At 57.0% G+C, this 104300-nt stretch carries 62 protein-coding genes, 2 tRNA genes, 2 rRNA genes and 6 pseudogenes; 19 read left to right on the top strand and 53 right to left on the bottom strand.

The window, feature by feature from the left end; all coding sequences use genetic code 11:
- The 3 genes from GSD1FS_RS08085 to glf all read right to left on the bottom strand — a co-directional run.
- A 23S ribosomal RNA gene (locus tag GSD1FS_RS08085) occupies positions 1–2493 on the bottom strand; the annotation flags it as partial.
- 472 nt (positions 2494–2965) lie between these two features.
- Positions 2966–4503, bottom strand: a 16S ribosomal RNA gene (locus tag GSD1FS_RS08080).
- Positions 4504–5273: 770 nt separating this feature from the next.
- Positions 5274–6458, bottom strand: a complete 1185-nt coding sequence (gene glf, locus GSD1FS_RS08075; protein WP_155589149.1) for a UDP-galactopyranose mutase — start codon at positions 6456–6458, stop codon at positions 5274–5276.
- Positions 6459–6671: 213 nt separating this feature from the next.
- Here glf and GSD1FS_RS08070 point away from each other — a divergent pair.
- Positions 6672–7698 (top strand): annotated as a pseudogene (locus GSD1FS_RS08070) (glycosyltransferase).
- Between the two features lie 38 nt (positions 7699–7736).
- On the opposite strand, the gene GSD1FS_RS08065 reads toward GSD1FS_RS08070, so the two are convergent.
- Entirely contained in the window at positions 7737–8750 is a 1014-nt protein-coding gene (locus GSD1FS_RS08065; RefSeq protein WP_155589148.1) for a glycosyltransferase, read from the bottom strand.
- Positions 8751–8971: 221 nt separating this feature from the next.
- On the opposite strand from GSD1FS_RS08065, the pseudogene GSD1FS_RS10445 reads away from it, so the two are divergent.
- Positions 8972–11472: pseudogene (locus GSD1FS_RS10445) on the top strand (LTA synthase family protein).
- 134 nt (positions 11473–11606) lie between these two features.
- Positions 11607–13691: a glycosyltransferase gene (locus GSD1FS_RS08055; RefSeq protein WP_155589147.1), complete on the top strand. Its 2085-nt coding sequence runs from the start codon at positions 11607–11609 to the stop codon at positions 13689–13691.
- On the opposite strand, the gene GSD1FS_RS08050 is transcribed toward GSD1FS_RS08055, so the two are convergent.
- The 4 genes and pseudogenes from GSD1FS_RS08050 to GSD1FS_RS08035 all read right to left on the bottom strand — a co-directional run bounded on the left by GSD1FS_RS08050 (position 13681) and on the right by GSD1FS_RS08035 (position 18765).
- Entirely contained in the window at positions 13681–14433 is a 753-nt protein-coding gene (locus tag GSD1FS_RS08050) for a glycoside hydrolase family 25 protein (protein WP_343030265.1), read from the bottom strand. The two genes, GSD1FS_RS08055 and GSD1FS_RS08050, sit on opposite strands and share 11 nt — an antisense overlap.
- A 178-nt stretch (positions 14434–14611) precedes the next feature.
- Positions 14612–15943, bottom strand: a complete 1332-nt coding sequence (locus GSD1FS_RS08045; protein WP_155589146.1) for an ABC transporter ATP-binding protein — start codon at positions 15941–15943, stop codon at positions 14612–14614.
- On the bottom strand, positions 15943–16734 hold the full coding sequence (locus GSD1FS_RS08040; RefSeq protein WP_155589145.1) for an ABC transporter permease: 792 nt from the start codon (positions 16732–16734) through the stop codon (positions 15943–15945). Before GSD1FS_RS08040 ends, GSD1FS_RS08045 begins: the two co-directional genes overlap by 1 nt.
- A gap of 160 nt (positions 16735–16894) precedes the next feature.
- Positions 16895–18765: pseudogene (locus tag GSD1FS_RS08035) on the bottom strand (glycosyltransferase).
- Positions 18766–18948: 183 nt separating this feature from the next.
- Here GSD1FS_RS08035 and GSD1FS_RS08030 point away from each other — a divergent pair.
- Positions 18949–19033: transfer RNA gene (locus tag GSD1FS_RS08030), tRNA-Ser, on the top strand.
- 132 nt (positions 19034–19165) lie between these two features.
- Here the strand turns inward: GSD1FS_RS08030 and GSD1FS_RS08025 are convergent.
- Both GSD1FS_RS08025 and GSD1FS_RS08020 read right to left on the bottom strand, forming a co-directional pair.
- The gene (locus tag GSD1FS_RS08025; protein ID WP_155589144.1) at positions 19166–21382 is read right to left on the bottom strand and encodes a glycosyltransferase; all 2217 of its coding nucleotides are present in this window, start codon (positions 21380–21382) and stop codon (positions 19166–19168) included.
- A gap of 160 nt (positions 21383–21542) precedes the next feature.
- A complete protein-coding gene (locus tag GSD1FS_RS08020; protein ID WP_155589143.1) occupies positions 21543–23087 on the bottom strand; it encodes a riboflavin deaminase in 1545 nt (514 codons plus the stop codon).
- Between the two features lie 343 nt (positions 23088–23430).
- Between GSD1FS_RS08020 and GSD1FS_RS08015 the strand changes: the two genes are divergently transcribed.
- From GSD1FS_RS08015 to GSD1FS_RS09990, 3 genes are read left to right on the top strand one after another with little or no spacing between them, the layout of a single operon-like run.
- A complete protein-coding gene (locus tag GSD1FS_RS08015) occupies positions 23431–24771 on the top strand; it encodes an ABC transporter permease (protein ID WP_155589142.1) in 1341 nt (446 codons plus the stop codon).
- A gap of 1 nt (position 24772) precedes the next feature.
- Positions 24773–25717, top strand: coding sequence for an ATP-binding cassette domain-containing protein (locus GSD1FS_RS08010; protein WP_246166135.1), 945 nt, complete (start codon positions 24773–24775; stop codon positions 25715–25717).
- A complete protein-coding gene (locus tag GSD1FS_RS09990) occupies positions 25714–25881 on the top strand; it encodes a hypothetical protein (RefSeq protein WP_246166133.1) in 168 nt (55 codons plus the stop codon). The genes GSD1FS_RS08010 and GSD1FS_RS09990 overlap by 4 nt, the downstream gene beginning before the upstream one ends.
- Positions 25882–25990: 109 nt before the next feature.
- Here the strand turns inward: GSD1FS_RS09990 and GSD1FS_RS08005 are convergent, their stop codons facing one another.
- From GSD1FS_RS08005 to GSD1FS_RS07975, 7 genes are all read right to left on the bottom strand, one after another.
- Complete coding sequence (locus GSD1FS_RS08005; RefSeq protein WP_155589141.1) at positions 25991–26770, bottom strand: HD domain-containing protein; 780 nt, start codon at positions 26768–26770, stop codon at positions 25991–25993.
- Positions 26771–26813: 43 nt separating this feature from the next.
- Complete coding sequence (locus GSD1FS_RS08000; protein WP_155589140.1) at positions 26814–27692, bottom strand: class II glutamine amidotransferase; 879 nt, start codon at positions 27690–27692, stop codon at positions 26814–26816.
- A gap of 178 nt (positions 27693–27870) precedes the next feature.
- Positions 27871–30063, bottom strand: coding sequence for a KUP/HAK/KT family potassium transporter (locus tag GSD1FS_RS07995; RefSeq protein ID WP_155589139.1), 2193 nt, complete (start codon positions 30061–30063; stop codon positions 27871–27873).
- Between the two features lie 220 nt (positions 30064–30283).
- Entirely contained in the window at positions 30284–31240 is a 957-nt protein-coding gene (locus GSD1FS_RS07990; RefSeq protein WP_155589138.1) for a TatD family hydrolase, read from the bottom strand.
- A 378-nt stretch (positions 31241–31618) separates the two neighbouring features.
- Entirely contained in the window at positions 31619–33967 is a 2349-nt protein-coding gene (locus GSD1FS_RS07985) for a beta-L-arabinopyranosidase (protein ID WP_155589137.1), read from the bottom strand.
- A 400-nt stretch (positions 33968–34367) separates the two neighbouring features.
- Entirely contained in the window at positions 34368–36158 is a 1791-nt protein-coding gene (locus GSD1FS_RS07980; RefSeq protein ID WP_155589136.1) for an ABC transporter ATP-binding protein, read from the bottom strand.
- Positions 36159–36173: 15 nt separating this feature from the next.
- The gene (locus GSD1FS_RS07975) at positions 36174–38027 is read right to left on the bottom strand and encodes an ABC transporter ATP-binding protein (protein WP_155589135.1); all 1854 of its coding nucleotides are present in this window, start codon (positions 38025–38027) and stop codon (positions 36174–36176) included.
- A gap of 599 nt (positions 38028–38626) precedes the next feature.
- Here GSD1FS_RS07975 and GSD1FS_RS07970 point away from each other — a divergent pair.
- Positions 38627–39331 carry an AAA family ATPase gene (locus tag GSD1FS_RS07970; protein ID WP_155589134.1) on the top strand — a complete coding sequence of 235 codons (705 nt, stop codon included), beginning with the start codon at positions 38627–38629 and terminating at the stop codon, positions 39329–39331.
- Between the two features lie 207 nt (positions 39332–39538).
- Here the strand turns inward: GSD1FS_RS07970 and metG are convergent, their stop codons facing one another.
- Complete coding sequence (gene metG, locus GSD1FS_RS07965; RefSeq protein WP_155589133.1) at positions 39539–41410, bottom strand: methionine--tRNA ligase; 1872 nt, start codon at positions 41408–41410, stop codon at positions 39539–39541.
- Between the two features lie 281 nt (positions 41411–41691).
- Here metG and GSD1FS_RS07960 point away from each other — a divergent pair, with 281 nt between their 5' ends.
- Positions 41692–42402 carry a hypothetical protein gene (locus GSD1FS_RS07960; protein WP_246166131.1) on the top strand — a complete coding sequence of 237 codons (711 nt, stop codon included), beginning with the start codon at positions 41692–41694 and terminating at the stop codon, positions 42400–42402.
- Between the two features lie 101 nt (positions 42403–42503).
- Positions 42504–42956, top strand: a complete 453-nt coding sequence (locus tag GSD1FS_RS09985) for a variant leucine-rich repeat-containing protein (protein ID WP_246166128.1) — start codon at positions 42504–42506, stop codon at positions 42954–42956.
- A gap of 307 nt (positions 42957–43263) precedes the next feature.
- On the opposite strand, the gene rsmI is transcribed toward GSD1FS_RS09985, so the two are convergent.
- A complete protein-coding gene (rsmI, locus tag GSD1FS_RS07950; RefSeq protein ID WP_155589132.1) occupies positions 43264–44199 on the bottom strand; it encodes a 16S rRNA (cytidine(1402)-2'-O)-methyltransferase in 936 nt (311 codons plus the stop codon).
- 484 nt (positions 44200–44683) lie between these two features.
- Between rsmI and GSD1FS_RS07945 the strand changes: the two genes are divergently transcribed.
- The 3 genes from GSD1FS_RS07945 (at position 44684) to GSD1FS_RS07935 (ending at position 48069) form a co-directional block, all read left to right on the top strand.
- Positions 44684–46180, top strand: coding sequence for a dolichyl-phosphate-mannose--protein mannosyltransferase (locus GSD1FS_RS07945; RefSeq protein ID WP_155589158.1), 1497 nt, complete (start codon positions 44684–44686; stop codon positions 46178–46180).
- A gap of 151 nt (positions 46181–46331) precedes the next feature.
- Positions 46332–47150 carry an alpha/beta hydrolase gene (locus GSD1FS_RS07940; RefSeq protein WP_155589131.1) on the top strand — a complete coding sequence of 273 codons (819 nt, stop codon included), beginning with the start codon at positions 46332–46334 and terminating at the stop codon, positions 47148–47150.
- Between the two features lie 121 nt (positions 47151–47271).
- On the top strand, positions 47272–48069 hold the full coding sequence (locus GSD1FS_RS07935) for a TetR/AcrR family transcriptional regulator (RefSeq protein WP_155589130.1): 798 nt from the start codon (positions 47272–47274) through the stop codon (positions 48067–48069).
- 3 nt (positions 48070–48072) lie between these two features.
- Here the strand turns inward: GSD1FS_RS07935 and GSD1FS_RS07930 are convergent, their stop codons facing one another.
- The 12 genes and pseudogenes from GSD1FS_RS07930 to GSD1FS_RS07885 form a co-directional block, all read right to left on the bottom strand.
- Positions 48073–48978, bottom strand: coding sequence for an ROK family protein (locus tag GSD1FS_RS07930; RefSeq protein WP_155589129.1), 906 nt, complete (start codon positions 48976–48978; stop codon positions 48073–48075).
- Between the two features lie 228 nt (positions 48979–49206).
- Positions 49207–50001 (bottom strand): beta-galactosidase, encoded by a 795-nt coding sequence (locus GSD1FS_RS09980; RefSeq protein WP_246166158.1) that lies wholly within the window; start codon positions 49999–50001, stop codon positions 49207–49209.
- Positions 50002–50112: 111 nt separating this feature from the next.
- Positions 50113–51200: pseudogene (locus GSD1FS_RS09975) on the bottom strand (beta-galactosidase); the annotation flags it as partial.
- Positions 51201–51733: 533 nt separating this feature from the next.
- Entirely contained in the window at positions 51734–54145 is a 2412-nt protein-coding gene (locus tag GSD1FS_RS07920) for a cellulase family glycosylhydrolase (protein ID WP_155589128.1), read from the bottom strand.
- Between the two features lie 579 nt (positions 54146–54724).
- The gene (locus GSD1FS_RS10300; protein WP_343030264.1) at positions 54725–55321 is read right to left on the bottom strand and encodes a SpaA isopeptide-forming pilin-related protein; all 597 of its coding nucleotides are present in this window, start codon (positions 55319–55321) and stop codon (positions 54725–54727) included.
- 1919 nt (positions 55322–57240) lie between these two features.
- Positions 57241–58440 (bottom strand): hypothetical protein, encoded by a 1200-nt coding sequence (locus GSD1FS_RS10295; RefSeq protein ID WP_343030261.1) that lies wholly within the window; start codon positions 58438–58440, stop codon positions 57241–57243.
- A gap of 481 nt (positions 58441–58921) precedes the next feature.
- Positions 58922–60952 carry an alpha-xylosidase gene (gene yicI, locus GSD1FS_RS07910; protein WP_155589126.1) on the bottom strand — a complete coding sequence of 677 codons (2031 nt, stop codon included), beginning with the start codon at positions 60950–60952 and terminating at the stop codon, positions 58922–58924.
- 219 nt (positions 60953–61171) lie between these two features.
- A complete protein-coding gene (locus GSD1FS_RS07905; protein ID WP_155589125.1) occupies positions 61172–63301 on the bottom strand; it encodes a beta-glucosidase family protein in 2130 nt (709 codons plus the stop codon).
- A gap of 168 nt (positions 63302–63469) precedes the next feature.
- Positions 63470–64963 carry an alpha-L-fucosidase gene (locus GSD1FS_RS07900; protein ID WP_155589124.1) on the bottom strand — a complete coding sequence of 498 codons (1494 nt, stop codon included), beginning with the start codon at positions 64961–64963 and terminating at the stop codon, positions 63470–63472.
- Positions 64964–65114: 151 nt separating this feature from the next.
- Complete coding sequence (locus GSD1FS_RS07895; protein WP_155589123.1) at positions 65115–66884, bottom strand: extracellular solute-binding protein; 1770 nt, start codon at positions 66882–66884, stop codon at positions 65115–65117.
- A 127-nt stretch (positions 66885–67011) separates the two neighbouring features.
- Complete coding sequence (locus GSD1FS_RS07890) at positions 67012–67971, bottom strand: carbohydrate ABC transporter permease (RefSeq protein WP_246166125.1); 960 nt, start codon at positions 67969–67971, stop codon at positions 67012–67014.
- Positions 67972–68009: 38 nt separating this feature from the next.
- Entirely contained in the window at positions 68010–69077 is a 1068-nt protein-coding gene (locus GSD1FS_RS07885; protein WP_246166122.1) for an ABC transporter permease, read from the bottom strand.
- Positions 69078–69435: 358 nt separating this feature from the next.
- On the opposite strand from GSD1FS_RS07885, the gene GSD1FS_RS07880 reads away from it, so the two are divergent.
- The gene (locus GSD1FS_RS07880; protein WP_155589122.1) at positions 69436–70089 is read left to right on the top strand and encodes a YesL family protein; all 654 of its coding nucleotides are present in this window, start codon (positions 69436–69438) and stop codon (positions 70087–70089) included.
- A gap of 296 nt (positions 70090–70385) precedes the next feature.
- Positions 70386–71105, top strand: coding sequence for a DedA family protein (locus GSD1FS_RS07875; RefSeq protein ID WP_155589121.1), 720 nt, complete (start codon positions 70386–70388; stop codon positions 71103–71105).
- A gap of 142 nt (positions 71106–71247) precedes the next feature.
- Here the strand turns inward: GSD1FS_RS07875 and yicI (GSD1FS_RS07870) are convergent, their stop codons facing one another.
- From yicI (GSD1FS_RS07870) to GSD1FS_RS07850, 5 genes are all read right to left on the bottom strand, one after another.
- Positions 71248–73590 (bottom strand): alpha-xylosidase, encoded by a 2343-nt coding sequence (yicI, locus tag GSD1FS_RS07870; protein WP_155589120.1) that lies wholly within the window; start codon positions 73588–73590, stop codon positions 71248–71250.
- Positions 73591–73722: 132 nt separating this feature from the next.
- Positions 73723–74586 carry a carbohydrate ABC transporter permease gene (locus GSD1FS_RS07865; RefSeq protein ID WP_155589155.1) on the bottom strand — a complete coding sequence of 288 codons (864 nt, stop codon included), beginning with the start codon at positions 74584–74586 and terminating at the stop codon, positions 73723–73725.
- Between the two features lie 71 nt (positions 74587–74657).
- Positions 74658–75620, bottom strand: a complete 963-nt coding sequence (locus GSD1FS_RS07860) for a carbohydrate ABC transporter permease (RefSeq protein WP_155589119.1) — start codon at positions 75618–75620, stop codon at positions 74658–74660.
- A gap of 226 nt (positions 75621–75846) precedes the next feature.
- Complete coding sequence (locus GSD1FS_RS07855) at positions 75847–77100, bottom strand: ABC transporter substrate-binding protein (protein ID WP_155589154.1); 1254 nt, start codon at positions 77098–77100, stop codon at positions 75847–75849.
- A 189-nt stretch (positions 77101–77289) separates the two neighbouring features.
- Positions 77290–78342, bottom strand: a complete 1053-nt coding sequence (locus GSD1FS_RS07850; RefSeq protein ID WP_246166116.1) for a LacI family DNA-binding transcriptional regulator — start codon at positions 78340–78342, stop codon at positions 77290–77292.
- A gap of 245 nt (positions 78343–78587) precedes the next feature.
- Between GSD1FS_RS07850 and GSD1FS_RS07845 the strand changes: the two genes are divergently transcribed.
- Positions 78588–78660: transfer RNA gene (locus tag GSD1FS_RS07845), tRNA-Ala, on the top strand.
- 66 nt (positions 78661–78726) lie between these two features.
- Here GSD1FS_RS07845 and GSD1FS_RS07840 read toward each other — a convergent pair.
- From GSD1FS_RS07840 to GSD1FS_RS07815, 6 genes are all read right to left on the bottom strand, one after another.
- Positions 78727–80202 (bottom strand): galactose-1-phosphate uridylyltransferase, encoded by a 1476-nt coding sequence (locus tag GSD1FS_RS07840; RefSeq protein ID WP_155589117.1) that lies wholly within the window; start codon positions 80200–80202, stop codon positions 78727–78729.
- Positions 80195–81298 carry a phosphotransferase enzyme family protein gene (locus tag GSD1FS_RS07835; protein WP_246166114.1) on the bottom strand — a complete coding sequence of 368 codons (1104 nt, stop codon included), beginning with the start codon at positions 81296–81298 and terminating at the stop codon, positions 80195–80197. The genes GSD1FS_RS07840 and GSD1FS_RS07835 overlap by 8 nt, the downstream gene beginning before the upstream one ends.
- An 87-nt stretch (positions 81299–81385) precedes the next feature.
- Positions 81386–83554: a 1,3-beta-galactosyl-N-acetylhexosamine phosphorylase gene (gnpA, locus tag GSD1FS_RS07830; protein WP_155589116.1), complete on the bottom strand. Its 2169-nt coding sequence runs from the start codon at positions 83552–83554 to the stop codon at positions 81386–81388.
- Between the two features lie 132 nt (positions 83555–83686).
- Positions 83687–84643 carry a carbohydrate ABC transporter permease gene (locus GSD1FS_RS07825; RefSeq protein WP_155589115.1) on the bottom strand — a complete coding sequence of 319 codons (957 nt, stop codon included), beginning with the start codon at positions 84641–84643 and terminating at the stop codon, positions 83687–83689.
- Positions 84640–85584: a carbohydrate ABC transporter permease gene (locus GSD1FS_RS07820; protein ID WP_155589152.1), complete on the bottom strand. Its 945-nt coding sequence runs from the start codon at positions 85582–85584 to the stop codon at positions 84640–84642. Before GSD1FS_RS07820 ends, GSD1FS_RS07825 begins: the two co-directional genes overlap by 4 nt.
- A gap of 171 nt (positions 85585–85755) precedes the next feature.
- A complete protein-coding gene (locus GSD1FS_RS07815) occupies positions 85756–87072 on the bottom strand; it encodes an ABC transporter substrate-binding protein (RefSeq protein ID WP_246166111.1) in 1317 nt (438 codons plus the stop codon).
- A 301-nt stretch (positions 87073–87373) separates the two neighbouring features.
- On the opposite strand from GSD1FS_RS07815, the gene GSD1FS_RS07810 reads away from it, so the two are divergent.
- The 3 genes from GSD1FS_RS07810 to GSD1FS_RS07800 all read left to right on the top strand — a co-directional run bounded on the left by GSD1FS_RS07810 (position 87374) and on the right by GSD1FS_RS07800 (position 91294).
- Positions 87374–88891: a right-handed parallel beta-helix repeat-containing protein gene (locus GSD1FS_RS07810; RefSeq protein ID WP_155589114.1), complete on the top strand. Its 1518-nt coding sequence runs from the start codon at positions 87374–87376 to the stop codon at positions 88889–88891.
- Positions 88892–89111: 220 nt separating this feature from the next.
- Complete coding sequence (locus GSD1FS_RS07805) at positions 89112–90260, top strand: ROK family protein (protein ID WP_246166109.1); 1149 nt, start codon at positions 89112–89114, stop codon at positions 90258–90260.
- A 62-nt stretch (positions 90261–90322) separates the two neighbouring features.
- Positions 90323–91294: an ROK family protein gene (locus GSD1FS_RS07800; RefSeq protein ID WP_155589113.1), complete on the top strand. Its 972-nt coding sequence runs from the start codon at positions 90323–90325 to the stop codon at positions 91292–91294.
- Positions 91295–91342: 48 nt separating this feature from the next.
- Here GSD1FS_RS07800 and GSD1FS_RS07795 read toward each other — a convergent pair whose 3' ends face one another.
- The 11 genes and pseudogenes from GSD1FS_RS07795 to GSD1FS_RS07745 form a co-directional block, all read right to left on the bottom strand.
- The gene (locus tag GSD1FS_RS07795; protein WP_155589112.1) at positions 91343–92023 is read right to left on the bottom strand and encodes an HAD family hydrolase; all 681 of its coding nucleotides are present in this window, start codon (positions 92021–92023) and stop codon (positions 91343–91345) included.
- A 143-nt stretch (positions 92024–92166) separates the two neighbouring features.
- Positions 92167–92721, bottom strand: coding sequence for a heat shock protein transcriptional repressor HspR (locus tag GSD1FS_RS07790; protein WP_155589111.1), 555 nt, complete (start codon positions 92719–92721; stop codon positions 92167–92169).
- Positions 92722–92726: 5 nt separating this feature from the next.
- Positions 92727–93764, bottom strand: coding sequence for a DnaJ C-terminal domain-containing protein (locus GSD1FS_RS07785; protein WP_155589110.1), 1038 nt, complete (start codon positions 93762–93764; stop codon positions 92727–92729).
- Positions 93765–93901: 137 nt separating this feature from the next.
- Positions 93902–94618 (bottom strand): nucleotide exchange factor GrpE, encoded by a 717-nt coding sequence (grpE, locus tag GSD1FS_RS07780; protein ID WP_155589109.1) that lies wholly within the window; start codon positions 94616–94618, stop codon positions 93902–93904.
- Positions 94618–96498, bottom strand: a complete 1881-nt coding sequence (gene dnaK / locus GSD1FS_RS07775) for a molecular chaperone DnaK (RefSeq protein WP_155589108.1) — start codon at positions 96496–96498, stop codon at positions 94618–94620. Before dnaK ends, grpE begins: the two co-directional genes overlap by 1 nt.
- A 368-nt stretch (positions 96499–96866) precedes the next feature.
- Positions 96867–97889, bottom strand: a complete 1023-nt coding sequence (locus GSD1FS_RS07770; protein ID WP_155589107.1) for a LacI family DNA-binding transcriptional regulator — start codon at positions 97887–97889, stop codon at positions 96867–96869.
- Between the two features lie 48 nt (positions 97890–97937).
- Positions 97938–98708, bottom strand: a complete 771-nt coding sequence (locus tag GSD1FS_RS07765; protein ID WP_155589106.1) for a TraX family protein — start codon at positions 98706–98708, stop codon at positions 97938–97940.
- 197 nt (positions 98709–98905) lie between these two features.
- A pseudogene (locus GSD1FS_RS07760) lies at positions 98906–99638 on the bottom strand (HAD family hydrolase).
- Between the two features lie 16 nt (positions 99639–99654).
- Positions 99655–101775: an alpha-amylase family glycosyl hydrolase gene (locus GSD1FS_RS07755; RefSeq protein ID WP_155589105.1), complete on the bottom strand. Its 2121-nt coding sequence runs from the start codon at positions 101773–101775 to the stop codon at positions 99655–99657.
- Between the two features lie 24 nt (positions 101776–101799).
- A pseudogene (locus tag GSD1FS_RS07750) lies at positions 101800–102737 on the bottom strand (sugar ABC transporter permease).
- Complete coding sequence (locus GSD1FS_RS07745; protein WP_155589104.1) at positions 102734–104107, bottom strand: carbohydrate ABC transporter permease; 1374 nt, start codon at positions 104105–104107, stop codon at positions 102734–102736. The pseudogene GSD1FS_RS07750 and the gene GSD1FS_RS07745 overlap by 4 nt, the downstream one beginning before the upstream one ends.
- Positions 104108–104300 lie beyond the last annotated feature (193 nt).

The following is a 104300-nucleotide window of genomic DNA, read 5'->3' as shown; positions in this document are numbered from 1 at the left end:
CCGATTGCCAACCGGGCCGAGCGGACCTTTGAGCGCCTCCGTTACTCTTTGGGAGGCAACCGCCCCAGTTAAACTACCCGCCAGGCACTGTCCCCGGCAAGGATCACTTGCCGGGGTTAGGCATCAGATGGGGACAGAGCGGTATTTCACCTGCCGGCTCCACGATGGCTGGCGCCACCGCTTCCAAGCCTCCCGCCTATGCTACACAATCCGCACCTGATGCCAATACCAAGGTATAGTAAAGGTCCCGGGGTCTTTTCGTCCTTCTGCGCTTAACGAGCATCTTTACTCGTACTGCAATTTCGCCGAGCTCCTGGTCGAGACAGCGGGGAAGTCGTTACGCCATTCGTGCAGGTCGGAACTTACCCGACAAGGAATTTCGCTACCTTAGGATGGTTATAGTTACCACCGCCGTTTACCGGGGCTTGAATTCACCACTTCGCGTCCACGAGGGACGCTGATGGATCCTCTTAACCTTCCGGCACCGGGCAGGCGTCAGTGCATATACAGCGACTTGCGTCTTCGCATGCACCTGTGTTTTGGTAAACAGTCGCTACCCCCTGGCCTGTGCCACCCCCACACGCTCCCCTCGAAAAGAGGATCACCCGCGGGGGTCTCCCTTATGCCGAAGGCACGGGAGCAATTTGCCGAGTTCCTTGACCAGGATTCGCTCGCTCGCTTCGGTATACTCTACCAGACCACCAGTGTCGGTTTCGGGTACGGGCGGCCAACCACCTCGCGCCGAAGCTTTTCTCGGCCGACGGGATCACCGGATATCGGGCCCAGAGGGCCCCCATCATCACGCCTCGCCCCATATGCCCCCGGATTTGCCTGGGGGCGGGGCCGCACGCTTGACCAGGGAAAACCACCTCCCCGGCCGGCTACCCGTCCGCGTCACTCCACACGCTCAGCCACCACGCATCCACGCCGAACAGCAGGAAGGCACCCACCCCGAAGGGAAGGCACCCGCCATCGGACGGCGCTTCCACATGGAAGCCGCTTGTCGGTTGTATGGCCGGTACGGGAATATCCACCCGTTCATCCATTCGACTACGCCTGTCGGCCTCGCCTTAGGACCCGACTCACCCAGGGACGACGAACGTGGCCCTGGAACCCTTGGTCTTCCAGCGGCAGGGATCCTCACCCTGCTCTCGCTACTCATGTCTGCATTCTCACTCCCACACAGTCCACGGCCGGGTTACCCCGCCGCTTCGACCCGGTGTGGGACGCTCTCCTACCACGCCGACCACAAGGTCGACGTCCGCGTCTTCGGTGGCGTGCTTGAGCCCCGCTACATTGTCGGCGCGGAACCACTAGACCAGTGAGCTGTTACGCACTCTTTCAAGGATGGCTGCTTCTGAGCCAACCTCCTGGCTGTCTATGCGACTCCACATCCTTTCCCACTTAGCACGCGCTTGGGGACCTTAGACGACGGTCAGGGCTGTCTCCCCCTCGACGACGGAGCTTATCCCCCGCCGACTCACTGCCGGGCCACACGCAACGGGTATTCGGAGTTTGGTTGCTGTTGGTACCCCATACGGGCCCGCAAGCATCCAGTAGCTCTACCCCCCGCGCGCGAACGCCCGACGCTGCACCCAAATGCATTTCGAAGAGAACCAGCTATCACGGAATTTGATTGGCCTTTCACCCCTAACCCCAGGTCATCCCCTCAGTTTTCAACCTAAGTGGGTGCGGTCCTCCACGCGGTCTTACCCACGCTTCAACCTGCCCAGGGCTAGATCATCCCGCTTCGGGTCCAGGACACGCGACTGAAAACGCCCTATTCGGACTCGCCTTCGCTACGCATACACCCAACGGCTTATGCTCGCCACATGCCACTGACTCGCAGACTCATTTTTCGATAGGCACGCCGTCACCCCACAAACGAGGGCTCCGACGGTTCGCGGGCGCACGGTTTCAGGAACTCTTTCACTCCCCTCCCGGGGTGCTTTTCACCTTTCCCTCACGGTACTCGTCCACTATCGGTCAGACAGGTATACTCAGGCTTACCCGACGGTCCGGGCGGATTCACACGGGATTCCACGAGTCCCGCGCTACTCGGGAACAACCATCACCGGTGCACGCGCATACGGCTACGGGGCCATCACCCTCTACGGCCCGGTATCCAACCCGGTTCGCCTCACGCATGCATTTATCACCGGCGCCGGGCGCGTCGGCACCCGGACAAGCCGTCCCACGACCCCACAAGCGCAACCCCCGACGGGTATGACACGCCCATGGTTTAGCCATCATCCGCTTTCGCTCGCCACTACTCACGGAGTATCCTCTCCTGCAGGTACTGAGATGTTTCACTTCCCTGCGTACCCCCCACCCAAAGGTGGTGCCGGCCCATCACGGCCGGCGGGTTGCCCCATTCGGAAACCCTGGGATCGAAGCCATGTCGGCGGCTCCCCCAGGACTATCGCGGCCCCACGCGTCCTTCATCGGTACTGTCTGCCAAGGCATCCACCATACGCCCATGACGACAACCCCCAACAAGGGAGCCGTCACCACAGCGAAAATAACTATCACTGAAAAACCCCAACGACATCGGAACAAAACACGACACCACAAAGGCATCGTGCCCAAACGATCACGAACGAACCCAAGAAAACACACACCCGAAAAGGGCGTGCCCTCGGATTCGAATCACAGTACGAACACACGACCCCACCACGGGGGCCGAATGCTCGCGTCCACTATCCAGTTCTCAAACCACCACCCCACCAAACCAAGCCACACGGGAACAAACCCACGCGACCCGGAACGGGGGGACGAAACCCGGCACCACACCAACCCCACACAAAAGGGGAAGGCCGTGGCGGCCAGGGAACCCAACAGCACGCACCATACGAATCTTCCATGATTCTTCCACGCCAGCAGGCACCCCCACCACCGGAAAGGCGGTGAAAAGAAAAGGTGCCGAAAAACGGGGCACCAACGTGCCCCCACGAAAACTCCGTAGAAAGGAGGTGATCCAGCCGCACCTTCCGGTACGGCTACCTTGTTACGACTTAGTCCCAATCACGAGTCTCACCTTAGACGGCTCCCCCCACGAGGGTCGGGCCACCGGCTTCGGGTGCTACCCACTTTCATGACTTGACGGGCGGTGTGTACAAGGCCCGGGAACGCATTCACCGCGGCGTTGCTGATCCGCGATTACTAGCGACTCCGCCTTCACGCAGTCGAGTTGCAGACTGCGATCCGAACTGAGACCGGTTTTCAGGGATCCGCCCCGCGTCACCGCGTCGCATCCCGTTGTACCGGCCATTGTAGCATGCGTGAAGCCCTGGACGTAAGGGGCATGATGATCTGACGTCATCCCCACCTTCCTCCGAGTTGACCCCGGCGGTCCCACATGAGTTCCCACCATAACGCGCTGGCAACATGCGGCGAGGGTTGCGCTCGTTGCGGGACTTAACCCAACATCTCACGACACGAGCTGACGACGACCATGCACCACCTGTGAACCCGCCCCGAAGGGAAGCGACGTCTCCGCCGCCGTCGGGAACATGTCAAGCCCAGGTAAGGTTCTTCGCGTTGCATCGAATTAATCCGCATGCTCCGCCGCTTGTGCGGGCCCCCGTCAATTTCTTTGAGTTTTAGCCTTGCGGCCGTACTCCCCAGGCGGGATGCTTAACGCGTTAGCTCCGACACGGAACCCGTGGAAAGGGCCCCACATCCAGCATCCACCGTTTACGGCGTGGACTACCAGGGTATCTAATCCTGTTCGCTCCCCACGCTTTCGCTCCTCAGCGTCAGTAACGGCCCAGAGACCTGCCTTCGCCATTGGTGTTCTTCCCGATATCTACACATTCCACCGTTACACCGGGAATTCCAGTCTCCCCTACCGCACTCAAGCCCGCCCGTACCCGGCGCGGATCCACCGTTAAGCGATGGACTTTCACACCGGACGCGACGAACCGCCTACGAGCCCTTTACGCCCAATAAATCCGGATAACGCTCGCACCCTACGTATTACCGCGGCTGCTGGCACGTAGTTAGCCGGTGCTTATTCGAACAATCCACTCAACACGGGAAACCCCGTGCCTTGCCCTTGAACAAAAGCGGTTTACAACCCGAAGGCCTCCATCCCGCACGCGGCGTCGCTGCATCAGGCTTGCGCCCATTGTGCAATATTCCCCACTGCTGCCTCCCGTAGGAGTCTGGGCCGTATCTCAGTCCCAATGTGGCCGGTCGCCCTCTCAGGCCGGCTACCCGTCAAAGCCTTGGCGGGCCATCACCCCGCCAACAAGCTGATAGGACGCGACCCCATCCCATGCCGCAAAAGCATTTCCCACACCACCATGCGATGGTGCGGAGCATCCGGTATTACCACCCGTTTCCAGGAGCTATTCCGGTGCACGGGGCAGGTTGGTCACGCATTACTCACCCGTTCGCCACTCTCACCCCGGCAGCAAGCTGCCAAGGATCCCGTTCGACTTGCATGTGTTAAGCACGCCGCCAGCGTTCATCCTGAGCCAGAATCGAACCCTCCACAAAAACCTTCATGGAAAAGCCGACACAACGGCTCTCAAAAAAGAAACAGACGAGCCAACCCCAACGGGGTTGGACACATCAAAAACCCCGACCCCCATCACACCCGCTAAGGCAACCCGACGCACAAGCATCAGGAAGGAGTCGGAACTGGCACATCACAAAAGACAACCGGAAACCACCGGCCAAACCACGACGATCCGACCAGCCAAACGATTCCGGTTAAGTAGTACAGTACACGCTATTGAGTTCTCAAACCACCACGCACACCCACACCACACACCCCCACAACAGGAGGCGGGCCGCGAGCGGCAGCAAGAGAAAAACCTACACCACCAACCACCACCACCGCAACCCCACCCACCAACCAACACCACAAAACCCCAACAACCAAGCCAAAACACCGGCGTGTCGAAAACCAACAAACACACAACAAAACGACAACAAGAAGCAACCCCCATCGCCAAATTAGCGGGAGGGAACGCAAAAACGACAACAAAGACCACCGCCCACCGTCAATTCCGCGGCAGGAAGCATAAAACCGACAACAAAGCGACACCCGACGTCACACATGCGGGCAAAACCGCGAAAACGACAACGAGGGACACCCTCCATCGTCAAATTAGCGGGAGGGAACGCAGAAATGACCATAAAGCAACCGGGAAAGTAACTTGGAGGTTATCTTTGGGAAGAGGGGTAGACGTGGGGCGAAAACAAGAGGCGGGAACCCAATTGGATTCCCGCCTCTGCAACTAAAGGATGCGAATAAGCCGTGCTCACTTCTTGAGGAGTGGCTCGACCTGCTTCTCGTAGGAGACCAACGCCTGGTTGAGCACCTGATCCATGTCGTAATACGCATAGGTTCCAAGGCGTCCGCCGAACACGACGTTCGGTTCGGCCTCCGCCTTTGCCTTGTATTGCGCGTACAGGGCCTTGTCTTCCTCGGTGTTGATCGGGTAATACGGCTCATCGTCGCGATCGGCGAAACGGGAGTATTCCTCCCACACCACGGTTTTGTTCGGGTTCTGCAAGTCCGCACGCTCTGGATTGAAGTTCTTGAATTCGATCGCGCGAGTGTATGGCACATCGGAATCCGAGAAGTTCATGACGGCGCAACCGAAGTGGTCGCCCTCGTCATAGCGGACTTCCTTGAAATCGACGGTGCGCCACTTGAGCTCGCCGAGGTCGTAGTCGAAGTAGCGATCAACCGGACCGGTGTACACAATCGGCACGCCAGCAGCCATAAGCGCCTTCTTGTTGAGCGGCTGCGTCTCGTCGAAGAAGTCGGTCTCCAGCTGCACGGTGATGCGCGGATCGTCGATCATGCGCTCGAGCCAAGCCGTGTAGCCGTCTGCCGGCAGGCCTTCCCACGTGTCTTTGAAATAGCGATTGTTGTAGTTGAAACGAACTGGCAGTCGCTTGATGATGCTCGCGGGCAGTTCGCTCGGGTCGGTCTGCCACTGCTTGGCGGTGTAGTTCTTGATGAACGCCTCGTACAGCGGGCGGCCAATCAGCGAGATGCCCTGGTCGTTGAGGCTCGCCGGATCCGTGCCCGCAAGTTCGCCGGCCTGCTCGTCGATGAGCGCTTTCGCCTGCGCCGGCGTGTAGTTGGCGCGGAAGAACTGGTTGATAGTCCCCAAGTTGATCGGCAACGGGAACACTTCGCCGTTATGCGTGGCATACACGCGATGCACGTAATTCGTGAACTTCGTAAAGCGGTTCACATAATCCCACACGCGCTGATTCGACGTGTGGAACAGGTGCGCGCCGTATTTGTGAATTTCCGCGCCGGTCTCCGGATCCATATACGAGTATGCGTTGCCGCCGATATGGTCACGAATGTCGATGATCGTGACGTTCACGCCCAGCTTCTCCACAGCCTGCTGCGCAATGGTCAGGCCGAAGAGTCCGGCGCCGACGATCACCAAGTCAGGTGTCGCATTCTGCTCGTTTGAAGTCATGTGTCCTCCCGCAACTGCACAAAACTGCAGATAATAATTTTTCTCACGTCACGAAATTGAATGCGACGCGCGCGTTTCAAGTAGCGTTTCCCTACAGCATAGAGTTCGGTATGCACACGCGGCATGTGCGATTCGTGAATAATTCAGCGCCAATAACGCGCCGTCGCGTGGCTCACGGCGCAACGTACACCACTTTGGTTTACGATAGGTGGCATGAGCGAAAAGGAACGCGAGCAAGTGCAGGGAACCGTGCCCTTCACACTGCTGATGGCAGTGTATGCGGGCAATTCCCTGCGCGAAGTCGAGCGTTCCATTCAGTCGAGCACCATCGAGCAGACTCTGCCGCCGTCGCAGGTGGTTATTGTGCGCGACGGCCCGGTTTCCGATCAAGTGCAGCAATACCTCGACACGTTGCAGTCGACTATTTCGGTGTGGTTCACCGTCGAACACCCCGATATGCCGGTTCCCAGCGTGACCATTGTTCCGCTCGCTGAGAATCGCGGACTTGCGCATGCGCTCAACATTGGCTTGGAATATTGCAAATTCGACATTATCGCGCGCGCCGATTGCGACGACATCTCGTTGCCGAATCGTTTCGCCACGATTCTGCCGCAGTTCATCAGGCGTTCCTCCGCGTCGCACACGAGCGCAAAATCGAAACTGCCGATCGATGTGATGGGCAGCGCGATACGCGAGTTCTCCGGCGATGAAACGCAGCCCGGGCAGGTGCGCATGCTTCCTGCCGAAGGGCGCGAACTTGAAAATACGCGCGCATGCAGTCGCCGGTGCATCACCCGAGCGTCGTGTTCCGCAAATCCGCGGTGCTCGCGGCAGGCGGCTACCCGGAAGACGCCGGTCGATTCGAAGACTACATGCTGTGGGAGCGCATGATGCTCAATCACGCGCAATTCCTCAATGTGCCGGAGCCACTGGTGCTCTACCGCACGAATCAGGAGGCGTATGAGCGTCGCGGCGGCTGGGAGATGTTCCGCGAAGAGCTGCGTTTGCAATGGCGTTTTTGCGCGACGGATTCACGACTCCGTGGCAGTTCATTCGCAACACGTTTATTCGCGCGGCATACCGCATGATGCCAACCGCTGTGCGCAAGCACGCGTATCACTCGATCGTCTCGCGCCGCAACAGCGAACTCTCCGGCGCGGGCAATACCGCGCATGCACAGGAGGAGACGCAGCCTCGCGGCAGGCACAGCGCCGCCGCTCCGCAGAACGCCGCTGAATAATAATTATTATATTAATTTAAAATAATTTATTTATATTATTATTCGAGAGAAAGTCGCTCGATCACCGGCACGAGTTGCGGGCATACACGCTCGAAAATACGCAGATTCGACTCCGGCTCACTGTGCCAGCCGTCATGCCAGCCTTCGCGCAGGCAGCGCAGAATAAGCGCGCGATCATGCGCGCGCATCACCGTCAACGCCCAGCGCCGCGCGGTTTTTGTGAGGAACGCGAGACGGCCGACGAATGTGAAATCGTTGGCATGGAACCGCAGCATCCAGATCTTGTTGCGCACTTCGTTGTAGAAACGCGCGCCGGGGTCGGCATCGGAGGAGCCGAATTTCTTGGTTTTGTGCACCACTTCGCTTTGCGGCACGTAGTAGCCGATGCCATGGCGCAACAGAGCGGTCGTGTATTCGAAATCGTCGTTCCACAGGAAGAACGCGGCCTGAGGCAGACGCCGCCTGCCGAGAATCGCGCCGGCGTTGATCAGGCACGAAACGAAGGAAAGCGAGCGCACTTGGTACGCGCCATCGAAGCCGTGCAAGTCGCGGCGCCCCTTGGCGAGCGCGGCGCGCGGACGAGGTTTGTTCATCAAGTGTTCGCGGCCGTCTGTCCACACTGCTTTCGAGCCGAGGATTGTGGGCAGGCAGTTGTTGTCAAGTATGCATGCGTCGCTGGCGCGGAGCAGCTCTTCCAAGGCGGTCGGCGTCGGAATCGTGTCGTCGTCCATCAGCCAGATGTATGCGGCGCGGTGCGCGGCGTCATCTTGATCGCGTTTGCGGGCGTCCACTTCGTCTTGCATGGCCTGCGCAATGCCAGCGCAGAATCCGCCTGCGCCGCCCGTGTTCTCGGGCAGTGCGAGAATCTGCGCGGGAATAGCGGTGCTCGCCGCGAACTCGCGCGCCACCTGCAACGCGTTGTCTGTGCTCGCGTTGTCGACGATGACGATGTGATCCGGCACGCGCGTCTGCGAATCGAGCGCTTGCAGGCATTCGCTGAGCAAATGTTCGCGATTATATGAAACAACCACTGCGGTCACTGAATACTGCATGGTGTTCAGTATACGTTCCCTTGCTTCGGGTGGCGAGGTGAAGGTGTGTGCGAAGTGGCGTGAAGGGCGGAATTGAACGTGAAGTATGTGCAAGAAAACTGCAGCTGTTCACGATGTATCTCGACTGGTGAATAGAATAGACGGGTATTTGCGCGAGACATATGCAACGTATCTGTATGGCGCATGGATTGAGGCATTAGCGGTCAGAAGAAAGAGTGGATATGAGAAAATACCGGCGTTCGAACGCTCCTCGCACACGGGCACAGGCGATTCGACAGGCAAAACTCAACCGTTCCAAGCACCGTTTCGCATATCGCAAACACCTGTCGGCTATGACAACGAGCAACATCATTCCGACTCAGACGGCAACGCAAAAGTCGCATCAGGTGACGCAAGCTCTATCGCGCGAAAACGTGCTTGTTGAAGTATCGCAATCATCAGCTTCCGAGCTCGGCGAAGCCAAGTCTGCACAGCAGCCCGCAAAAGCTGATGAGACTGGCGGGGAACACACTGACACCAACTCTGGTCACACGTTAGTGTCTCCGTCAACAAAGTCATCCAAGAAGAAGCGCAAACTGCGTAATAAAGAAACTTCGAGCGAACCAAAGCCGACGAAGAACCCGATCACCCGTCAGTGGCGCAAATACAAGCAGACGAAGTTCTATCAGATTTGGAACAAGCGCCCGAAGTTCTCGTATGGCGCCTACACCGTTGTGTTTGCAGCGATGGTCATTATGGCATCGATGTTCCTGCTGTGGAGCACCAATCCAGACCTTTCCTTCAAAACAAATGAAGGAAACCTGATCCAGCAAGTATTCGGTCACACTTATAAAGATCTTTCAACGACGCAATCATATCTCAACATGATCGCACTCTCTTTCATCTATTTGGTTTGCATCACAGTAATTAACCGTTTTTGGGTAGGCACTGCTTTGTTTAGTTCCATTGCGGTAATTTTTGCTGTGGCGACAAAAATTAAAATCAATATGAGAAGCGAACCGGTCATTCCTTCTGACCTAGGCTTCCTCACTGGCGGAGGAGGAGGCGGGGGCGGCGAAGTTGCGTCGTTTGTCACCGATGAATTCACACCGCTTATCAACGCCGCCGTTCCACTCGTTATCTGGCTCGTAGTGATCTGCTTCATTGTGCAGTTCATCGACAGGCGACGTGGCTTTATTTACTGCTCTTGGAGGCATCCAATTGCTAGACCGAAAATATTTTGGACTAGTGTGCCGCATTCTTGCACCTGTGCTTAGCATATGGCTGGTCTTTTCCTACTCGGCCGCGCTTTCAACCCCTTCAAGCGCCTGGCGGAAGCAACTCAATAATATTGGCTACGACCCCACATTATGGGATGTTCAAGCCGACGCAAGCAAGAATGGCGCACTCACCACATTCTTGAGTTTGACTCATGTTAAAGCCATGGACGATGAGTCCAGCTATAACAAGCAGGCTATGCAAGAGATTCAGCAAAAATATGCGAAGAAAGCGGATGAAATAAACAAAAATCGTGCAAAAATCTCACAGATAGCACTGTTGTCATGGTGCTGTCTGAGAGTTTCTCCGACCCAAATCGTGTGCCGAATATTCACTTTAACATTGATCCGATGCCGAATATTCGTTCTTTGAAAGACACAACAACTTCCGGTTTGATGCTGTCTCCTGGCTATGGCGGCGGCACTGCGAACATTGAATTCCAGCAGATGACTGGACTCAATATGGCGAATTTCAGCGATACGATGCTGTCTCCATACCAACAACTTGTGGCAAATCGGTCAAAATTCTATTCATTTAACCAGATATGGAACGCAGACTGCGGAGGCACATATTCCACCGATTGCTCTGTCGGCTTCCACCCGTATTACCAATATATGTATTTGCGTGGCACCAACTATAAGAAGTTTGGCTTCTCGCATTTATATACACTCGACAGTAAACCAAAGATCCCGCATAGCGATAATGGCGGTGGTGGCAATGTTCCTGACACGGAGGCCTACAAGAACGTTGTCGAGTCGATTCAGAAGAATACGAAGGAAAATAAGCCATCGCAATATATTCAGCTCATCACCATGCAGAATCATGCGCCGTATTTCGACATCTATGGCGATGCAAACGAATTCAAAACGGCACATGATTCTTCGAATGTGCCAGATGATGAAATGAATACAATTGCTACATATGCGAAAGGCGCGCAACGTACCGATCAGGCAACTGCAGATTTCCTCAATCAACTCGATGCGATCGACAAGCCTATCACCGTTGTATTTATGGTGATCACCTGCCAGGCGTCTATAGCACCGCCAATAAAGACAAGAAAAACGCCCTCCAGCTCCACGAGACAGACTATTTCATCTGGTCTAACAAAGCATCAAGTTCGCATAACACCAAGCTGCCCAACGCCGCGTATTCGTCATCAAACTATTTCATGACACAGGCCGCTGAGCAGATGAGCGCAAAGGTCTCCCCCTACTTAGCGCTGCTTGATGAGTTGCACCAGGAGATTCCAGCGATGTCACGTTCTGTGAATACTGGTGTTTGGGGCGGAAATGACAGCGACGGAGAGCCCACATACCTTGACGATCAAGGGAAAGTGATCAGTTCCAAATCGTTGTCTACCAAGGCTAAGGAACTGCTTGCAGACTACAAGATGGTGCAGTATGACATGTGCGTCGGCAAAAACTACCTGATGGACATGGGCTTCATGGATGTACCTCAAAAGTAATTAACTCATCTAGAGCAACCGAGTGCGCAGAGCAATTCGACTCTGCGCACTGTTCATATCTGCTCCATCTCAAATCACCCATCATGGCAAGAAAGCACGCTAGACATTCCTCATTCGGTATAGTATGAGAACTTATGGCAGCGAATACCTCTCCAAAAACTTCAACAGCAAAATACGCGGCACAATCTTCCCAGCCTCGATCTGCAACGTCTGCTCCGAGTAGCGAAACGGGTAACAGTTGGGAAGTGGTGAACCGTGTTGTGTTCCCTATGGAAGACCGTAATGCCATACTTCCCCTCTATGCACTTGAGTGGACACAGCCGCGCATGAGCCATGATGAAATCGATCCAGTTGCAGATTTCTACAACATCGATTTTGCCGCCATGAACGAATCAGATGCCCGTAGACTTGTCAACGCGAATTTACGCCAGCCAGCTAACGTGTCTTCCGACATCTTCACCGTAGAAAACCGCGATGCTATATGCGTACATGCCGGCAAAGCAGTTTCCCTATGCACTTATTTCAATGCGTTCCCAGCAGGTTATTGGCGTCGTTGGACGCGCATCAGCAAGGTTCGTCTCACCGTGCAGGTTAAGGGTGGTGGTGCGATCTCGGTCATGCGTTCCTCCGGTCGCGGGCTGCTGCATACCGTGCAAACACTGCCGGTGGATTCAACTGAACAGTTCACCACTGTCACTGCCGATATCACGATGGACGACTTGATGGATGGCGGATTCTTCTGGTTCGACGCTCGAGCCGGTGAAACCAATGAACTGCATATTCGCAAAGCGACGTGGAGCGTGCCCACCACGGATCGTTCTGCGCAGAACCCCACGACGTTCTCGATCGCCATCACCACATTTAATCGTCCAACCTATTGTCTGCGCCAACTGCGCACCATTGCCACAGACATGAACGTGCGCGGGCGTCTCGACACGATATATTGCGTTGATCAAGGTACTGACCGTGTGCGCAGCCAAGAGGGCTTCAACAAAACCGCGCAAGATCTGGGCCAGCAGCTCACATACATTCAGCAAGCGAACCTCGGAGGCTCCGGCGGATTCTCCCGTGGCATGTTCGAGACACTGCGTGCCGGCACCAGCTCCTATACGATGCTGCTCGATGACGATGCCATCAGTGAGCCCGAATCGATTATTCGCGCCGTGCAATTCGCTGATTACTGTGTCAAGCCGACGATTGTCGGCGGAGGCATGTTCCACCTTGACAACCGCACAGTGCTCTATGCACAGAGTGAGATCGTCAACCGCAACAATATGAGGCCTCTGCCCGCAGTCGGTCAACGATACAATCAGGATTACGCCCAGTTCCCGCTGCGTGATCAGCCTCACTTGCATCGTCGTTTCGACGCTGACTTCAACGGCTGGTGGATGTGCCTCATTCCCACCGCCATCATGAAAGACATCGGCTTGTCTCTGCCCGTCTTCATCAAATACGATGACTTCGAATTTGGTTTGCGGGCACAAGACCATGGCTATACGACTGTGAGCCTGCCAGGCGTGGCCGTGTGGCATCAGGCCTGGCACAGCAAGGATCCGCAGCGAACCTGGGAAGATTATTTTGACAATCGTAATCGTTGGATCTGCTCCTTGCTGCACTCCAGCAAGCCAACACCGCAACTTGTGTATCAGATGGCATACAACGATGTGACGATCGGTCTCCGCTTGGTGTATTCGAGCCTGCATCTGCACCATCTGGCATTACGAGATGTGATGCGCGGCCCGCAATACATCCTCTCGTCCATGCCTACGAAGCTCGCTGAGGTGCGTGAGGCGCGCAAAGGATTCAGCGATACCGAAACGCGGCCGAACATCGATGATTTCCCCCCGGCGTTGGCTCAATACGCTCCTAATAGTAAGCCGGAGTCTCCGGCAGCTGTGAAACGTGAGGGCATAACTACGCTGCTTAAGGATCTCATATCGCCACGTAACGGACTGCAAGACACGAATCCGGCTATTGCCATCACCGCGAAAGACGCCACGTGGCGCGCATTCCGGCATCAATCATCTGCACTGGTCACCTCGGCAGATGGCAATTCGGTCGCATGGTGCAAACGAGACAACAAGCTAATGCGCACGCTAATGTTCAGGAATCTGTATCTGACAAAGGTCTTCTGCAAGCGTTTCAACGCGCTTGCAGAAGAGTACCGTGCCGCTGATCTATGCAGCATCGAGCAATGGGCGAAAATTTTTAACGAGTAATCGTTGAACCTGTGAAGAACGTCGGCTCGAACACGCTGATGTCGACGTTGCCGGTGATGCCGTTCACTCGGCCGGTGGACGTGTATTGCCATGCGCGAGGCCCGCTATAATCTTTGAAATTGTAGCTGAGCACGTCGCCGTACGAGGCGATCCAGCTCGTGTGCGCGCGCAACCAAGTGCTGTTCATGCGCGACGTCATATTGTTCGCATACGTGTAGATGCCCACATTGGTGTAGCCGGCGTTCTCGAGTACCTCGAAGAACGCCTTGGCGATTTTCTCATATGCCGCCGCGTCAGTGGGCATTTTGTGCCCGTCCCAAGTTTCGGTGTGCTCGAGGTCGTAGAAAATAGGAACGTCGGTATCTGTGATCGAGTATTTCTTTAGCTCTTTGAGCAGATAGTTCGCTTCTTCGCGAGCAAACTCAGTGTCGTATGCGTAGCTGTAAAGGTACAAGCCGTATCGAATTCTGTTGACGCGCGCTCCCGCCAGATTCTCTTTGAAATACTTGTCTTCATTGCCGTAGCCGTAGCCTACGCGCAAAATTGCGGCGTCAACGCCCGACTGCTTGACTTTCTGCCAATCGATGCTTTTCTGATGCTCCGACACGTCGATCACTTTGATCACCGGCTGCAACACCTTGCCGTCGGACTGCGTGAACGAATACTCGCCGTGCGCATACGACCACGGGCCTGAGTTACGCGTGGTATCGCCACTGCAAGCAGACGGCACAAACACGACCACAGCGGTCAAAGCTATGCCTGCAATAAGTGTTCTCAGCCTGTCGCGTGATACCAATATATGCTTTCCTTTGAGTACTTTTGCCTACCGCAACACAAAATACGCGCAACTTCTCAGCGCACCATTTGTAATACACTACTCGTGCATGCATGATATATGCTATGAATTTACGCTTGCATGCCTACTGTTGGGCAGCTCCACGCTCCGCATCTTCTTTAGAAATCGGTTCGATGCTCATCACACGAGTATTGATCAATGCATAATCCATATTGCGAGGATCTCGTATTGCAAACGTACAGGCGTTATCGTCCAAAGCCACGGCAACCATATCGGTGGTGTCGGTGTTGCCTGGAATGGGTGTACGCAACGATGTGAAGAGGCGGAATTCACCATTGTTGAAGAGGTGCAATGGCATCTCGAAATACACGGTGTGATGCCCCTTCTTCGTGAGATGAAGTTTGGGATTATGTGCTCCCGTGTCGAAAGTGATGCCACCGCGACGAATATCGTGCAACGCAATCGCCAGATAGAAGTCATCGGTTTCGTTAAATTCGTATTCAACGGCGAAACGGAATATCTGGTCACTGGTCATGACCAACGGTGAAATAGCATAAGTACGCAGCACAGGGCAACGTTCATTCAAACCGTTCGGATACACCTTTTGGCCGGATTTGCGAGCACGCTCGGCTTTCAGTTTCTCTTCTTTACGCTCCGCTTCCAAATTGGCCAGCGTATAGCTTTCAGCAACTGTTTCACGATCGCCGATCGCAGTCACTTCGCCGTCTTGAATGAACATTGCACGTGTGCAATAGCGCTTGATCGCATTCATATCGTGCGTCACCAAAATGACAGTTTTGGTGGGGTCTTGGCGAATTTTCGCGAAGTAATCGTCGCACTTACGTTGGAACGCCTCATCACCGACGGCCAGTACTTCGTCGAGCACCAGAATGTCGCCCTGCGCCTTGATCGCCACTGAGAAGGCAAGACGTACCTGCATGCCACTCGAATAGTTCTTGAGCTTCTGGTCCATGAAATCTTCGAGTTCGGCGAATTCGACGATTTCATCATACATATCGTCGACTTGCTCACGTGTGAAACCGAGCAATGCGCCGTTCAAATAGACATTTTCGCGCCCTGTGAGCTCTGGATTGAAGCCCACACCGAGTTCGATGAATGGCACAAGTTTGCCACTCACGTTCACACTGCCCCGATTCGGGTAGTAGATCTGCGAAATGATCTTGAGCAGTGTGGATTTACCGCCACCATTGCGCCCCACGATTCCGAAGAATTCACCACGGTGCACTTGGAAGCTCACATCTTTGAGCACCTGCTGCTGCTTATAACCTTTGATGCCTTTCGTCCAATTGATGAATGCCTGCTTCAAACCAGTTGCCTGCTCGGTGGGCAGTTTGAACCATTTATCGACATGCTCAACATCGAGAACGACTGGCTGGCTCTCATAATTGTCGATGGTGACCGATTCCAACTCCTGAGACTCCCCTGCTTCACTCATCACATCACCTCAGCGAACTTACGACTGTTTCTACGGAAGATATAAATGCCAAACCACAACAGCAACGCGGTCAATACGAGCGGAATGCTCTTGAGCCACCACGAATCGAAGGTATTCCAAATGGTTGGCTGCGTTTCTGGCGCGATGAGATTGTGCCGGATATCTTGAATCGCCTGCGCGATTGGATTCAGCAGCTCCAACTTGGCCAGCTGTGCAAGAGTACCGCCCTTATCGATCACGTAGCTCAGTGGGTAGATGATTGGCATGGCATAGAAGATTATCTGCTGCAACACTTCCCAGATGTGCGCCACATCGCGGAAGTACACATAGCAAGTGGCCAGAATCAATGCCATTGACAAAGCGATGATATATAACTCAGCAACATTGATAGGCACCAGCAGTACTCGCCACGTGAACTGCACATGTGAGAACAGAGCGAATACAAGTACTACGACGTAGTTGATGCCGAGTGAAATCAGTGATCCAACTGATGCGGAAACCACGACGATGTAGTTCGGAAAATGCACTTTGCGCAGCAGATCGCCTCGATCTACGATCGAACGCAGCCCTATGCCAACTGTTTCGGTGACGAACTGCCAAGAGCTGATGCCCAACAGAAGTACGACGGGGAATGTAGGAGTACCGTCATCCATACGCAGGAATTTTGCGAACACCAGATACATGACACAGAACAGCATCAATGGTTTTAACACGGACCATGCGACGCCTAAGAACGAGCCTTGGTAGCGCATTTTGAAATCGGTTTTCACCAATCCACGCAATACGGTCATCGCATATCCATAGCGGTTTTTCAACCGTTGTGCCAACGTCTTCACTCGTATCTTCTCCAATCGAGATCAATCGTCTTATTGTACCTGATCTCACGCAACATTGAAATCGCACAGAATGTTTTGCCTAGTGCCACGAATATCAAGCACTAGGCAAAACCAATCAGTTCATATCGAGATAGTCTTTCCAGAACTCGATCGAAGTCAATTTGTCTCGAGCCGCCGCGTATTCTCTACGCAATCTCTTTTCGTTGGCCTTGTAATACCGCATATCACGCTGGTAACGCTGACGGATGGCATGATAGCGTGCTGAGTCCTTTGTACGGATCGCGCCTTTACGGTTGTACCAATCCAAAGCGATCAGCTTCTTCTTGCCACGAATCGAACCAGCAGGATACATCCATCCCATCAACGGGATGATGGCGTAACCTTCACCTTCCGTCTTCAGGTATCGCTGACCGTTATCGGTGAAATAGTCAACAAGCCTTTCGGGAATGGTGCGCGGCGGATTTTCTTCGATGACCTGACGGTCGACCTTTCTGATATCGAAACCTTGCAACATCGGATCCTGTTCGGCAGCATGCTGCAGCTCTTCGAATGTCATCAGCTTCTCTTTGTTTCTATTGGCTGCCAAGAACGTCTCTTCAGCTCGTCCTTTTTGCTCGATGAACTTCGGTCCCTTCAGGAAATCTTCGAAGCCGTCAAGCACCAGCTCTGCATTGTCGTAACCGAACTTCTTCAGTTCCAACCGGAGCTTGTTATACATGGCATACATGAAGTCCGATTCCGGAGCAAATCCTGTGGTGAACTGCGCGATAAGCGGGTTACGCGTAGTCTGATATCGTTCCACCGCCGCATCGTACTTCTCTTTGAATGGCATGTGCCAGACGCAAAGACTGTTCATCGTGATGAACTCGGGATGGCACCGCCAGCCGTACTCGGTGTCATCGCTACGCACAAACAACGGCAACGGCAACCCGTTCTTGCGGATCATCGCAGTTGGAATGCAACAATACCACCAACCGGCATAGTGCGCCTTCTGCATGCGCGGCGTCGGTTCGAACAACTCGTTGTAGATCAAATCGTCAAGCATGGTCAAACGCAGAACTTCTTTGCATGGGAGGAATTCTCCACGCTCGCTCATATAGCCGGTGTCTTCGTTCTGATCCTCTCCGATGCGATAGTTGAGCATCGCGCCAGACACCATGGAATACTCGTAGTCCTTCTTGAGCACGCGTAGAAGATTGTAGGTGCGCTTGATGCTCTCTGCGGAAACGGCTACGTCATCGTCCATCAAAATCACATGCGTCGCAGCAGGCGTTTGTTCCAGCGCTTCGATCATGCCACGCGTGAAGCCACCAGCACCGCCCACGTTCCCCTCCGGAACAATGGTGATGTGATCAGAATCGAGTGTTTGCTTGTCGAGTGTACGACCGTTATCCATCACATACATGTTGAAATGGTCGGCAATATGTTCACCAGACTCAACGATATTCTCTCGAACCAAATTGATGTTGCTGATGACGAAGCTCTCTTTTTGAATGTGGTCGTAGCCAGAACGAGTTCCACATCGCGAGGTTCCTCGCTCACTTCTAGTTCGTAATACCCATTGCGAATTTCGACCGCACCTTCGGTGGAGATGATGAACCCAACGAGAACGGCCGTATCAGCGATCTGCAAATCAATATCTACGTTGTGCCATTCATCGCTTTTGCCAACATGCTGCAACGTCTCTTCTACAGGCACTGACTCCTTGGAGAACTGATCGGTTGTGGTCTGCATGACCGTGCAAGCAGAGCCGCGCAATTCAAGGTGAAGCTTGAACGCAGTCGCCGTAGTGTATTTGAGTAGTTTGCGCACAGACAACGCGTTAAAATATGTGGTGAAATCAAAGGTTCCCGCGTCGGTCAACATCCAGAAACCGTCTATCGGATTGCGCGAAACAGCTCTGTCTGCGCGGCAATACAATCCAAGGTAGTTTTCTGAACGTGGATTAGATTCCAACAGCACATTCGCGAATTTAAATGATGGCATATAGCACCTTCAATAACGTATACGGTTCGTCATGTTCGTGTAAAAGCACGTATCACTGTAGTACGCATGATTATATTAGGAAGCGTTCCTAAGTTTTATCCCTATTGCTCTCACATGAACGACACGCTGAATTTGTGCATGTAGACGTCTCGTTGTATTCTTTTCGAGTTGCTCAAACGCAATGGAGGATTCGCCTAGTGGCCTATGGCGCACGCTTGGAAAGCGTGTTGGTGTAACAGCCTCGCGAGTTCGAATCTCGCATCCTCCGCTCTTCAGGTTCCAACGCATGTTGGAACCTTTTTCTTTATCATCTCGGCATGCATCTGTACGCCAGCCAGAAGCAGAGTGGGGGCAAAAGATCCATGGATCTTTTGCCCCCACTCTGCTATCAATGCATCGGCTACGCCGTAAGACCGATGAACCAGCTGCGCACCGTAACATACAGGTTCGGACGCAGGGTTGCCCAATTCGAATAGACACCTGTTGCAAACAGGCCGAACAGGTTGATCAATCCCATGATGATAAGCAAAGTCAACAGCACTGTTTGCAATGTGCGGAAACTCAGCGAGCGCTGCACGGCAAACGTGATGTCTTTCAACGTACCGTCATCGTTCACATCGACCTTCTGGGCAACGGAGCTGAACGCCAGTATCACAAACACTGCGCACAGCATCACCAAATAGCCGAAGTCGCCGTAGTATCGGGTCGACGTGCCACTCGTATACGTGTCGAACGCAGTAATCACGATTGCTGCGACCACCATGATGATAGTCATAGCCCACACGCCATGCTTACGGAGCTGCTGACGAGTCAGGAAGAACAGCAGTGCGAACAGTGCCACCGGGAACACAGCGAAATAGCCGCCGAGCGACGGCTCGTTAGGCATCGCCAACGCTGTGTCTACCGTGGTGATGAACGGGAATCTCGGCATTGTGCTCGTCGGCTGGAACCACTGATCAAACAGTCCCAGCAACAGCTGATACGGAGATCCCCTGTGAGAGGTCAAATCGTAGCCCGTCAGATTGTAGTAGGCACCGAAATCAGTCCAAGAACCAAAGCGCACATAGTTGTAATACAGCACTGGAATGCAGACGACGAAGAATGGTGCCAGAGCAGCGATCGTCGCGCCAAGCCCCTTGCGTGAGAACAACGTGCGGTGTTTGGTGATCTGAGGCCAGAACATCGGGAATGCCAGAAGCCACGTAGCCACGAATTGTGGGCGCGTGCCCAGATTCAACGCCATAATTGCGGAGCCTATAGCCACGTACCAGCCGTTTACCGTGCCATCTTTGCGCTTGGAAATTTGCCAGAACCACAAGCCGGCGAATACGAAAGCTATGGCAGCCGCCATGGGCACTGCATAAAAGCGGATCGCGAAGCAATACAGAATCAGGCAGTTGCCGAGATTGAACGCGATGGTTGCCAGCCACACGATGCCCAAAGAAACCTGGGGGAAGTAGTCACGGGCGAGGCGGCGAACCAACAACGTGCCGAACACCGTTGCCACAACGCTGAAGAGAGCGATGGCCTTCCAGGTAGCCAGCGCCGTGCCAGTGATCAACTGATATGGCACAAACGCGAGAATGGCGGGCACAACGCCGAAATAGCAATAATAGTGACCGTTGTAGTAGGCATGATCCCAATAGAACTGATGATTGCCCTGTGATGCGATTTTATATCTGGCGAAATAGTCATATGGGTTGTCCATTGTCGTCAGCGCCGGGTCAACAGGTAGATCAAGCCAGGTATGACCATGGATCAGCGCATCAGCCAGTTCTTGGTATTGATCGGGATCCATGTAGTGCATGAACGCTGTGTGGAGTCCGCCCGGTTCCGGCACACGGCTCACTGCAGCGAGCGCGATGAGCGCCAAACTCCAAACAACGATGAAGCCAGCAGTCACGAGTCGTTGCGGCACACTGCGCAGGTTCACATGCATGCGATACACGCGTCCCTTCGGGCGGAACACCACGAAGAATGCAGCCAACGCAATCTCCGCAGCTAGGCGCAGAGGAACGATTTTGAATGGGATCGTCGGATTCACGTCGATGCCGTTGAATAGCACCACGGCATCTTTGGCATCGGTGAATTTCACCTGTACTGCCGTCGATTTGTACTCATGCAGTTTCTTGCCGATCAGAATGTATTGGCTCGCAGGGTTCTTGCTGTACGACAACGTGTTGTTCGAATCGAACCACACGCCATCACTATCGGTGGAATACACCCATTCCGTGCCGGACGCCGTGCTGCCACCAGTTGTTTTCAACGCGATAACCGCATTCGAGAATGTTTTTCTCGTGCTGTTCGGGTCAACTTGCACGCGTACGCTTTCCACGCGCACTGCGTTTCCTTCGATCGGAACAGTGATTGTCGCCGTGTCAGTGTCGGTTATCTTATATTCATTGCCTTCTAGGTGCTTGAGGCCTTTGCCGATAACCGCTTTACCGACGGTGGCATGCTGCAAACCCGTCGTTCTCCAATGACCGAGATTGAAGAAGCCAATTTCGCACAGTGCCACAAGCACAAATGCGATCACACAGCTTATCCAGAAACTTCGTCTCAGGCTCGTATTCTGCCTCTCAGAATCAGTCGAAGACTGACCGGTTGGCTGATTCATGCTATACCTCATTCTCTCTTCTGCAAGGAATCTTCGGAACGCCCCTAGCAACAGAATAAAAATACGTTAATAGTCTAGGCATAGCGGCTGAAAACTTCACCAGCAAACAACTGGCGACCTGTATATATCTGCACAATATACAGGTCGCCAGAATGCATGCTCAGGCGATCACATCGAAGTCAGCGGCACCCCTCCCACCCGAATCGGGAAAATCGTCGACAGAATCATCGTCCAAACCCTCTTCATCATCGCCGAACAGTTCCATCACGACCTGCGCGTAATCGCCCATGCGCACACGCAGCAGCGCCATCGCCATATTCGCATTCGCCTCGTCTTCCTCGGGGAACACGCGCTGCAGCACCATCGCAGCCATGTCTTCAACGGCGTCGCCGCTGTATTCGCTCACGTCAAGCTCGTGTTCATCGTCATGTTCGCAGTCGAGCTGCTCGTAATCGGGAATCTCTATGCTGGGGAAATCTTCGTGCGCGATCTCCATCATGCTCTGATGCAGCTGTTCGATCACGAGAATCGGCAGGAACGGCAGTCCCAGCTCCTGCACGCGCGAGCACATGGCCTTCAGCAGGCGCACGCCTTTCTCGAAGTCCTCCATATCTCTGCGCTCAAAACCGCCGATCAGCTTCGACGCCATGCTTGAGCCCATGAGCGACATTGCGAGATCGCGCAAATACACGGTGTTCTCCCACAACGGTTGCGTCGGCAGTGCGTTTCGTTCTTCGATCTCACCGAGCACGGTCTCCGTGCTGCGCGTGTGCCGCGGCCAGAGTGCGCGGTATGCCTCCACGAGTTTGCGCGCGTCGTACAAATATCTCTTATCCATGTCTTGCACTTCCGGCGCGTGCGACTCCACGTTCGGCATATCGTCGCTGTGCAGCGCATCTTTCGCGTATTCGAAGTCCGCTTGCACGCGCAGCTGCCGCACATATTTGATCACGCGGCGGAAACGCATGTCTGGGCATGCGCCGAGGTCACGCACCGTTTTGTCTTCGCGCAGCATGCACATGCCGAGTCCCGGCTCGTTGAGCAGCAGTTGCGCCATAGTGCTGCGGTGTGTGCCGGCAGTCCCCCATTTGAGCGTGCAGTATGCGGCCAGCGCGTGAGCGTGACGCGTATGGTCGCGAATGCACTGCTCGCGCTCGCGCACGGTGCCGAAGCGCTGGTCGACCGTGCGGTGACGGCGGCGAATCACGTCGACGATCGATTCATACGGAGTCTGCACCACCGGCATGTGTTCCGAGGGGCGGTGCAGCAGCATCGACATCGTAGCATCGTTGAGCAAGTCGTAGAGCCATGCGCCCATGCCGAATTTGCGCACCATCGACGAGCAGTACGAGAGGAATGCGCGCGCATCGTCGATAAACCGCGAATCGAGTCCGCGCGACGCCACGCAAATCATCCATGCCCAGTGCGTCGTGCTGAATAATTCTTCCGTGAGTTCTGCAACGCGCGCGTCGATCCGCTCGAAAATCGCTTTCGGCTCCTCCACGAGAGCCACCGTGTCGATGTTCCTTTCACTGTTCTTTTCGCCGCGTTCGGTGTGTTTGTGCGCGCATTGCGGCTGCACCAGATCCCCGTCGATCTGCTCGAAACTCAGCGGTGCGTGAGACACCACTTCGTCGAAGCGGCGACGCAGCTGATTGAGCAGCTGCAGAAAAGCGACGGAGTCGAATGCGAACTGTTCTGCCATTGTTCCTCATTTCCTTGTAGGTAGTTGTGGCGTGTGCGAAATCACACTGGCAAATGTGGGCAGAGCGAGCGGATAGTTCACATAATGCTGTGGAAAAGTTGACAATACGCTAGTTATCCACTGGTTTTGGCATATTTACGCACACATTACTGTGGATAAAACTCGAGATATGCACAATATTGTGAATTATTACTGCGCACTATCCACGCTGAATTTGTGCATTACCGCTCACTTGCTCACGAGTGCCCTGATTCACAGGATTCTTCAAGTTGGGGTTGGAAATATAATCAACGCAGGAACATAAATGCACTGTGGAGTGCCTGAACTGGATTGTGGGGAATATATGTTCATCTTCAGTCAAGCATGGAAGCAGCTGGGGCGTCACCCGTGGCGCAGCTTGCTGCTTCTTCTTGTCAGCTTGATCGTGGCGATGTGGTCGACGTTCGGCGGCGCGGTTGTGCACGAAAATACGAAGGCGCGCACGGAGACGCTCGACAAGCAGTCGGCAACCGCAGTGGTGCGCCCGAGCAGCTCGCTGCTGCAGACTCGCCAGGGAGATGACTCCAGTTGGACCGATCATTATTTGTCGTGGAGTGATTACGACAAGCTTGCTTCCGCCGCGCAGACGAAGGGTGTGCAATACAAATACACGGTGGCGGAGTCGATTCCGGTGCGTCAGAGCGCATCGATTCAGGCGATCACCACTGATTCGACGAGCAAAGCGAGCGAAGATAAAACCGGCGGCAATCTCACGTTGCAGAGTTTCTACACGTCTGAGGCCGCGCAAGTCAACGAATACGGCACCTATAAGGTGATCGAGGGCAAGGGACTCGATTATTCGAATTCGCTGGCGCAGAATGTGCTCGTTTCCGAAGAACTTGCGAAGAAAAATAATCTCAAGGTGGGAAGCACAATCAAGATCGGCAATCCGACCGATTCAGAGACCACGTATGAATACACGGTGTGTGGCATCTACCGCTACACGTCGAATCCCGACAACGCGCTTGGCGACGACGCCAAATTCGCCAAAGACAATCGCAACAACGTGCTCTACACCACCTACACCACGTTTGCCATCAACGGGCTCGACACCACTGACGGCAAGGGTTGGTCGGTTCCAGACCTCAACGTCGTGTTCACCTTCGAAAATCGCAGCGACATCGACAAGTTCGCCGCTGCGCTGAAGGCCGACCTGCCCAAGGGCATGGAAGTGTCTTCGCCTACCATCAAGCACTACATGCAGTCGATCGAGGCGCTGAACACATTGAGCGAAACGACACGCATCGTGATGATCGTGCTGTGGATCTGCGGTGCTTTGGCGTTGATCGGCTTGGTGCTTTTGGCGGCGCTACCACGTTCGAACGAGATCGGCATGGCTTTGCTCGTCGGCGTCTCCAAGGGGCGCATCGCATGGCAGTTCATGCTGGAAACGCTGTTCCCGACGCTCATCGGATTGGCGATCGGCATCACGATCGGCGCCACATGCGCGAATCCGCTGGCTGGTGCGCTCAACGCACAGCATAGCGTTCATGCGACCGGCGGCCTGATCTGGCAGGCCATCTGGATCGGCGCGCTCGCCTGCATCGCATTGAGCGCCATCGCTGGCATACGTGTGGCTGCGTTCCGCACGATGCGCATGTTCCAGTCCCCATACATTTCCGATTCCGCAACCTCCGAGGAGTGACATGGCCAACAAAGAATTCAACGATTCCGTCGAAGATTCCACCGTCGATTCCACCGATCTCACGGAGAACGCCACGACTGACGCTGCTGATGCAACCAACGCAACCGATGCGGTCGATACGGCGGCTGAGCACGCCAACTTCGAATATGTGGTCGACTTCACCGATGACGCCGATAGCGACAATGCGATCGAAGAAGCCACGGTGACCGTCGACTCCGATGGCGAGGAATCCGAAACGGTTGTAGACGAGGCCTCGGCTGCCGACGCCGAACACAGCACTGCGGGCAGCGGTGAGAGCGAAACCGCTGACGATGAGGCGGAAGCACACAGCAGCATTCCGGTTCCCGATGTGGTGCATGTGGCGAACAGCCTCGATGCCTCATTGCGCAAAGACGAGCACCGCGACAAAGCGCCGGATGTCGCTTCCGCGTCGATTTTCCGCGCCTACCCGATGCTGTCGCTCCACGATGTGACGCTGGCAGACCGGAAAACGAAAGAGCATATCTGGCACGATCTGACGCTGAGCTTCGAGGCCGGCGAATGCTATGCGGTTGTGCTCGACAGCACCGATCAGCGCAGGCATGCGGCTCTGCTCGCCCTGATGGGTGGTTTCATAGCGCCTACCAGCGGCCAGGTCATGACGAAAACCACGCCATACACGGATTTGGACGCGGAGCAGCTGCGCGGGCATCGCTTGGGCATGATCACACCGCAGTTCTCGTTGCGCGCCGATCTCAATGCGCTTGGCAATCTGCTCTATGTGATGAATGCCTCCGGTCAGACGTTCCTCAGGCCGACGAAAGACATTGCCAAAGATCTGCTTGATGCCGTGCATTTCGGTGAGAACACCGAGGCTGACGAGAAGACTTTGGCTGGCAAGCTCGATCCCGTTGACGAGGCTCGTCTCAAATCGCGCGTGCGATCGCCATCGATCCGGACTACGTGATCGTCGACGATCTCACGGTGAATCTCAACGACGAAGACAGCGAGCAGATCCTTGGCCTGCTGCAAGATCAGGTGAGCACGCAGAACAAGCAGCGCTCAATCATCGTCGTGACGACGAACGACGATGTTGCCGCACACTTCAACAACGTCATCGATCTGCGCTAAATCACTTATTTCAACATGAGTAATGCGGGGCAGGCTAGAACTACCGAGTTCTAGCCTGCCCCGCATTTGCTTATCTTGTATGCGTCAGTTTGCAGTCAACATCGCAGAACTACACAAGTCGCATGTCGTATTGCTTGGCGAGCGCGGGCACATCTGGTTCACCGTATTTGCGCACCAGTTCGATCCAGCGCTGCTCGTTATCCGCGCCGAAGCGCGCGGCCTTGCGCGCGTAACTGGCAGCAGTCAGGAACTTCGGCGGCACCGATTTGCTGTGGTATTTATCTGCCACCATAACCACTTCCTGCTCGAGATTGCGTGGCACATAGTCAGCCGGTGGCAACGGCAAATGTTGCGCGATGACGTCTTCTTTCGTCAATCCGCAACCGGTGTGATTGCGTGCGAACTCGGCGATCGACTCGTCATAGCCTTCGTTGAGCAATAATTCGTAGCCGATCAAACCGTGCTCGACGTAGCGTGGGCCGTCAAAAGTGAGCTGCTCGCCGTGCGAACCGTCGTCTTTGAGCACGCTATACGTGCCGATGTCGTGCAGCAGCGCGCCCAGTGTGGCGAGTTCCTCGTCGATGATGCGCGTCGGAATCATGCCTCCGATCACGCCATCGGTCGCCGGCACTGGCGCGGGCTCATCGGCAGGTTGTTCGCCGCCCATCTGCTTGCCTGCTATAACCGCGTAGTTGCCAGTGCGCTCGAGCGCGTCGTGCGGAAGCGTGTCACGACGCATGAACAGTTCGTTCTGGCGGTGGATCAGCTGCCGTGTGATCGTCGCGATAATCTCGCAATGCGTGTGAATCAGATCGTATGCGGCTTCAGATTGCGCGCATTTGCGATGCAGTTCGTCGATTTGTTCTCGTGTAGGAATTATTCCGCTCATGTTCCCCACTCTACCCCGCGCAGCGCGTGTCTGTGTAGATGAGTCAGATGGAACGGATGCGGAAAGCGCCGGTGCGGTTCGAAGCCACGAGCATCGTGTTGTTGCCGAGATCGTTCCACCCTTCGGAGGCAGGCTGCGAGAAGCCGCTGCTTGCCGCGAGCACGCCCTTCTGCTCGCCATTGCTTCCGGTGATGGCACGGTAGCGAATCGTGCGGTAGTCCTTGGCTTCGTCGGCGCGACCGTATTGTGCGTAGACGCTGGTCACGCCCTGCAGATCACGCTGGCTCACGCTGTCGTTGTGCGCTTCGAGCACGATCAGCTGGTCGCGGCTTTGAATCATGCAGTTGTAGCTGGAGTCCGGGTATGCGGAGCGCAGCTCACGCACTGCCTGCGCGAGCGCTTCTTCGAGCTCATACCCGTAACCCAAATATTGCAGCACGATCGCGAAATAAATCGCCGAATCAGAGCGGCCGCCGGTGGACTGCACGAGACTCAGGTCGACCGGGTACGCGCGGTTCGTCGTGATATTGCGCCCCTGCGCGTCGCTGATGTCGCCGTTGTGAATGAAGCTCAGGCCGCTCGCATAGAACGGCTGCTGATTTTCGAGCACAAGCGGCAGATTCGAGCTGGCCAAGCGCAAGTGCCAGATGCCGCCGCGCACACCGACCGTTGCGATATCATCGAACATCGAATCATATCGCGCGGCGATCGTGTTGCGGTAGATCGCCGAGCCGGTGGAAGGAGACGGCGCACCGCCATCCGTGATATGCGCAGTCTGCTCGGGTTCGCGCACCATAGCCGCGCCCCAACCGTCGTTGTGGACTTCGCTCAGCTCGCGGAAGGTGCCGAGGTTCTCGGCACCCAGCACGTCGCGAAGGCTGATGTTCTCATTCGCGGTCGCGTATCCCAATAATCTGCACATGGTTGTTGAGTCTAGCGCGCGAATGCGTTGCACTCGCGGAGAGTTTCGCAGTTCGCTATCGGAGTTTCTTATAGAGGGTTATTTACGCATACTGTCGCCTCGTAATGCAATTGCCCGCGAAATCGGCGGATTTCGCGGGCAATTGCATTACGAGGCGACGTTAGCGCACTCGAGCGCACTAATTGATGCGCTTCAACCTCGGCGGGCGCACGGTGGCAAGGAAGAGCGGCTGCACTTCAGTCACTGGATCATATGGCGCCAAGCCGAACCACTTGGTCGGCGAACCTGCCACGTGGCGGATCGCGTACTTGATGCGCAGAGCCATCGCGCCCTTCGACGACACCTTCGATTCCGGCATCAGTTCCTTGTGGATGAGCACGTAGCGGATCGGGCCGATTTCAGGATCAGCGTCGACCTTCGGGTATGAGGTCTTCTGTGACGGCAGCTCACCGCTGCGCAGCAGATCGTGCATGATCTGATGCAAATATGCAGGCACCGATGTGCGCACCTTGAATCCCAAGCGAATACGCACGCGGAACAGGAAGTCCGTGCCGAGCGTCTCCACCGAGTATTCGCGTGTGAACGGCTCGTCCGCAGTCTCCACAGACACTGCCCACCATGCGCGTGCACGCTTCGGGTGATTTGCGAATATCGAGAAGAAGATATCGGTGTCGATGCGCTTCATCTCGGTATCTGAGGTCAAATACACGATGTTGTCCGCATAATACGGGATCGTGTCGTCGTCATGCAAGCGCTGCAGCACCGGCAGGCAATCCTCCGGGCTCATGTGACGGCGCTGCGCGCGTTCCAGCTTCGTGCCCTCGTCCCACGTATACATGACCGTGAGAATGGCGAGCGCGAGCAACAGCGTGAACCAGCCGCCGTGCAGGAACTTCGCCATCGATGCGATGAAGAACATCAGCATGATCGTCGGGAAGATGACTGCGAACACGATCGCGGCGATCTTGTTGCGCTTGTGCCACAAGTAGACGGTGACGAGAATCGACGTCATGATCATCGTGATCGTCAACGCCAAGCCATAGGCGGCGGCGATATGCTCGGAGTTGCGGAACAGTAGCAGCACGATCAGTGTGGAGCAGCACAGCACGACGTTGATCGTCGGAATGTAGAGCTGCCCGCGCGTACGCGACGGGTAGCGCACCTGCAGGTGAGGCATCCAGTTGAGGCGCGTGGCCTCGGAGACGATCGTGAATGCGCCGGAGATCAGTGCCTGCGATGCGATGACGCCCGCCATGACCGACAGCAGCACGGCCACGTAACGCATGCCTGGCGTGAGCATGGCGAAGAACGGGTTAGGAGTGCTTCCCTCGTGCACGAAGGCTGGGTTTTTGAGTGTGCGGATGATCCACGCGCCCTGGCCGAAGTACGAAAGCACGAGCGCTACGTTGATGAATGGCCAAGTGACATAGATGCTGCCACGACCCACATGACCCATGTCGGAGTAGAGCGCTTCAGCACCGGTGATCGCGAGGAACACCGTGCCCATAAGCGCAATGCCCGCGCGATTGTCACCGCTGAACAGGAACTGGATGCCATACACCGGGTTCAACGCGCGCAACACTTCCAGGTTGTGCGACATGCTGACGGCACCGGCGATGCCGATGAACAGGAACCAGATGAGCACCATCGAACCAAACACCTTGCCGATGCTTTCGGTGCCGCGCGACTGCACGGCGAACACGGCGATGATGATGACGATGGTGATCATGAGCGTCAGGTTCGGATTGGATTCGAACACTGATTCCAGACCGGGCAACGTCTGCAAGCCTTCCACAGCCGAGCTGATAGACATGGCAGGCGTGAGCACCGAATCCGCGAGGAAGGCGGCGCCACCGATCATTGCGGGCACGATGAGCCATTTGCCGTATTTGCGCAGCAACGAGTAGAGCGCGAAGATGCCACCTTCACCCTTGTTGTCTACGCGCATGCAGATGAGCACATATTCGATCGTGACGATGAGCGTCATCGTCCAGAACACGAGTGAGAGCATGCCGATGACAGCCGTTTCGTTGGCGTGAGCCACGCCACCCTGCCCCGTGAGGAAGGTCTGCATCGTGTAGAGCGGCGACGTGCCGATGTCGCCATACACCACGCCCAGCGCCACGATGGCCATGGCCGCCGTGACCTTGTTCGGGCCGGTGCGCATCTTGTGCCACCAGTGGCCGATTGGCCCAGTTCCTTGGTGTTCTTCGAGCTTGCGCTCTTCCTGCCTTTTTTGTTCGTCAGCTTGGATGATTGCCTGACGTTCCTCTTTCGTGAGGAGCTTGTGGGAGACCTTGGGGGCCTGCGTGTATTTATCCGCAGTTCTCAGCAGGGGCTCGTCCCGCTTATCGTCGGGGTTCACAGCCATACCTTTTCCCATGCCTTTCAAAAACAAGGTGCGCTATTCGCGCACCGTATAAGAAAATGGCGCAAACTGCCACACTAGTGAATAGCAGTCCGCGCGATTGGCCGGATTTACTCTAAGCATATACTGCGACGAAAGTAGAGCCCATCCACTATATCTTCACATTGCAATCGCACTGTTACTCGAAAACCATTGGGATGATTGGGATGCGAGAGGTTGACATTCAGATTCCATAGACCTCATGCGTGGTGCTCCGAGTGGCTTTTGCCACCGTTTCGATAGGCATATCCAAGTAATCTGCAAGGGCAGCAAGCGTGTAAGGGATCATCATCGGAGCATTCGGACGACCTCTGTACGGCATCGGCGTCAAATACGGCGCATCAGTTTCCACCATCACGTGATCAAGGCCGACAATGCGCGCCGATTCAAGAATGCCCGCGTTGCCTTTGTAGCTCGATGCTCCGGAAAGCGACAGATACCAACCGTTCTTCTTGGCGATCTCACCCATTTCGGCGTCGCCGGAATAGCTATGGAACACCGTTTTTCGCGGGGCACCGTCGGCGAGCAATGTGTCGATCACCTCTTGGTGTGCGTCGCGGTCGTGGATCTGCATCGGCAGGTCGAGTTCCTTGGCGAGAGCGATGTGGTCTCGGAATGCTTGGCGTTGCAGCTCTTTGGCGCTCTTTCCGGTGCGGAACAGGTCCATGCCGGTTTCTCCGATCGCCACCACTTGCTTTGGGTAGGTGACGGCAAGCCTGTGCACCTCTTCCATCGCCGTATCGAACGGGATGTCGTGCCATGGCTTGTAGCGCACCGGCAACCCATCAGGCCCCGGAGCACCTCTATGGCCATGCAGCACCGCCTCATTCGGGTGAATGGCGATGGCTGCATGCACGCGATCGGGGTGTTCTCGCGCCATGTCGATGGCCGTCATCAAATGAGGCAGTTCACAACCACAGTCAATCACACCCTCCACACCGACGCTTGCCGCTTGGTTCAGCAGCTCATCGACGCTGTAGACGGGAACGGGATCCTGCCCTTTCTCCACGGCCTCATGGCTCAAGGCCTCCGAAAACGGCACCACCGATGCCACATGCGTGTGGTCGTCGATCACGTGTGCGTCGGCAGGCAATGCCGGAGGCAGTGGAGCCCAATTGCGATTACGATGCTTCTTGCTCATGCTCGCCAGTCTACCCGGCACTCCCTCGCTGCTATTGACGTCTGGTGCATTTGCTGTTTTTACCGATGGTTTTGCCGCTCATACACACCTATCACGCCTTACATAGCTATCACGCCTCACATAGCGCAAAACGTCAAAACCACTGGTCAGAACGGCAAAAGCAAGGCGGTTTCGCCGTTTTCTCCGAGGGTTTTGCCGTTTATGCACACTCTATAGGCTAAAACAGGTAGAAACAGCAAAACCACTGGCGGAAACGGCAAAACTACATCCGATTTGCTGTTTCCGCCAGTGGTTTTGATGTTCTGGACGAATGCTGTGCCAAAAGGCTTGATCACGGAAGGCTGGGGTCGATGAACAGCTTGTCAGTGAAAAGCTTGGTCAGCGGCCTTCTGGAGTATGCACGGCATCGACGTCGGTTGCACCGGTGGGCTCAGGGCCATAGGTGACTGCGAATACGCGAGCAGACGGCTCTTTGCCGTTGGCAGCTTCAATGCGCACCGTTTCAGGATCGACTTGCTCGATTTTCCAAGGCTTTGCGTCAGGAGCGCTTTCCGGCTTGTTCGGGTCGGGGAACACCTGCCTGATATGCGCACCTTGCCCCAGAGCCAAATACAGCGAGTCGACGCCGCTACGACGCCAAATCGTCAAATAGTCGACTTTCTGCAACGATTCGCGCACATTCTCGCCGGTGACTTCCGGAGCATGACGCAATCCGTAGGCGATCCACGGGCCGTTGAAATCCGGAAGCTCATATGGCCACCACGGAACGAGGTTGTGCTGTTCCGCCAGCACTTCGCGGTGCAATGCCATCGCGTCACGAACCAGCTCCAAACGCTGATCGTCCATGCGATTGATGAATCCTGACAGATACAGGCGTCCGAGAATGCCGGCAGACAGTGTGAATGCAGCCGTCTCATCGTCCATCTCCTGCTGCGCATACGCCCAGTTGCCCTGCTGTTCCGGCAGTACGCTCATGCCTGCGCCAGCCGCGATCGCCGCATACACCACCGGATCCGACTGGTCGGAAGTCGATTGAATATCGAGGCGGGAGAGCATCGCGTAGTCGGCTCGCATAGCGCCGGAACCACAGTTTTCAATCATCACATCTGGGTGCTTTGCGCGAATCTCTTCGATCCAGCTTTGCACGGCGCGGCAGTGTTCAAGCAATCCTTCACCGATGGAATCGGTGTTTACATCCGTGCCAGCACCAGGCGTCGTGTTGTAGTCGAATTTGAAATAGCGCACATCGAATTCGTCGATCAAACGATCCACCGTTGCAGTGGCATGTGCACGAGCCTCTGGGGAACGGAAATCGAGATGGTAGCGTCCCTGATCAGCGATCCTATGCCCGTGGCGGCAGAAGAACGCCGAATCCGGCAGCTCCTTGGCCAATGGCGAGCGCACACCGATAACCTCTGGCTCGAGCCAGAGTCCAACACCCATGCCGTGCGACTGAATATCGTGCACCAAGCCAGCGAAGCGAACGTTGCCGAAACGGTTATTCGACGGTTCCCACTCACCGACCATATCCCACCAGCCGCCATCTTCGCTGTCGTACCAGCCGGCGTCGATGCAGAAGATGTCGGCGCCGACTTTGGCGGCACCTTCGACAAGCGGCAGTTCCTTCTCGATGCGCGGGTCTCCCCACAGCGTGTTCATGTAGTCGTTGTAGATGATGAGCCCGCGAGACTTCTGCGCGGCGTCGAGGCGCCCCATTTGCAACGCCTTGGCGCGGTATAGGCTACGGCGTTGCACCGTCATCTCGGCGACCGCTTGCTGCCAATCGCCAGCACAGATCACGAACGACACCGGCACCGAGCAGAACGCGTCGGAAGAGCCGAGCATCGTGAACCATTGGTGATCGTCGTATTCCGGGCCATATGCACTCACGCGCAAACCGGGATCGTCTTCGCCGATCTCCCACTCCCAAGCACCATTGTGCTCGATCTGCCAAGCGAACGAGAATTCACCGAGCTCACCTGAGCGCCCACCGCTTTCCACGATGCCCATCGGCTCGAATTCGCCTGTGGACCATGTGGACGTGGAGCGGCGAGCAAGGCGTGCCGAAGACATTCCTGGATTGATCTTCTGATTGCGGTCGTGCAACGTCGTGGCACGAAGTGGCGCGCTTTGCCACGCGTTCTCCAAATCCCACGAACTCTCACCCCAATAGATCTGCGCCTCCGACGTGCTGAACTTCGCGGCTTCCATCGGCAACGTCGCATTCATCGACGACACCGCTTCAACCGGATACGGCTCATCGCTTTTCAGGCGGGTGTATGTGCGTACCGCGCTTGTTCCCGCATCGGATTCGAACACGCTCGTCACCAACGGACCTTCGCCCTTCGCGTCACGCTGCACAATCGCCAACAACGTCATCGGACGCCGCTTATCATCGAGCATGTCAAGCATGTAGGCGCACACGAACCTCAGTTTGAGTCCCGCCGCAGAAACGGCGAGTTTCAAACGATTATCGCCGCCGCCGTCGAGCGACGAACGCAGCTCGACGATTGGCTGGGCATCCGGCTCGCCGGCGATGTTCGCATCCACCTGCGGCATACCGCGGCCAGACATGCCGATCATCGTCACCGGCTTGTTCTCGTTCACCGCAAACACCAGCGTGACAATGCCATTGCCCCACACGATGCGCCCGTTCGAATCTGGCAACACCTTGTTCTGCGGAGCCGTCAGCGCGTCCAAAACACTGGAATGGCTATTCTCAAGCATCACGATTCCTTTCACTGTGCCTGTACGCTTTCAACACAATCCAGATGTTGCATATTAGCGAGTGATACCGATCACTTAAGCGGTTATGGTAATCAGATGCCAAACAAATAGCGGGCACTCAATTGTTGGAGCAAAACGACGGGCAAAAACTACTTGACATAGCTAGGCACATATCTCGTATGCGCCTATGCATATGCGCTGGCTCGTCCGCGACTCAGCGGACACCAGCGCATATTGTGGCACGTTTTCGACGGCGCATTGTTGTGTTTCGCATAACGCTCTCCTGTTCGCCGGCATCGTGCACACCATTAGGCACTGCAAGTATTATTGCACGGCGAAGCATGCGCATGTGCGCATATTCCATATTCGGCGCACGGATTATTCGGCGGAGGCGCACGGATTATTCGGCGGAGATCATCGCGTACTGCGATTCGACGAGACGCCAGTATTCGCCACGCTTTTCCATGAGTTCGGCATGTGTGCCGCGCTCGACGATCTGCCCGTGATCGACGACGCAGATCATGTCTGCATTCTCGATCGTGCTCAAACGATGGGCGATGATGAAGCTCGTGCGGCCGACGAGCATATGTTGCAACGCGGCCTGCAACGCTTCCTCGGTGCGGGTGTCGATGTTGCTCGTCGCCTCGTCGAGAATCAGGATCTTCGGGTCGGCGAGCAGCACGCGTGCAAACGCGATGAGCTGGCGTTGGCCCATCGAGAGCGTGGAACCACGCTCTTCCACCACCGTGTCGTACCCGTTCGGCAATTCCTCGATGAACTCGTGCGCGTGCACGGCCTTCGCAGCCGCTTCGATTTCGGCATCGGTGGCGTCGAGCTTGCCGTAGCGGATATTGTCGCGAATAGTGCCGGAGAAGATGAACGTGTCTTGCAGCATGACTCCCATCTGCGAGCGCAACGAGTCAAGCGTCACGCCGCGCACGTCATGCCCATCGACCAGCACCGCACCGCTTGCCACATCGTAGAAGCGGGAGAGCAGGTTGACGATCGTGGTCTTGCCCGCGCCGGTCGGTCCGACGAGCGCGATCGTCTGCCCTGGGGTGGCGTGCAGGTTCACGTGATCGAGAATGTTGCGGCCATCCGGTTCATAGCGGAACACGACGTCGTCGAACCGCACGTCCCCGCGGATCGGCGGCAACGGCTTCGCATCCGGTGAATCGACGATCTCCGGTTTGACGTCGAGCGTTTCAAAGATGCGCTCGAGATAGGCGGAGCAGGTGATGAGCTGGTTGTAGAAGTTGCCGATGTTGATGACAGGATTCCAGAAGTTGTTGGCATACCCAACGAACGCGATCAGCGTACCGGTGGTGGCGGTGACGCCGGCGACGTGCATGATGCCGACGTAATAGATCAATGCCATCGTGGTCATCGAAATGATCTGCATGCTCGGCCACAGCAGGAACTGAATGTGCACGGCACGCATCCACGACGTGCGCTGCTCGTCTTGCAGATGCTGGAACGTCTCGTATTGCTCATGCTCGCGCGCGAACGTTTGTGTGGTCTTCACGCCGGCGATCGACTCGTGAATGTAAGCGTTGAGGTTGCTCTGCTTGTTGGAAAGATCCTGATATGCGCGGCGCTGGAAATGCTGTAGCACGCGCACGACGACGATCAGCAATGGGAACAGCAGCAGACTCCACAGCGCGAGCTTCCAGTCGATCACGAACATGACGACCAGAGTGATGATGAACGTGAACACGTCGGCAATCACGTTGATCAGACCAGAACTCAGTGTGTCAGACAACGTGTTCACATAGTTGACCACGCGAATCAGAATCTTGCCATGCGGGCGTGAGTCGAAGTAGCTGAACGGCAGCGTCTGAATATGCGTGAACAGATCGCGACGCATGTCTTTCAAAATCAACTGGCCGACGCGCGTGATCTCCAGTGTGCGGTAGCGCAGTGCGAACTCGTAGAGGATGCTCAGCACGAGCATGATGACGGTGAGCCAGACGAGCAGCGTGTAGTTCTTGTGCGGCAGCACGTCGTCGATCACGACTTTCGTCAAATATGGTACGGCAACGGTGATGCAGCTCATCAGAATGACGACGCATGCGATTTTCGCCAGCTTCCAACCGTGCGGGCGCAAGTATTTGCCGATGCGCCACAGGTCGTGAAAGTTGATGGTCTCTTCGAGTTCCTCGTCTTCGCGGTAAGTGTTGCGTTGTGCCATGATGCTCGCCTCCTCTCAGTTCTCGCTACCGTCTGCAAGCGTTCCGGCTTGCATGCCGAGCTGCTTGTCGTAGATTTCCCAATATCTGCCATGTTTGGCGATCAGATCGTCGTGCGTGCCGCGTTCGGCGATGCGGCCATGTTCGAGCACGAGAATCAAGTCGCAGTCTTTCACCGACGAGATGCGGTGTGCGATCGTGACGATCGTCTTGTGATCGTCGAGTTCGCGCAGATGCTGCTGAATCTGGGCTTCCGTCTCCATGTCGACGGCGCTCGTCGTATCGTCCATCACGAGTATCGCCGGATCGTCGGCGAGCGCGCGTGCCAGACTCAAGCGCTGCTTCTGGCCGCCCGACAAACCAACACCGCGCTCTCCCACAACCGTCTGATACCCTTCGGGCATGTGGCTGATGAAGTCGTCCGCTCCGGCGATCTGCGCCATGCGCCGCACGTAATTGGGGTCGTCGGCGTGCTCATCCGCAGCGGCGAATCCGATGTTGCCGGCGATCGTGTCGGAGAACAGGAACACATCTTGCGACACGATCGCGATCTGTGAACGCAGTTCGCGCAACGGCCAGCGACGTGCATCCACACCGTCGATGGACACGCTGCCGGCGGTCGGGTCGTAGAAGCGCGCGATCAGGTTGATGAGCGTCGATTTGCCGGCGCCCGTCTCGCCGAGAATGCCGAGTCGTGAACCGGCTGGCGCATGGAAGTCGATGTCTTGCAGAATAAGCGTTTCCGGATCGTCGGGGAACGCGAAGTCCACATGCGTGAAACGAATGTCGCCGCGCATCGTTTCGGGAACGGGCGCAGGAGTCACCTTCTGCACTGCACTGGCATCATCCGCCGCAGCAGTAGCACCGGTTTTCGCAGGATCATTGACGTGCGGCTTCGCGGTGAGCAGACGGCGAATGTTCACGCAACTCGCGTTGAAGCGCTGCCAGTCGTTGACGAGCCAACCGAACTGGCGGATCGGGCTGTCGATCATCCACAAATACGAGCTGAATGCGACGAGCCCGCCGAGGCTCATGTAGCCACGTGCCACGAGGAAACCGCCCAAGCTCAACGTGATCAGCTGCAATGCGAAGCCGAGCCAGTCGAGTCGCGGCAGGTAACGGCGAGTGTTCATCGCCATATCCATGTTGCGATCCATGTAGTCGTCGTTGCGTTCGTCGAATTTCTGCGTTTCGTAATCCTCGCGCACGAACGCCTTGACCACACGGTTGCCTTCGATGTTCTCTTCCACCATCGAGTTCATCGAGGCGAGCGAGTTGCGGATCGCCAGGAACAGCGGCTTCGCCTTCTGCGAGAACTGGTGGGTGAAGATGAACAGGAACGGCGTCACACACGCGAGCGCAAGCGCGAGCCTCCAGTCGATCGACGTCATCATCGCCAGTGCCCCGATGAACATGACGACGCAGTTGACCATCTGGTAGCTCACCCAGCTGAGCAGGTGGCGAATCGCATCGGTGTCGGAGGTCATGCGGCTCATGATGTCGCCGGTGCGCGTGTGGTTGAAGTAGTCGAAGTCGAGCGTGTGCAGTTTCTCGTATTCGTCACTGACCAAGCGATAGACGGTGTTCTGCCCGAAACGCTCCATCCACATCTGATTGCCGTAATAGGCGATGTCACGCACGAGCGTCACCACGACGAGCGCAATGCACAGGCCGACCAGCTCGTTCACGAGCCCCTGCTCGATCACGCGGTCGACGATGCGTGCCGCGATCAACGGCGTGATGAGCGCCATCGCCGCACTCACCGCATAGAGGATCTGCGCACCCACCACTTTCGGCACGTCCGGCTTGCAATACGGCATGAGCCAGCGCAGATTGCTGGCGTTCGCGTTGCGCTTCGGGTCAACATACATCGCAGATACATCCTTGGTTGATTTGGGTACGCGCTTCGTAGCGCAGACATCTGTGGGGATTGGCGGGTCGAGACTTCGCGAACACGGGCACGCGCATTCGCTGCGCAGTACTTTATTCGCGCGTCTTATTATTGGAGCATTCCCGCTGAAACGCAACCACTGTGCACGGCGTGTCTCGCATATTCACCGCAAACTTCGCTCGCAGAGAAATAATAATGCTCAACAAACAGCGCTTTCGCAATATTGCTTTGTCAGCTCAAACATCAATAATTACAACGGTTTTACAATGTCACTGATTCTGCTGAGATGACAATATGACTTATTTTGTCTAACAGTACTCAGCATTTTCCCAGCGAAACACAGAGAAGCACTCAGAGTCGGCCAGCATGATAATAACCATCAGCAATCGCAAAGAAAGCTGACGAGGTTCCCATAGGAATCCCATAACTGAACCCTTTTCTCTCTTCTCTCTGTTGAGCCGGCGGTTATTCTCCCGCCGGCTTTCTTCTTTTCACCGCACTTGTTCGCACACGCACGCGTTCCCTATGCTAGATATCAACTCAAATACCGGCAGCAGAGCGACTCGCGAGGAGTGAAGCATGAACGAATTGATCATCTCGGGTCTGCGCATCGACTGGGATCTGCTCGCGGACTCGTATGTGAGCAGGATTCCCGCACTACGTTCCGTTGACGAACTCGAGTTCTCGTCGAACGTCACGTTCTTCACCGGAGAGAACGGCAGCGGCAAATCGACGCTGCTCGAAGCCATCGCGCTGGCATGCGGCTTCAGCGCGGAGGGCGGCTCGCGCAACTTCCATTTCAGCACGTTCGACGACACCTCCGATCTCATCGACGCGATAACGCTCTACCGGAAGCGTTCGATACCCCAGTCGAGCTTCTTCCTACGTGCCGAGAGCTTTTTCACGATGGCTACGCAGGCTGCCGATTATGACGGCGGTCGCAGCGTACTCTCGTCTATGCATGAGATGTCGCACGGCGAAAGCTTCATGGAACTGTTGCTTTCGCGCACAGGAACCGGATTGTTTCTGCTGGACGAACCCGAATCCGCGCTGTCTGCGCAACGACAGCTCACGTTGCTGGCGCATATGCATGAGATGGCTGGCGCTGGCTCGCAGTTCATCGTCGCCACGCATTCGCCTATTCTACTGGGGCTTCCGGGCGCGAGCATTCTGCGCTTCGATGACGATGGCGTGCATCCGTGCGCCTACGAAGACACCGATAGCTACCGCGTCACCGAAATGTTCATCAATCACCGCGAATTGCTGCTCCACCACCTCCTCTAGCCCGTTATTTTGCTGGTGGGGATATAAAACTCGGCAATACGCAACTAGACGAACTTGAAAAATGGCTATTTTTCAACGAAAACGATTCTTGGATAGTCGAGGCTCACCACGTTTTATGTCCCCACCAGCAAAATAAGAAATGCCGTGACGCCAACTCATAGTGTTGGCGTCACGGCATGTTCGTTGCGTTATGTGCGCAGCAGGCGATTACTCCTCGCCGGCAGCCAGCTTCGCTTTCTCGGCGTCGAGGCGAGCCTGCTCAGCCTCACGACGAGCCTTGAGATCGGCTTCGAAGCGGGCGAGCTCCTCGTCCACAGCCTCCGGCGGGATCTTGGCGAAGATCGGAGATGGTTTGGCAACCTTGGCACCAACCACAATCGGCTCGCTCTTCCACGGGTGCACGGTCTCGCCAAGCACATAGTGGCCGGTGATCACCGGATACTTGAAGTCTGGATCGTCGAGATCGCTAACCTCTTCGATGTGCGGCAACGGCGAGAACACACCTTCGCCGCCAAGAGCCTCCCACACCTTCTGCGCGGAATGAGGCAGGAACGGGGCAAGCATGTGGTTCGCGTCCGACACGGCCTGAGCCGCCACGTGCAACACAGTGCCGAGGCGTTCCGGGTCGTCCTTGATCTTCCACGGTTCGGTGGCGGAGATGTATTTGTTGATGTCGCCCACCAGCGCCATCGCATCGTTCAACGCGTTCTTCTGACGATGCTGCTCGATCAGCGAACCGATCGTGTCGAAGGCGGCTGCAGACTGTGCGAGCAGCGCGCGGTCTTCATCGGTCATCTTCGCCTCGACCATTGGCGGGATCTCGCCGAAGTTCTTCGCGATCAGGTTGGCCACGCGGTTCACCAGATTGCCCCACGATGCGGCGAGCACTTCGTTGTTCTGGCGCACGAACTCAGCCCAGGTGAAATCGGAATCCGAGGACTCCGGGCCAGCCGCCGAAATGTAGTAGCGCACGGCGTCAACCGGGTAGCGAGACAGAATGTCTTTCACATAGATCACGATGCCGCGTGACGACGAGAACTTCTTGCCTTCCATCGTCATGAACTCCGAGGCCACCACCTGCTCAGGCAGGTCGAGATGCCCCAGTTCGCCCGGTTCTCCGCCCTTCGAGCCTTCGCCGTTGTAGGCGAGCATCTCGGATGGCCAGATCTGCGAGTGGAACGTGATGTTGTCTTTGCCCATGAAGTAGTAGCCGGGTGTCTCCGGATCGTTCCACCATGCGCGCCACGCTTCGGGGTCACCGCTGCGGCGAGCCCATTCGATCGATGCCGACAGGTAGCCGATCACCGCGTCGAACCACACATACAGGCGCTTGTTCGGGTTATCGACCCAACCCGGCACCGGCACCGGAATGCCCCAGTCGATGTCGCGCGTGATCGCACGCGGCTTGACCTCTTTGAACAGGCCGATCGAGAAGTTGAGCACGTTCTGACGCCAACCCTTGCGCGTCTTCAACCATGCCAGATTCGCCTCGGCGAGCGCCGGCAGATCGAGGAAGTAGTGCTCGGTCTCCTGGAAGATCGGAGTTTCGCCGTTGATCTTCGACACCGGGTTGATCAGCTCATCCGGATCGAGTTCGTTACCGCAATTGTCGCACTGGTCGCCGCGTGCGCCCTGCGCATGGCAGATCGGGCATTCGCCTTCGATGTAGCGGTCCGGCAGCGTGCGGCCGGTGGACGGCGAAATCGCCACCTTCTGCGTGCCCTTGTAAATATAGCCGTTCGCCAAGCACTGGCGGAACATCTCCTGCACCACATGCTCGTGATTCTTCGTCGTGGTGCGCGTGAACAGATCGTAGCTCAATCCGAGATTGCACAGATCGTTCGCAATAACGCGGTTGTAGCGGTCCGCGAGCTCCTGCGGCGAGACGCCTTCCTTATCTGCCTCCACGAGAATAGGAGTGCCGTGCTCGTCGGTGCCAGACACCATCAGCACATCGTTGCCTTTCATGCGCTGGTAGCGTGCGTAGACGTCGGACGGCACACCGAAGCCGGCGACGTGACCAATATGACGAGGGCCGTTTGCATACGGCCAAGCGACGTTCACCATAATATGACTCATACGCCCGATTATCAGAGTTAGCTAGGACACTCTCGCCACTTTTTCACGCACTATGTCGCTCGTCAATTCACGTTATCCACATCATCTTCGCGCGGCACTGTGCATAATGCGCCGCGCATCCACACATGCGCGCACTCGGCCCGCGCAATCCACTTTTCCACACGCGCACAATCCGCTCTAGTTATGCATTATGCGCGCTTCCTACCATGTCGGGGACGCAAACCCAGCACTGCATATGTGACCTCTTATATTCACTTCACTCGAAAGGACGCAATCTCACGTTGACTACGAACGCGCACGACTACGGCAATATTTCTCACGAGACTGTTCCGCTCGACAACACCGGTTTCATGGTGCCGCTCGACCTGGGACTACCCGGCGACGAGAACCGCGAGGCCGCCGCGATCGCCGAGTTCAAGCGGCGGCACGCGCCACGCAAACGCGGAACGATCATTCAGCTCAAGCATCTGCCGGGGCCGCTCGCCATGCGCAAACTCACCAAGTTGCAAGCGGTTATGCAGCTCGACTCCGCGCATAGTGTCAACGCGGAGATGACGCGCACGCTGTATGGGCGCGCCACCGTGATGCATGAGCTCATTCCGCAGCACACCGCCGCTTGCGAGCGCACCGCCGCGTGGGTGTGGCTCGGCGGCGCACTTCCCGAGGATTATTTCGAAGTATTGTCTACCAGTCATTACCGCCGTGTGGTCTATGGCAGGCATATTCGTGTGCGTCAGCGGCGCGTGAACGACGACCACATGTCGGTCGTCGGGCAGATCAGATTGACGAATCCTGTGCGCACGGCGTGCGATCTCGCGTTGTATTCGCCGAAGGATCCTCATTTTTATGTTGCGCAAGATCTCATCTCGCAGCTCATGGAGCAGTTCCGCTTCACGACGGTCGACTGCGAGCCGGTGCTCGAGCACTATGCGCATTTGCGCGGTAGTGCGCAGGCGCGCGATCTGCTCGTTCGGTTTGAGAGCATCGCCTGAATGCTCGCAATATGTAGCTTCATATTATTCAGCGAATTATTCGATATTCGCGCGCGGCCGCTCGGCGCGCGCGAAGTAAGTGAAAGAGATACGAGGAAATAATGAGTACTCTTCGACCGCAACGCAGCACTACCCGACTCGCCGCCACGCGCACGCGAGACAGGCGGACTCTTCGCGCCGCGCGCAGAACACGCGGCACGCACGGTGCGACGACGCGACCGCCGCACGAGCGCAGCGCCACACGCCGCCTCAAAGTTACACGTGAAACATCAGTACGTCGTGCGCAATTACTGCGCCCTCCGGCACCACCGATCGAGCTGACACCGCAGTCTGCCAGTGATCCAAACACGCCCGCCGAAGTGCTGTGGCACATTGCACGCAATGTGCCAGAACTGCGCAAATGGGTGGTGGTCAACCGCGCGGCAGACGCGAATCTGCTCGAATACATCTCGCAGCAGGGCGGGCCGGGCGTCAAAGCAGCGCTGACGCTGATGCTCGAATCGATGGATCTCGCGCACAGCGCACGTCATCGTCCGACGACCCCCGCCAGATAGAACTCCGATATCAACTACATAGATGTTTTACTGCACAAAGAAGTTAGCGGATACGTAAACAAAGATTGCGTGCCGAACATTCGTGAGGTATTTCGCTTACGAGGAGACATTACTGAGCATATGTGCATATATCGGCGACAGTTTTCCAACGATTTCCGACGATCATACTTGCCGAATGAGCTAATAATGTCTCCTCGTAAGAAAGATGCCCCTGCGCCAACGCCTGAAACGCAATCCGAACGAAGGTGCGGCGCAAGTGGATGTGCGGTCGAGCCGCATTCCGCCGAGCAGCACGGAGCGCATGCAATCAGCGCAACGCGAGCGCGGCGTTATACACCTGCTTTTTATTGGCGAACGAACCGTCGGCATTCGGATGTTTTGCGATCACATCGGCGATCGCGTCTTTTATGCGCATGTCGTTCTGCTGCGCATACTGCACGGCGAGCTCCGCGAGTTCCTCCACGCTCAGAGCCTGCGGCTGCTCGCCCACCTCGTCTTCGCTCGCGCCGGCGACCACGAGCACCATTTCGCCGCGCGGCGGATCGTTGACGACGCTGGCGTTGATCTCGTGAATCGTGCCACGGCGAATCTGCTCGTAATCCTTGGTCAGCTCACGGCACAGAGCCATGCGCCTATCCGCGCCGAACACTTCCTCGAGATCCGCCATCGATTCGGCGATGCGATGCAGTGTTTCATAGAACACGATCGTGCGGCGCTCACCGCGCAGCGAACGCAGATATTGCACGCGTTCGGAGTGTTTGCGGGGCAGGAATCCCTCATAGCAGAAGCGGTCGGTCGGCAGTCCCGACAATGCGAGCGCGTCGAGCACGGCGGATGGCCCTGGCGCGCAAGTCACCGGCAGACCGCGCTCTATGGCGCGGCGCACGATTGCCAGCCCGGGGTCGTTGATCGTCGGCATGCCCGCATCGGAGACGACGAGCACCGTCGCGCCGTTCTCCACGTGGTCGAGCAGTTCATCGGCTTTGCCGCGCTCGTTGTGGTCGTGGTTCGCCACCACGCGCCCGTTCACATGCACGCCGAGGCGGTTGGCGAGCGCATACAGGCGTCGCGTGTCTTCCGCGGCAACGATATCCGCGCTTTCGAGCAGTGCAACCAAGCGCGCGGAGGCGTCGGCGGTGTTGCCGATCGGCGTCGCCGCCAATATCACTGTTCCACGTGGAACATTCACTTGCACGTTGCCGACGGTCACATTGCGCTCAGCCGCTGTTTGCTGCTCTTCCATGATTTCAGTATGCCGCGCGCCTCCCCCAATATCGTTCGCAAGTCATCGCAAAATTTCTCTCGTTGCGCCAGAATGCGCCCCTTCTCCAATATTTCCGCGAGTATCGGGCAGCTGGCAGAGCACAACGTGGGCAAGTACGCACCGCAACATCAGCGTGGCGCGAAGACGTCATGCAGATGATCGAGTACCGTGGTGAACACACAAGACACGGGGGAACGCTATGAATCAGGAATCAGCATTGCGCGCACCGGCTACGCGCACGGTTACGCGGCAGCGGGCGGCGGGCACAGCGCGCACGTCGACTCTGCCACAGCGGGTGGCGGCGCGCATCTATGCGTTCGCCGCCGCGCACACGGCACCCAAGCATGCGGCGGCTGACTTCGCATACACGTCTGCACAGCACAGCTCGCCGGAGCTCGCGCACGATCCGCATGACTCCGCGCCGAATGACTCTGCCAGCACTCCCAGCACTCACGCACGCGTGATGGCGTGGGTGTGGACGCTCGTCGTGGCATTGTTCGGCGCACTCCTGCGTTTCATTCGGCTCGGCGAACCGCGCGCAATGGTGTTCGATGAGACGTATTACGTCAAAGACGCGTGGACGATGCTGATGACCGGCGAACCGCAGAGTTGGCCCGACGAGGTGACCATCAACGGGCAGCTCGTCTCCGTCAACGACGCGTTCGCGAATGGCGACACGAACACGTGGATCAACGTCGCGGAATACGTGGTGCACCCGCCACTGGGCAAATGGCTCATAGCGCTCGGACTCAAGCTGTTCGGCGGTGCGGGCAATCCGTTCGCTTGGCGTGCGGCGACCGCCATCGCCGGCGTTATCGGCATCATTCTGCTCATTCGCGTCACGCTTCGACTGTTCCACAATCTGCCGATCGCGCTGCTCGCCGGCTTCCTGATGTCGATCGACGGTGTGTCGATCACGATGAGCCGCACAGGGTTGCTCGACATCTTCATCATGGTGTTTGCGCTCGGCGCGTTCAGCTTGCTGCTCATTCACCGCGACTGGGCGCAGGCGAGACTTCGCAAGGCGCAGGAGGCACATGCCACGAAGCCTCCGCAGATCACGTTCTCGTGGTGGCGCGTCGGCGCGGCGATTCTGCTGGGATGCGCGACCGGCGTGAAATGGTCGGGCACCTATTTCTTCGCCGTGTTCTGCGTGATCAGCGTGCTCTGGGACGCTTGGATGCGCCGTCAGGCAGGCTTCCCGCACTGGTTCTCACGCGGAGTGCTCGGCAACGGCATTCTCGCCGCACTCTACATGCTGCCGATCTACGCAGCCACGTACCTGCTCACATGGATCGGCTGGTTCATTCACCCGAACTCCTACATGCACGATTGGGCGCTCACCCACCGCGGTCAGGGTCTGCAGTGGCTGCCCGAAAGCGTGCGCTCGTTCGTCGCCTACCATCAGGAGATGTGGCAGTTCCACACGCATCTTGACGCCCCGCACGACTACAAAGCGAATCCGCTCACATGGCCGTTGCAGATTCGCCCGACGAGCTTCTACTGGGAGAAGCTTGACGGGCATCCGGGCATGTGTTCGCTTTCCCCTCGCTCGCAATGCGTGGCCGCGATAACGTCGCTCGGCAACCCGCTCATATGGTGGCTCGGCTCACTGTGTGCGATTGTGGCGATCGTCATTGCGATCATGAAGCGCGGCGATTGGCGCATCTGGGCGGTGCTCGCCGGCTTCCTCGGCGGCTGGTTGCCGTGGGCGCAGTATTTGCATCGCACCACGTTCACGTTCTATTCGATCGTGCTGCTGCCGTGGATGATTCTTGCGATCTGCTACGTCTACAACTGGATCCGCGAAACCACGTCTCGTGAGGTCTGGCTCATCACGTTGTGGATCACCGTGAGCTTCTGCGCCATCATCAGCGTGTTCTTCTACCCGATCTGGACAGCCATGCCCGTGCCATACGAGTTCTGGCGCATTCACATGTGGCTCCCCTCCTGGATCTAGCGAATCCGAATCACATAAAACCCCAGCCAGCACAACTCGTCTGCACACACTCGCGCAGACGAGAGCTGGTTCTATTATCAAGTGAGACATCAGATGAATTACCAGATGACTTATCGGATGCGTACCCACCACTGTTCTGCAAAGGTGCATCATGCAATACATTGACACTACTATTCCCGGCAACAACGGCGCACTCGCACGCTTCACCGGCTACGTTCCCGACAATTCCGAGGAGATCGTTCCCGACCGCCTGCGCCCGACCGTGCTGATCATTCCTGGCGGCGGCTACTCTCGAACCTCCGATCGCGAGGCCGAGCCCATCGCCCTGCAATTCCTTCCCGCCGACTACAACGCGTTCGTGCTCCGCTATTCGTGCGCACCATCCGTCTACCCGACCGCATTGGTGCAGGTTGCGGCAGCCGTGCAGATGATGCACGACCACGCACGCGAATGGAACATCGACACGAACCGCATCACCATCCTCGGCTTCTCCGCCGGTGGCCATCTCGCCGCCAACTTCGCCACAACCGCTGGTGATGACGCCATTCGCGAGCAAGGCTACGATCCTGATGCACTGCGCCCGAACGCGCTGATGCTCGGCTATCCCGTCATCACCGCCGGTGAATTCCGCCATGACGGCAGCTTCCGCATGCTGCTCGGCGACAACTACTTGGACCCCACGCTGATGCACGAAGTGAGCATCGAAGAGCACATCGACGAGAAGACCCCACCGGTGTTCGTCTGGCATACGATGACCGACGATTGCGTGCCGGTGGAGAACACGTTGCAGCTGATCGCAGCCTGCCACGCCGCGAACGTGCCGATCGAAGCGCACCTGTTCCCGCAAGGCGGGCATGGGCTCGGACTCGGCACCGCAATGACCGGCTGGGGTGGCACGAATGGCATCGAGCCCGCCATTCAAAGCTGGCCGACGCTCGCCCTCGACTGGCTCTCGCGCACCTTCGCCTGAGAGAGTTTTTTGAAGCATTGCCCGCGCAGATTGCCTTTGTGCATATTCGCGCGCGATGTACTACTCTGCCACCACAATAGATATTCGAAAGATATTCGCAGTTCACGCGCGAGGAGGACCAATGATTGACGCATGGCAGCAGATCTTGGATCAGCAGCACCAGTCGAGCGATTCACATCGTCACACCATCTCCTCGCACGAGATCACTGTGCGCGACACCACGTCCGGCAAGCGGTTCGTCAAGCGCAAGCGCATGAGTCAGGAGGAGCGTCACCTGCAGATTCTGAGCGCGGCGACAAAAATCCTGGCGGTCAAAGGCTACTGGGGCATGAGCTTGCAAGATATCTCCGACGAGATCGGCATCAGCGAGGCCGCGCTCTATCACTACATCGACTCAAAAGAAGACTTGCTCAACATGGTGCTCACCGAGAACTACGACACCACGGAGGCAAGTGATTTCGCCGCATACAATTGCGCCGCGCTCGATGGCGACGGTCATTATGTGTATTATTACCCGCGCTACTGCCTGAACACCGTACTCTATAACATGCAACGACCGGAGATGATCCAGCTGTTCTGCGTGTTGAGCGGCGAAGCGTTGAATCCCGATCATCCGGCGCACCAGTTCTTCACCGGCAGGCATATGCGGCACTGGGAGATGGTCGGCTCGATGAGCTGGATGCTGCCCGCCGGCATGAACGAGGAGCAGTTCTTCGACTTGTTCACGCTCGTGTCTTCGGCAATCGACGGTTTGCAGCAGCGCTGGCTCGCAGACGATTCGCTAGATTTGCTCGAGGAATGGCTGCATTTCAGCGATATCGTGTTCCCCGCGCACACGTGGCAGGGGCTCTATGATCCCAGCGAGCATGATCCTTCAGACACGCGCTGCCTGCTCCCCTACACCATTCAGGAACGGTAGATTTCACTTGCCGAGTTCGGGCACGCCCACTTCTTCCATGAACGCATAGTACGCGCCGATCAATCCCGCATTGCCACTGTGACGGCAACGCTTGATCTTCGTTTTGAACGGCTTCCAGTCACGGAACGTGTTGAGCGCGGACTCGATCATCGGAATGAGCTGCGGTTCGCGTGAAATACTGCCGCCGATGAGCACAACCTCGGGGTCTACGCTGGCGACGATGTTGAAGATGCCGACTGCCACGTAGTTCACCCAGCGTTCGACGATGGCGCGCACACGCGGGTTATCGAGCTGGCGGAACAACGTGCTGGGCAATACTTCGCCTTTGTCTGTGTTGAATTCGTCGGCGTACCATTCCGTCAGTTTTGCCGTCGACACGAAGTCGTGCAGCGGCAGCGCTCCGACGGAATCGTAATTGATGATCATCATGCCGAGTTCCGCGGCGCGCCAGTCTTTGCCACGGCGCAGTTTGCCGTCGAGGAACAATGCACCGCCCATGCCGACGTCGAGGGTGATGAGCACGAAATCGTCGAGTTTCTGTGCGTTGCCGGTCATGCGTTCGGCCATTGCTGCGCAGTTCGCGTCGTTTTCGATCCACGTGGGAATGTCTTGGCCGAGTCTGCGTGCCAGTTCTTTGCCGATCTGCTCTTTCGTCAGAATCTTCAGTGCGCCGGCGGTCAGCGCGGTTTGCGTGTCGGTGTCGATGAAGCCTGGCGCGCTGATGGCGATGCCGTCGAGCGGCACGGCGGTTTTGCGCACCACTTGAATCAATGCGTCATAGAATGCGTCGAGATCGGTGTTCGGCGTCGCAATGGTGCCGGGAATGCCCATGCGACCGTTTGAGAACAGCGCATACCGTGTGAAATACGTGTTGATCTCAAACGTGAGAACGTGTGCTTGCCTAGACATTGTTGAACCTCGTTTTAGAATGCAATGATTCCAGTGTATGCCGTGCTCTGCCAACGCCTGTTTACGCGTTGGCTCTCAGCGGTATGAGCTCGGTGCTTTTCATTCTTTCCGACCAACACATCCAACACATATCGAGCCGAATATATATGAGTCGAACTTGCGGCCACCTGCATATGGGTCGCAAGGCAGCTCCTCGCAACCCATGCATATTGGTAGGAAACAGGTGGGTTATTCGTTAGTGAGCACCAGCACGGCGAATGGGTTGAGCTGATGAAGCACACCCTGCTCATCGGTCCATTCGGTCGCTTCGTCGCCGGTGTTCGTGACAATCGTGAACACCGTGCCGTCGTCGGCGTAGCGGCGCATCACTTCGACGTTCTCCGGAGCGTCGATTGTCGGAACACCGGATTCGTCGATGATCGGGTCGATCAGCGCGCTCATGCCCGCATCGTCCAGCGCCGTGCCGATGAAGTATGCCTTGCCGTCGCCCACCTCGTGCACGGTCGCGGCGGCAGTGCCGGCGTAGAAATCGTCTCCGCCATAGGTCGCCAAGGTCTGTGCGCCTTCGAGTTCGATGATGCTGGCAACAATCGTGCCGTCGGCATGGTCGCCAGCCTCCTCACCGCCGAGGTTCACATCAATCGTGGCGTCCGGTGCGATCGCGTCGATCTCTTCGACCCACAGTCCGCACAGTTCACGCAGCGGCCCCGGGTAGCCGCCTGGAATCACCAGATCGAATTCGTTGTGGATGCCCGACATGTAGCCGGTCACCAGTCGTCCGCCAGAACGCACGTATTCCTCGAGATTGTCGGCGACGCCGGGCTTGACCATGATGAGCGTCGGCGCGACCACAATGTCGTATTGCTTCAGCACGTCCACATCAGCCGTGCTCTCGATCATGTCGACGGCGACGTTGCGCTTCCAGAACGGGCGGTAGAAGCGGTGCACTTCGTCCGGATAATGCAGCCCCTGCGTTGGGCCGACGCACCCTTCGAGCGACCAGTAATTCTCCCAGTCGAACATCACGGCGACGCGAGCCTTGACGCGCGAACCCATGAGCTGCTTCGCGCGATCCTGCAAGTCGGAGCCGAGCGCGCGCACCTCGCGGTATGTGCGCGAACGGTCTGAATTATCGTGCCCGATGACCGCGCCGTGGAAGCGCTCGCATCCACCGATCGACTGCTTGAGTTGGAAGAACTGCACGGTGTCGGCGCCGTGCGCCACCGCCTGCCAGCTCAGTTTGCCCACTTCGCCGGGGCGCTTCACCTTGCAGTATGGGAACCAGTTCTGCTGGTTCGGCGTCTGCTCCATCAGCATGAACGGTTTGCCGCCGCCCACGCCGCGCATCAGGTCGTGGCACATCGCCGTGAAGCTCGGCTGCGTGTCCATGCCGGGGTAATTGTCCCAGCTCACGACGTCCATCTCGCGGCCCCAGCTGAAATAATCGAGGTCTTTGAACGTCCCCATCAAGTTCGTGGTGATCGGCGTCTCGGTGTCGAATTCGCGGATCGCGTCGCGCTCAATCGTGTAGCATGCGAGCATCTGCTCGTTTTGGAAGCGGCGATAATCCACCTGCAACCCGGAGATCACGCATTTGTCGGTGCCGATGCCGTCGCCGTAGGTGACCGGTGGCACAACGTCGCTCCAATCATGGATCGTGTGGCTCCAGAAATTCATGCACCATGCGCGGTTGAGCGCTTCGACGGAGCCGTATTTGCGTTCGAGCCAGTGGCGGAATTCCTGCGCGCAGGTGTCGCAGTAGCAGTAGCCGCCGCCGTTGCCATACTCGTTGTTCACGTGCCAGCACACGAGGTTTTTCTCGCCGGTGTAGCGCTGTGCGACGCGCGATGCCAACGCGCGCGCGGCGGAGCGGAACTTCGGCGAGCTCGGGCAGAAGTTGTGGCGTCCGCCGAAGATCTGGTGCGTGCCGTCGACGCCGGTGCGCATGACCTGCGGGTATCTGCGTGCCATCCACGCGGGAATCGCCGCTGTGCCGGTCGCCATCACTATCTTGAAATCGTGCTTGTTGAGCAGCTCGACGATCGAGTCGAGCATCGAAAATCATATTCGCCTTCGCGCGGTTCGAGCAATGCCCACGAGAACACGTTGATCGTCGCCTCGTTGACGTGCGCCTGCTCGAGCAGCTCGACGTCGTGTTCCCATGTGGCTTGCGGCCACTGCTCGGGGTTCCAGTCACCGCCAAAAAGGAAGTCGCTGAACATCGCCATTACTTTTCTTCTTTCTGTTTCTGCTGTGCATTGCCGCGCGAGCGCTCGCTTCATCGCGAGAGAGAACCGTGTCTCATGCCGCCGCTCTGCCCACCTGAATACTTCTTATTTATAACTTACTCAATAAGCATTTATTAGTCAAATCGTCATACATATGACTCGCCCACTCTCTCGCCTCTGAGACTCGCTCCGTCCGGGAAGTTTATCCATTCCGGAGAATTATTCTCTAATTGGGGGTCCCGTAACCATTACGAACATACATTCCGGAGAATTATTCTCTCAGTTGCGCCTCTCTAATCATTACAAATATCCTCGCGGGAGAATAATTCTCTAAGGTAGCGAGCACCAGCCCTTACGATTATCTTCCGCGGAGAATAATTCTCTGATTTACGGGGCTCTACCTTAGAGAATAATTCTCCGGAATGGATGTTCTTCGCATATGCGGAGTGCGGCGCATATCTAGCTGATACGCGCCGCACTCCGCAGCTACTCATGCAAATTATTATTACTTATTATTATTCGGCAGATCAGTTGCCGTAGCTCACCGCGCTTCCCGCAATAGTGAACGGAATGCTCAGCGTCATGCCGTTCTGGAAAGTCACTTCGAGCGTAACCGTGCCGTCTTTCACCGACGCATCGTTGAAGAACGACGAGCGCATCGTGATGGTGCCGTGCACGCGATCCGCGGAATCATATTTGATTTGGAACGCCTCACCGTTCTGCAGCCAGTTCCACCAGCTCGAGTTCGGGCCGACGCGCTGGCCGTCTTGCATGGCAGTGATGCTCATCACTTCGTTGCCGTTGAAGTCGACGGGGATGGCGATGCCGTCCGCGCGCGTGCCACTGGCAGAAGCGCGCGATGCCGCCGGCTGCGTGACGCGCACGATGTATTGGTTCCACGCCGGCCCTGCGCTGAACTTCAGTTGCAGGTCTGCGCAGATGCCGTCCGCACCCTTGGCGTTGTAGACGCGCGTCAGATAGTCGCGCGTGAGTGTCAGCGTGGCGCTGGCGTCGTCGTAGGTGTAGTCGGTGCCTTCGGTGAGTCCGTCGATGCCTTGGAACGTGTTGCCGTTGAGTTCCAGCGGCAGCTTGGCGTCTTCGGTTGGCGCGGTCTCGTAGAACAGCGTGTTGAGTCCCTTCGTGTAAGACGAGCGACCCTTCAGAGCAGCCTGCGCGAGCGTCGCGCCGACGGCTGGCTTCTTCCACGTGTAGTTCGGATTGGTGCGGTCGATGCCCGAACCGTTGTCCCAGAAGTCGTACGAGTAGCCGTGCTGATTTGCTTGATATGCCACATATTCGTAGTACTTCAGCTCCTCTCCGCTTTGCAACGCGTCGTCGGAGGCGGAGTCGTAGGCGAGCAAGCCGAATTCGCCGATGCACACGCCGATATTATTCGCGGAGAAGTGCGCGTCGAGCTTGTTCATCAGCTGGTCGATTGCCGTGCGCGGCGTGTAGCTCGGGTCTCCGAAAATCGTCTCGTCGAAGCGAGTCTTGCCGAGGTTCGCGCTGAACACCCACTCCGAGTAATAGTGCACGGTTGCCATCACATATGGGTCGTTCAGATTAGAGATGAACTTCTGCGTCGCCTCGAGTTTGAAATCTTCGGCGCCGGTGTTCATCGTGGCGATGACGATCATGCGCGTTTCGTTGCCTTTGGTGCCGCGAATGATGCTGTACGCCGCCTTGTTCAGCGTGTCGAGCTTGGTTTGCTTCTGTTCGTCGGTTCCTTCGGCAAACTGCGGCTCGTTGATTGTCTCGAAGCAGATTTTGCCGGAGTCGTTCGCGAAGTACTGCGAAAGCTGCTTCCAGTAATCAGTGAAACGCGTGTATTCAGAGGCGGAGGTGTCGCCATTCCAGTTCTTGAGCCAGATCCAGGAATCGTGGTGCACGTTGATCATCACATACAATCCCTCGTCAACCGCCCAGTCGACGACTTCTTTGTAGCGCTTGAGCCAGTTCGCGTCGATCGTCCAGTGACCGTCGGCGCCCTGAGTCGAGCGGCGATCAACCGTCATCGGAATGCGAATATTCGAGTAGCCCTGCTCCTTGACGGAGTGGATGAGTTCACGAGTGATCTTCGGGTTGCCCCACGCCTCTTCGCCGGTGTCGGGCTTGCTCAAATCGGTGTCTTCGCCGTCGAATTGATTGCCCAGATTCCAGCCAGCGCCCATCGCCTTCGCGTATTCAACGGAGTTGAGCGTGTTGGCATCCACCTTCTCATAGCTGACGGTGATGTCGCTGGTCAGCGTGTAGTCGGTGTTGCGATACGTCAGTGTAGTCGGCACGTTCTTGGCCTCGGCGTTCACTTCTGCCGCCGATGCCTTTTGCGCGCCCGGAGCCACGAGTGCGAGTGCCACGGCGAGCGACACAACGCCTGCGGTTGTGCCGATAACGCGGCGGCGCACAGTGCCGTTGGAGCTCACCAGCGGAGCGCCGATGCACACTGCGGCGAGCGCGACCAATCCCAACGCCAGCGTCGCTGAACCAGTGGCAGCGAGCACTTGCTTGGCGTTGTGCATATCGTTCGCATTCTTCGCGTTCTTGCCGCTCACTGAAGATGCGGCGGCTGCGTTATCTACGCTGCTGTTGTTGCCTTGCGCAGTGCCCGCGTTGCCGGCGTTGCCGCCCGCCGGCTGCTGGGCGGTTTCCTTGAGCGTCAGCACCAAGTCGGTGCCGTTGCGCTGCGCGTGCGCGGATTTGCCCGCAGCGAGCTCGCCGGTCTTCCACTCATATGTCGGGTCAAGTCCCAGCTTCGTGAGTTCCTGCGGCACGGTGGTCACGCCGTGCACGTCGGTCAGATCTTCGCTACCGTTATTCGTCACATCGAGCAGATATTTGCCGTCGCCTATATTCTGCGCGGTGACGGTGATCTGCTGCGCCGGATTGGTCTCCTCTGCCAACGCAGACGGCGCCATCATCGCGAAGCACGCGGCTACCATCGCGCATAATGCAACGCATAGCGCGCGGGTTCTTCGGAATATGGCGGATGTTAAATGCAGTGACTGCAATTGCTCCCTCTTTTCTGTGATCGACCGCCGCGTCGTTGCGGCGAGTCTGCGGCATGGCGCTCGTAGGGGCTTCGATTTCTGCACACTGCGCTGCTTGCAGAGCGCGCGATTATTGGGTGCGCGGATTCAGTGTTTGTTGACGCGAGTATTCAGATTTCGAGCACATATGGCGAGCATTGCCATACCTCTTATTGATAAAGTAGTCAATAAGAGATGATTAGTCAAATCGTCATACATATAAATTCGCAGTATGCATGTGGCAAACTGTGCCGCTCACCTGGCAAATTATTTTCTCCGGAGAATTATTCTCCCAGCTGGAGCCTCATAAATCAGAGAATTATTCTCCGGAGAAGATAATCGTAAGGGTTAGAATCCTCCACAATAGAGAATTATTCTCTGATCTGAGCCTTGCTAAGCATTACGAACATCCATTCCGGAGAATTATTCTCCCAAGTAGAGCCGCGTAAAGTGGGAGAATAATTCTCCGGAGTGGATGTTTGTAAGGGCGGATTAGCGGCCGGAGATTTCGGGGCGCTTGAGCATAACCACCGCGCACGCCAGCACAACGGCGAGCAGTGCGAACCCACCGAGCACGAAGATGCGCGCGGAACCCGAGCCGCCAGCACTCGGCAGAATAATCGGCTCCGCACTGTTTTCGAAGAATAGCGTAGTGGAGTTCGAAATATGCCGCCCTGCAAAATCACTCGGTGCATTCCACGGGTAGTTTTCGTCGGTTATGAGTTCGCCGTCTTTCGGCACCAGCTTGTCGATCACGAAATACAGCGGCTCGGCAGCGAGCGCATAGCCACTCGGCGCACACGTCTCCGTGAGACGATACGCGCGGTTATAGGTGAGATTGCTGATGCTGAGTATGCCGTTCTCAGCAGCGGCATTCTGGTAATCGGGCAGTTCCACCCATTTGTTGTCGCTCGAATCCCATGCTTCGAGCGTGAACTTCGCACCGTCGAGCAGCTTGCCGTTGTTTTCGGCGTCCACTTTGCGCACGGTCACGCCGATGACGGTGGTGTCTGCACCCGCCGCAGCTCGCTTCACGTTGACCGCGAAACGATCATCTGCCGGAGCATATTCCTTCCCATGCAATGTCATCTTATTGTTCACGTGAATCCACGGTTCTTGAGGATTACCGTTATCGTCGGGAACGTGGTCGGCGAGCGCCGTGTAGCTGTAGTCGATGATGAGCGGCAGCTGATTCGGCACGTCGAACTTGAGCGTGTTCGTCCACTCCATGATCTGTTTGCCGTCACTATCTGGAATCAGAGTGGTTGGATGGTCAGCGGATATCGTGTACGAGTATTCGCTGAGCGTGAGCTCGCGCACGGTGATCGTGTCGGTTTGCGGCACGGGCTCATAAGCGGAATCATTGGGATTCCAAGTTTGGCAGTCTTTAGTGCTGGTATTGCACCACTGCAGCAGAGCCGTGCCATCTGAGTTGGTTTTCACTCGCGTGATGCGCTTGGAGCCTTCCGTTCCCTCGCTGACGGGCGTGTAAACGTGAATAGAGTCTGGATCGAGCACCAGCTCGCCGTTGTCGTAACCGAGTTCGCGCTTGTAGGTCATCACATCGTCGAAGGTCAGGCGTGCTGGCGAGCATTCGCCGGCGTCTGATTCCGCGCCCACGCATATGCCCTTGGGATTGACGCTCAACTGATAGACAGCTTTATTGGTGATGGCGGAACCGTTGGTGTCGTATTGCGGAACCTTGTTCATCACCTCTTTGTTACCGAGGTTGCTGTAGGCGTCACGATTTATGCGCTGCGTGTGTTCGGCGCTCACCTCTTGGTGGTCGCCGTATGCGGCGGTCACTGTGTTCTTGAACGCCGCGTTATTCATCTGATATGGCGCATCGTCGAATCCGGCGAGCACTGTCAAACGAATCGTGGTGTCTTTCGTGATGGTGATGCCTTGCCAGAATGCAGGCTTGAGCGTTATTGTCGCAGTCTTGGTGTCATCGTTCCACTGCGCAGTAGCCACAACATCGCCAGCGGAATTGCGCAATGTCGCATTGCCGTCATCGTCGAATTCAAACTGCTGGTCGGCGAACGCATTGCTGTCGTTACGGAACAGCAGACCACCATCGGTGTGCAGGTGCGTGCCCTCCGGCAAGTGCTCGGTGATCACCAGATCGGTTTCGCCGTCGGTTTCCGGTGGATGAATGTCAATAGCCCAATTGAGCACCTTTTCGTCATCCTGTGTCTTCAAATCGTCGTAGTTATGCGAGGTGTCACCGGACTGCCAGTTATCGCCGTCCATTTTCTCGACGCGCAGCGTCGGCTTCGTCTCGTCACCCGGCGTATCGGGAACCGTCGTGTCGAAGCTGCTCGACGCGCACGCTTCGAAGCTACCGAGGTTCACGCAATTATCCGGGTGCAGCCACCCATAGTTGCCTACGCCCGCATAGAACGTGGACGCGTAGTTCAGCACGATCTTGGTGCCTGCCGGCACTGCTTTATCGCAGGTAATTGTGAATCCGGTCGTTTTACCATCTGTTTCAGTGAACGTAATGTCGACCTTCGCACCGGTCAACGCCTTCTCGAACGCTTGTGTAACCACACTTTCCAGTTGTTGCTTCTGCTCAGTGGTGAACGAGTGCGGCAACACGATTACTGTTCCGTCTCGCCAATATTCGATTGGCTTCAGAGTGTCGGTGAGCGTCCAAGTGCCGCTGTCGCCCACACTCACGCCTTCGGTGTCGGAGCCGATTGTGAGCGTCCACGGCAGCGTCGCCGTCATCTGCGTGCCGGAATCGGTATTTTCCGTGTTGATAGTCGGGTTCCCCGCAGTTTTCGAGAACGGCGATGTCATCGTATGCGTTGCCGAAGCTTCAGCGCACACGCTGTCTGGCGCGCACAATTTTGCGGTGTTCGAATACGACGTCTGCTTGTCTCCCACCGGCGTGGTTGTGTAGGTGAGACGGTAATGATTCGTGTCATTTTCCGTGAACGTGTAGGGCAGAGAGAAGTTCGCGATCTCAGCTGGACTCCAAGAACCATCCGCATTGCGAACACTCAGTTCAAGATTGCTGAGTTCGCCCGCCTGATGGTCACCGGGAAGATCAGAGAGCGTCCATCCTTTGAGATTCTTATGCCAATCGTTGAACTCAACTTTCCAGCGAATACGACCGTTCTCGTCAACACCTTCGCTGTTTTCCAAATATTCGTGCGCGCATCATACCAATATTCAGTTTTCGCTTCGTCGGAAACCGTTTGGCCTTCGGCGTTGGTCGAGCTCACGTGGGCATCATTCGCGATTTTCACACTGTTGCCGCTGATCGGCGGATCCTTCACCGTGTATGTGAGCGTCACCGTCTCGCCAGCTTCGAGCCGCGGCAAATATGCGTCGATAGAATTTCCCGATCCGATCTCATCCACCGTCAACGGTTTGCCGTCGGCGTCGCACCAGCCGACTGTCTCCGGTGTGCCGTCTGCGTGAGTCAGCATCGCAGACATCGTTGAAAAATCAATCGTGGCGTTCTGCACGGCGTCAGTGAAATGCACGAGTCCCGGTGTGCCATAGTTAGAGAAAATCGTCACCGTGTATGGCAGCGTGCGCGCAGTTTCGTCGAAGTTCCCGTGCTGTTTGTCTACGTCGATGCTGTAGCTTTTGCCGACCACCACAACGACGCCGGAGCCCGGCAAATCAATCTCGCCACCGGTGGAATAGAATCCCTCGTCGATCTGCATATCGATATTCAGCCAGCCGTCGACAGCGCTGGTTGCGTTCGCCTTCACAGTAGCGTCGTTGAACGTGATCACAAACGTGTTGTTCTGCGCGTCGATCGAATATGTGCCGAGCGTTGTCTTTCCGTCGGAGCTTTTCACTTCGCCACTCAGCGCCATGCCACTTGCCACATCGAATCCCTTGGGCAGCTGGTAGATAACGGTGCGGCTCTCGGCGCTCAAATACTTCGTCCGCAATGTGTATTCGGCGTGCAAGCGATACAGCCAGTCCGGGTGATCGAACAAATCGATGTCGTAATATTCTTTGCCGTTTTCGTCTGTGCTCACCGGCATGTTCTCGAAATTGGAAAACAGCGGATTGCCATACTCACCGAGCACGGGGTTGCCATCTTCGTCGACTATGGGATGCGCGTATTGCAGCACACTCGTTTTGATCTCATCGCCGAGCACGTGATCCGTGGCGTGCGCAGTGACCGCGCCTATCAGCGCGCACGCGAGCGCCACGATAATCGCTGCCGCCGCGCGCACTACGCGCCTTACTCTTGCCTTGCCTGGCGTTCCCATATGCCACTCTCCCCTGTATCCCTGGCGTCATCGTCACATTCACCTCGTTGGCTGAGCACTCTCTCCACGTGCTTTCGCCAAGTTATTGATAAATGTATAAATAAGGGTTATGCCGATAGCATATCAACTCTTCACAATTTCGTCAAACCGTCGAACCAATGACTAATTATTCTTCGACACCCAGAGGAACATCCATTCCGGAGAATTATTCTCCCAGTTAGAGCCCCGTAATTGGGAGAATTATTCTCTGCAAAAGATAAACGTAAGGATTGGTGCTCGCTAATTGGGAGAATAATTCTCCGACGGGGATAATCGTAATGATTAGAGAGATACAAAGTAGAGAATAATTCTCCGGAATGAATAATTGGGACATACGCGAAGTGCGGCGCATATCTTGCTCGATATGCGCCGCACTTTTGGGTTAGTTGACAGAATTATCTGCTACTCACACGTTCTGCGGGTCAGTGCCCGGGCGAGCGAGCACCGGCAGCGTGTGGTAGTCGTACTGCTCGGTGTACCAGCGGCCCGGCTCATACTCGGTGCCGGTGATCAGGTTGCGCCACGGCATGCCGGAGCCATCGTCCGGCACGTAGAAGCGCGCGATGCCGTCTTCGTTGAAGATCGGCGCCACCAAGATGTCGTCGCCGAGCATGTATTGGGTGTCGATGTCTTCGCAGGTCGGATCATCCTGGAATTCGAGCACCATCGAACGCATCATCGGCACGCCGGTCTCGTGCGTTTCACGTGCACTCTTCTCGAGGTACGGGCGCAGCGTGTTCTTGAGCTCCACGAATTCGCGGCACACGTCCACAGCCTCGTCGCCGTACAGCCACGGCACCTTGTATGCGGTGGAACCGTGGTAGCGCGAGTGCGAGCTCAGCAAGCCGAACTGCGTCCAGCGCTTGTAGAGGTCAGGCGTGGCCTGGTCTTCGAAGCCGGCGATGTCGTGGCTCCAGTAGCCGAAGCCGCTCATGCCGAACGAGAGGCCGGCGCGCAGCGATTCCGCCATCGACGGGTAGTTCGATGAGCAGTCGCCGCCCCAGTGCACCGGGAACTTCTGGCCGCCGACGGTAGCGGAGCGGGCGAACAGAATCGCCTCGTCAGCGCCCTTCGTCTCCACGAGCACGTCATACACAGCCTGGTTGTAGAGGTACGTGTAGTAGTTGTGCATGAGCTCGGGGTCGGAGCCGTCGTAGTATTGCACGCCTTCGGTCGGAATGCGCTCGCCGAAATCGGTCTTGAAGCAGTCGACGCCCATCGCCACGAGCTTCTTCAGGTAGCCCTGATACCACGCGGTCGCCTCTGGGTTCGTGAAGTCGACGATCGCCATACCAGCCTGCCACTTGTCCCACTGCCACACCGAGCCGTCGGTGCGCTTGATGAAGTAGCCGTTCTTCGCACCTTCCTCGAACAGCGGCGACTTCTGGCCGATGTAGGAGTTGATCCACACGCACACCTTGAGTCCACGATCGTGCAGCTTCTTGAGGAGGCCCTCCGGATCGGGGAACTTCGAGGAATCCCATTCGAAGTTGCACCATTCGAGTTCCTTCATCCAGCGGCAGTCGAAGTGGAACACCGAGAGTGGAATGTTGCGCTCCGCCATGCCGTCCACGAAGTCGAGCACGGTCTTCTCGTCGTAGTCGGTGGTGAACGAGGTGCTCAGCCACAGGCCGTAGCTCCAGTCCGGCACGAGCGGCGCGCGGCCGGTGAGCGCGGTGTAGTTGGCGAGGATCTCCTTCATGTTCGCGCCGCCGATCACCGAGTAGCTCATCTCCTGCCCCGGCACGGAGAACTGCACGCGCGACACCTTTTCGGAGCCGATTTCGAAGCTGACCTTGCCCGGGTTGTCGACGAACAGACCGTAGTTCTTGTTCGACATGTAGAACGGCACGTTCTTGTATGCCTGCTCGGTGCCGGTGCCGCCGTCTTCGTTCCAGATGTCGACGCTCTGGCCGTTCTTCACGAAGTTCGTGAAGCGCTCGCCCAAGCCGTAGATCTTCTCGCCGACTCCGAGGTCGAGCTGCTCGGAGACGTGCAGTTCGCCGTTCGGATCGGTCACGAGCGCCTTCGCGCGCCAGCCGGAGTGCGCGATCATCTTGCCGTCGTAGATGTACGTGAAGTCGATCGTCTCACCCTTGGCGATGCGCAGCGTGAGCTTGCCGGACGTGAACAGCCATGCATCGTCGTTCTCTTCGATGCTGACCTGCGGATCGTCTTCGTTGAGCGCGAACTTCGGGCAGTGCGAGCGATCCTCACGGAAGTTGATCAGGCGCGTGGTGATGATGTTCTCGCGCGGGCTCGTCACTTCGATGGTGAGAATGCCGCCGTCGAGCGTCATGCCCGGGTTGTAGATCGGCGAACCGAATGGGCAGAACAGTGTGAGCTTGCTCGGCTCGGTGTTCGCGGTGTACACGTTGGCTGCATACTTGACGTCGAACCCGTCTTTGATGAGCCATCCGCCGTTGAGGAACTTCATGGTGTCTCCTTATATGTTTGTGTGACGTTCGGTAGTTAGAATTCTTTCACGAACATGCACGTACTGGTACTTGTTTCGATTGATTTCGACTGATTTTTCGATTATTTCGACGATTTCGATTACTTACTGCGCACCCGCTTTCCCAAACGACCAATATATATATTGGTCGCAAGAGAAGCGGCGCGCAGAATAGCTGACGGTTGCATTGCGAAGAGGCGGTCACCTGACCTTTCCGTTCAGGCGGAGGTCTTGCACCGATTCGCCGATATGGATTTCGGCGGACGGCGCGAGCGCGAAGGACTGCGTTTCGTTGCACCAATACCGCAACGCGGTTTCACGTGGAACGGTGATCGTCACCTGCTTACGCTCCCCCGGCTCGAGCTCGACTTTCGTGAAGCCCTTGAGTTCGTAAGCCGGACGGTCTTCATCGGTTTGCTCGAGCGTGACATACGCCTGCGGTACGGCTTTGCCCGCGCGATCTCCGGTGTTCGTCACGTGGAAATCGAGGCGGATGCTGCCGTCGAGGTCGCGCACTTCGAGGTCGCTGTATTCGAAGGTCGTGTAGCTCAAACCGTGGCCGAAGCAGAACCGCACCGGCACATGCTTGGTCTGGTAGTAGCGGTAGCCCACATAGATGTCTTCCGCATAGTCCACGTGCCCTTTCTTGCCGAACGTGCCGATCGAATGCGCCGGGCAGTCAGCGACATTAACCGGGAACGTCTCCGGCAGGTGACCGCTCGGGTTGACGGCGCCGAACAGCGTCTCCGCAAGCGCCGTGCCGCTTTCCATGCCGTTGTACCAATTCCACACAATCGTGGATGCCTTGCTCTCCCAAGGCATCGTGACCGGCGAACCTGCCACGAACACGAGCACGGTGTTCGGGTCGATGTCCAGCAGTCCATCGATCAGTGCGTCCTGCTCGTATGGCAGATCCATATTCTCGCGGTCGCGCGCTTCGAGGTCGTAGTCGTGGTTCAGGCCGCCGACGAACACGATCGGGTCGCCGCTTGCCGCGAAGTCGCGGGCGAGTTCCAGAGCCTCGTCGCGCAGGCGCTTTGTGCGCTCGGCTTCCTTGGCTGCGTTCGCCTTCGAGTTCTCGAGACTCTCCTCCTGCCAGGTGTCATCCTGATCGACCTGCTCGGCGTAGTAGCCCGGAGCGTAGGTGATCTCGACGTTGCCACCCAGGAACCCGTTGATGCCGAGCAGCGGCGACACCTCGTGCAGCGCCTTGATGACTGCGGAGCCGCCGCCCTTTGAGTGGATGCGGTCGGCGTTCGCGCCGACGATGAGCAGTCGCTTCGTCGCAGCGGCATCGAGCGGCAACACGTTCGCCGAGTTCTTGAGCAGCACGATCGATTCGCGCGCGATGTCGAGCGTGGACTGCGCGTGCGCGAGCGTCGCATACGAACCCGCCTTGCGGTGTGCGCGCGCGTCGCCGAGCATGTTGAGCGCGTCCATCACGGCGAGCACGTGCTCGACTTTCTCATCCACGAGCTTTTCGTCGATCTCGCCGTTACGCACCGCTTCGAGCAGTGGCTGCGCGAAGTAATATTTGTCGAAATCGTAGGTGACGCCCATCTCGACGTCGAGCCCGACTTCGGCGCTGCGCTTGGTGCTTTTCAGCGCGCTCCAGTCGGAGACGACGAGCCCGTCGAAGCCCCATTCGTCACGCAGAATATCGTTGAGCAGCGTCTTCGATTCGCAGCAGTGCGTGCCGTTGATGAGATTATACGCGCCCATGATCGTGAGCGTCCCGGCTTGCTGCACCGCCGCGCGGAACGCCGGCAAGTAGAGCTCGCGCAGTGCGCGCTCGCTGATCGTCTCGTCAACGTCGAGACGGTCGGTTTCCTGGTTATTCGCCGCGAAATGCTTCGGGCAGGCCGCCACGTCGGACTCCTGCACGCCGTCGATATATGCGACGCCCTGCACTGCGGTGAGCAGCGGATCCTCGCTCATATATTCGAAGTTTCGCCCGCACAGTGGCGACCTCTTGATGTTGAGCGACGGCCCCAGAATCACGTCTTTGCCGCGCCCGCGCGCCTCTTCGCCGAGCACGCGGCCGGTTTCGTGGGCGAGCGCCGGGTTCCACGTGGAGGCGACGGCAGACCCGCTCGGCAGATACGCCACTTCGTCGCGCGTGTTGTGCATCGGAGCCCAGTTGTCGTCGTAGGTGTCGGCGCGCACGCCCATCGGACCATCGTCATAGCGCATCGGCGGGATGCCGAGACGCTCCACGCCGGCGGTGTGGAACAGCGCCGCGCCGTGAATCATGCCGATCTTCTCTTCGAGCGTCAGCTGCGCAGTGAGCTCTCGGGCTTTCGCCTTGTTGGCTTCGCTGATCATCGTCATCTCTGGTCTCTCTTTCTGTGCGAGTTGTGTTCGCAAAAATCTTCTGTAGTACTTAATAATTTGTAATATTTACAATTATTATTTAATATTTATTAATTATTTAGAGTCTTCGCTGTGTTGTGCTGCTCACTATGTCCGCGTCGCGAAGCACGCAGACCGCGCAGCAGATCAGCCGATCTGTAATCGGAACCCCATCGGCAACGCGTTCTGTGTGCCCGCGTATTCGCTGCCGCACCGCGTGGTGACGAACTCGCGAATATGCAGGCCGTCGGTTGCGCGCCCGAACGGCACCGCCCCGACGCCGAGCTGCTCGACGCCTTCGATCACGCCGTTGAACGGCGGTTTGTGCTCGCCGTCGAAGCCGGCGAAGTTCGCGCACACGAGTTCGCGCGCCTCGCCCGGGTTCAGGCAGAAGCAGTAGATCGAGCCGTCGCGGGCGGTGAAGCGCCAGTCTTGAGCCGTCCACGCAGTTTCCTCTTGGTCGGCGAACATGCCGGCGTTCTGTACAGTCGGCCCCTCTGCGCTCACGCGCCACGGGCGCGAGCCGTAGATGCCGGCGCCGTTCGCGCGCAGCCAGTCGCCTATGCCTGCCAAGAGTCCGCGGTCGTGTTCGGCGATCGCCCCGTCTGCGCGCGGCCCCACATTGAGCAGCAGGTTGCCGTTCTTGCTCACCGCATCAATCAGCGCGATGATCAGTTCCGGCAGGCTCTTGTAGTCGAGCGAATCGGTGTAGCTCCAGGAGTTGCGCGCGATCGCCGTGTCGGTCTGCCAGACGAACGGCGTCGCGTCGGCGAATCCGCCGCGCTCGACGTCGACGATGCCCGCGCCCCAGGCGAGCGCATCGTACTTGTAGCAGATCGCCGCGTCGAGCCCGCGCTGTGCCATGCGGTTGTAGTAGTACGCGGTGAGTTTGCGCAGATATGGGCGGAACGCGCGGTGCTGCACCCACCAGTCGAAATAGAGCAGTTCGGGCGCGTAGTTGTCGATGATCTCGACGTTGCGCGCGAGCCAGTCGTCGAGGAATTCTGGCGATGGCGCGGGCGTGGAGTCGATGTCGAATTCGTTCGGTTCGGGCGTCGCCGCCGGCCAGTAGAAGTCGCCGCGTGCCATCGGCTCGCGCACGTCTGACTCGAATTCGCGGCCGTGCCCCATGAACCACCAGTGCTCCGCACGGTGGTTCGACGTGGCGAAATGCAGATTATGCGCGTGCGCCGCGTTTTTCAGCTCGCCGAGCACGTCGCGGTGCGGGCCCATATCGAAGCTGTTCCAGCGCGAGAGTTCGCTGCGGTACATTTGGAATCCGTCGTGGTGTTCACTCACCGGCATGATGTATTTTGCGCCGGCGTTGGCGAACAGTTCGCACCATTCGTTCGCGTCGAAATGCGGGGCGGTGAACATCGGAATGAAGTCTTTGTAACCGAATTCGCCGTGCTTGCCGTAGGTGTTCACGTGGTGTGCGAATTCGGGGTAGTCGCGAATGTACATGTTGCGCGAATACCATTCGTTGCGGTATTCGGGCACGCTGTAGAGTCCCCAATGAGTGAAGATGCCGAACTTCGCGTCGGCGAACCAGCTTGGGTTGGTGTGACGGGCCAGCGAAGCCCAATCTTCGCTGTATGGGCCGGAGCTGATCGTGCGCTCGACGGCTGCGATATTCGTCATTGAACACCTCCGCTACCCTGCTGGTGATGGAAAATGATGGAAATGGGGCGCTGCAGCCGCTGTGGCTGCGGCGCCCCACCGCTGGCATTCACACGGTGTGGATGCCGATTATTGAATTATTCAATTATGTAGTTATTGATTGAGCTGATGCTCACTTCTTGTCGGCGTATTCCTTGACGATCTCCTGGCGAGCCTTGATGAGATCCTTGGCGTTCTGCTCGTCGACCTTGAGCACCTGCTGGTAGCCGAGATCGTCGATCTGCTTGCCCATGTTCTTGAAGATGGACTGGCATTCCGACGTGCTCTTCGCCACAACCGCCTGCCAAGAAGCGTTGACGACTTCGGTCTTGACCGAGGAGCGCAGCGTGGAGATCTGCGAATCCTCCTCCGGAGGCGTGTAGGTGGCGCCTGGGGCGACCGCGAGCTTGCCGGCCTTCTGCAGATATTCGATGTCGGTCTTCGCGCCGTCCATGTGCTCAGACCAATCCTTCGACAGCTTGGTCTGCTTGTCGAGCTGAGTCTGCCACAGCTGCGGGTTGAAGGCTGCCTTCGTGTTCGGATCGATGCTGTTCGCATTCACCGTCTTGAAGTTGAGAGCGGAGATGCCGTCGTTGTAGGAGCCGCCGCCGTATTCGGCAGGAACCTGCAGGCCATCGGAGTTGAACATGGCCTTCTCGCCGAATTCGTTGAGCTCAGGCTGACCATCCTTGTTCGTGGTCCAGCACATCTTCTCAGGGCAGGCAGCACCACCGGAGTTGGCTGCGGAAGCGTAGATGCCTTCTGGGGAGTAGAGCCAGTCGATGAACTTGGCGAGACGGGCCTTGTTCTTAGCCTTGGAACCGATGCCGATGAAGCTGCTGCCGTCGCCTTCAGGCTGGAAGCCTGGCGTGTAGACGTTCATGCTCTGCAGTGGGGCGAGCATGAAGCCGACGCCCTTTTCAGCGTTTTCGCTGCTGTTCATACGAGGCTTGCCGAGCCAAGACCAGATCGACATGAGCACCTTGCCGTTCTGCACCTTGGTGGAGAGCGTATCCCAGTTCTGGGTGGTGGACTCAGGGTCAACCAAGCCGGCCTGATCGCACTTGTTGAAGAACTCGATCATCTGATCGTAGGCGCTGCCAACCTGGGAGGCAGGGGTGATCTTGCTCTCGTCGTCATCCGCCGGCACGAGCACGGAGTTCTGCTGGGAGTAGCCCAGCCACTGCGATGCGGCCTGAGCGTTCTGCATCAGATCGCCGTCCCAATCCTTGAACAGCGAGACTGCGTAGATGTCGTTCTTGCCGGTTTCTTCGCGAGCTTTGTCTTGCATCTGCTTCAGCACGTTCACGAAGTCATCGAGATTCTTGATCTCCGGGTAGCCGATCTTCGAGTAGTAATCCCAACGGATGTATGGAGCTGCGGTTGGCTCGATGCCATCAGCGCTCTCGGTTGGCGAGGAATCGGAAACGCCGCCAGGAACGCCCCACACGCCGTCTTTGCCGGCCTGCTTGGTCACGTAGTCAACGCCAGCCTGATAGCGCTTGACGTTGGTCATCGAGTTGTAGTACGGCGTCATGTCGGTGATCAGGTTCGACTTGACGAGCTTCTGCAAGCGGCCGTTGCCCATGCCGACGATCACCAGGTCGCCGAGGTTTCCAGCAGTGGAACGGGTATCGAAGAGGGTGTCGCCGCCACCAGCAACGTTAGGAGCGATGATGTTGAGCTCCATGTTGAACTTGTCTTTGACGATCTTGGCGAACCAACCCTTTTGGGTGCCTTGGTAGTTTGCGGTGGACGAGAAGACGTCGACCTTCATGAACGAGCCGTCGTCTTTCGTGTCATCGCTGCTGGACGAACTGCCACCGCAAGCGGAGACAGAGAACAGCATCGCTGCAGCAGCGGTCGCGGCGATCGCTGAGACGAGCTTCTTCTTGATTTCCATGGCGGAAACCTCCTTGTATCCTTCTTTTCTTGCTCTTCTGTGAGCAACAGATATTGGTTATTTCTCTTGTTGAGTTATTGAGAGGAGTGGCGTCCCGCGACGAGGAAGAGCGGGACGCCAGTGTAGGTCAGCCCTTGACTGCGCCGAGCATCATGCCCTTGACGAAGAAGCGCTGGAAGAATGGGTAGATGAACATGATCGGGAGCACGACGATCACGGAGACCGTCATTCGTATTGCCGTCGGTGTTGCCGCCGTTGCGAGCATTGCCGCGTTCGCAGCGTTCGCCTTCACCGAGTTTGCAATCGAGCTTGCCTGGTTGATGTAGGTGTAGAGCAGGTACTGCAGCGACCAGAGCTTCGAATCGGTCATGTAGATCAGCGTGTCTTGGAAGGAGTTCCACTGGTTGACGGCCGAGAAGATGGCTACGGTCGCCAGAATCGGCGTGCACATCGGCAGCACGATCTTCCAGAAGACGGTCATCGTACCTGCGCCATCGACCTCGGCGGCTTCTTGCAACGATGCCGGAATCGACTCGATGTAGGTTTTCACCAGAATGATGTTGAACGGCTGCACGATGGCTGGGAGGATGTACACCCAGAAGTTGTTGGTCAATCCGTAGTTCTTCATCGTGATGAACATTGGGATCAAGCCTGCGTTGAAATACATCGTGATGACCACGAAGCGGTACCAGAACGAGCGCTTCCACATCTTCTGCTGCGTGAACATGAAGCCGAGGTAGGCGCTGGCGAGCACGGTGAGCACGGTGCCGACGACGGTACGGGCCACCGAGATCCACGCCGCGGTGCCGAGGCCGTCAAGACCGAGAACCGTCTTGTAGTTGTCCCAGTGCAGACCCTTGATGTACCACGTGACGTCACCAGCTGCCGCCGCCTGATTGCTCGACAGCGAGTTGATGATCAGGTAGTAGAACGGGTAGGTGCAGATCAACGCGAACAACGTCAGGATGATGATGTTGACGACGTTGTAGATCTTCTCGCCCTTGGTGCGGCGCATGGCCGGTGAAACGCCCGCCTTCGCCTTCTTGGGCTTCTTCGCGCTCTTAGCGCTTACGGTTGCAGTTGACATTTTCTCTCCTTAAGCCTTTATTCCAACGAACGAGCCGATCAGACGATGCCCACGCCGCGGGTGCGCTTCGACAGCCAGTTGACGAGCAAGAGCAGGCCGACAGAGACGAGCGACTTCAGCATCGAGATTGCAGTACCGAGGGAGAGGCTGTTCTGGCCCATGCCGACGTTGTACACATAGAGGTCGAGCACCTGGATCCACTTCTGGTTGAAGGCGTTCTGGAAGACGTAGTACTGGTCCATGCCGTTGTTGAGGAAGTTGGAGATCGAGAGCATGAGCAGCACGAAGTAGGTTGGCATCAGCTGCGGGATCGTCACGTGGATGATCTGCTGGAAGCGGTTCGCGCCATCCACCTGGGCGGCTTCGTAAAGCTCCGGGTCGATGCCGGCGATGCCAGCCAGATACATGATGGAGCCCCAACCGAGACCCTTCCACAGGTTCCACAGCAGCATCTTGAGCCACACCTGATCAGGCGAATCGAGGAACTTCACCGGTTCGCTCACGATGTGCAGGTTCATCAGGATGTCGTTGACCAAGCCGGTGGACGAGAACATTGCGAAGGCGATCGAGTAGACGAGCACCCACGAGATGAAGTTCGGCAGCGTGGTCAGCGTCTGGATCACGTTCTTGAACCACTTGGAGCGGATCTCGTTGAGCGCGATGGCGAAGATGACCGGCAGGAACGAGGTGAGGATGTTCAAGCCCGACATTGCGAAGGTGTTGAGCAGCACCTGGCCGATCGTGCGCAGCTGCGCCGGATTCTGCACCATCATCTCGAACCATTGCAGACCGACGAACTTGCTCTCCGACAGCGGGATCGGCGGCTGATAGTCGTAGAATGCGTAGATCCAGCCGAACAGCGGAACGTAGCTGAACAGGAACACCAGAATAAGCAGTGGCGCAACGTAGAGCCAGAGCTTGAACGCATGCTTCTTGTCTACATGCGCTTCGGCAGCCATTTTCGCAGCCTTCTTCGCTGCGCGGCGCTCAGCGCGAGTCCTCGGCGGCTTGGCGCCGGAGGCTTCGACTTCGCGCCCGAGTACGGCCTCAGCACCGCCGGCCATGCCGACGGTCTCGTCCGTCTCGGTGCTTGTTGACGTCTGCATCTCTCCTCCTTTGGAAAAACTCACGACAGTCAGCGATTGTCTCGCGTCTTCGCGAGGGTTTCTCACTTCTTATTGAGTAGTTTATAAACAACGTCTAATATTGTCAATCCAGAAAACTAATTCGGCGTGTCACATAGTCATCAGACAAATGACCAATATTATTTAACCCTTGTGTTTTCTTGGTACAGCACAGAAAAACACAGGAATCCCCATAATCTCCGCGAAACTTCGCATGTTGAGATAGACAAATCATCTTCTTATTTATATAATCATCAATAACATGTTTTCGTTCTTCAACGAAATTGTGTATGCTATATATACAAGGCCACGCTGAAGTGACCTGCGAAGTGAGGATGAGATGAAATTCAATATCAATGCCCCGTTCTGGCAGTTCATGAACACACTCGCGCGCTTCACTGCACTGAATGTGGTGTATCTGCTGACGATGCTTCCGGTCGTGACGATCGGCACCGCGCAGGCAGCGATGTATAGCACGATGTTCGCCTACGACGAGCACGACGACATCAAACTTGTGCACGAATATCTGCGCCGCTTCAAGCGCGAACTCAAAGACGGGCTCATCAACGGCATTCTTCTGTTCATTCTCATCGCCGTCGCCATCTGGGGACTCGCATTCTGGGCAGCCTACGATTCGAACATCGCCTACGGCCCGCTCATTCTGCTCGTCGCCGTTTCCGTGGCGATCCTCTTCCTCGCCGAATACCTCTTCCCCATGCAGGCGCGGTTCGCCAACCCGATCGGCCGCCAGTGGAAGCTCGCCGCCATGTTCCCGTGGCGTGCGTTCGGCTGCACGATGGCGCTCGTCGTCGTTGACCTGCTTGCGCTTTCGCTCGCCTATTTCGTGCCGTTCGTGCGCGCGCTCATGATCATCTTCGGCATGAGCTGGCTCGCCTACGCGAAGTCACTCATTCTGCTGTGGGGCTTCAAGAAATACGGTCAGTACGGCGAAATCGAGCCGCAGACCTACGTCAACGCGAACAGCGGCCTGTAAACAAAGACTTACCATCCTCCTCTTTCCTCAACACGGGGCGGCTCCTATCTGGAGTCGCCCCGATTTCTTTGCCCGCGCAGAGTACAGTTTGCTGAGATTGCGTACTGTGAACTTGCATACTGCGTTATGTATTTGAGTAATTCGAATAGTGAACTGTCGGCGCACAACAACGTGCACGAGTAAGAGATAGCGGCGTAACGGTCGGTGCGGTTCCACTCGTATGCTATGAATACCCATAGGGAATTCGCCCTACAACGGATCAACACCTGATTCGCTTAGTGCTAAGGAAATTGAATATGGGATTCATCCAGTTCATTGCCAATCTGCTCAGAGATCCACGTGCAGCCATCGCCAGCTGGATCGCGATGGGCGTGGCACCAACGCTCGGTTTCATCTTCCTGATCGTTTTCGTGGAAACGGGTGTGGTGTTCTTCCCGTTCCTGCCTGGCGACTCGCTGCTGTTCGCCGCCGGCTTCTTCGCCGCACCCGACGCGGTGACCGGCAAATCAGCGCTTCCGCTCGCGGCACTGCTGCCGGTGGTATGGATCGCCCCGATTCTGGGCGACCAGTGCAACTACTTCATCGGCCACTTCTTCGGCCGGCGCATCATTGAATCCGGGCGCGTCAAGGCCATGACCCCTGAGCGCATCGCGAAGACTGAGAAAATGATCGACCGCTGGGGCCCGCTCGCCGTGTTCCTCGGTCGTTTCTTCCCGTTCATCCGCACGTTCATGCCGTTCATTTCCGGCATCTCTGGCATGCGCTGGAGCCGCTTCACCCCGTTCTCGGTGCTCGGCGGACTCACTTGGTCGTCGTTGTTCACACTGCTCGGCTACTTCTTCGGCGGCATTCCGGTGGTGCAAGATAATTTCGAACTGGTGATCGTCGCCATCTTGGTGATCTCGCTGATCCCGACCATCGTCGGCCTGATCAAAGCGAAGTTCGGCAAGAAGAAGGAGCCGCTCACCGAAGTCGCGGAAGAAGAGGCGACTCCGCACGTCGAAGAGTTCAAGTAAATCAGATTGCAAATTATTAAACTGAATATCTAACTGTTTTCTGCTGCTCTGCACACAGATAAGTAAAGGTGTTGTGCCGCGAAGTAATATTCGCGGCACAACACCTTTTATTTATACTTACTGATTATTATTTCTCGCGTATTCAGCGGGTATCTGAACGCGTGAGTTCCACGCCATCATCTGTGCGGCGAGTGCGGAATTCCACCGTTGAACCGTCGAGTCGAGTCACCGTGGCCGACGCTTCGTGTACATCGTCGAGGAACGCGCGCACTTGCACATCTTCGGCGTAATCGTATTCCGGTGACGTCGCCTCCGGATTCGTCACGATAACCGAACCGTCGCGAATCCACAGCGGAATCGAATCGAATCCGTGCTGTTCGTGGCGCCAAACGCCGTGCTCGGAACGCACGATTTCGCCGGTGAACCAGTTCTGCCACGAACCACGAGGCAAGTAATATTCAACCTCTCCCGAATATGAGAACACGGGTGCTACCAGCAGATCAGGGCCGAGCATGTATTGCTTGTCGAGCGCGCGGCAGGCTGGATCGTCGGGGAATTCTACGAACATCGAGCGCATGAGTGGCGTGCCGTTAAGATGCGGTTGGAGTCCCTGCTGGTAGAGGTATGGCATCAGGCTGAGTTTCAGCAGTGTGAATTGGCGGAGCACATCGACGGCGGTCTGCCCAGGCGCATTGATGACGCCGTTCTTCTCGTCTGCCTCGTCAAACAGCCATGGCACGCGGTAGACCGTCGAACCGTGCAGGCGCGAATGCGAGCTCAACATGCCAAATGCCACCCAACGCTTGTACACCGCCGGATCGGGGAATGCGCCTTCGAAGCCGCCGATGTCGTGGCTCCAGAAACCGAAACCGCTTGATGTGAGCGACAACCCGGCGCGCAACGTCTGTGCCATGCCGTTAAACGTGGATTCGCAATCGCCGCCCCAATGCACCGGGTATTGCTGACCGCCCACCGTTGCAGAACGTGCGAACAGGCATGCGTTGCCTTGCCCGTAGGTTTCTTCGATTGCCTCGAACACCGTCTGGTTGTAGAGCTCGGTGTACCAGTTGTGCATGGAGAGCTTCGGCGCATCATCGAACCACACCACATCGCGCGGAATGCGCTCACCGAAGTCGGTTTTGATGGCGTCGATGCCTTGGGCGAGCAGTTTCTTGACTTTACCTTTGAACCATTCGCGGGCGGCTGGGTTCGTGAAATCCACCAACGCCATGCCAGCCTGCCAGTTGTCGGTCTGCCAGATGGTGCCATCCGGGTTCTTCACCAAATAGCCGAGTTTCCTACCCTCGTCGAACATCGTGCCGTTTTGCCCAAGATACGGGTTGATCCATGCGCACAGATGCAGTCCTTTGTCGGTGTGCAGTCTGCGCAGGGTCGCTTCGATGTCGCCGAAATAACGGCGATCCCATTCGAAATCCGTCCAATGGAATTCGCGCATCCAATAGCAGTCGTAGTGGAATGCGCTCAGCGGAATGCCTCGGTCGGCCATGCCGTCGATGAACGAGTTGATCGTTTGCTCGTCGTAGGTGGTAGTGAACGACGTGGTGAGCCACAATCCGTAGCTCCACGCCGGAACGTTGGCAGGGCGGCCGACCAGTTTTGTATAGCGGTCAAGAATCTGCTTTGGCGTCGGGCCGTAGATGATGCAGAAATCGATGGATTCACCTGGAACCGAGCACTGCACGGCTTCGGTGTTCACCGTGCCGATTTCGAAGGAGACGTGCCCGCGATCGTTGATGAGCACGCCGTAGCCGTTGCTCGTCATGTAGAACGGGATGTTCTTGTAGCCCTGCTCTGATGCGGTGCCACCGTCTTCGTTCCATATGTCGATGCTCTGACCGTTTTTGACGAACGAGCCGAACCGTTCGCCAAGGCCATACACGCTTTCACCCACGCCGAGCGCGAGTTGCACAGACGTGAACGTCTTCGATTCGTCTTTTGCCAATCCGGTTGGCGTGACGCCGAACTCTCCCACCGGCTCGGCTGAAACGTTGGCTAGGTCGGTCAGTGAGAAATGCGCAAGCGATTTTCCTTCCGATTTCGTCAATGTCGTGCCATCTGCCGTGAACACGAGACTCCACGGCCCTTTGGTCACGGTGGCTTCGAGCGCACCTGACTTCAATGTGGCAGTCGCACCCTGTTCACCGGCTTCTCCGTCGCCGTTGAGGTGCTGGCTGACCGACACGTAGTCTCGTGGGGATTCGTCTTCGTTGAGCGGGAAACCAATGCCCTGCGCTCCGCCCCTCCAATGGGTTGCGCGCACGCGGATCACACCTTCGCTCGGCGCGGTGATCTCAACGTTGAACGCCGGCTGGTTGAGCGTGTTCGCACGCTCGTGGATCATGCTGGTGGGTGCGAGCACAGACAGTGCCTTGCGCTGTTCGTCGACATGCAATTCGTATGCGTCGCGTGCGAACAGTGCTTGCACGCCGTCGCGCATCAGCCAATACCCGTTGTTGAATTTCATAAGAGAACTCCTTTGTTCTGCCGTTCAAAACGCACTATTGCCCGGGTAGCGTGTGCGTTTCTTGGATTATGCCGGTTACGGCGTTGCCGTTGAATCGCACGCACCACCCGGGCAATACTGTGCGCGGATGTGTTACTTGACAGCTCCGGCGGTGATGCCGCGAGACAGCGTGCGCTGGAAGATCAAGTAGAAGATGAGCGTCGGCACGATGCTGATAAGCGATGCAGCCGCAGTCGTTGTCACATCCATCAGACGGTCGCCGGTCAGCGAGCTGATGGCGATAGGCACGGTCTGCGATGAATTATCGACGAGGAATGCCAGCGGAATCATGTATTCGTTCCAGGTCCAGATGAAGAAGAAGACGAGGAGCACGCTCAGCGTCGGCTTGGAGATCGGGAACACGATTTCGCGGAAGATGCGCCAACGGCTTGCACCGTCGATTACGGCTGCTTCGAGAATGGACTTCGGGAACGTGCCGTAGACCGACGAAAGCAGGTATGTGCCGAATGCGCTTTGTATGACGGTGAATATGATGACTATCGCCCACGGGTTGTTGTAGAGGCCGATGGCCTTGAACATCGTGTAGAGCGGGTAGAGCATCGCTTCCTGCGGCAGCATGTTCGCGAGCATGATGAGCAGGATGATCCACTTGCGGCCTTTGACGCGGCCGATGCCCAATGCGAACGCGTTGAGCATGGAGAGGATGACTGCGAACAGCGCAACGAGTCCTGACGTCCAGATGCTGTTCCACACCTTCTGCGGGAAGTTCACGCGGTTCCAGAAGGTCTGCAAACCGGTGAAACTCAGCTCCTTAGGCCACGAAAGAGGGCCAGAGGCGTTGTAGTCCGCCGACGTTTTGAACGCGTTGAGTAGCAGCACGATGAACGGGAACAGCATGATCAGACCGCCGATAATCAGCAGGATCAGCGCCACCCAGTCGCCTGCAGTGCGGTTCTTCTTGACGTGTGAGATGGCTTTGAGCTCTTCCGGCGACATTTTGACGTGCTGATCCGGGCTGAGCACTTCGAGATCTTGCTCTGGGGAAACCAATGTTGAGGTCATGGCAATCACTCCTCATCCTCTTTGGCAACCTTGTCTTGAAGGTTGGTGAATATGACGGCTACGACGATGATGACCAGCGTCAATGCTGTGGAGATCGCCGCACCGTAACCGACTTGCTGCGACTGGAAGAACTGAACGTATGAGTAGTACGACGGAACGATCGTGCTGGTTCCAGGGCCGCCGCGCGTCAGCATGTAGACGGGGCCGAACACCTTGAGCGCGGCGATCGTGCAGGTCAGGGCGACCACGAAGATCTCCGGCTTGATCGATGGCAGTGTGATGGCGCGGAAACGCTGCCACCAGTTTGCACCGTCAAGGCTTGCCGCTTCGTAGAGCTCTGGGTCAACGCGCTGCAGACCAGACATGAAGACCACCAGCGGGTAGCCAAGCTGAATCCAGATCATGATGAGCATCAGGAAGATCAGCGCCGTGTCGGGCTTGCCGAGCCAATCGTGTTGTAGGCTGCCTAACCCTATCGCTTTGAGCAATGCGTTGAATGCGCCGTTCTCCGGGCGGAAGATCCAGCCCATGACCAACGAGGCGACTGCGATTGGGAGCAGCTGCGGGAAGTAATACACCGCGCGCATCGTCGACGCGGTTTTCGGGCCGAATTTCTTCTGCACCACGTCGAACAGCAGTGAGGAGAGAATCAAGCCGAGCAGAATAGGGATGATCACCATGGCGAGAATCATCCAAATGGAGTTGCGGAACGACACCCAGAACGTCGTGTCTTTCATCAGTCGAGCCCAATTCTTCATGCCAGCCCACACCGGTGGCTTGATGCCACGGTAGTTGGTGAAGCTCAGGTAGATGTTCCACACGGCGGGAATCACGATGATCCACAGCAGCATGACGAATCCGGGAATCAGGTATACCCAGAAGCGACGCGAGGGGCTGCCGGGGATGCGAGACATTCCCTTCTCGCGCGCCGTCTGGCCCTGCGTATGCGTTTTCTTTACCGAAGTCATTTCAAGTCACTTTCCGAAAGCCCAGAAACCATGCGCCGTCTTTTGTTCGAACGCATTCGGTCACTCGTGTGTGCGAAACACTCTTAAACACAGCGCTGTGTTCGTTGCACTCATTCGGGTGCGGTTCACTGGGAAGCTATATGAGCGAAGTTGAGGAAGAGAAAAGGGGCGGCCGGCTCAGCCGCCCCTTCGAATATGCGATATTCGCGAGATCGTTGAGCAGTCGTCAGTCCTTGACGCCAGCAGCCTCAACGCCCTTGTCGTAATCTGCCTTCATCTTGGCGAGCGCGCCCTTTACGTCCATGGTGCCGTTGACCAGCTCCTGCAGCGAAGCGTTCAACTCATCGTAGAACGTTGAGGTCGGCCAATCCGGGTAGAAGCCCAACGCGTTGTCTTTGAGCACCTGGTTGAAGGATTCGATCAGTTCCTTCGTGGCCTTGTCGGTGATCTTCGACGGTTCTGCGGCGATTGGAAGGCCGCCGGAGTTGCCCATCAGATCCTGCACTTCAGGGCTCAGCGTGATGTTGATGAACTCGGCGGCGAGGTCTTGGTGCTTCGACTTTTCAGGGATGACCCACAGGTTGCCGGAAGAGCCGACGACCTTCTTGCTGCCCGGGAACGTCGAGAAGGTGATGTTCTTGCCCTTCATGTCGTTCTGGAAGCGGCCGAACCACCATGTGCCCGAGAAGAACATCGGGTAGGTGCCGTTGATGAAGCCCTGACCGGCGTCTTCTGCCTTCAAACCGGTGCAGTCCTTGGAGATGTAGCCCTTGTCGGTCCAATCCTTGATCGTCTGGGTGGCGTAGGTCAGTGCTTCGTTGTTCCAGTCGACATCGCCGTCATACATCTCGTAGGCCTTGATGAACGAGTCATCGGCCTTCGAGAGCACCAGCTGCCACCACAGGTGCTGGAGCGGGTATTCAGCAGCGCCTTCGGAAAGTGGCGTGATGCCCTTGTCTTTGAACTGCTGCATCGCGTCCACGAGTTCGTCGTAGGTCTTCGGAATCGCGATGCCGTTCTTCTCGAACATGTCTTTGTTGTAATACATCACAACGTCTTCGCCGTAATTGGTGATGCCATACCAATTACCGGAGCCCATGACGCCCTTGTCGTTGTATTTGCCGGTGTCTGCGAGCGAGCCGGTGACCTTCTCATCCCACTTGTATTGCGAAACGTAGTCATCGAGGCTGTGCAGCAGCCCCTGGCTGGCGAGCAGGCCAGCAGTTGCGTTGCCCTTGTTGTATTCCATCACGTCGGGAGCATCGTCGGAGTTGAGAATCTGCGAGGCGTTCTGGCGAATCTGCTCAAACGACTTCTTTTCGAACTCGACCTTGACGCCAGTCTCCTTCTCGAAGATCTCCATCGCCTTCTTCCAGGCGATGCCCATTGCGCCGTTGTCTTCCTCGTAGTGCCACACCTTGATCGATGTGGGGTTCTCTTCCTGCGCAGTGCCGCTACCGCAGCCCGCCAAGCCGAGCATTCCCACTGCCGTAACTGCCGCGAGTCCGGTCGCGATCAATTTTTAAACTTCATATCAATCCCTCTCTCTAGTCAGCGCCATTACTGATAGATCGTCGGACCTCGTCTGTGAATTCCGTTGAGAAAATTAAATCATCGAAGTAATTTATTGAGAAATCATTTCGATCGTTTTCGACAAAGTGGTCAAAAATTAGTTGCGCGTAGGCAACTTGCGCGCAATCATCGTGCCGCGCGCATGGTATTCGGCAGGCAGCAACTCCACATAGCCCACGTCGTGCCGCTCCCCGCGCAATGCGGCGATCATGATCTCCACCGCGCGCTCGCACACCGCGTTCGGGTTCATCGGCAACTCGTCTGCCAAGCGAGACGATGAGCCGCCCACGCAAGCCGCCATCAGTGAAATATCTTCCGGCACACGCAGTCCGCGCCTGTTCAGAGACGCGATAATCGCGCCAACGGAAACGCTTTCCTCACAGATGATCGCGCTGATCTGAGGGTCTTCACCGAACGCTTCGTCAATCGTCAAGTTGACGTCATCGATCGTCTTGCCAGGCGCGAATTTGCGCGTCACCGTGACGCCCAGCTCCTCCGCGCGCTGCATCGCGGCGTCGGTGAAGCGCACCAGGAAGTTGGATCCTTCGATGAACGCATGACGCCCCGGGCAATACAGCATGATATGCCGATGCCCCAGCAAATATGCCTTTTCTATCGCCTCGCGCCCCATGCCGGCGAAATCCAGATCGACTGAATACACCGCCGACGTGTTGTTCGCGCAGCCTATGCTCACCACTGGAATGTTCAGCGACGCAGCGATTTCCGTGCGCGAATCACTCAGCAGCACGTCGAGCAGAAAAATCCCGTCTACTATGCGGTCTTCGGCGACACGTTGCATCTCATGATCGCCCGCCTCGTGCATCAAGAGCAGCAAATCATAGCCATATTTCTTGGCTGCCGTGGCGAGCGCGAAGAAGAACGCGGCGTAATTCGAAACGTCGGTGTATGGGCGCAGCGGCGAGCTCACAGCCAGCACATGCGTGCAATGCTTCGACTCGTTCACCGCGTTGACAACCGGCGCATACCCGAGTTCCAGAGCAGCCTGATAGATGCGCTCGCGCGTCTCGTCTTTGATCTTGCGCTTGCCGCTCACCACATACGACACCGTGCTGATTGACACACCAGCGCGTGCGGCAACATCTTTGATACCAGCCACTCCCACCTCGATTCCGTCATTGCTCGCGCTCAAGTGGGTGAGTGTGAGCGTCTCAAGCTTATCGAGATTGCAACACGCGCGCCACATCTATCGAAATCTGTCGAAATATTCGATAAATATTGGCAAATATAGTACTCAGCTGCGCGGTAACTCAGTAGTCGCCTCTGCAGTAAAAGCGCGCATATTTTAAGTACACAATTAGGTACACAAGGCAGTGGCGCGCGAATTTGCATTTGGGAGGGGGTTGCACTAAACTTGGCTGAGTTGTCGCAAGACACGGGGCTGTAGCTCAGTTGGTAGAGCGCTTCGTTCGCATCGAAGAGGTCGTGGTTTCGATTACCATCAGCTCCACTAAGCCCGCTGCATTCATTCCACCGCAGCGGGCTTTTTATTTTCCCGCATGTTCACTTACACATATCAGACAGACTGTTGTAGAGATCTGCAACCGAGGTCGCGCAAGAAACGCTCAGTGTCCGCGAACTGCGGGAAGACTGCGATGTTGCCTAGGATTCTGCGGCAGATACTGCCTACTTCATCGCGCACGATGCGGCGCACGCCGTCTGCAGATTCGTTGCCGCTGAGCTGAGCACGCACCTCGTTCCACGCAAGCTCGAAATCGCTTATCTGCTCAGGCAGCGCAGTGCCATCGGCGAGCGCACGCTCCAATGCGTCGAGTTGAGATACCAAGCGTCCAGGCAGAACGAACAGTCCCATCGCTTCGATGAGTCCGATCGGTTCCTGTTTAATAAAGAAGTACTCGGGGTGCGCGTGGAACACGCCGAGTGGATACTGCTCGCTCACCGCATTGTTGCGCAGAATCAGACTCATCTCGTAGAGTGGCGGCTCACCGGCGCGATCGGCGGGCAGTATGCGCGCGATCGGCGCCACCGAAGACTGCCGCTCCCCCTGCTCATCATGCGAATGAATATCGAGAGAATCATTGTCGTAGTCCGCCCATGCCGTGCGAATCCGCTCACATACGCGCACCAAAGCGTCAGTGTCGGCAGACAGCACGCGCAGCGCGGTCGCCGGCCAACCAATAATCTCAACGCGCACGTCAGGCTCACTTGGCAACGCGAACGACTTCCACGCTGGCGCGGACTGCATCGGCATCAGCTCGCCGCCACCTTGATAGTGGTCGTGCGCGAGTACCGAACCGCCTATGCGCGGCAACGCTGCATTGCAGCCGAGGAAATACTCGGGGAACTGTTGCACAAACGCGAGCAGATGCTCGAACGTGCGGCGATCCACATGCATCGGCGTATGCTCTTGATTCACGCAGATACCGTGCTGACGGAAGTACCCGTATGGTGAGAACTGCCAGAAGAACGAATCTCCCGCCAGCGCAACGTCGACTGTGCGCAATGTGCGCTTGCCGCGCGCAGCCAGTCCTTCGTTTTCACGGCAGATCGTGCACTGCGCAAAACTGCTGTCCACCGCGTTGCCGGAGGCTGCATTGCGCATCGTCTTGAACTCGGGTTTCGCCGTATTGATCGTAACGATCAGACCATTGCTGACGTAGCGAATATTGCGGTCGAGCTGCCGTTTCTTGACATACCCGTTGGCCACGCAGTAATCAAACAACCATTGCATCGCTGCCGTGCTACCGCGTTCCTCGCGCATGATTGCGAACAGTTCCTCGACGCGCGACGGGGGCGCGGAGAGTATGCCCATAACCGCGTCATCGTTCAGTGCAGCGCCGGAGATGTCGCCGGACTGCGCGAGCTCACTCAATGACTCGCTGTGCTCACTGAAATACTCAAGCAGACGATTGCGCGTCCAATCCACATCACGCTGGTCGACGGAGAGGTTCTCGCGTGCGTAGGAGACGAGTTCGTCGATCACACCCAGTTCACCGGACTGTTGACCTACTTGCGCAACTGTGTCAGTCATGGTTCATCACGCTTTCGATTGCCGCATGCATCTGTGGCATCTGCTCTTCCATCTCGCGCACGAGCTGCATCTGCGTATGCGTGCGCACGAGGTTGTGTTCGGGGTATTTGGTGGCGAAGTAAACGTCACCGAGCAGATAGTCGCCAAGGAAGCGCATGCCGCATTCCATCGTCATCATCTTCGCGCTCATCGGCATCAGCTCGAGTTCGCACTCGGTGGCGCTGGAACCGACTTGCGAGAGGAATCCGTTCGCGTAGGCGCGAAACAGTGGCAGGCTGAAGTGCACTTTGCTCAGGTCACGCTCGTCTTCCAAACCGGTAGATGCGCCGAAACGGATGGAGTCGCCGAAGTCGAAGAGCATCGATCCCGGCATCACTGTGTCGAGGTCGATGATCGCGCGCGGCTCCCCAGTTTTCGCGTCCATCAGGATGTTGTTGAGTTTCGTATCGTTGTGCGTCACGCGCAGCGGCACTGAGCCGTCGGCGAGCGCGTCCATGATCTCGCTATATTCGCCGGCGTGCGCAAGGTAAAACTCGATCTCCTGCTGCACACCACTCGCGCGACCAAGCGGGTCGGCTGCAACTGCTGCTTGGAAGTCACGGAATCGTTTTGGCGTGTCATGGAAGTGCTCGATCGTCTCAGTGAGCTCGGACGCATCGAATTGTGCGAGTCTGCGCTGGAACGCGCCGAACGCGGCTCCCGCACGCTCGAAGATCAGCGGATCGTCCACAAGATTGTACGAGATGGTGCCTTCTATGAACTTGTAGATACGCCATGCACCATGCTCGTCGGTGTAATAGCTGGCGCCGTCGCGTGTGGGCACGATGTCGAGCGTTTCCTGATGCTGTTCGCGCAGAAAACCGGTGACGAGCTCGATGTTGCGCATCAGGTGTGCGGTATCTGGAAACACCGTGGTGTTCATTTTCTGCAGAATATACCGCGCCTGACTGGTGACGACCAGATAGGTGACATTGATGTGCCCATCACCATATGGCTCGATTGATTCGACGTTTCCCACGATGGTGAATTGACTGACCACGTGCGCCAGTTCTGGATCAAGTGCGTGCTGCTCCATGATCGTTCCCTTCCTGCCCATGTACCCCGCTGTACATACGGATTATTGCTATTGGCGAGCTGTTCGCGGAGCAGAACTTGCTGCTCCGCGAACAGGCTCAGCATTGCATCAGAGCTGCTGCCAAGCGATGGCGCTCGGTGCGAGATCGAACTCGTCGACGCCGCCGTCTGCACGCTGCACCTGCGTGCGCTGCGGCTGGTCGGTGTTGTTGATAACGCAGTATGTTTTCCGTTCCGGGAAATATGCGACTTCGCATTCCAGATTCGTCGAGCTCCACTCCGCATACCGATCTTCGTTACGGCTTGCGTAGAACAGCGCTCGCTCAAGCAGGCGCGCATTCGTCGCCGAATATGGCAGACCGCTGATATACACGCCGCGTCCAGCACCATATTCATTGGCCGCGAGCTGCACACTGCCATTACTTGCTTTGAGCACGTGCACTTGCTCGTTGATCGGGTATGTGTTGAGGATTGGTTCGCCGAGATTTGCGGCTTCCACTCCGTCAGGCAGATCTTCAATGATGAAATTATCGGTTTCCGGCTGCGGCCAATACTTATCGACCGACAGTGTTTGGAAGACCTCCTGATCGACGCCGAAGATGTCGGCAAGCTGGAAGAACCTGCCCTGCCAATTAGTGGCGCTCGGCTGGCCAACGCCAATGAACGCGCCGCCCTCACGCACCCAACGGCGGATTGTGGCGACGAGCCGTGGGTTCTGCCAGATGTCACCGCCACTGAACGATGTGCGCGCAGGGCCTGCGTTGATGATCACGTCGATCGATGGATCGATGCCGTGCTCGAGCACGTCGTCGAAGCTGATGAACCGCACATTAACTCTCATGCCGGAGAGCGCTTCGAGAATGCCGTAATACGAGTATGTTTGCTGGTTCGGCAAAGCGTGTGCCACCGTGAACGCCATCCAACTGCGCATCTTGCCCCAGCTGTTGAGCAGTGCCACGTTGAGTTCGCCTTCCGCTGGTTTGCCGCCGGTGCGCTCGTGGATGTCGCGGAATTCATTGGCGATGCCTGTCACGGTGTCTACGAATTTCGGGAACTTGGCGGCCAGGGAGAGGTAGCCGCCGTAGCCCATGCGGTCGATCGGGCTGCGCAGAATGGCTCGGCGAGCCTTACGCCAGTTGTCGAGTCCTTCGATGCTCGGATCGTTGCCTTCATAGAACGTGTCGGGGAAGAAGTATGGCAGGAAGCGGCCTTCGGTGTATTTGACGCCGGGGATGTCGGCGATCATGCGCAATGTGGTGCCGTCACCCACCGAGCCGACCACTGCGTCGAGTCCGAGCTCTTCGAACCCATCCATATATGGTTCAGTGCCGATCCACTGGTCGCCGAGGAACATCATCGCCTCTTTGCCAGCGGCATGGGTGTCATCCACCAATCGTTTCACATTCGCACGCACGAATGTGGTGAGGAATTCGATCCAGTCGCGCTGTGCCTTGCGTGGAATGCGGAACGTGGAGTTGTAGCAGCCTTCGTCAACGAAATCTTCCGGACGAAGCCGATAACCGTATTGTTCCTCGAAGTCATCAAGAGCTTGCGGAGACACCGTGCATGCGCAGCCGAACCAGTCGACGATCTTCTCGCGGTGACGCTGGTCGAAGATCAGCGTGAACTGGTAGAAGAACGTAGTGAAGCGCACTACATCGGTCTGCGGATTGTTCTTAAGCCAATCCTCAAACGTGCGGAACACGAAGTCGCGCGTAGCGGGATTGTAGATGTCGAACGGAATCTCGTGCTCTTTGTCTCCCCAATCATTGGTCAGGTGGTTATACATCTCCACCGGATCCCAGATGATGTAGGCGAGGAACGACACCGTGTATTCGTGCATTTCTTCGACGTGCTCGATATGCACGATGTCAGTGATCGGATCGTAATGCCAGTGTGACACGTCAACGATCTCGCCGGTTGTGCGGTCGATCACCTCCCAATACACATGTGGGTCGGCGTCGCGGTTCGGTTGCAATTGTTCGGCATAGAATCCCGCCATCAATGGCACATCCACCGTCTTGCCGGTGGCGAGCACGCGGTTGGTGAGCAGGTACACCTGCGGGGTCTCATCCATATGCAGACTGATCCACTCGTTATGTGCTCGGGTCGGGAAATATGCGCTGTAGATCTTCTTGCCGAGGCGTTCTACTGCCTCGTCAAGATGCGTGCCATCAGAGTTGCGAATAGCATCCGCTCCCCATAGTTGTGCGAGTCTTTTCGTCTCCTCTGCGAAGTTCTCTTCGCTGGGCAAGGTAAAACGGCCAGTGTTTGTCATCGAAAGCTCCTTGCACTGTTACAACAGTGCACATAGTTGAATACGGGTAATGAAATATGAAATAGGTAATTGAATTCGCTGGGAGGAGCGGTATGCCCCTCCCAGCGGTAAACGGTGTGGCGAGCGGCGGAATCAGCCCTTGACGGAGCCTGCCGCCAAGCCAGCACGCCAGAAACGCTGCAATGTGAGGAACAGAATGATCACCGGCAGCACACCGAGCAGTGCGCCCATCATCAGTGCGCCACGGTCGTTGAACACTGCCAGCGACACCATGCCGTAAAGTCCGAGCGTCACTGGGTAGAGATTTTCACTGGAGAGCATCATGAGCGGCAGCAGGAAGTTGTTCCACGTGGCCACGAACATGAACAGGAAGATCGTCACCATAGCCGGAGCGAGCAAACGCAGCACGATCGTGAAGAAGATGCGCGATTCGCTCGCACCGTCGATGCGTGCGGCTTCGAGCAGTTCGTTCGGCACCGAGCTTTGCGCATACACGCGGCCGAGGAAGAAGCCGAACGGTGAGACGCAGCATGGGATGATCACGGCGAGCATCGAGTTGTCAAGATGCAGCGCGTTGAAAATGGCATACTGCGGAATCGTCAACAGTGCTGCTGGCATCAGCATGGCACCCATGATGATGCCGATGGTGATGCCTTTGCCACGGAATCTGAATTTCGCGGTCGCATAGCCAGCCATCACCGACACGATTGTGCCGATGACCGCCGAAACCGTTGAATAGAGGAACGAATTGCCCACCCAGCGCCAGAAGTTGCCGCGCGTCCAGCCAAGCAGAACCGAATAGTTGGCGGCTATGGCATCTCCCAGCTTGTTGAACGGCACGGCGAACCACAAACCATTCGAACTGGTGAGTTGAGCCGGCGTCTTCGTCGAGGCGATGATGGCCCAATAGATCGGGAACAGGAAGTAGATGAGAGCGAACACCAGAATGATGATGGTGATCGTTTTCGTCACTGGCCGTGGCTTCATCGAGCGTGGCAGATCGTTCTCCGAACGTTCGCGCCTGCGATCGGCCTTCTTCTGCGCACGAGCGGATGCACTGTTCTCGTGGGTTGTGTGTGCGAAACTCATTGTTCGTTCACCTTCCTTTCGACGAAGGCATAGATCATGGCGAGCAGACCTGCGATGATGGCCATGACGATGGCGATGGCGTTCGATGGGCCATCACCCTTCGGCGTCAAGAAGCCACGGGATGTGTTGAACGCCATCATCATTGGCGTGTACGAGCGAGAGATGCCCGGATCTGCGGTCTGCATCACCTGTGGCTCGTTGAACAGCTGGATCGTGCCGACGATCGACAGCAGCATGGCGAGCAGGGCCGCGCCGCGCACGTTCGGCAGTTTGATCTTCGTGGCGATCTGCCAGCCATTCGCGCCGTCGATGCGGGCGGCCTCATAGAGCTCATGCGGAATCGCCTGCAATGCCGAGAGGAAGATCAGCATGTTGTAGCCGGTGAACGTCCATGTGGTGATGTTGATCATCGAGGCAAGCACCATGTTGCTGGCAAAGAAATCGACGTTGATACCTATGGCAGCCAGACCTTTGACGATTGGTGAAATCTGACCGTTGTAGAGGTAGACCCAAATGATCGCGGCGATGACGCCAGGAATGGCGTATGGCAGGAAGTAACCCAAACGGAATCCGCTGACATGCTTGACGATGAACGAGTCGAGCAGCATGGCGAGCACCAATGCGCTGATGATCATCAATGGCACTTGAATGACGGTGTAGAGCATCACTCTGCCCATGCCAGCCCAGAAGTCATGTGACGTGATCACATATTTGAAATTCTCGAAACCGACGAATTTGTTGACAAGCTCGCCTCCGCCATATGCGCCGCCGCCTGTGGCGACCTGCTGGAAGAAGCTCGAATAGATCGCATAGAAGATCGGGAAGATGAACACGAGCAGGAAAAGCAACACGAACGGGAGCATGAACATCCAGCCAGTGCGCTCTTCGCGCTTTGCAGCCGCAGACATCTTCTGCTTGGTCTTGTTTTGCTTGACGCTCATGCCATCTTTGCCATCTGCGCTGTTGGCTCCCTTGACTGCGCGAGCAGCCTTGCGGGAAGCACCGGCTCCTGCCGACTTCGGCTTCGTTGACGTTATCGTAGACATCTCACCGCTCCTTTGCGAAAGAGATCAGGAGGGCGGGCACAAGGCCCGCCCTCGCGTTGTTTGAGACTATTGCGCCACCGACAGGCCGTAGTCTTTCAGCGTATTGACTGAAGTGGTTTGCGCTTCTTCGAATATCGACGAAGCCTTCGCCTTGCCGGAGGCCACATCCGCGGCCTTGTTCTGCATGGCGGCGGCAACCGCCGAGAAGCCTGGGATATACGAGAAGTCACCGAGATTGGAGTTAGCCGTGGCGAATTCCTTCATCACGTCTTGGCCGCCATAGAATTCAGACCAGCTCGAAGGGGTCTTGGCTTGGCCGGTTGTTGCAGCCACGACGAGTCCCTGCGAGGTGAGGTCTTCAATCTGGGTATTGAACCAGTCGAGGAACTGCATGGCTTCGGCCTTGTGCTCGCAGCCCTTGAGAGCCACTACACCGGAACCACCGTCAGGGCCGGTCTTCTCGCCGTTGTCGAACCAATCGCCAACCTGCGCAACGCGCCAATCGCCTTTGCCCTTGTCTGCCATCGAATCCATCAGCAACGGCGCTTCCCAAGCTGCACCGATTGTGCCGATCAGCTCGCCCTTTTGCAACGCGGAGTCGAACGACGGATCCCAACGTGGATATGTGGTTGCCGCCTTGCTGTCGAGCAACTGCTGATATACGTCAGCCACGGCCTTCGAGCCCTTGGTGTCGGTGTCGACCTTCCAAGCATCGTTCTCAACCTGATACCACGGTCCTGAAGCTCCCGCCAAGCCCGTCAGCATGTTGCCGGCCTCATCTGCCTGGAACGACATGATGTATTTACCCTTGGCCGCAGCCTTCTTCGCCGAGTCGATCAATTCGCTCTGAGTCTTCGGCACTTCGATGCCGAGCTTGTCGAATTCCGCCTTGTTGTAGAAGTAAACGAGCGGGCCAGTGTCTTGCGGCAAGCCATAGGTCTTGCCGCCGATGCTCATCAGGTCGAATGTTCCGGCCGCGAAATCCTTCTTGTATTGCGAGGCTTCGGCGGTCACATCTTCGACGATGCCCTTCGTGAACATCTCAGGAAGTTCCGCATAACCGGCTTGCGCCAGATCTGGAGCGTTACCTGCTTTGACGTCGGTCTCCAACTTCTTGATCAGATCGGAGGCATTGCCGTTGAAGTGGATCGCCTTGACCTGGATGTTCGGGTGATCTTTGTTCCAACGGGCAACCGTTTCTTCAACGGTGGTCATGCCGGCCTTGTCGGGAAGACGGTGAATGTAGGTGAGCTCGACTTTGCCGCCGCTGCTCGAGCTTGAACTCGATGACGATGATCCCGAGGTGGCACCGCAGCCAGCGAGAGCCATGCACATGGCCCCCACTGCAGCGATCGCCGTCATGCAACCCTTATTCCACTTCATTGCTCTGCGCTCCTTTGCGTTCAGATCGGATGCCTTTTCCATCCGGTTATCGAAGCTTGACGCCACTTCTTCGTGGTGGTGGTCTTTACGATAGCGAATCGTTTCGTAAATGTCAATTTAGATTACTTTTCAATTCTCTTAGAGCGTGATATTTCATAATTGGTTGAAATAGCAACGTTTTTTGTAGCAAAACACTTGTGTCAAGTTAATTAGCAAATGAGTTATACTCAAACCACCTATTCATCGAAGGGCGATATTCACCGACGAACTGAGCCCATCTCGAACCACGAAGCGAGTATGTATGACGATCTATTACTGCTCAAGTGAGCACGGAGACGATAATGCAGGCGGCACATCACCGAACGAAGCATGGCGCACACTCACGAAATTGCGAAGCCTGACACTCAACCCCGGCGATGGCATTGCACTGGAGCGCGGCAGTCAGTTCGAGCGCGACTACCTGCACCTGACCGGCGCGCACGGCACTCCGAAACGCCCCATCACCATTGGAGCATACGGCAACGAAGCACTCCCCCGACCCGCCATACACTGCGACGGCGAAGGCGTGTGGTTTGAGGATTATCACGCGCCAATCGGCGGTTGCCCGCACCGCAGCAAAGGCGAGGTTTCCACAGCGCTACTGCTGTTTGATTGCTCATACATCGAGGTGCGCGACGTGGAGATCAGCAACCGCCGTTTAGACGATTCGGACGGGCACGCATATAACGACCTTGACGTGATGGACCGCACTGGCGTGACCGTTATCGCCCAAGAATATGGCACGTGCCGGCACATTGTGCTCGAGCACCTGTATGTGCACGATGTGCACGGCAACGTTTACGACAAGCACATGGCTAACGGAGGCATCTACGTGATCGCCCACTTCCCCAACGATCCAGCTCGAGCAAAACGACGCATTGCACGTTTCGATGACGTGCGCATACTGAACAACACCGTGCGCGACGTGAATCGTTGGGGCATCGGCGTCGGCTACACGGCTTATCTCAACTACATCGACAACGGCGGCAAAGATGCCGATGGCACGTGGAACAACACGTTCGATTACGGCGACGGCAGAATAAGCAACGAGACCATCGCCACATATGGCGCTACGAACGTGCTGATTGAGGGTAATACGGTGGAGCGCGCCGGCGGTGACGCCATCACCGTCATGTATTGCGATCGCCCGATCATCCGCCATAATGTTTCACGTGAAGCAGCGGCACAGATCTGCGATGACATCTATACAGCGACGCTCAATGACAAAGTGGCGGCCGCCATCTGGCCGTGGCGCTGCAAAAACGCATTGTTCGAATACAACATGGCCTTTGACACGCTGAATGCCGACCAAGGCAATGGCGACGGGCAGGCATGGGACGCAGACTACGGCGACGGCACCATATACCGCCACAACTATTCACACAACAACTCGGGTGGCGCTGTTATGTTCTGCAACGAGAAAGCCGTGAATTCCGAGTTCTACAACAACGTCAGCGACCGCGATCGCATGGGGGCGATTGACATTCCGCGCAATCCCGACGCATTCATTCACGACAACGTGTTCATCATCGCAACAGATGCCGAGCCCTTGCGCACAGCGCGCGCGGACGGCACTGCGCGCATCGAACACAACATGTTCATCAGTGCCGAGACGCGGCCAGGACACGCGCAGTGGCACCCGCGCGGCTCACATATCGAATACCGTGGCAACACGTATCTCGGTTTTGCGAACTTGCCTGAAGACGACAATAACAACATCAGCAATATTCCTGACAATACGCAGCTGATTAGCTTTATTGACCCTACAGCACTGTCATAAAGTGTTAGAAAAACAAAGAAATTCTACTTTTCTACGGCAGCATAATTATGTATACTTCATTGACATAAAAAGCAAAATCTAGTAGTATTAAAAACAATCACCGCTCAGCGACCACGCCGAGGAGAATGCAGAAAAGCGCACGTGAGCCGGCGAGGGTCATATGCAATACATATGAACAACACATTGAACGTCTACGCTTGCACACGTATAAGGAGACATCATGACTCTTCCGTCGTTTCATCGCGTGCCAGACAACGCGCAAACCAAGACCGTACCATCCGATATTCGTGCGCGCAACATCATGGCTGCATTCAATCTGTTGTTCCCCTCCACCACCATGTCACGCAGCGAACTGGGAAAACGACTCGGCTTGAGCCGCATGGCCACCACCGATGTAACCGGCGAGATGCTCGATGACCGCATTATCCGCGAAGTCGGCGAAGACACACGTTCCGGCCGTGGCAAACGTTCCGTGTTGCTCGGCATAGACACCTCATATTGGCGCATCATCTCGATCGATCTCTCCCAACATTACGTCATCAAAGGTGCATTGACAGACCTGGGCGGGCGCATCATCGACCGCTTGGAAATTCCGGTGGAAGACGATGTGATGCCATTCGACCCGATAATCGACGCGGCGAAGCGACTGCTTACGATGAGCCCGCAACCGGTGCTCGGCATCGGATTGGCGGTGCCTGGCGTCGTCACGCCGGAAGGCAATGTGACCAGTGCCGTGCAGCTGGGTTGGAAGAACATCGACGCCAGCACGCTGTTGCACGAGGCGACCGAACTTCCCGTGTGCGTGTGCAACGCGACGAACATGGCATTGCTTGCCGAGCGATTCTTCGGCGAGGGCTCCGACAACTCAATGCTCATTCGCATCGGCGCAGGCGTCGGCGCCAGCCTATGCGTCAATGGGCAGATCGTGGAAGGAGATCACTACATGGCTGGCGAAATCGGGCATGTAGTGGTCGACCCGGAGGGGCCTGCTTGTGCGTGCGGCAAACGAGGATGCCTCGAAGCCTATTTGTCGACGAACAATCTGTATGCACAGATAGCCGCTGACCCATCACGCCGCTCCGAGATTCTCACCGGTGCAGGCCAACTGCTCGGCAGGGTCATGGCCACACCGCTCGCGTTGCTCAATCTGCACGACGTATCGATCGACGCGCCAGCAGACATCGGCGGCGAAACCTTCCTGAACGCAATGGGCGGCGAATTGAGCGCCGCCATGAACACCGCCTATATGACGATTCCGCAGTTGCACCGCTGCCAGGTAGGAGCGGATGCATCACTGCGAGGGCAGGCCATCAGCATCATCCGCTGGCTGGTGCCCTACATTCGCAATTTTGAGGAGCAGCCGAAATAGCATCGGCTGCCCATACACAACATATTGCGCAGCACACCGCGCACCATACGCAAGGAGGCGTCATGGGTACAAATGCACCACCGCTGATGATCGGCATCGACGTAGGCGGCACGAAAATAGCAGGCGTCGTCATTGAAGACGACTTGGCAGGTAAAGGCGTCACCGTGCTCGCTCAAACACAGCGACCGGCTCAACGAGGAGCCAACGCCCTTATCGACTGCATTGTCGCAGTCATAGACACATTGAACACACAGCTTGCGCAGCGCGGTGAAACACGACGTGCAAGCGTGATCGGCATTGGCACACCTGGCACTGTGGATGGGCGCACCGGAGACGTGCGAGCCATCGCGAACCTTTCCATAGACTATGTTCCACTCGCGCGGGCCATCAGCGCGCGCTGCGGCATGACCACAGTGGTGGAGAACGACGTCAATGCAGCGGCACTCGGTGCAAGCTCAATGCTCTTCGGCGATGACGCTACAGAAACCATCGCGTTCCTCAACCTCGGTACAGGTTTGGCGGCCGGCATACTGCGTGATGGCGTGCTCGACCATGGTTCAAGCAACACCGTTGGCGAGATCGGGCATATCCCAGTCGAGCCACATCGATGGAAGTGCGCATGTGGCCAGCGTGGATGTTTGGAAACCGCCGCGAGTGGCGGTGCTGCCAAGCGACTGTGGCCGTATGCCGACCCACCTATGCCCGCCATCCTTGCCGCGGCTCATAATCCTCACGATGCACGGCATGAGCAGGCGCAAGATGTGCAGCATATCATCATCAATGCGATCGCCGACGCCATCGACATACTCGCCGTCACCGTCGACCCCGCCGCAATCATCATCGGCGGAGGCATGGCAAAAACCGGCGAACCACTGCTGCACGCAATCACCAAGGAACTGCGTCAGCGAGCGCAGTCGAGCAAATTCATCGACTCGTTGCACCTGCCGTCACGCCTCAAACTCGTACCAGCCGACCTGCCAGTAGGAGCGATCGGTGCTGCGCTCAGTGCGAAGCACGTCACAACCGCTGCATAGACCGTCTCAGTCGCGGCGGCGCGCGTCACGCAGATTCGATGTGTTCAATCACTTGGTCTGTGTAAGGAGCGCATTGAGGGATTCGGCGGTCACGCCATCGTAGCCGTGCACAGTGCGGTATTTCGGGTCGATCGACTCGCCGCCCTTGCGGCAGATGGTTTGCGCGAGCGTCAGCATGCCGGAGGCGTATGCCGAGGCGAGGCCACTCGGTGAGTCTTCGAAGGCGATGCATTGGCGGATGCGGTCGCGTGGGATTCCCGCCCGCTCTGCGGCGAGCAGGTAGGGCGCGGGGCTCGGCTTCTTCTCTGTGTCGTCATCGCCGCACACGTAGGTTGCGAATGAGTTCGCCGGCGCTTGCGCGATCAGGTTTTCCGCCATCTCGCGCGGCGACGTCGTGACGAGCACATTCGGCACGCCCGCGTCGCGCAGATCTGCGAGCACGCGCTCCACGCCGGCGATCCACGGCATGTGCTCGCGTTCTTTGGCGGCTACGAATTCGATCATCTGCTTGCCGATCTCGTCGGCGGACAGCGTGCACCCGAGTTCGATCATTTCGCGGGCGATCTGCGGAACCGGCCTGCCAGAGCCTTTCCACGCCAGGTCCATGTCCCAATACCCGCCGTTGTCGCGGGCGATCACGAGCTCGCTTTCGTGCCAATATGGTTCGGAGTCGATCAGTGTGCCGTCCATGTCCCAGAACACTGCCAGCAAACCCTCGTCGTTACGCATCTGCCACCTCTTTCGCGCACTCGTACTCGTCACTATCTGCGGCTCGTTGTTGCCTGTGCCAGCATAACGCGAGCTCTCCCGCACCCGCATATAGAAAAGCCTCTGGCGACTCAATGCCGCCAGAGGCTTGAAAGAAATGCGTGTCAGTCGGACTGATGCCAGAGCATCACCGATTTGGATTGCGCGCGGTGCGACTCCCCCGCCGTCAACTCGCGCACGTCATGCCCAAACGCAGCGCCACGCCATTGGCGTGCGCGATGCGAGCGCCGCGTTTGCGTGATGCGCCCTTCCATATCGGCAGTGAACACGCTGAATCCAGCGACTCCGGTCAGTTCCTGCACTTGGTGGCGCAGCTGCCTGTTCTCTTCCTCAAGTTCGAGAATGCGCATCACTCCGCTCAGGTTGATGCCCTCGTCTTGGCTCAGATGCTGCGCCTGCACGAGACGATCGACGTCACGCAGCGAATACCTGCGCGCACCGCCATCTGTTCGTCCAGGCACAACCAAGCCTTGGCGATCGTATTGGCGCAGGGTCTGCGGGTGAATGTCGGCCAGTTCACCGACCCTGCCGACCGAGAAGACCGGCAGGTCGATGTCGAAGCCGACATGCGAAGCACCGTCGAGATTCGCTCGACGTTCCACAATCGCCATCGCGCACATCTCATACAGCCTGCGCTGCTGCCGTGTTATGCGCGCCATGAGTGTTACGCCTCCCGCTGCTGTGCAAGCTCAGTGGCGAAATCGCCGCTTGCTGCGTCGAATTCCTTCGCCGCCTTCTTCACCTTGAGTCCAGGGTGCTCGGGCACGTGAATCTGCACGCGACCGATCAAATCGCCGGTCTTGCGCGGGGTCTTCACGCCCTTGCCGGAAACGCGCACTTCGTCGCCGCTCGACGTGCCTGCGTGCACTTTGAACGTCACCGATTCGCCGTCGAGGTCTTTCGCCTCGACCTTCGCGCCGTTGACCGCCTGACCAACGGTGATCGGCAGATCCATCACCAAGTCGACGCCGCTCATCGTGAACTTCGGGTCTTCGGCAACGCTCACCTGCAGATACATGTCGCCCGGCTTGCCACCATGCTGACCTGGCTTGCCCTTGCCGGCGAGACGAATCTTCTGACCGTCTTTGACTCCGGCAGGAATGCGGGTCTTGAACTTCTTGCCGCCAGCCTTGAGCGACACCATCGCGCCCTTGGCTGCCTGGCGGAACGTCAGCGTGATCTTCGAGTTCAGGTCACCGCCGTCTTCCGGAACGGGGTTCGGGCGATAGCCTTGGAACGCGCCGTCGTCATAATCAGCGTATGCATTACCACCAGCGCCTGCGCCGCCACCGAACATCGAGAAGATGTCGTTCAGGTTCGAAGCGCCGCCGCCCATGCCATTGGTGGAGAAGCGAATATGCGAATTGCCGCGTCCGCCACCGCCGCCGAACATCGAGCCGAAGATGTCGGAGAAATCACCTGCGTTGAACGAGCCGTTGCCCGCACCGCCGGTGAAGCGAGCACCGCCTGCGCCCAGCGAGCGAATCGCATCATACTTCTGACGCGATTCCTTGTCTTTCAACACGTCATAGGCTTCCGAGATGTCCTTGAACTTCTCTTCGCCCTCTTTTGTTTTGTTGATATCTGGGTGGTACTTACGGGCAAGTTTGCGGTATGCCTTCGTAATCTCTTGCTCAGTGGCATCTTTGGAGACACCCAGGGTCTTGTAAAAATCCTTGTTCAGCCATTCATTCTCAGCCATGCTGCTGTGCCTCCTTTCGAGGCTTCAAAATAAAAGTCAATATTAAAAATCGAATAGTGTGTGTGCAAAGTCTGCAACTATAGAAATGGCCGTGAACCGTGAATCGTTTGCGGTTCACGGCCATTCGCAGATCAGCCTCAGTTCTGCGGAGAGGCGACCACAACGCGCGCGGCACGAATCACACGGTCACCGATGCGGTAGCCGGCTTCAACAACGGTGTCGACCGTTGCTTTGCTGGCCTCCGGATCTGGCTTGTGCAGAATCGCCTCGTGCTTGTTCGGGTCGAAATCCTCACCTTTGATGCCGAATTTCTCAACACCGAACTTCTCGAAGGTCTTGTCGATCTTCGCAGACACGGCCTCGAAGGAGTCCCCCATATCGCCGCCATGCTCACGAATGCGATCGATGTCGTCCAACGCGGGGAGCATTGCCGTCAGCACATCGATGATGCCCTGTTGACGGGCACGATCCATGTCTTTGCGGGTGCGGTTGCGGTAGTTGATGAACTCCGCGCGCTCACGCTGCAATGCCTCCAAGTATTCAGCTGCCTCTTTCTTGGCCTGGCCAAGCGGGGTCAGCGTGCCCTCAGCGTCGCCTTCGTCGTCCTTCTTCTCGGAAGTCTCGGCATCGGCGGCGTCTGCGGTGGCTTCAGCTGCGGCCTTGGCGTTCTCTTCGGACTCCTGCTGCTCGCTCTGTTCGGCAGCGGCGTCTTTGAGAATGTCGTCGGCCAGCTGTTCGCCGGCGTCCGGTTCAGGCGTCTGACCGCCCTCACCGGCCGGAGCGGCCTGCCCGTTTGCCAGTTCGTCGGCGTCGGGCAGGTCGTTCAGGTAGTCGTCCTTATTGAAGTCCGACATTACTTGTTGTCCTTGTCGTCGTCATCCACAACCTCGGCGTCAACCACGTCATCGTCGCCACCGTTGTTGCTGGAGTTGTCGGAGGAGCCTGCGGCACCCTCAGCGCCAGCCGCGCCTTCAGCGCCCTGCTGAGCGTAGAGAGCCTGGCCGATCTTCTGAGCTTCGGTCATCAGCTTCTCCTGAGCGGCCTTGATCTTGTCGATGTCGTCGCCCTTAAGAGCTTCCTTGAGCTCGTTAACCGCGTCGGTCACGGACTTTGCAACGTCGTCGGAGAGCTTGTCTTTGTTGTCGTTGACGAGCTTCTCGGTCTGGTAGGCGAAGTTCTCGGCGTTGTTGCGAGTCTCGGCGTCTTCCTTGCGCTTCTTGTCGTCGGCTTCGTGAGCCTCGGCGTCGCGCACCATGCGGTCGATCTCGTCCTTCGGCAGTGCGGAGCCACCGGTGATCGTCATCGACTGCTCTTTGCCCGTGCCCTTATCCTTAGCGGAAACGTGCACGATGCCGTTGGCGTCGATGTCGAAGGTGACTTCGATCTGCGGAACGCCACGAGGAGCCGGAGCGATGCCGGTCAGCTCGAAGGTGCCCAGCGGCTTGTTGTCGCGAGCGAATTCACGTTCGCCCTGATAGACCTGAATCAGCACGGACGGCTGGTTGTCTTCAGCGGTGGAGAAGATCTCGGAGCGCTTCGCAGGAATTGCGGTGTTGCGCTCGATCAGCTTCGTCATGATGCCGCCCTTGGTCTCGATGCCCAGCGAAAGCGGGGTCACATCGATGAGCAGCACGTCCTTGCGGTCGCCCTTGATGACGCCGGACTGCACGGCTGCACCGATTGCCACGACTTCATCTGGGTTGACGGACTGGTTCGCTTCCTTGCCGCCATCGAGTTCCTTGACGAGATCCTTCACGGCTGGCATACGGGTCGAGCCACCAACCAGAACCACGTGGTCGATCTGGGAGACCGAAATGCCTGCGTCAGAGAGCACGTTGTTGAACGGCGTGCGGCAACGATCGAGCAGATCCTTGGTCATTTCCTCGAAGTGAGCGCGAGTGAGCGTCTCGTCGAGATGCACTGGCGTGCCGTCAGGGGTCATGGCCAGGTACTGCATGTTGATCGTGGTCGTCATCGACGAAGAGAGTTCCTTCTTCGCCTGCTCAGCGGCTTCCTTCAAGCGCTGCAGAGCAATCTTATCCTTGCTCAGGTCAACGCCGTACTTGTTCTTGACTTCGCCGACGAGCCAGTCGATAATGCGCTGATCCCAATCATCGCCACCGAGGTGGTTATCGCCGGAGGTTGCCTGAACCTGAATGGTCGAGAAGCCGTCGTCGTCCTTGCCGATCTCCAGCAGAGACACATCGAAGGTGCCGCCACCGAGGTCGAAGACCAGAATGCGCTCGTCTTCCTTGCCCTTTTCAAGGCCATATGCCAAAGCAGCTGCGGTCGGTTCGTTGATGATACGCAGAACGTTGAGACCTGCGATCGTGCCGGCGTCCTTGGTCGCCTGACGCTGTGCATCGTTGAAGTATGCAGGGCAGGTGATCACGGCATCGGTGACCGGCTCACCCAAATAGGCTTCGGCATCCCTCTTGAGCTTCATAAGAATCTGAGCGGAAATCTCCTGAGGAGTCCACTTCTTGCCGTCGATGTCAACGGTCCAGTCGGTGCCCATGTGGCGCTTGACCGAGCTGATCGTGCGATCAACGTTGGTGACGGCCTGACGCTTGGCGACTTCGCCGACGAGGATTTCGCCGGACTTGCTGAACGCCACCACAGACGGTGTGGTGCGTGCGCCCTCAGCGTTCACGATGACGGTTGGTTCGCCGCCTTCAAGTGTTGCAATGCAGGAATTGGTGGTACCCAAATCAATGCCAACTGCGCGTCCCATAAATATCTCCTTTGTTAGGTTCGCTTCGTTTTACGTTTTTCTGCTCAAGCCTCAGCAAGTCGGTCAGATCAGTGACCGTTCGTTTAGGCTTTCTGAAACTTGAGCCTACATCACTCAAGTATTTGATTCCCCTGTTTATTCCCATTGCAGAATAAAAAATCTCCACAATTTTCAGAAAACCTCAGAAACCGCTGTATTCCAACGATTTTTAGTAAGACGAAAGAACTCTGAAGAGATATCTCAGCTAACGTTCAGGTTGATGTGCGCGTCCACGCTGACGCGATCACTCAGTAATCACTACAATATATGCCCGCGTTCGCTCGCGACTAGTTCCCTAGTTCAGCGAGCGCACACGGGCACGCAAAAATCTAGCCCTCATACCGCGAGTCAGAGAGCCGCAGCACCAGCTTCGGCTCGATGACGGTGTGCGGTTCGTCGAGCGAACCGCCGTGCAACAGCTGCTTGGCGCTCAGCGCGGCGTGCCTGCCCATCGCATACGGGTCCTGGTGCATCGTGGTCAAGCCAACGGTGTCGGCATAGGGGCTGTCGTCAAAGCCGATAATCGAATAGTCGCGCGACGCGCTGTAGCCGTGGCGATACAGCTTCAGCATCAACGGAATCGCCATCATGTCCATCTGGCAGCAGATCGCGTCGGGGAAATGCTCCTCTTGCAGCACGGCGGTCAGCGCGTTGTCGGCGAAATCTCGTCCGCGTGGCACGGTCAGCACCTTCCAATCCAGGTCGCGCGTCTGCGAAGCGTTTTCGCACGCACGTATGAAGCCCTGCGCGCGCGAATCGATCGAGGCGTCAAGCGTCTCGTCGGCGGCCGAGCACGTGTAGACGATGTGCTTGTGCCCCAAATGAATCATGTGCTGCGTGGCCTTATACATGCCGCCTTCGTCGTCGATCGAAATGGAGGCGTCGAGCATGCGCGGATTCGGCACATTGATGCCGATGATCGGCACTTTGGTGCGCCTGAGCTGCTCGACCTCCTCCGGTTCGATGGCGAACGAGGCGACGAACACCACGTCGACGTTGCGCAGCACCGGCAGGTCAGAGAAGAACTTGTCGCGCGTCGGAGCGTCGTTGATGTGCTGGAACAGCGAAATATCGTAGCCATCTTCGTGCAGCACGTCGTTGATGCCGGCGAACACCTCCGCGTTGAACCAGCTGGTCACTGATTCGCTCATCAGCAGTGCCGCGCGATACGTCTGCCCTGATTTCAGCGCCATCGCGGATCGGGAAATATTGAAATCCAGCCGATCCGCCGCAGCCATCACTTTGTCTCGCGTCTTCTGCGACACGAGTTCAGGTTTCGTGAACGCCCTCGAAACGGTGGAGATCGATACGCCGGCTTCCCTGGCGACGTCGCGAATTCCAGCTTGTTGCATCTTCTGCTCCCCTCACAGTAGACAGTAATCACAGTAGATAGTAAGAACTCATGCCATGCCGATCGCCGCGCAGATCACCAGCGTGAGCGGATACACCGCGTAGAACACCCAGCGCGTCCACGAATGCATGTAGCCGAGCTTCTCGTTGCGCGAGTGCAGTGCCACGACGCCGAGGCCAGGCGTGAGCATCCACGCCGCGCCGAAGATCGCGGCGGTGAAGATCATCGTGTTTTCGCGCTTGTGCAAGTAGTAATAGATCAGGCACATGCCGAGCGTGACGACGCCGATGTTCATGATTCGCTGCGACTGCCCGATTGTGAACAGCACGTCCCACAGCACACCGATGGCGATGACGAACACTGAAAGCACCACTTTGAGCGTGATATTGCGCATCGCATACATCAAATCGAGTATCGAGAGCACGATGAGCGCGATGACGAGCCCGAACACCGGGTTCTGCGAACCCATGTTGAACGGCTGCCCGAACACCACGTAGTCATACGGAACTTCGCACACGAGCGCGAGAATAACCAGGCGCAGCCCGTAGAGGAACGTGTTGTTGGTGTATTCGAACCCCGTGTAGAGCAGCCACGCATACATTGGGATCGCCGCCCACGAGATCGCTTCGCTGATCACGACGATCGACAACGCGAACATGTTCTCTTTGCTCGGCACGCCTACGAATTTCGGCAGCACCGCGTATGCGAGCGGGCCGAACACGGTCAGCACGGCGGCGATCATCTTTATTCTGAACTGCGAGAGTCCCTTGCCTTTGATCTCTCGCTCGCGCTCCAAGTGCCGCGTGTATTCGTCTACCATGCGAATTCCTTACTCGTATGCTCGTTTTGCCTGCCACATTACCCAGACTCGCGTTGTCTGCGGCGGTGTTGCTCAATATTTTTCGATTACTGCGCAGTTCTCAGTATTGCTGAGAACTGCGTGCTGATATGTAGTATTACTCAGCAATAATCAGCTCAATACTGAGTTACCGAGTAGTACTGCGCGGCTGCGCGAATTCAGCGCAGCCGCTTGTCGATATAGTCGAGCGCGCCGGCATAGTCCGCACCCTGCAGCGAGCACACCGCGGAATCGCAGACCTCTGGATTCGCGTCGTCGGTGTGCAGATAGATGCCGTCGACGCCGGCAACGTACGCTCCGAGAATGTCGTTGCGCGCATCGTTGCCGATCATAACCGCTTCGCGCGGATCCACGTCGAGGCGGATCAGTGCACGGCGGAACAGTTCGTTCGACGGTTTGCGCACGCCCTCGTCACTGGAAAGAATCACTTCGTCGAACGCGTCGTCGAGTCCCGCGAGCTGCAGTTCCGGCCTCGTGTAGCAGGCTTGCGCGTTCGACAGCAGCGCAACGCGCAGGCCGCGCGCCTTGAGTTCTCGAGAAATCGAGCGCGCCCGGAAACAGGTTGAATTTCGTGGTGGATCCACGGCGGAACGCCCATGCCACCTTGCGCGCGTTCTCGATGCTGTCGTCTGCCCAGCACGCCTGCAGCAGACCGCGGTAAGCGGGCAGAAAGTCTGGCTCAAACCACTCCGTGCGCGTACGCGTGGCGTTCGCGCGCACGACTTCGCGGTTGAATTGTTCGCGCAGCTGCTCGTTGTCTTGATATTGCGCGCCTTCGCGGTAGAGCGCGACGCGCAACGCAGTCCACGCGGCCTCGGAGTTCTCTTCGGTGTGGATGTCGATCAGTGTGCCATACAAATCAAAGAACACGGTGCTGTATTTGCCAGCCATATCTGCCCGCCTTTGCTTATTGTTCGAGTCGCCAGACGCTCAGCGAACGCGCTGGCATCGGGAACTCGTCGTTCGTGATGTTCAGCGTCGGCTCGCTGAACGAGTCGGTGTGTGTGCCGCGCGAGTCGAGCACGCACACCCAGTTGCTGCGATTATCGCGCGCATGCTCGATTTGCGGCAACTCGTTGTGCGAATCGTCCGCATATGCCTGTTCTATGCGCACGAGCGGCAGCGTGTGGTCCTCGCTGTCTGGGTTCACCAGCACGGCGATGGAGTCACTGCGATATGCCACCGCGTTGCCCGGCGCTTCGACGGCGATGTGCTCGGCATCGAAGAGGTCGGGATTCGCCCGGCGCAGTGAGATCAAGCGGCGGTAGTATTCCACGAGTCCGCGCATGTGCTCGGCGCGCGCCCAGTCGAGTTCGTTGACGCGAACGCCTGAATCGAACGAGTTGTCGTTGCCGAACTTGGTTTTGCCGAACTCTTCGCCGGCGAGCATGAACGGAATGCCTGCAGAGGTGTAAATGAGACCTGCGGCGAGCGTGTTCGCTTCGAGCACGGTGCTCGTCGCCTTGCCAGGTTCCGCGAGATATGCGGACTGCAGTGCGCGACGTGTGGCCTCTTCGACTTCCGCCGGATCCACAGGTTCTGCGGGAACTCCGTCGGCGCGTTCGGCGTCTTCAATGTCTTCGAGCACATTCGCCGAACCGTCGCCGATCATGCTCAGGCACAACTTGTCCCACAGCGTCCAATCGTCGTGTGCGGAGACGTATTGGATGATCTGCCCGGCGTTGCCTTCGTTCGTCTGCGGGGCACGCCATGCGTCCACAGCCTGTTCGATGCGCGGCTTGTTCGCCTGCGCGTCACCGTTCACATAGCCTTTGATGTTGCGTTCGAACACATGGCCTTTTATCGCGTCGCGCGTGCGGTCGCAGAAGTGGCCGATGCGCGAGTCGAGCAGGTGCAGGCCGCTCTTGTCTGCCAGCGCGGTGCCCGGCAGCGTGGAAGATGGGCCGGCTGCCCACGGTTCGCCATACATCAGCAGATCTTTGCCGCCCGGCAGTTCGTCGAGCGACGCGCGGATCGCGTTCATCGTCGTCGTGTCGATGAGGCCCATCAGGTCGAAGCGGAAGCCGTCGACGTGGTATTCGCGGGCCCAGTAGGTCACCGAGTCCACGATGTAGCGGCGCATCATCTCGCGTTCGCTGGCCATGTCGTCGCCGCAACCGGAGCCGTTCGAAAGGCTGCCGTCCGGCGTGCGGCGCACGAAGTAGCCGGGCACCACGCGCTCGAACCAGTTGTCGGCCGAATACATGTGGTTGTAGACCACGTCCATAATCACTTTGAAGCCCTGGGAGTGCAGGGATTGGATCATCTGCTTGCATTCGGTTATGCGCACGCTGCCGTCGAACGGGTTCGTGGAATACGAGCCTTCCGGCACGTTGTAGTTGAGCGGATCGTAGCCCCAGTTGTATTGGCTGGAATCGCGCTCGTCAACCGAACCGTAGTCATAGAACGGCAGCAGCTGAATGGCGGTGACGCCGAGCTGCTTGAAGTAGTTCAGGCCGGTCGGGAACTCGCCTTTGCCGTCGACAGTGGTGTTGAGATCGGTGAACGCCAAGTACTTTCCGCAGTGTTCCACGGGGAAGCCGCCGTGCGCGTTCGCGCTGAAGCTGGCCACGTGCATTTCGGCCACCATCGTCTCCGAAAGCGGGGTCTGCGGATGCTCGTCGTGCTCCCAGCCCACAGGGTTCGTTTGGGCGAGGTCGACGACCATGCTGCGGCGGCCGTTGACGCCAGCGCCCTTCGCCCACGGGTCGGCCGTGCGCACGAGGTTGCCGTCGCGTTGTTCGATGAGGTAGTCGTAATAGGTGCCGTGCAGGTTCTCGTCGAAGTGCACGGTCCACGCGCCGTCGCTCTGGAGTTCCGGCGTGTAGCTGCCGAGCATCGAATCGCCTTCTTCGATGCTCGAACCTTTTGAGAAGAAGCGGAGAGTCACGGATTTCGCAGATGGAGCCCAAATTGCGAACTGGGTGCCATGGTCGTGTACCACGGCACCCAGTTCACGATTGAGACTCAATGGGAATGGTTCCGCAACACCCGCGTTCAATCCAGTGGATTGATCTGCGAGTTGCATAATATTCCTTTATGGTCTTTGGCCTTAGCCCTTCACCGAGCCAGACATCGATTCCTGATAGAAGCGCTGCATGACGATGAACAGGATTGCGATCGGGATGGAGATCAGCACTGCTGCTGCTGCGAAGCGGCCGAACCAGTTGTTGATGTATTCCTTGTCGAGCATCAGCCACAGGCCCAGAGAGGCTGTGTAGTTTCCTGCGTACGGGCGATGACCTTCGCCATAACGAAGTCGAGCCACGGGGTCAGGAAGCCGACGATCGCCTGATACACGATCATTGGGCGGCAGATCGGGACGATGATGATCCAGAACACCTGCCAACGGGTGCAGCCATCGAGCATGGCAGCCTCGTCGAGCGAGGTCGGGATCGTATCCATGTAGCCCTTCATCACATAGAAGCCTGCGCCGGTGCCTGCCGAATAGACGAGGATAAGCGCGAGGATCGTGGTGCCGTCACTCGTCAAGCCCATTGCCTTCAGAATGAAGTAGATGGCGACGACCGACATGATGCCTGGGAACATGCCCAGAATCAGCACGAAGTTCATGAAGAACCTACGGCCGCGGAAGCGCATACGGCTCATCACATATGCAACCGAGAGCACGAAGAACACCGAGATGATGCACGTGAAGATTGCGATGATGAACGTGTTCATGAACATGCGCGGGAAGTCGAGCACGTTACGCTGCGTGAACAGCGTGATGTAGCTGTCGAACGAATACTGCGTCGGGAAGAACGTATCCGTATACGGCGCGGTGTTCGCGTTGAAGCTTTCGAGGAAGATCCAGACGATCGGCAGCAACCAGATGATGCCGAGCACCGTCAGCAGAACGTACGTGAGCACATCCGCGAGAATGCGGCGCTTCTTCTGATCCTTCCAGAAGCTCTGGCTCTGCGCCTTGACCGGCGTTGGAGCCTCGTTTGAAGCATTGGAGACCTGTGCGGCCTTTGTTGCGTTGCTCACCTGAATGCCTCCTCATTCTTGTAGGAACCACTGCTGCGGTAGGTGACGAGCGACACGACCGCGAGCACGATGAATGTCATGATGCCGATCACAGCACCGAGGTTGTAGTCGTTGTTGTCAACCGTCAGCTTGTAGAGCCACGTGATAAGCAGATCGGTCTTGCCTGCGGAATCGCCGACCACAGATGGCTCGCCGCGTGTAAGCAGGTAGATCACGTTGAAGTTGTTCACGTTGCCGGTGAAGGTCGTGATCAGGTATGGGGTCAGCACGAAGATGATGTATGGCATCGTGATCTTCGTGAAGATCTGCCACCAGTTTGCACCGTCGATCTCGGCGGCTTCGTACTGGTCGGCTGGAATGTTCTGCAGAATGCCGGTGACCTGCATGATCGTGTATGGAATACCAACCCAGAGGTTGATCACGATGACGGTCACACGAGCCCACGTTGCATCGGTGAAGAACGGCATTGGCGTATCAATCCAACCCCAGTTCATGAAGATGCGGTTGATGGCGCCCTGCGGCTGCAGCATCTGGTGCATGACGAGCAGCGAGACGAACTGCGGCACTGCGATCGACATCGAGAAGACCGCACGCCAGAAGCCCTTGCCGTGCGTGGTCTTGCGGTTGATGATCATGGCCAGGAACAAGCCGAGGAAGAAGTTCAGGAACGTTGCGAAGAACGCCCAGATCAACGTCCAGCCGAGCACCGACATGAACAGTCGAGCCGACACGATGCTGCCGGAGTTCGAGAACACCGTCTTGAAGTTCTGGAGGCCAACCCAGTCGAACAGCACCAAGTGGTTGTGATCGTAGCTCGTGAATGCCATCGAGATCATGAAGATCAACGGCAGCACGGTGAAGATCAGGATGCCGAGCGTAGGCAGGGCCAGGAACAGAATGTTGGCCTTCGCATCGAGCAACGTGTGAATGTCGTCGAGCAGCGACGGCGCGTGGCCGTTCTTACCCTTCAGGCACTGTGCCTTGTATGCGGAGCGGATCGCGAGATCCCACCACAGCACGAAGACCGCGCAGATGACGATGGTGGCAACGCCATACAGCAGAATAAGCACGGAGTTGTCGCCCGCGACGTGCACGAGCTTCGAGCCGACCCACTCGGTGCTGGTCTTGCGCCAACCCAACGATGGCAGCATAGCCAGATTGTGTGCACCCGAGAAGATCATGAACACGATGAAGCCAATTTCACCTGCCAGGAACAACAGACCCTTGACGATCTGATGGCGGGCAATATTGCCGAATCCGAAGAAGATGATGGAGAGCTTTGTGAACAGGTCGCCGTGCTTCAGGGCCTCACCCAGCGTATATGGCGACGGTGCCACATAGTCCGCACCCATCTTTCGGCGGCGCCTCATCTCTCTTTTTGAAAGGGTGACTACTGAACTACTCATTCCTTTCAACCGCCTCTCTTTTACTAAAACGGGTATATAAAGTAAAAGGTGGTTTTGCGTGGGAGCTTACTGAAGACATGGTGGTCTTACTCTAAAGGAAAGGGTGGGATTGTTTCGTGTCTTTTCGTTCGCCATGATATGATGCCTACTATAAAGT

This window comes from Bifidobacterium canis, from assembly GCF_009727065.1.
GTDB classification, from domain to species: domain Bacteria; phylum Actinomycetota; class Actinomycetes; order Actinomycetales; family Bifidobacteriaceae; genus Bifidobacterium; species Bifidobacterium canis.
Note: the sequence above shows the minus strand (reverse complement) of the source record. Positions and strands in the feature narration are given on the sequence as shown.

What these genes read in the sequence shown, in the direction of transcription:
- GSD1FS_RS07790 (WP_155589111.1), bottom strand. Translation starts at nt 92,721, where the DNA reads ATGGCGCGCATAACACGGCAGCAGCGCAGGCTGTATGAGATGTGCGCG.
- GSD1FS_RS07945 (WP_155589158.1), top strand. Translation starts at nt 44,684, where the DNA reads ATGGCGTGGGTGTGGACGCTCGTCGTGGCATTGTTCGGCGCACTCCTG.
- yicI (WP_155589120.1), bottom strand. Translation starts at nt 73,590, where the DNA reads ATGAAATTCAACAACGGGTATTGGCTGATGCGCGACGGCGTGCAAGCA.
- GSD1FS_RS07800 (WP_155589113.1), top strand. Translation starts at nt 90,323, where the DNA reads ATGGGTACAAATGCACCACCGCTGATGATCGGCATCGACGTAGGCGGC.
- GSD1FS_RS08040 (WP_155589145.1), bottom strand. Translation starts at nt 16,734, where the DNA reads ATGACCGTATTGCGTGGATTGGTGAAAACCGATTTCAAAATGCGCTAC.
- GSD1FS_RS07990 (WP_155589138.1), bottom strand. Translation starts at nt 31,240, where the DNA reads ATGAGCAAGAAGCATCGTAATCGCAATTGGGCTCCACTGCCTCCGGCA.
- gnpA (WP_155589116.1), bottom strand. Translation starts at nt 83,554, where the DNA reads ATGACAAACACTGGCCGTTTTACCTTGCCCAGCGAAGAGAACTTCGCA.
- GSD1FS_RS07745 (WP_155589104.1), bottom strand. Translation starts at nt 104,107, where the DNA reads ATGAGGCGCCGCCGAAAGATGGGTGCGGACTATGTGGCACCGTCGCCA.
- GSD1FS_RS07940 (WP_155589131.1), top strand. Translation starts at nt 46,332, where the DNA reads ATGCAATACATTGACACTACTATTCCCGGCAACAACGGCGCACTCGCA.
- grpE (WP_155589109.1), bottom strand. Translation starts at nt 94,618, where the DNA reads ATGTCGGACTTCAATAAGGACGACTACCTGAACGACCTGCCCGACGCC.
- GSD1FS_RS07930 (WP_155589129.1), bottom strand. Translation starts at nt 48,978, where the DNA reads ATGTCTAGGCAAGCACACGTTCTCACGTTTGAGATCAACACGTATTTC.
- GSD1FS_RS07975 (WP_155589135.1), bottom strand. Translation starts at nt 38,027, where the DNA reads ATGTATGTTGACCCGAAGCGCAACGCGAACGCCAGCAATCTGCGCTGG.
- GSD1FS_RS07995 (WP_155589139.1), bottom strand. Translation starts at nt 30,063, where the DNA reads ATGGCTGTGAACCCCGACGATAAGCGGGACGAGCCCCTGCTGAGAACT.
- metG (WP_155589133.1), bottom strand. Translation starts at nt 41,410, where the DNA reads ATGAGTCATATTATGGTGAACGTCGCTTGGCCGTATGCAAACGGCCCT.
- GSD1FS_RS07820 (WP_155589152.1), bottom strand. Translation starts at nt 85,584, where the DNA reads ATGAGCGTCAAGCAAAACAAGACCAAGCAGAAGATGTCTGCGGCTGCA.
- GSD1FS_RS08065 (WP_155589148.1), bottom strand. Translation starts at nt 8,750, where the DNA reads ATGCAGTATTCAGTGACCGCAGTGGTTGTTTCATATAATCGCGAACAT.
- GSD1FS_RS10300 (WP_343030264.1), bottom strand. Translation starts at nt 55,321, where the DNA reads ATGACATTGCATGGGAAGGAATATGCTCCGGCAGATGATCGTTTCGCG.
- GSD1FS_RS07985 (WP_155589137.1), bottom strand. Translation starts at nt 33,967, where the DNA reads ATGCTTGAGAATAGCCATTCCAGTGTTTTGGACGCGCTGACGGCTCCG.
- GSD1FS_RS07770 (WP_155589107.1), bottom strand. Translation starts at nt 97,889, where the DNA reads ATGCAACAAGCTGGAATTCGCGACGTCGCCAGGGAAGCCGGCGTATCG.
- GSD1FS_RS08010 (WP_246166135.1), top strand. Translation starts at nt 24,773, where the DNA reads ATGGCCAACAAAGAATTCAACGATTCCGTCGAAGATTCCACCGTCGAT.
- GSD1FS_RS07905 (WP_155589125.1), bottom strand. Translation starts at nt 63,301, where the DNA reads ATGACGATGATCAGCGAAGCCAACAAGGCGAAAGCCCGAGAGCTCACT.
- GSD1FS_RS07865 (WP_155589155.1), bottom strand. Translation starts at nt 74,586, where the DNA reads ATGTCGCCGGAAGAGCTCAAAGCCATCTCACACGTCAAGAAGAACCGC.
- yicI (WP_155589126.1), bottom strand. Translation starts at nt 60,952, where the DNA reads ATGAAGTTCCTCAACGGCGGATGGCTCATCAAAGACGGGTTCGACGTC.
- GSD1FS_RS07765 (WP_155589106.1), bottom strand. Translation starts at nt 98,708, where the DNA reads ATGGTAGACGAATACACGCGGCACTTGGAGCGCGAGCGAGAGATCAAA.
- GSD1FS_RS08015 (WP_155589142.1), top strand. Translation starts at nt 23,431, where the DNA reads ATGTTCATCTTCAGTCAAGCATGGAAGCAGCTGGGGCGTCACCCGTGG.
- GSD1FS_RS07840 (WP_155589117.1), bottom strand. Translation starts at nt 80,202, where the DNA reads ATGACTGACACAGTTGCGCAAGTAGGTCAACAGTCCGGTGAACTGGGT.
- GSD1FS_RS07890 (WP_246166125.1), bottom strand. Translation starts at nt 67,971, where the DNA reads ATGTCAACTGCAACCGTAAGCGCTAAGAGCGCGAAGAAGCCCAAGAAG.
- GSD1FS_RS08055 (WP_155589147.1), top strand. Translation starts at nt 11,607, where the DNA reads ATGGCAGCGAATACCTCTCCAAAAACTTCAACAGCAAAATACGCGGCA.
- GSD1FS_RS08000 (WP_155589140.1), bottom strand. Translation starts at nt 27,692, where the DNA reads ATGTGCAGATTATTGGGATACGCGACCGCGAATGAGAACATCAGCCTT.
- GSD1FS_RS07900 (WP_155589124.1), bottom strand. Translation starts at nt 64,963, where the DNA reads ATGACGAATATCGCAGCCGTCGAGCGCACGATCAGCTCCGGCCCATAC.
- GSD1FS_RS07875 (WP_155589121.1), top strand. Translation starts at nt 70,386, where the DNA reads ATGGGATTCATCCAGTTCATTGCCAATCTGCTCAGAGATCCACGTGCA.
- GSD1FS_RS07920 (WP_155589128.1), bottom strand. Translation starts at nt 54,145, where the DNA reads ATGGTAGCCGCGTGCTTCGCGATGATGGCGCCGTCTGCGTTGGCAGAG.
- GSD1FS_RS08025 (WP_155589144.1), bottom strand. Translation starts at nt 21,382, where the DNA reads ATGAATCAGCCAACCGGTCAGTCTTCGACTGATTCTGAGAGGCAGAAT.
- GSD1FS_RS07810 (WP_155589114.1), top strand. Translation starts at nt 87,374, where the DNA reads ATGACGATCTATTACTGCTCAAGTGAGCACGGAGACGATAATGCAGGC.
- GSD1FS_RS07835 (WP_246166114.1), bottom strand. Translation starts at nt 81,298, where the DNA reads ATGGGCAGGAAGGGAACGATCATGGAGCAGCACGCACTTGATCCAGAA.
- GSD1FS_RS07785 (WP_155589110.1), bottom strand. Translation starts at nt 93,764, where the DNA reads ATGGCTGAGAATGAATGGCTGAACAAGGATTTTTACAAGACCCTGGGT.
- GSD1FS_RS07895 (WP_155589123.1), bottom strand. Translation starts at nt 66,884, where the DNA reads ATGGAAATCAAGAAGAAGCTCGTCTCAGCGATCGCCGCGACCGCTGCT.
- GSD1FS_RS07970 (WP_155589134.1), top strand. Translation starts at nt 38,627, where the DNA reads ATGAACGAATTGATCATCTCGGGTCTGCGCATCGACTGGGATCTGCTC.
- GSD1FS_RS07880 (WP_155589122.1), top strand. Translation starts at nt 69,436, where the DNA reads ATGAAATTCAATATCAATGCCCCGTTCTGGCAGTTCATGAACACACTC.
- GSD1FS_RS07825 (WP_155589115.1), bottom strand. Translation starts at nt 84,643, where the DNA reads ATGAGTTTCGCACACACAACCCACGAGAACAGTGCATCCGCTCGTGCG.
- GSD1FS_RS07935 (WP_155589130.1), top strand. Translation starts at nt 47,272, where the DNA reads ATGATTGACGCATGGCAGCAGATCTTGGATCAGCAGCACCAGTCGAGC.
- GSD1FS_RS08005 (WP_155589141.1), bottom strand. Translation starts at nt 26,770, where the DNA reads ATGAGCGGAATAATTCCTACACGAGAACAAATCGACGAACTGCATCGC.
- GSD1FS_RS07795 (WP_155589112.1), bottom strand. Translation starts at nt 92,023, where the DNA reads ATGCGTAACGACGAGGGTTTGCTGGCAGTGTTCTGGGACATGGACGGC.
- GSD1FS_RS07805 (WP_246166109.1), top strand. Translation starts at nt 89,112, where the DNA reads ATGACTCTTCCGTCGTTTCATCGCGTGCCAGACAACGCGCAAACCAAG.
- GSD1FS_RS07855 (WP_155589154.1), bottom strand. Translation starts at nt 77,100, where the DNA reads ATGCTCGGCTTGGCGGGCTGCGGTAGCGGCACTGCGCAGGAAGAGAAC.
- GSD1FS_RS08020 (WP_155589143.1), bottom strand. Translation starts at nt 23,087, where the DNA reads ATGGCAGAACAGTTCGCATTCGACTCCGTCGCTTTTCTGCAGCTGCTC.
- GSD1FS_RS07885 (WP_246166122.1), bottom strand. Translation starts at nt 69,077, where the DNA reads ATGCAGACGTCAACAAGCACCGAGACGGACGAGACCGTCGGCATGGCC.
- glf (WP_155589149.1), bottom strand. Translation starts at nt 6,458, where the DNA reads ATGACTTCAAACGAGCAGAATGCGACACCTGACTTGGTGATCGTCGGC.
- dnaK (WP_155589108.1), bottom strand. Translation starts at nt 96,498, where the DNA reads ATGGGACGCGCAGTTGGCATTGATTTGGGTACCACCAATTCCTGCATT.
- rsmI (WP_155589132.1), bottom strand. Translation starts at nt 44,199, where the DNA reads ATGGAAGAGCAGCAAACAGCGGCTGAGCGCAATGTGACCGTCGGCAAC.
- GSD1FS_RS09980 (WP_246166158.1), bottom strand. Translation starts at nt 50,001, where the DNA reads ATGTTCGACTGGGAGAATTACTGGTCGCTCGAAGGGTGCGTCGGCCCA.
- GSD1FS_RS07860 (WP_155589119.1), bottom strand. Translation starts at nt 75,620, where the DNA reads ATGACTTCGGTAAAGAAAACGCATACGCAGGGCCAGACGGCGCGCGAG.
- GSD1FS_RS07815 (WP_246166111.1), bottom strand. Translation starts at nt 87,072, where the DNA reads ATGAAGTGGAATAAGGGTTGCATGACGGCGATCGCTGCAGTGGGGGCC.
- GSD1FS_RS08045 (WP_155589146.1), bottom strand. Translation starts at nt 15,943, where the DNA reads ATGAGTGAAGCAGGGGAGTCTCAGGAGTTGGAATCGGTCACCATCGAC.
- GSD1FS_RS09985 (WP_246166128.1), top strand. Translation starts at nt 42,504, where the DNA reads ATGAGTACTCTTCGACCGCAACGCAGCACTACCCGACTCGCCGCCACG.
- GSD1FS_RS07755 (WP_155589105.1), bottom strand. Translation starts at nt 101,775, where the DNA reads ATGCAACTCGCAGATCAATCCACTGGATTGAACGCGGGTGTTGCGGAA.
- GSD1FS_RS07980 (WP_155589136.1), bottom strand. Translation starts at nt 36,158, where the DNA reads ATGGCACAACGCAACACTTACCGCGAAGACGAGGAACTCGAAGAGACC.